General features: G+C 59.5%; 108 protein-coding genes and 1 tRNA gene (2 of these 109 cut by a window edge). 47 read left to right on the top strand and 62 right to left on the bottom strand.

The window, feature by feature from the left end:
* Nucleotides 1–921: the 3' portion of a 3-dehydroquinate synthase gene (gene aroB / locus EOL43_RS10805; protein ID WP_133488408.1), read on the top strand. Its footprint begins 189 nt before the window's first position; the window shows 921 of its 1110 coding nt (coding positions 190–1110); its start codon lies beyond the left edge, outside the window; it ends in the stop codon at nt 919–921.
* A gap of 8 nt (nt 922–929) precedes the next feature.
* Here the strand turns inward: aroB and EOL43_RS10800 are convergent, their stop codons facing one another.
* Nucleotides 930–2000 (bottom strand): site-2 protease family protein, encoded by a 1071-nt coding sequence (locus EOL43_RS10800; RefSeq protein ID WP_133488406.1) that lies wholly within the window; start codon nt 1998–2000, stop codon nt 930–932.
* Between the two features lie 36 nt (nt 2001–2036).
* Nucleotides 2037–2573: a single-stranded DNA-binding protein gene (gene ssb, locus EOL43_RS10795; protein WP_133488404.1), complete on the bottom strand. Its 537-nt coding sequence runs from the start codon at nt 2571–2573 to the stop codon at nt 2037–2039.
* 180 nt (nt 2574–2753) lie between these two features.
* Here ssb and EOL43_RS10790 point away from each other — a divergent pair, with 180 nt between their 5' ends.
* Nucleotides 2754–3362, top strand: coding sequence for a lytic transglycosylase domain-containing protein (locus EOL43_RS10790; RefSeq protein ID WP_420867512.1), 609 nt, complete (start codon nt 2754–2756; stop codon nt 3360–3362).
* On the opposite strand, the gene EOL43_RS10785 is transcribed toward EOL43_RS10790, so the two are convergent.
* From EOL43_RS10785 to miaA, 4 genes are all read right to left on the bottom strand, one after another.
* Nucleotides 3359–3712, bottom strand: coding sequence for an antibiotic biosynthesis monooxygenase family protein (locus tag EOL43_RS10785; RefSeq protein WP_133488402.1), 354 nt, complete (start codon nt 3710–3712; stop codon nt 3359–3361). The two genes, EOL43_RS10790 and EOL43_RS10785, sit on opposite strands and share 4 nt — an antisense overlap.
* Nucleotides 3713–3764: 52 nt before the next feature.
* Complete coding sequence (locus EOL43_RS10780) at nt 3765–4310, bottom strand: VOC family protein (RefSeq protein WP_133488400.1); 546 nt, start codon at nt 4308–4310, stop codon at nt 3765–3767.
* A gap of 93 nt (nt 4311–4403) precedes the next feature.
* Entirely contained in the window at nt 4404–5210 is an 807-nt protein-coding gene (locus EOL43_RS10775; protein WP_133488398.1) for an AraC family transcriptional regulator, read from the bottom strand.
* Between the two features lie 149 nt (nt 5211–5359).
* Entirely contained in the window at nt 5360–6268 is a 909-nt protein-coding gene (miaA, locus tag EOL43_RS10770) for a tRNA (adenosine(37)-N6)-dimethylallyltransferase MiaA (RefSeq protein ID WP_240686534.1), read from the bottom strand.
* Between the two features lie 114 nt (nt 6269–6382).
* Here miaA and pyrH point away from each other — a divergent pair, with 114 nt between their 5' ends.
* The 6 genes from pyrH (at nt 6383) to rseP (ending at nt 12084) form a co-directional block, all read left to right on the top strand.
* The gene (gene pyrH / locus EOL43_RS10765) at nt 6383–7135 is read left to right on the top strand and encodes a UMP kinase (protein WP_133488396.1); all 753 of its coding nucleotides are present in this window, start codon (nt 6383–6385) and stop codon (nt 7133–7135) included.
* Nucleotides 7136–7284: 149 nt separating this feature from the next.
* On the top strand, nt 7285–7848 hold the full coding sequence (gene frr / locus EOL43_RS10760) for a ribosome recycling factor (protein WP_133488394.1): 564 nt from the start codon (nt 7285–7287) through the stop codon (nt 7846–7848).
* Between the two features lie 46 nt (nt 7849–7894).
* The gene (locus EOL43_RS10755) at nt 7895–8635 is read left to right on the top strand and encodes an isoprenyl transferase (protein ID WP_133488854.1); all 741 of its coding nucleotides are present in this window, start codon (nt 7895–7897) and stop codon (nt 8633–8635) included.
* A gap of 59 nt (nt 8636–8694) precedes the next feature.
* Complete coding sequence (locus EOL43_RS10750) at nt 8695–9504, top strand: phosphatidate cytidylyltransferase (protein ID WP_133488392.1); 810 nt, start codon at nt 8695–8697, stop codon at nt 9502–9504.
* A gap of 9 nt (nt 9505–9513) precedes the next feature.
* Entirely contained in the window at nt 9514–10701 is a 1188-nt protein-coding gene (gene dxr, locus EOL43_RS10745; RefSeq protein WP_133488390.1) for a 1-deoxy-D-xylulose-5-phosphate reductoisomerase, read from the top strand.
* Between the two features lie 42 nt (nt 10702–10743).
* On the top strand, nt 10744–12084 hold the full coding sequence (gene rseP / locus EOL43_RS10740; RefSeq protein ID WP_133488388.1) for an RIP metalloprotease RseP: 1341 nt from the start codon (nt 10744–10746) through the stop codon (nt 12082–12084).
* A gap of 5 nt (nt 12085–12089) precedes the next feature.
* On the opposite strand, the gene EOL43_RS10735 is transcribed toward rseP, so the two are convergent.
* Nucleotides 12090–12980 (bottom strand): LysR substrate-binding domain-containing protein, encoded by an 891-nt coding sequence (locus EOL43_RS10735; protein ID WP_133488385.1) that lies wholly within the window; start codon nt 12978–12980, stop codon nt 12090–12092.
* 122 nt (nt 12981–13102) lie between these two features.
* On the opposite strand from EOL43_RS10735, the gene katG reads away from it, so the two are divergent.
* The 4 genes from katG (at nt 13103) to EOL43_RS10715 (ending at nt 17728) form a co-directional block, all read left to right on the top strand.
* Nucleotides 13103–15283, top strand: coding sequence for a catalase/peroxidase HPI (gene katG / locus EOL43_RS10730; protein WP_133488382.1), 2181 nt, complete (start codon nt 13103–13105; stop codon nt 15281–15283).
* A 74-nt stretch (nt 15284–15357) separates the two neighbouring features.
* Nucleotides 15358–16491 carry a hypothetical protein gene (locus EOL43_RS10725; RefSeq protein ID WP_133488380.1) on the top strand — a complete coding sequence of 378 codons (1134 nt, stop codon included), beginning with the start codon at nt 15358–15360 and terminating at the stop codon, nt 16489–16491.
* Nucleotides 16488–17474, top strand: coding sequence for a hypothetical protein (locus EOL43_RS10720; RefSeq protein WP_133488378.1), 987 nt, complete (start codon nt 16488–16490; stop codon nt 17472–17474). Before EOL43_RS10725 ends, EOL43_RS10720 begins: the two co-directional genes overlap by 4 nt.
* A complete protein-coding gene (locus tag EOL43_RS10715) occupies nt 17474–17728 on the top strand; it encodes a phosphopantetheine-binding protein (protein ID WP_133488376.1) in 255 nt (84 codons plus the stop codon). Before EOL43_RS10720 ends, EOL43_RS10715 begins: the two co-directional genes overlap by 1 nt.
* On the opposite strand, the gene pdxR is transcribed toward EOL43_RS10715, so the two are convergent.
* The gene (gene pdxR / locus EOL43_RS10710; protein WP_133488374.1) at nt 17725–19155 is read right to left on the bottom strand and encodes a MocR-like pyridoxine biosynthesis transcription factor PdxR; all 1431 of its coding nucleotides are present in this window, start codon (nt 19153–19155) and stop codon (nt 17725–17727) included. The two genes, EOL43_RS10715 and pdxR, sit on opposite strands and share 4 nt — an antisense overlap.
* A gap of 128 nt (nt 19156–19283) precedes the next feature.
* Here pdxR and EOL43_RS10705 point away from each other — a divergent pair, with 128 nt between their 5' ends.
* From EOL43_RS10705 to EOL43_RS10695, 3 genes are all read left to right on the top strand, one after another.
* The gene (locus tag EOL43_RS10705) at nt 19284–20468 is read left to right on the top strand and encodes an MFS transporter (RefSeq protein WP_133488371.1); all 1185 of its coding nucleotides are present in this window, start codon (nt 19284–19286) and stop codon (nt 20466–20468) included.
* Between the two features lie 403 nt (nt 20469–20871).
* Nucleotides 20872–21312, top strand: a complete 441-nt coding sequence (gene aroQ / locus EOL43_RS10700; protein ID WP_133488369.1) for a type II 3-dehydroquinate dehydratase — start codon at nt 20872–20874, stop codon at nt 21310–21312.
* A 38-nt stretch (nt 21313–21350) separates the two neighbouring features.
* Nucleotides 21351–22058, top strand: a complete 708-nt coding sequence (locus EOL43_RS10695) for a helix-turn-helix transcriptional regulator (protein ID WP_240686532.1) — start codon at nt 21351–21353, stop codon at nt 22056–22058.
* Nucleotides 22059–22500: 442 nt separating this feature from the next.
* On the opposite strand, the gene tsf is transcribed toward EOL43_RS10695, so the two are convergent.
* Nucleotides 22501–23376 carry a translation elongation factor Ts gene (tsf, locus tag EOL43_RS10690; RefSeq protein WP_133488365.1) on the bottom strand — a complete coding sequence of 292 codons (876 nt, stop codon included), beginning with the start codon at nt 23374–23376 and terminating at the stop codon, nt 22501–22503.
* Between the two features lie 101 nt (nt 23377–23477).
* Nucleotides 23478–24251 carry a 30S ribosomal protein S2 gene (rpsB, locus tag EOL43_RS10685; protein ID WP_133488363.1) on the bottom strand — a complete coding sequence of 258 codons (774 nt, stop codon included), beginning with the start codon at nt 24249–24251 and terminating at the stop codon, nt 23478–23480.
* 222 nt (nt 24252–24473) lie between these two features.
* Here rpsB and EOL43_RS10680 point away from each other — a divergent pair, with 222 nt between their 5' ends.
* A complete protein-coding gene (locus EOL43_RS10680; RefSeq protein WP_133488361.1) occupies nt 24474–25361 on the top strand; it encodes a carbohydrate kinase family protein in 888 nt (295 codons plus the stop codon).
* Nucleotides 25358–26269: a pseudouridine-5'-phosphate glycosidase gene (locus tag EOL43_RS10675; protein WP_133488359.1), complete on the top strand. Its 912-nt coding sequence runs from the start codon at nt 25358–25360 to the stop codon at nt 26267–26269. The genes EOL43_RS10680 and EOL43_RS10675 overlap by 4 nt, the downstream gene beginning before the upstream one ends.
* A 66-nt stretch (nt 26270–26335) precedes the next feature.
* On the opposite strand, the gene ctrA is transcribed toward EOL43_RS10675, so the two are convergent.
* Entirely contained in the window at nt 26336–27049 is a 714-nt protein-coding gene (gene ctrA, locus EOL43_RS10670) for a response regulator transcription factor CtrA (protein ID WP_133488357.1), read from the bottom strand.
* A gap of 95 nt (nt 27050–27144) precedes the next feature.
* The gene (sciP, locus tag EOL43_RS10665) at nt 27145–27423 is read right to left on the bottom strand and encodes a CtrA inhibitor SciP (protein ID WP_133488355.1); all 279 of its coding nucleotides are present in this window, start codon (nt 27421–27423) and stop codon (nt 27145–27147) included.
* A 123-nt stretch (nt 27424–27546) separates the two neighbouring features.
* Here sciP and mnmA point away from each other — a divergent pair, with 123 nt between their 5' ends.
* The gene (gene mnmA, locus EOL43_RS10660; RefSeq protein ID WP_133488353.1) at nt 27547–28695 is read left to right on the top strand and encodes a tRNA 2-thiouridine(34) synthase MnmA; all 1149 of its coding nucleotides are present in this window, start codon (nt 27547–27549) and stop codon (nt 28693–28695) included.
* Between the two features lie 5 nt (nt 28696–28700).
* On the opposite strand, the gene lpxB is transcribed toward mnmA, so the two are convergent.
* The 8 genes from lpxB to EOL43_RS10620 all read right to left on the bottom strand — a co-directional run bounded on the left by lpxB (nt 28701) and on the right by EOL43_RS10620 (nt 39185).
* Nucleotides 28701–29861, bottom strand: a complete 1161-nt coding sequence (gene lpxB, locus EOL43_RS10655) for a lipid-A-disaccharide synthase (RefSeq protein WP_133488351.1) — start codon at nt 29859–29861, stop codon at nt 28701–28703.
* Complete coding sequence (locus tag EOL43_RS10650; protein ID WP_133488349.1) at nt 29858–30670, bottom strand: LpxI family protein; 813 nt, start codon at nt 30668–30670, stop codon at nt 29858–29860. Before EOL43_RS10650 ends, lpxB begins: the two co-directional genes overlap by 4 nt.
* 6 nt (nt 30671–30676) lie before the next feature.
* Nucleotides 30677–31474 (bottom strand): acyl-ACP--UDP-N-acetylglucosamine O-acyltransferase, encoded by a 798-nt coding sequence (gene lpxA, locus EOL43_RS10645; RefSeq protein WP_133488347.1) that lies wholly within the window; start codon nt 31472–31474, stop codon nt 30677–30679.
* Between the two features lie 2 nt (nt 31475–31476).
* A complete protein-coding gene (gene fabZ, locus EOL43_RS10640; RefSeq protein WP_133488345.1) occupies nt 31477–31941 on the bottom strand; it encodes a 3-hydroxyacyl-ACP dehydratase FabZ in 465 nt (154 codons plus the stop codon).
* Nucleotides 31942–32028: 87 nt separating this feature from the next.
* Nucleotides 32029–32640: an OmpH/Skp family outer membrane protein gene (locus tag EOL43_RS10635; RefSeq protein WP_166636236.1), complete on the bottom strand. Its 612-nt coding sequence runs from the start codon at nt 32638–32640 to the stop codon at nt 32029–32031.
* A gap of 61 nt (nt 32641–32701) precedes the next feature.
* Complete coding sequence (gene bamA / locus EOL43_RS10630) at nt 32702–35056, bottom strand: outer membrane protein assembly factor BamA (RefSeq protein WP_133488341.1); 2355 nt, start codon at nt 35054–35056, stop codon at nt 32702–32704.
* A gap of 131 nt (nt 35057–35187) precedes the next feature.
* Entirely contained in the window at nt 35188–38643 is a 3456-nt protein-coding gene (mfd, locus tag EOL43_RS10625) for a transcription-repair coupling factor (protein ID WP_133488339.1), read from the bottom strand.
* A gap of 53 nt (nt 38644–38696) precedes the next feature.
* Nucleotides 38697–39185: a component of SufBCD complex gene (locus EOL43_RS10620; RefSeq protein WP_240686531.1), complete on the bottom strand. Its 489-nt coding sequence runs from the start codon at nt 39183–39185 to the stop codon at nt 38697–38699.
* Between the two features lie 218 nt (nt 39186–39403).
* Between EOL43_RS10620 and hemB the strand changes: the two genes are divergently transcribed.
* Both hemB and EOL43_RS10610 read left to right on the top strand, forming a co-directional pair.
* On the top strand, nt 39404–40420 hold the full coding sequence (gene hemB, locus EOL43_RS10615) for a porphobilinogen synthase (RefSeq protein ID WP_240686530.1): 1017 nt from the start codon (nt 39404–39406) through the stop codon (nt 40418–40420).
* 172 nt (nt 40421–40592) lie between these two features.
* The gene (locus EOL43_RS10610) at nt 40593–41159 is read left to right on the top strand and encodes a lipid-binding SYLF domain-containing protein (RefSeq protein ID WP_133488335.1); all 567 of its coding nucleotides are present in this window, start codon (nt 40593–40595) and stop codon (nt 41157–41159) included.
* Nucleotides 41160–41227: 68 nt separating this feature from the next.
* Here the strand turns inward: EOL43_RS10610 and EOL43_RS10605 are convergent, their stop codons facing one another.
* Nucleotides 41228–42100 (bottom strand): NAD(P)-dependent oxidoreductase, encoded by an 873-nt coding sequence (locus EOL43_RS10605; RefSeq protein ID WP_133488334.1) that lies wholly within the window; start codon nt 42098–42100, stop codon nt 41228–41230.
* A 106-nt stretch (nt 42101–42206) separates the two neighbouring features.
* Here EOL43_RS10605 and EOL43_RS10600 point away from each other — a divergent pair, with 106 nt between their 5' ends.
* Nucleotides 42207–44672, top strand: coding sequence for a penicillin acylase family protein (locus EOL43_RS10600; protein ID WP_133488850.1), 2466 nt, complete (start codon nt 42207–42209; stop codon nt 44670–44672).
* A gap of 229 nt (nt 44673–44901) precedes the next feature.
* Here the strand turns inward: EOL43_RS10600 and hflX are convergent, their stop codons facing one another.
* The 9 genes from hflX to dusB form a co-directional block, all read right to left on the bottom strand.
* Nucleotides 44902–46200 (bottom strand): GTPase HflX, encoded by a 1299-nt coding sequence (hflX, locus tag EOL43_RS10595; protein WP_133488332.1) that lies wholly within the window; start codon nt 46198–46200, stop codon nt 44902–44904.
* 8 nt (nt 46201–46208) lie between these two features.
* Nucleotides 46209–46445, bottom strand: coding sequence for an RNA chaperone Hfq (gene hfq, locus EOL43_RS10590; RefSeq protein WP_133488330.1), 237 nt, complete (start codon nt 46443–46445; stop codon nt 46209–46211).
* Between the two features lie 165 nt (nt 46446–46610).
* Nucleotides 46611–48149, bottom strand: coding sequence for a TrkH family potassium uptake protein (locus tag EOL43_RS10585; protein ID WP_133488328.1), 1539 nt, complete (start codon nt 48147–48149; stop codon nt 46611–46613).
* A gap of 9 nt (nt 48150–48158) precedes the next feature.
* Nucleotides 48159–49535 (bottom strand): Trk system potassium transporter TrkA, encoded by a 1377-nt coding sequence (gene trkA / locus EOL43_RS10580; protein WP_133488326.1) that lies wholly within the window; start codon nt 49533–49535, stop codon nt 48159–48161.
* A gap of 157 nt (nt 49536–49692) precedes the next feature.
* Nucleotides 49693–51117 carry a nitrogen assimilation response regulator NtrX gene (ntrX, locus tag EOL43_RS10575; RefSeq protein ID WP_133488324.1) on the bottom strand — a complete coding sequence of 475 codons (1425 nt, stop codon included), beginning with the start codon at nt 51115–51117 and terminating at the stop codon, nt 49693–49695.
* Nucleotides 51114–53408, bottom strand: coding sequence for a sensor histidine kinase NtrY-like (locus EOL43_RS10570; RefSeq protein WP_133488322.1), 2295 nt, complete (start codon nt 53406–53408; stop codon nt 51114–51116). Before EOL43_RS10570 ends, ntrX begins: the two co-directional genes overlap by 4 nt.
* A gap of 85 nt (nt 53409–53493) precedes the next feature.
* On the bottom strand, nt 53494–54894 hold the full coding sequence (locus EOL43_RS10565) for a response regulator (protein WP_133488320.1): 1401 nt from the start codon (nt 54892–54894) through the stop codon (nt 53494–53496).
* Between the two features lie 26 nt (nt 54895–54920).
* Complete coding sequence (locus EOL43_RS10560; RefSeq protein WP_133488318.1) at nt 54921–55994, bottom strand: two-component system sensor histidine kinase NtrB; 1074 nt, start codon at nt 55992–55994, stop codon at nt 54921–54923.
* Nucleotides 55991–56971, bottom strand: coding sequence for a tRNA dihydrouridine synthase DusB (gene dusB / locus EOL43_RS10555; RefSeq protein ID WP_133488316.1), 981 nt, complete (start codon nt 56969–56971; stop codon nt 55991–55993). The genes EOL43_RS10560 and dusB overlap by 4 nt, the downstream gene beginning before the upstream one ends.
* 166 nt (nt 56972–57137) lie before the next feature.
* Between dusB and EOL43_RS10550 the strand changes: the two genes are divergently transcribed.
* From EOL43_RS10550 to EOL43_RS10530, 5 genes are all read left to right on the top strand, one after another.
* On the top strand, nt 57138–58292 hold the full coding sequence (locus EOL43_RS10550) for a bifunctional 2-C-methyl-D-erythritol 4-phosphate cytidylyltransferase/2-C-methyl-D-erythritol 2,4-cyclodiphosphate synthase (protein ID WP_133488314.1): 1155 nt from the start codon (nt 57138–57140) through the stop codon (nt 58290–58292).
* 1 nt (nt 58293) lies between these two features.
* A complete protein-coding gene (locus EOL43_RS10545; protein WP_133488312.1) occupies nt 58294–58794 on the top strand; it encodes a phosphatidylglycerophosphatase A family protein in 501 nt (166 codons plus the stop codon).
* Nucleotides 58791–59276: a CinA family protein gene (locus tag EOL43_RS10540; protein ID WP_133488310.1), complete on the top strand. Its 486-nt coding sequence runs from the start codon at nt 58791–58793 to the stop codon at nt 59274–59276. The genes EOL43_RS10545 and EOL43_RS10540 overlap by 4 nt, the downstream gene beginning before the upstream one ends.
* A gap of 172 nt (nt 59277–59448) precedes the next feature.
* Entirely contained in the window at nt 59449–60630 is a 1182-nt protein-coding gene (locus EOL43_RS10535) for an ammonium transporter (protein ID WP_133488308.1), read from the top strand.
* Between the two features lie 134 nt (nt 60631–60764).
* Complete coding sequence (locus EOL43_RS10530) at nt 60765–62051, top strand: HlyC/CorC family transporter (RefSeq protein WP_133488306.1); 1287 nt, start codon at nt 60765–60767, stop codon at nt 62049–62051.
* Between the two features lie 85 nt (nt 62052–62136).
* Here EOL43_RS10530 and EOL43_RS10525 read toward each other — a convergent pair whose 3' ends face one another.
* Nucleotides 62137–63678 carry a helicase HerA-like domain-containing protein gene (locus EOL43_RS10525; RefSeq protein ID WP_133488304.1) on the bottom strand — a complete coding sequence of 514 codons (1542 nt, stop codon included), beginning with the start codon at nt 63676–63678 and terminating at the stop codon, nt 62137–62139.
* Nucleotides 63679–64207: 529 nt separating this feature from the next.
* Here EOL43_RS10525 and EOL43_RS10520 point away from each other — a divergent pair.
* Entirely contained in the window at nt 64208–64843 is a 636-nt protein-coding gene (locus EOL43_RS10520; RefSeq protein WP_133488301.1) for an invasion associated locus B family protein, read from the top strand.
* Between the two features lie 72 nt (nt 64844–64915).
* Here the strand turns inward: EOL43_RS10520 and EOL43_RS10515 are convergent, their stop codons facing one another.
* The 4 genes from EOL43_RS10515 to EOL43_RS10500 are packed head-to-tail and all read right to left on the bottom strand — an operon-like array spanning nt 64916 to nt 69203.
* Entirely contained in the window at nt 64916–66124 is a 1209-nt protein-coding gene (locus EOL43_RS10515) for a beta-ketoacyl-[acyl-carrier-protein] synthase family protein (protein WP_133488299.1), read from the bottom strand.
* 3 nt (nt 66125–66127) lie between these two features.
* Nucleotides 66128–66394 (bottom strand): acyl carrier protein, encoded by a 267-nt coding sequence (locus tag EOL43_RS10510; protein ID WP_133488297.1) that lies wholly within the window; start codon nt 66392–66394, stop codon nt 66128–66130.
* Nucleotides 66395–66421: 27 nt separating this feature from the next.
* Nucleotides 66422–67528: a UDP-3-O-(3-hydroxymyristoyl)glucosamine N-acyltransferase gene (locus EOL43_RS10505; RefSeq protein ID WP_133488295.1), complete on the bottom strand. Its 1107-nt coding sequence runs from the start codon at nt 67526–67528 to the stop codon at nt 66422–66424.
* Between the two features lie 55 nt (nt 67529–67583).
* Entirely contained in the window at nt 67584–69203 is a 1620-nt protein-coding gene (locus EOL43_RS10500; RefSeq protein ID WP_133488293.1) for a L,D-transpeptidase family protein, read from the bottom strand.
* A gap of 366 nt (nt 69204–69569) precedes the next feature.
* On the opposite strand from EOL43_RS10500, the gene mepK reads away from it, so the two are divergent.
* Both mepK and EOL43_RS10490 read left to right on the top strand, forming a co-directional pair.
* Nucleotides 69570–70151: a peptidoglycan L,D-endopeptidase MepK gene (gene mepK / locus EOL43_RS10495; protein WP_133488291.1), complete on the top strand. Its 582-nt coding sequence runs from the start codon at nt 69570–69572 to the stop codon at nt 70149–70151.
* 103 nt (nt 70152–70254) lie between these two features.
* Nucleotides 70255–70998, top strand: coding sequence for a glutamine amidotransferase (locus EOL43_RS10490; RefSeq protein WP_133488289.1), 744 nt, complete (start codon nt 70255–70257; stop codon nt 70996–70998).
* Nucleotides 70999–71038: 40 nt separating this feature from the next.
* Here the strand turns inward: EOL43_RS10490 and EOL43_RS10485 are convergent.
* The 4 genes from EOL43_RS10485 to EOL43_RS10470 form a co-directional block, all read right to left on the bottom strand.
* A tRNA-Arg gene (locus tag EOL43_RS10485) sits at nt 71039–71115 on the bottom strand.
* Nucleotides 71116–71237: 122 nt separating this feature from the next.
* Nucleotides 71238–71726: a 30S ribosomal protein S9 gene (gene rpsI, locus EOL43_RS10480; protein WP_133488287.1), complete on the bottom strand. Its 489-nt coding sequence runs from the start codon at nt 71724–71726 to the stop codon at nt 71238–71240.
* Between the two features lie 2 nt (nt 71727–71728).
* On the bottom strand, nt 71729–72193 hold the full coding sequence (gene rplM / locus EOL43_RS10475) for a 50S ribosomal protein L13 (RefSeq protein ID WP_133488285.1): 465 nt from the start codon (nt 72191–72193) through the stop codon (nt 71729–71731).
* A 140-nt stretch (nt 72194–72333) separates the two neighbouring features.
* Entirely contained in the window at nt 72334–73752 is a 1419-nt protein-coding gene (locus tag EOL43_RS10470; RefSeq protein ID WP_166636235.1) for an aminotransferase-like domain-containing protein, read from the bottom strand.
* 94 nt (nt 73753–73846) lie between these two features.
* On the opposite strand from EOL43_RS10470, the gene EOL43_RS10465 reads away from it, so the two are divergent.
* Nucleotides 73847–74080, top strand: a complete 234-nt coding sequence (locus tag EOL43_RS10465) for a DUF1127 domain-containing protein (RefSeq protein ID WP_133488280.1) — start codon at nt 73847–73849, stop codon at nt 74078–74080.
* A 49-nt stretch (nt 74081–74129) separates the two neighbouring features.
* On the opposite strand, the gene EOL43_RS10460 is transcribed toward EOL43_RS10465, so the two are convergent.
* Together EOL43_RS10460 and EOL43_RS10455 are read right to left on the bottom strand one after the other, a co-directional pair.
* Nucleotides 74130–75119, bottom strand: a complete 990-nt coding sequence (locus tag EOL43_RS10460; RefSeq protein WP_133488278.1) for an SLAC1 anion channel family protein — start codon at nt 75117–75119, stop codon at nt 74130–74132.
* Nucleotides 75120–75185: 66 nt separating this feature from the next.
* Entirely contained in the window at nt 75186–75611 is a 426-nt protein-coding gene (locus tag EOL43_RS10455) for a PaaI family thioesterase (protein ID WP_133488276.1), read from the bottom strand.
* A 56-nt stretch (nt 75612–75667) separates the two neighbouring features.
* Here EOL43_RS10455 and EOL43_RS10450 point away from each other — a divergent pair, with 56 nt between their 5' ends.
* Nucleotides 75668–76471, top strand: a complete 804-nt coding sequence (locus tag EOL43_RS10450) for an enoyl-CoA hydratase (protein ID WP_133488273.1) — start codon at nt 75668–75670, stop codon at nt 76469–76471.
* Here the strand turns inward: EOL43_RS10450 and EOL43_RS10445 are convergent.
* Both EOL43_RS10445 and EOL43_RS10440 read right to left on the bottom strand, forming a co-directional pair.
* Nucleotides 76468–77244: a class II glutamine amidotransferase gene (locus tag EOL43_RS10445; RefSeq protein ID WP_133488271.1), complete on the bottom strand. Its 777-nt coding sequence runs from the start codon at nt 77242–77244 to the stop codon at nt 76468–76470. The genes EOL43_RS10450 and EOL43_RS10445 overlap by 4 nt on opposite strands.
* Before the next feature lie 33 nt (nt 77245–77277).
* Entirely contained in the window at nt 77278–77484 is a 207-nt protein-coding gene (locus tag EOL43_RS10440; protein ID WP_205669544.1) for a DUF6356 family protein, read from the bottom strand.
* Between the two features lie 110 nt (nt 77485–77594).
* On the opposite strand from EOL43_RS10440, the gene EOL43_RS10435 reads away from it, so the two are divergent.
* The 3 genes from EOL43_RS10435 (at nt 77595) to typA (ending at nt 80365) form a co-directional block, all read left to right on the top strand.
* Nucleotides 77595–78053: an Lrp/AsnC family transcriptional regulator gene (locus tag EOL43_RS10435; RefSeq protein WP_133488269.1), complete on the top strand. Its 459-nt coding sequence runs from the start codon at nt 77595–77597 to the stop codon at nt 78051–78053.
* 56 nt (nt 78054–78109) lie between these two features.
* Nucleotides 78110–78439 (top strand): DMT family transporter, encoded by a 330-nt coding sequence (locus EOL43_RS10430; protein ID WP_133488267.1) that lies wholly within the window; start codon nt 78110–78112, stop codon nt 78437–78439.
* A gap of 102 nt (nt 78440–78541) precedes the next feature.
* Nucleotides 78542–80365 (top strand): translational GTPase TypA, encoded by a 1824-nt coding sequence (typA, locus tag EOL43_RS10425; RefSeq protein ID WP_133488265.1) that lies wholly within the window; start codon nt 78542–78544, stop codon nt 80363–80365.
* A 51-nt stretch (nt 80366–80416) separates the two neighbouring features.
* On the opposite strand, the gene EOL43_RS10420 is transcribed toward typA, so the two are convergent.
* The 6 genes from EOL43_RS10420 to guaB all read right to left on the bottom strand — a co-directional run bounded on the left by EOL43_RS10420 (nt 80417) and on the right by guaB (nt 90017).
* Nucleotides 80417–80704, bottom strand: coding sequence for a DUF1330 domain-containing protein (locus EOL43_RS10420; RefSeq protein ID WP_133488263.1), 288 nt, complete (start codon nt 80702–80704; stop codon nt 80417–80419).
* A gap of 74 nt (nt 80705–80778) precedes the next feature.
* Nucleotides 80779–83424, bottom strand: a complete 2646-nt coding sequence (gene alaS / locus EOL43_RS10415) for an alanine--tRNA ligase (protein WP_133488261.1) — start codon at nt 83422–83424, stop codon at nt 80779–80781.
* A 138-nt stretch (nt 83425–83562) separates the two neighbouring features.
* Complete coding sequence (recA, locus tag EOL43_RS10410) at nt 83563–84639, bottom strand: recombinase RecA (protein WP_133488258.1); 1077 nt, start codon at nt 84637–84639, stop codon at nt 83563–83565.
* A 260-nt stretch (nt 84640–84899) separates the two neighbouring features.
* On the bottom strand, nt 84900–87176 hold the full coding sequence (locus EOL43_RS10405) for an ATP-binding protein (protein WP_240686527.1): 2277 nt from the start codon (nt 87174–87176) through the stop codon (nt 84900–84902).
* Nucleotides 87177–87377: 201 nt separating this feature from the next.
* The gene (locus EOL43_RS10400) at nt 87378–88547 is read right to left on the bottom strand and encodes an RsmB/NOP family class I SAM-dependent RNA methyltransferase (protein ID WP_133488254.1); all 1170 of its coding nucleotides are present in this window, start codon (nt 88545–88547) and stop codon (nt 87378–87380) included.
* A 21-nt stretch (nt 88548–88568) separates the two neighbouring features.
* Nucleotides 88569–90017: an IMP dehydrogenase gene (gene guaB / locus EOL43_RS10395; RefSeq protein WP_133488252.1), complete on the bottom strand. Its 1449-nt coding sequence runs from the start codon at nt 90015–90017 to the stop codon at nt 88569–88571.
* A gap of 201 nt (nt 90018–90218) precedes the next feature.
* Here guaB and EOL43_RS10390 point away from each other — a divergent pair, with 201 nt between their 5' ends.
* Nucleotides 90219–91403, top strand: coding sequence for a pyridoxal phosphate-dependent aminotransferase (locus EOL43_RS10390; protein WP_133488250.1), 1185 nt, complete (start codon nt 90219–90221; stop codon nt 91401–91403).
* Nucleotides 91400–92212, top strand: a complete 813-nt coding sequence (locus EOL43_RS10385) for an isocitrate lyase/PEP mutase family protein (protein ID WP_133488248.1) — start codon at nt 91400–91402, stop codon at nt 92210–92212. Before EOL43_RS10390 ends, EOL43_RS10385 begins: the two co-directional genes overlap by 4 nt.
* Here EOL43_RS10385 and EOL43_RS10380 read toward each other — a convergent pair.
* Both EOL43_RS10380 and dksA read right to left on the bottom strand, forming a co-directional pair.
* Nucleotides 92209–93375 (bottom strand): FAD-dependent monooxygenase, encoded by a 1167-nt coding sequence (locus tag EOL43_RS10380; protein WP_133488246.1) that lies wholly within the window; start codon nt 93373–93375, stop codon nt 92209–92211. The two genes, EOL43_RS10385 and EOL43_RS10380, sit on opposite strands and share 4 nt — an antisense overlap.
* Nucleotides 93376–93538: 163 nt before the next feature.
* A complete protein-coding gene (gene dksA / locus EOL43_RS10375) occupies nt 93539–93961 on the bottom strand; it encodes an RNA polymerase-binding protein DksA (RefSeq protein WP_133488244.1) in 423 nt (140 codons plus the stop codon).
* Between the two features lie 322 nt (nt 93962–94283).
* Here dksA and EOL43_RS10370 point away from each other — a divergent pair, with 322 nt between their 5' ends.
* Entirely contained in the window at nt 94284–95129 is an 846-nt protein-coding gene (locus tag EOL43_RS10370; RefSeq protein WP_133488242.1) for an AAA family ATPase, read from the top strand.
* An 82-nt stretch (nt 95130–95211) separates the two neighbouring features.
* Here EOL43_RS10370 and EOL43_RS10365 read toward each other — a convergent pair whose 3' ends face one another.
* Nucleotides 95212–95412: a DUF1059 domain-containing protein gene (locus EOL43_RS10365; protein WP_133488240.1), complete on the bottom strand. Its 201-nt coding sequence runs from the start codon at nt 95410–95412 to the stop codon at nt 95212–95214.
* Between the two features lie 588 nt (nt 95413–96000).
* Between EOL43_RS10365 and EOL43_RS10360 the strand changes: the two genes are divergently transcribed.
* The 3 genes from EOL43_RS10360 to EOL43_RS10355 are packed head-to-tail and all read left to right on the top strand — an operon-like array spanning nt 96001 to nt 98823.
* The gene (locus tag EOL43_RS10360; protein ID WP_240686526.1) at nt 96001–97425 is read left to right on the top strand and encodes a DUF2927 domain-containing protein; all 1425 of its coding nucleotides are present in this window, start codon (nt 96001–96003) and stop codon (nt 97423–97425) included.
* Between the two features lie 42 nt (nt 97426–97467).
* On the top strand, nt 97468–97629 hold the full coding sequence (locus EOL43_RS15360) for a hypothetical protein (protein WP_166636234.1): 162 nt from the start codon (nt 97468–97470) through the stop codon (nt 97627–97629).
* A 9-nt stretch (nt 97630–97638) separates the two neighbouring features.
* Nucleotides 97639–98823 carry a vWA domain-containing protein gene (locus EOL43_RS10355; protein ID WP_133488238.1) on the top strand — a complete coding sequence of 395 codons (1185 nt, stop codon included), beginning with the start codon at nt 97639–97641 and terminating at the stop codon, nt 98821–98823.
* Here EOL43_RS10355 and EOL43_RS10350 read toward each other — a convergent pair.
* Complete coding sequence (locus tag EOL43_RS10350; RefSeq protein WP_133488237.1) at nt 98820–99137, bottom strand: DUF3817 domain-containing protein; 318 nt, start codon at nt 99135–99137, stop codon at nt 98820–98822. The genes EOL43_RS10355 and EOL43_RS10350 overlap by 4 nt on opposite strands.
* A 137-nt stretch (nt 99138–99274) precedes the next feature.
* Here EOL43_RS10350 and EOL43_RS10345 point away from each other — a divergent pair, with 137 nt between their 5' ends.
* Genes EOL43_RS10345 through EOL43_RS10335 form a run of 3 tightly spaced genes read left to right on the top strand, consistent with a single transcriptional unit; the run spans nt 99275 to nt 101001 of the window.
* The gene (locus tag EOL43_RS10345) at nt 99275–99643 is read left to right on the top strand and encodes a hypothetical protein (protein ID WP_133488235.1); all 369 of its coding nucleotides are present in this window, start codon (nt 99275–99277) and stop codon (nt 99641–99643) included.
* Nucleotides 99640–100281 (top strand): DedA family protein, encoded by a 642-nt coding sequence (locus EOL43_RS10340; protein ID WP_133488233.1) that lies wholly within the window; start codon nt 99640–99642, stop codon nt 100279–100281. The genes EOL43_RS10345 and EOL43_RS10340 overlap by 4 nt, the downstream gene beginning before the upstream one ends.
* A 39-nt stretch (nt 100282–100320) precedes the next feature.
* Complete coding sequence (locus EOL43_RS10335) at nt 100321–101001, top strand: M48 family metallopeptidase (RefSeq protein ID WP_133488232.1); 681 nt, start codon at nt 100321–100323, stop codon at nt 100999–101001.
* On the opposite strand, the gene EOL43_RS10330 is transcribed toward EOL43_RS10335, so the two are convergent.
* Both EOL43_RS10330 and EOL43_RS10325 read right to left on the bottom strand, forming a co-directional pair.
* Nucleotides 100998–101549, bottom strand: coding sequence for an RSP_2648 family PIN domain-containing protein (locus tag EOL43_RS10330; protein ID WP_133488231.1), 552 nt, complete (start codon nt 101547–101549; stop codon nt 100998–101000). The genes EOL43_RS10335 and EOL43_RS10330 overlap by 4 nt on opposite strands.
* A complete protein-coding gene (locus EOL43_RS10325) occupies nt 101546–102751 on the bottom strand; it encodes an RSP_2647 family RNA methyltransferase (RefSeq protein ID WP_133488230.1) in 1206 nt (401 codons plus the stop codon). The genes EOL43_RS10330 and EOL43_RS10325 overlap by 4 nt, the downstream gene beginning before the upstream one ends.
* A 207-nt stretch (nt 102752–102958) precedes the next feature.
* Here EOL43_RS10325 and edd point away from each other — a divergent pair, with 207 nt between their 5' ends.
* From edd to EOL43_RS10310, 3 genes are read left to right on the top strand one after another with little or no spacing between them, the layout of a single operon-like run.
* On the top strand, nt 102959–104761 hold the full coding sequence (edd, locus tag EOL43_RS10320; protein ID WP_133488228.1) for a phosphogluconate dehydratase: 1803 nt from the start codon (nt 102959–102961) through the stop codon (nt 104759–104761).
* Nucleotides 104762–104773: 12 nt separating this feature from the next.
* On the top strand, nt 104774–105415 hold the full coding sequence (gene eda / locus EOL43_RS10315) for a bifunctional 4-hydroxy-2-oxoglutarate aldolase/2-dehydro-3-deoxy-phosphogluconate aldolase (protein WP_133488226.1): 642 nt from the start codon (nt 104774–104776) through the stop codon (nt 105413–105415).
* Nucleotides 105416–105439: 24 nt separating this feature from the next.
* Entirely contained in the window at nt 105440–105748 is a 309-nt protein-coding gene (locus tag EOL43_RS10310; protein WP_133488224.1) for a Dabb family protein, read from the top strand.
* Between the two features lie 57 nt (nt 105749–105805).
* On the opposite strand, the gene EOL43_RS10305 is transcribed toward EOL43_RS10310, so the two are convergent.
* The 4 genes from EOL43_RS10305 to cysS all read right to left on the bottom strand — a co-directional run bounded on the left by EOL43_RS10305 (nt 105806) and on the right by cysS (nt 110869).
* On the bottom strand, nt 105806–106693 hold the full coding sequence (locus EOL43_RS10305; protein ID WP_133488222.1) for a LysR family transcriptional regulator: 888 nt from the start codon (nt 106691–106693) through the stop codon (nt 105806–105808).
* A gap of 275 nt (nt 106694–106968) precedes the next feature.
* The gene (locus EOL43_RS10300; RefSeq protein WP_133488220.1) at nt 106969–107772 is read right to left on the bottom strand and encodes a squalene/phytoene synthase family protein; all 804 of its coding nucleotides are present in this window, start codon (nt 107770–107772) and stop codon (nt 106969–106971) included.
* On the bottom strand, nt 107769–109388 hold the full coding sequence (gene cimA / locus EOL43_RS10295; RefSeq protein WP_133488218.1) for a citramalate synthase: 1620 nt from the start codon (nt 109386–109388) through the stop codon (nt 107769–107771). Before cimA ends, EOL43_RS10300 begins: the two co-directional genes overlap by 4 nt.
* On the bottom strand, nt 109388–110869 hold the full coding sequence (gene cysS, locus EOL43_RS10290; protein WP_133488216.1) for a cysteine--tRNA ligase: 1482 nt from the start codon (nt 110867–110869) through the stop codon (nt 109388–109390). Before cysS ends, cimA begins: the two co-directional genes overlap by 1 nt.
* Nucleotides 110870–111061: 192 nt before the next feature.
* Here cysS and EOL43_RS10285 point away from each other — a divergent pair, with 192 nt between their 5' ends.
* Complete coding sequence (locus tag EOL43_RS10285) at nt 111062–111415, top strand: MmcQ/YjbR family DNA-binding protein (protein WP_133488214.1); 354 nt, start codon at nt 111062–111064, stop codon at nt 111413–111415.
* Here EOL43_RS10285 and EOL43_RS10280 read toward each other — a convergent pair.
* From EOL43_RS10280 to EOL43_RS10270, 3 genes are all read right to left on the bottom strand, one after another.
* Nucleotides 111406–112404, bottom strand: coding sequence for a TDT family transporter (locus tag EOL43_RS10280; protein WP_133488212.1), 999 nt, complete (start codon nt 112402–112404; stop codon nt 111406–111408). The two genes, EOL43_RS10285 and EOL43_RS10280, sit on opposite strands and share 10 nt — an antisense overlap.
* 95 nt (nt 112405–112499) lie before the next feature.
* On the bottom strand, nt 112500–113279 hold the full coding sequence (locus EOL43_RS10275) for an HpcH/HpaI aldolase family protein (RefSeq protein WP_133488210.1): 780 nt from the start codon (nt 113277–113279) through the stop codon (nt 112500–112502).
* Between the two features lie 74 nt (nt 113280–113353).
* Nucleotides 113354–114178: the 3' portion of a sigma-54-dependent transcriptional regulator gene (locus tag EOL43_RS10270; protein WP_133488208.1), read on the bottom strand. 510 nt of this gene lie beyond the right edge of the window; only the last 825 of its 1335 coding nucleotides appear in the window; its start codon lies off the right edge, out of view; it ends in the stop codon at nt 113354–113356.

Here is a 114178-nt window from a genome sequence, read left to right as displayed (position 1 = left end):
GCCTCGGAAGCGCTGATCCTGCCGCCCGGAGAAAGCACCAAAAGCTGGCCTTATCTGATGCAGACCGTCGAATGGCTGCTGGAGCAAAAGGTCGAGCGCAAAGACGTCGTTCTGGCCTTTGGCGGCGGCGTGATCGGCGATCTGGTGGGCTTTGCCGCCGCGATCCTGCGCCGTGGCGTGCGGTTCGTGCAGTTGCCGACCTCGCTGCTGGCGCAGGTGGACAGTTCGGTCGGGGGCAAGACCGGGATCAATGCGCCGCAGGGCAAGAACCTGATTGGTGCGTTCCACCAGCCCTCGTTGGTGCTGGCGGATATCGACGTGTTGGGCACGCTGAAACCGCGTGATTTTCTGGCGGGCTATGGCGAAGTCGTGAAATATGGCGGTCTGGGCGACGCGTCCTTCTTCGATTGGCTCGAAGTGAACGGGCCCGCACTGGCAGCGGGTGACTTGGCGCTGCGCGAAGAAGCCGTGCGTTGGTCGGTACAGATGAAAGCCGACATCGTTGTGCGGGATGAGACCGAGCAAGGCGACCGCGCGCTTTTGAACCTTGGTCACACGTTTGGCCACGCGCTTGAAGCGGCGACCGGCTATTCCGACCGTTTGTTGCATGGCGAAGGCGTCGCCATTGGCTGCGCACTCGCGTTTGAAACCTCGGCCCGGTTGGGGCTGATGAGCCAAGAAAGCCCCTCGCGCTTCCGCGAGCATTTGGCGGCCATGGGGATGAAGAAAGACATCCGCGACATCCCCGGTGATCTGCCCGATGCGGAGGGTTTGATCGCGCTGATGGCACAGGACAAGAAGGTTGTGCAGGGCAAGCTGCGCTTCATTCTGGCACGCGCGATTGGCGATGCTTTCGTGGCCGACGACGTCGATATGGGTGTGGTCAAAGACGTGCTGACCGAGGCTTTGGCAGACGCCTAAGCCTCAAGTCACTTGCGTGCGTTGGCAATCACCATCAGCTCACCCACATTTTCACGGGTGATATAGCCTAGAAGATGCCCCTCGGCGTCCAGAACCGCGACGGTCGGCGCAGTGCCCATCCGTTCAAGGATCATCTCGAGCCCGTCCGTCAGTGCGGCCGCCGGAACAGACGTCATTACATCTCCCACACGGGTGTCCGCGGCGCCTTCGGCCATCGCATGAAACAGCGCTTCGCGGGTCAGGAAGCCGGCCAAATGTCCTTCGATATCCAGCACCGGAAACTCGTGCTGCGTGGTCCGGATCAGGGTGGTCGCCGCAAGGGCGATGGGATCCTCGGGACGCAGACTTTCATATTCCGTGATCATCGCATCGCGCGCCATCAGCTTGCGCGCCACGTCGCGCATGGCGACGTCCGCGCTTTCGCCGCCCGCTGCGATAAAGATAAAGCCCGCGATCAGCACCAGCATCAGGTTGCCGGACATAAGACCGGTCAGCGCCATCAGGAAGGCCACAAATTGCCCCGCGCCCGCGGCGATACGTGTTGCCCTGACACGATCGGTGAACATCGATAAAACCGCACGAAGCACCCGTCCGCCATCCATCGGGAAGGCCGGGACCAAGTTAAAGACCGCAAGGATCAGGTTCAGCGTCGCCAGTTGCGAGGGCAGGGTGGAGGGGGTAATCGCCATGCCGGTCAGCTGCTCGGTCTCGGTCGGGGCGCCGATCAAGAGCGTCAGAACCGCCCAGATCACCACGTTCACGGCCGGTCCGGCCAACGCGACCAGAATTTCCTGCCGCGGGTTCTCGGGCATGCGTTCCAACCGCGCCAATCCGCCGATGGGCAGAAGCGTCACGTCCGGCGTGCGGATGCCAAAGCGGCGCGCCATCAGCGCGTGGCCGAATTCATGCGCCACAACGCAGGCAAACAGCAGAAGTACGAAGACGATGGTCCAAAGCGCGGCTTCGGGGCCTTGTTCAGACCAGGTCGAGGCGCCAATGAAGGCCAGCAGAAGAAAGAACGTCACATGGACGCGCAGCTGCGAGCCAAAAAGGCGCCCGATTGGAAATGACCATGACATCGCGCGCCTCCTTGTTTTGTGTGTTTTATGAGTGCTTTAGAACGGGATTTCGTCGTCGAAACCACCACCAGCCGGAGCGGGACCACCGCCACCTTGGCCGCCACCACCGAAGCCACCGCCCTGGTTGCCACCACCGAAGCCACCGCCCTGGTTGCCACCACCATAGCCGCCACCGCCGCCGCCATAGCCGCCACCTTGACCACCGCCGCCTTGGCCACCGCTGCGGCCATCCAGCATGGTCAGCGTGCCGTTAAAGCCTTGCAGCACGACCTCGGTCGAATAACGGTCATTGCCGGACTGGTCTTGCCACTTACGGGTCTGCAGTTGACCTTCGACATAGACTTTCGAGCCTTTGCGCAAGAACTGCTCACACACGCGGACCAGACCTTCCGAGAAGACGGACACGGTGTGCCATTCGGTTTTCTCGCGACGCTCGCCGGTGTTGCGGTCTTTCCAGGTTTCCGAGGTCGCAATGCGCAGGTTGCACACTTTGCCACCATTCTGGAAGGTCCGTACCTCGGGGTCTGCACCCAGATTACCAATAAGCATGACCTTGTTAAGCGAACCTGCCATCCTGCGTCCTTTCGATTCTAAGTTGGGCCATATGGTTACATCATCTGTGGGCGAGAGAAACGTGATTTCTGTGGGCGACATTCCCAAATGCGCTTAGATTTGCGCGTTTCGCCCGGCGGCACTTCCCAGACGGGTCTGCAACGCCTATATTAGCGCCGTATTCAAGCTGGGGGCGGACATTTGCGCCAAAGAGTATTCACGATCGCCGGGCTGAGCCTTATCGCGGCCCTTTCCATCGAAGCACCGCGAAATATGGCGCAGGCCGAAAGCCTGTTTGGCAGTTCGGGTGGGCGCAGCGCCTTCAAATCGCAGGTCGGTGTGTTGGATTCGCGCGCGGCACAGCAATACGCCGGCTCCTCGCGTTTGACGCCAAACGCCCCGACGACGCCGACCAGTTATGGCATTCCCAGCTATACCGGCAATTACAAAGGCCAATACCTGCCGATCGCGCAGGCCATGGCGCGTCGTCACGGCATTCCCGAGGATCTGTTCTTGCGGCTTGTGCAGCAGGAAAGCGGATGGAATCCCAAGGCGAAAAGCCATGCTGGGGCCATTGGGCTTGCGCAGCTGATGCCGTTCACCGCCAAGAAACTTGGCGTAGACCCTTGGAATCCCTCGCAAAACCTGGAAGGCGGCGCGCGGTATCTACGTCAGCAATATGACCGGTTCCGCTCATGGCGCCTTGCTTTGGCCGCTTATAACGCTGGGCCCGAGGCTGTGGCCAAATACAATGGCGTTCCGCCCTACAAAGAAACCCAAGGCTACGTAAAAGCTATTCTCGGCAGCTAAAGCGCGCGTCCTTCGGGACCGGAATAGGCGCGTTCGACTTTCGCGACGCGCAGATGGTACTGCGCGTACCAGCGGGTTTGGCCCAGCTTTTGCGCCATCAGATGATCCATATCGGCTTTCCACGCGGAAATCGCGGCCTCGTCGCGCCAATAGGAAACGGTGATCCCAACTCCAAACGCATCGCGCGTGCTTTCAACCCCGATATAGCCGTCCTGTGCCTGCGCCAGTTCCACCATCTTGTCCGCCATCTGTTCATAGCCCTGAACGGTCGAAGACAGCTGATTGGTGAAAATCACCGCATAATACGGCGGTTCGGGTAGAGGGGCGAAACGGGTTTCATCAAAAGACATGGGCGCATCCTTTCACAGATACGCCCATGCATAAATCAATCAAAGCGCTGCGTCACTCGACGTCTGACAGCTCTTTCTTGTGCAGCCATTCCGCGTGCTTAGGCGCGCGTTTGGTCTCGGACCATTCGTTCAGCATGTCCCATTTCACTTCGTCCATGCGCTTGAGCATGGCTTCTTCCTCGGGATCGGGGCAGGCCAGTTCGATGCGGTGGCCGTTCGGGTCGAAGAAATAGATAGAGTGGAAGATCGAGTGATCGGTCACGCCCAGAACATCGACGCCGTTGGCCTCAAGATGCTCTTTAAATTCAATCAGTTCGGCGCGGTCTTTCACCTTGAAGGCAATGTGCTGCACCCAGATCGGCGTGTTCGGGTCACGGCCCATTTCTGGCTTGGTGGGCAGCTCAAAGAACGCCAGCACGTTCTCGTTCCCGGCATCCAGGAACACGTGCATGTAGGGATCAGGCTCGTGGGTCGACGGGACGTGGTTTTCCGCGATGGCCAGAATGAAGTCCATCTTCAGCATTTTACCGTACCATTCGACGGTCTCTTTCGCGTCCTTACAGCGATACGCGACGTGGTGAATTTGTTCGATTTTCATGAGCGCTCCTCCTTTTGATCGAGGATATACACAACATTCGTTTCATTTGCAACGATTGTTGTGTGAAGTTTCTCCAACCGGGGAAGGGGCCGCTTAACCCCGCTTACGGAACGCCGAGGGTGTCTGCCCGGTTTGTTTCTGGAACGCGCGGGTAAAATAGGCCGCCGAGGTAAATCCAAGCGACGCTGCAATGTCTTTGATCGGGACGCGGGTTTCGGTCAGCAAACGCCGTGCTTCATAGGTGACCCGGTCCTGCAATATAGCCGAGGCAGGGCGCCCGCAGGCGTTATTGCACACGCGCGACAGGTGCGTGGGGGTGATGCCCAGATCTGCCGCATAGTCCCGAACGGTTTTCGCGCTGTGGAAATCCTGCTCGACCAGCGCGGTGAAGGCATTGACCAACCGTTGCCCAGATTTGGGTTTGTTGTCGCCTTCGTCAAGCGCTTCTAGCTGGCGATCCAACCAGACCGAGATCAGCCCGGCATGACACATCATGGCACGGCTTGCCCGCGCAGTGCCTTTCTCCATCTCGCGCTGCAGATTATCGACAAGATTGCTGAGTTCGATCTGCCGATCCGCGTCGCGCAGGCGCAAATGAACGGAATCCTGAGGAAGGCCCAGTTGCTCTTCACTGTCTTGCGGAAACACGATGATCGTCCCGGCGACCTGTGTGCTCATTTCGAACCCGTGCATGGTGCCCGCTGGAAGATAGATACAGTTATGTGGACCATAGCCGGACGTCACGCCATTGACGGTGATGCGCCCCTGTCCACGGGTAAACCACAAAAGAACAGGTGCCCCGTAAGAACGCATAGCTTCTGTACGCCAACGACCACCTACGCCCAAACGGGCAATTGGGAGCGCACGGAACGAGGAATTCGGATGGGTTGTATCAGTCATAAGAACGCAATCGCAGCAGCCAGTAAAAATACCTTACTGCCCAATCGCTAGCTTACCCTGTTCGACCTGTCTCATTATTTTTGACAGATTACAACTTTTCCACAGGGTCTTCCACAAGAATAGAAACGCGCCTGTGGATAAGTTGCGATTCAGTGATCCGTCCCAAGGGGAATCACCTGCCAGTTTCGCATCCTTTTTCGGAACCACGTGCGCTGGCGTTTGGCGTATTGCTGGCTTGCGATGATGGCCGCTTGGCGGGCTTCGTCCAGCGACATCTGGCCTTGCAAATGGGCGATCAGTTCCGGCGCACCGATGGCTTTCGAGGACGGTGCCTTGGGATCCCAGGTCGCAAGGTTTTGGCGGGCTTCTTCGAGCGCACCTTCGTCCAGCATGATGTCGAAACGCCGTTCGATCCGGTCACGCAGCCAGTCGCGCTCGGCGTCCAGATGGAAAGCGCATGCAGACGAGAGGGGCAGAAGCGGCGGCGGGGTATCGTCCTGCCAACTGGCCAGACCGCGCCCGGTGGTGTGCTGCACCTCCCACGCGCGGGCGACGCGGGCGGGGTTGCGCGTGTCGATGCGGGCCAGCGTGTCGGGGTCCAGATCGCCCAAAAGGGCAGGCAATCCGCCCTCAGCAAAGCGTGCCTCGCCTTCTTTGCGAATGGCGGGTGGGGTCAGAGGGATGTCGGCCAGACCTTCTGTCAGCGCGGTCAGGTTTAGCCCCGTACCCCCGACAATGATGGGGCGCTTTGTGCCTTGCAGGATCGGCCCAACTTCGCGCAGCCAATGGCCCACGGAATAGTCCTGATCCCCCGGAATATGCCCATACAGCAGATGCGGCGCGCGGGCCTCGTCGTAGGCAGATGGGCGGGCCGTCACCACACGCCAGTTTTCAAACACCTGCAGCGCATCGGCGTTCACGATCACGCCGCCCGACGCTTCCGCGATGGCCAAGGCCAGTGCAGACTTGCCCGATGCCGTCGCGCCCGCGATCAGGACTGGGCGATCAGGGCCCACCTGACGGGCCAGTTCCGTGATGCTGTCTTGCGCGGTCGACACGAGGTGTTGTCCTTACTTTTTTCGGTCCGTCAGGCGGATCGCTCATTGATCATCCGGCCCTAATCGGTCAAATTGCCGGGCAACACAATCACGACAATCAGAGAGTGGCAACAGATGAGTGATCAGGCCCAGACCACGACAGAGGGTGAAACCCCGCAGCCGACCTATAAACGTGTCATGCTGAAAATCTCGGGCGAGGCCCTGATGGGCGACCAGGGGTTCGGCCTGAACCCGCCCACAGTTGAACGCATCGCCCGCGAGGTGAAGTCGGTGCACGACATGGGTGTCGAGATCTGCATGGTGATCGGCGGCGGCAACATTTTCCGCGGGCTTCAGGGCTCGGCACAGGGGATGGAGCGGACCACGGCGGACTACATGGGGATGCTCGCCACGGTGATGAACGCGCTGGCCATGCAATCCGCGCTGGAAGGGCTAGGGGTATTTACCCGTGTGATCTCGGCCATTCCGATGGATCAGGTGTGTGAGCCCTACATCCGCCGCCGCGCTGTGCGCCACTTGGAGAAGAAACGCGTCTGCATCTTTGCGGCTGGCACCGGCAACCCGTATTTTACCACGGACACCGCCGCCACGCTGCGCGCCAACGAAATGGCTTGCGAAGCCATTTTCAAGGGCACGAAAGTAGACGGCGTATACGATAAGGACCCGGTCAAAAACGACGACGCCGTGCGTTATGATACTGTGTCCTATGACGATGTGCTGGCCAAACGTCTGGGCGTTATGGATGCATCCGCCATTGCTCTGGCCCGCGACAACAACCTGCCGATCATCGTGTTTTCGCTGGATGAACCGGGCGGGTTCCGTGGTATTCTGGACGGACAGGGCACCTATACCCGCGTGGGCGGCTAACCGCGCATAAGGGCGGATTTCTGCCCAGAAACAAATCTTTGCCACCGCTGGTAGAACCAGATCTATACAATCGGGGGGCGGTGGCGTTATACCGGGCGAAACACGCTCGTTAACAATAAGAGCTTGAAAGACGAAGGGAACGCCGAGCGATGGCTGATGAAGAGTTTGAACTGGATACGGATGATCTGGAACGCCGTATGGATGGCGCAATTGGTGCGCTGAGAACCGAATTTGCATCGCTGCGCACGGGGCGGGCATCGGCCTCGATGCTGGACCCGATCACGGTGGAAGCCTACGGCCAGCGCACGCCGCTGAACCAGGTCGGCACTGTGAACGTGCCTGAGCCGCGCATGGTCACCGTAAACGTCTGGGACAAAAGCATGGTTCAGGCAGTCGAAAAGGCCATTCGCGAAAGCGGTCTGGGCATCAACCCGCAGCTCAATGGCACGATCATCATGCTGCCGATCCCCGAGCTGAACGAGGAACGTCGCCGCGAACTGACACGCGTCGCTGCACAATATGCCGAACACGCCCGCGTTGCCGTACGCAACGTGCGTCAGGACGGCATGCAGCAGATCAAAAAGGGCAAGGACAGCATGTCCGAAGACGACGCCAAAATGTGGTCGGACGAAGTTCAGGAACTGACCGACAAATATGTTGGCATCGTGGACAAGGCCCTGGAAACAAAACAGGAAGAGATCATGCAGGTGTGATCCTGCATTTTCTTGTGTTTTAAAGGTATTGGATTTGGTGATGAACATGACACAGGTGGACATACAAGCCGAGGTGACATCGCCGCGGCACGTTGCCATCATCATGGACGGCAATGGCCGCTGGGCTCAGCGCCGTGGACAGCCGCGTCTGTTCGGACACCGCGCCGGGGCCAAGCGCGTACGCGAAATCGTGCGCGCCTGCCCGGATCTTGGCGTGAAATACCTGACAATCTTTGCCTTCTCGACCGAGAACTGGAAGCGCTCGGAAACCGAAGTCACCGGTTTGATGAGCCTGTTTCGTCGCTATATCACCAAAGAAGCGCGCGCACTGGTCGAAGAGGGCGTGCGCGTTCGGTTCATCGGTGACCGTAGCCGGCTTGATAAAAAACTGATCAAGTTGATGAACGAGCTGGAAGAGATGACGGCGCATAATGACCACGTCAATCTGACTATTGCGCTGAACTATGGCGGTCGGGATGAATTGGCCCGGGCCTCGCAACGTATGGCCCAAGACATTGCCAGCGGCGCCTTGAAGCCCGATGCGGTGGATGAAGAAACCATTACAAGCTATTTGGATACAAGCATTTTGCCAGATCCTGATCTGGTTATCCGTACTTCGGGCGAAATGCGCGTGTCTAACTTCTTGCTCTGGCAATCGGCCTATGCCGAATACGATTTCATCGACACGCTCTGGCCGGATTTCTCGTCCGAGGTGTTTGCCGATGTCATCGCGCGCTTTTCCGGGCGTGATCGCCGCTTCGGGACAGTAAAGCCCGCCGCAGAATAGCTGGGTCAAGGGCCTTACTTTGACTTGAGACCCGGCCCTCGCAATGCGATAACCCCCAAATGAGTTCTGAAGTATCTTCCTCGAAATGGGCCGATCTGGCGCCGCGCGTCTTGTCCGCCATTGCCATGGCCGCAATCGCAATCGCAGCCATCTGGATCGGAGGCACCGCCTATGTGGCCCTGATCGTTGTCGTCATCGGCCTGTGCATGTGGGAGTTCGCGCGCCTTCTACAACCCACCCCCACGGCCTTGCCGATTGTGATGGGCTTGGCCGCAGCGGGCGGGACGTTTCTTAGCAGTTTTGGATCGATCAACGCGCCGGGCGTCATCATGTCGCCGCAGATCGCGGCCCTGTTCATCGCCCCCGTGATGGGGGCCGTTCTGGCCAACCAGCATCGCCTCTTGTTCTTCGCCTATGGCCTTCTGATCATGCTGGCAGGCTTAGGCTTTCTGTCCATGGGACCGGGCCCCGCGCTGGTTTGGTTCATTTTGATCATCATCATCTCGGACGTTGCCGGATATTTTGCCGGTCGGGTCATTGGTGGCAAAAAGTTCTGGCCGCGTGTCAGCCCCAAGAAAACATGGTCCGGCACGATTGCTGGCTGGATCGGCGCTTTGGTCTTGGGCGTGATCGGTATGGTGCTTGGGTACTTCAACGTATTCGAAGCATTGCTGTTTCCGTTCATCGCCTTTGCCGGCCAGATGGGAGACATCGCACAAAGCGCCATCAAGCGGATGGTCGGTGTCAAGGACAGCTCGAACCTGATCCCGGGGCACGGTGGGGTGCTGGACCGCTTTGACGCCATGATTGGCGCGGCCGGGGCACTAGTCCTTCTGACGGGCGTAGGCTCGTTGATTTTTGCTGGCTAAGGGCAGGGCATGACGCAGGAAACGGGCACACGCCGAATCTCGATCTTCGGGGCCACCGGGTCTATTGGGCAATCTACCATTGACCTGATCCGCCGCGATGCCGACGCCTATGACGTGGTTGCGTTGACTGGCGGGCACAACATTGCGCAATTGGCCAAAGATGCCATCGACCTGCGCGCGGACATCGCAATCACCGCACATGAAGACAAGCTGCCCGCGTTAAAAGACGCGCTGGCCGGAAGCGGTATCGAGGCCGCTGCAGGCGCTTCAGCCATCGAAGAGGCCGCCACGCGCCCCTGTGACTGGGTCATGTCCTCGATTGTCGGGGCGGCGGGGCTTTTGCCGGGGCTACGCGCTTTGGAAGCCCGCGCGACACTGGCCCTTGCCAACAAGGAAAGCCTTGTAACCGCTGGGCCGCTGATCATGGCGACCGCGCAGGCGCACCATTCTCGGATCTTGCCCGTCGACAGCGAACACTCCGCCGTGTTCCAAGGGCTCGTGGGCGAGGATATGGACGCGGTCGAGCGGATCATCATCACCGCGTCTGGCGGCGCATTCCGCGATTGGCCTTTGGAAAAGCTGGCCACCGCGACACTGGCACAGGCAAGCTCTCATCCCAACTGGGATATGGGGCAACGGATCACCATCGACAGCGCCTCGATGTTCAACAAGGCTCTGGAAGTCATTGAGACCAAAGAGTTCTTCCAGATCGATCCCGATCAGATCGAGGTTTTGGTCCACCCGCAAAGCCTGGTCCACGCGCTGGTTGGCTTCAATGACGGCGCCCTCATGGCGCATCTGGGCGCGCCGGATATGCGGCATGCCATCGGCTATGCGCTGCACTGGCCCGAGCGCCGTGATCTGCCCGTCGAACGGCTGGATCTGGCCAAGGTCGCCACGCTAGAGTTCCGCGCCCCGGACGAGACACGCTATCCTGCCCTGCGGCTGGCCCGCGAGGTGATGGCGGCGGGCGGTTTGTGTGGTGCCGTCTTCAACGCGGCCAAGGAAATCGCACTGGACGGGTTCATCGCAGGCCAGATCGGCTTTATGGACATGGCCGGGCTGGTGGAAGACACGCTGATCCGACTTGACGGAAATGTCAGCCTGATCCATGCGGGTATGACCCTTGATAATGTGCTGTCCGCTGACCAGATGGGACGTGAGGTCGCCCGCGAGATCCTCGCCAACAAGAACTGAGCAGACGCGCCACGCGCTGAACCCAAAGGACATTTCTAAGACATGGATCTGATCAGCTTCCTGCCCGATTTCGGCAATCTTGCCTTCACGGTCCTTGCCTTTGTTGCCGCTTTGACGGTGATTGTCGCGGTGCATGAATATGGTCACTACATCGTCGGACGGTGGAGCGGCATCAAGGCGGATGTGTTCTCGATCGGGATGGGGCCTGTGTTGTTCGCGCGGACAGACCGGCACGGCACCCAGTGGCAGGTCGCGGCGTTTCCCATTGGCGGATATGTAAAATTCCGGGGCGACGCGAATGCGACGTCTGGTGGGGCAGACGAGGCCGTGATGGCCGAACTCTCCGAAGAAGACCGCCGCCACACGATGCACGGTGCGCCCTTGTGGGCGCGGACAGCCACCGTGGCTGCCGGCCCGATTTTCAACTTCATCCTGTCGACCTTGATCTTTGCAGCCCTCATGATGTCCACCGGCGTCGCCCGCGATCCTCTGGCGGTGAAAACGGTGCTGAATGTGCCGGGGATGGAGCAAGGGCTGCGCGAAGGCGACACGATCCTGTCCATCGCGGGCTTTGAAACCCCGCCCTTGGCCGAGTTCTATGAGGTCATCGAAAAGCTGCCCGAAACCTCGCTGGTGGACTACCGGGTTGAGCGTGACGGGCAGGTGCTGACCTTGTCGGCCACCCATCCGTACCCGCCACTGGTCGGCGCGGTCACGCCCCAATCCGCAGCGATGGCGGCTGGATTGCGCGAAGGGGACTTCATTCAGACAGTTAACGGCGAGGCCGTTCCGACCTTCGGCGCCCTGCGCGAGATCGTGGTAAACGGCGACGGGGAAGAGTTGGCACTTGGGATCTTGCGCGATGGAGAGCCAATGGACGTGACCCTAACCCCGCGCCGCCAGGATATCCCCTCGGCCGATGGCGGGTTTGAAACCCGCTGGCTGATCGGCATCACCTCGGGGCTGGTGTTTGAACCCGCGACGCGCCCAGCAGGCGTGTGGGAAAGCCTGTCGTCAGGCGTGGATCGGGTGATCTACATCATTCAAAGCAGTCTGTCGGGCCTGTGGCACATGATCACCGGCGCGATTTCCAGCTGCAACTTGTCGGGTCCGATTGGGATCGCGCAGGTCTCGGGCCAAGTGGCGTCGCAGGGCGCGGTCAGCTTTGTGGCCTTCATCGCCATGCTGTCCACAGCCATTGGCATGCTGAACCTGTTCCCCATCCCGGTACTGGATGGCGGCCACCTTGTGTTCTACGCGTGGGAGGCCGTGACGGGCAAACCGCCCTCGGACAAGGCGTTGAATTTCCTGCTGGCCATCGGTCTTGCGCTGGTCATCTCGCTCATGGTGTTCGGGGTGACAAACGACCTGTTCTGCCCGTAAAAAAATCAGGCCTTCGCCGCCCGTTTCACACAGTCGGCCATGTGGTGAAACTGCTGTGCCAGGGGCGAGCTTGCGCGCCAAACCATTCCGATCGTGCGGTTGGGTTTGGGCGCGTCAAAACGCGACACAGTGACGGGGGCGGAGCGTGTCTCGACCCCCACTGCCATGTCTGGGATCAGCGTGACCCCCATGCCTGCACCAACCATCTGAACCAGAGTGGACAAGGCGCTGCCATCCAGCGTCTCGCGCGGGTTTGTGTTGTGCATGTCGCAGAAGGACAGCGCCTGATCGCGGAAGCAGTGGCCTTCTTCGAGCAACAGCAGCCGCATCTCGCGCAACCCGTCACGATTTGGGACAGGCTTGTCCTTGTCGGACAAGGGACGCACCAGAACGAATTCCTCGTCAAACAGGGGCACCTCGGTCAGCGCGGGATCTGAGATGGGCAAGGCCAGAATGGCTGTGTCGATCCGCCCGTCAATCAGTTCTCGGATCAGGTTCGAGGTCATGGTCTCGCGCATATGGATTTCAGCGCCCGGAAACTGCTCGGTCAGTTCCTGCACGATCTTGGGCAGCAGATAGGGCGCGATGGTGGGAATCACCCCAATCCGCAGTTCGCCCACCCAATGATCACGGGCAGCGCGCGACACATCTTCAAGCTCGTCCACCGCGCGCAGAATATCCCGCGTCCGACGCAAAAACTCGCGCCCCAAGGTGGTCAGGCGCACTTGCCGTGGCATGCGTTCACACAAAGTACACCCCAACGCGTCCTCAAGCTCTTTGATCTGCACAGACAGGGCCGGTTGGGACACGGCGCAGGCGTCAGCTGCGCGCCCGAAGTGGCCGTGTTCGGCAAGCGCATCAAAGTACCGAAGCTGGCGCAGGGTGATATTGCTCATAATCCTAACCTATCGCTGAGATTAAAAGGTGTAATTTCCTCTTATCATTCAACCGCGCTAAGCTAAAGCCATTCAGACGGAATTTGCCGTCGCGAGCCAAATACCAAACATGGGAGTCGAAGATGGACGGAAACAGCATGGGAAAATGCCCGGTAGCGCATGGCGCAACGAATGTCGGGATGCGGTCCAACAAGGACTGGTGGCCCAATCAGCTGAACCTCAGAATGCTGCATCAGAACACGGCGAAGTCGGACCCGATGGGGGGCGACTTTGACTATGCCGAGGCATTCAAGTCGCTAGATCTTGAGGCCTTGAAGGCCGATCTGACCGCGCTGATGACCGACAGCCAAGACTGGTGGCCCGCTGATTACGGCCATTATGGCGGCCTGTTCATTCGCATGGCATGGCACAGCGCTGGCACCTATCGCACCGCGGATGGACGCGGCGGGGCAGGGACCGGGCAGCAACGCTTTGCACCGCTGAATTCATGGCCAGATAACGGCAATCTGGACAAGGCGCGTCGTCTTCTGTGGCCGATCAAGCAGAAATACGGCAACAAGATTTCCTGGGCGGACCTGATGATCTTGGCAGGCAATGTGGCCATCACCTCGATGGGTGGGCCGACCTTTGGCTTTGCGGGCGGTCGTGCGGATGTGTGGGAGCCGGAAGAGGACACCTATTGGGGCGCCGAAACCGAGTGGCTGGCGTCGGATGACAATCCCAACAGCCGCTATTCCGGCGAACGTGATCTGGAAAACCCTCTGGCGGCCGTGCAGATGGGTCTGATCTATGTGAACCCCGAAGGCCCGAACGGCGAGCCGGATATTCTCGCCTCGGGCCGCGATATCCGCGAAACCTTCGCGCGTATGGCAATGAATGACGAAGAAACCGTGGCGTTGGTCGCCGGCGGGCACACCTTCGGCAAGGCGCATGGGGCAGGGGATCCGGGTCTGGTTGGCCCCGAACCCGAAGCCGCTGGGATCGAGGAAATGGGTCTTGGCTGGATCAACGCGCATGGCACGGGCCACGGCGATGACACCACCACCAGCGGGATCGAGGGCGCGTGGACCGCGAACCCGATCCAGTGGGACAACGGTTATTTCGATCTGTTGTTCGGATATGACTGGAACCTGACCAAATCGCCCGCTGGCGCCTTTATCTGGGAACCCGTCGGCGTGTCCGAGGACGACATGGCCCCGCAGGCCCATGATGCGTCGAAGAAGGTGCCGACCATGATGACCACGGCGGATATGGCGATGCGGATGGACCCGATCTATGGTCCGATTTCCAAACGCTTCCATGAAAACCCGGACGAGTTCGCGGACGCCTTTGCCCGTGCGTGGTTCAAGCTGACCCACCGCGATATGGGCCCGCGTGCGCGTTATCTGGGCGGGGATGTTCCAAGCGAAGAGCTGATCTGGCAAGACCCCATTCCGGCGTCGGAAACGGATCTGAGCGACGAGGATGTAAACGCGTTGAAGGCGGCTGTGCTTGAGACTGGGCTGAGCATCTCAGACCTGGTGAAAACCGCGTGGGCTTCGGCCTCGACCTTCCGGGGATCGGACATGCGGGGCGGGGCCAACGGGGCGCGTATCCGTCTTGAGCCGATGAAGAACTGGGAAGTCAACGAACCTGAAGCACTGGACCGTGTACTGTCCCGTCTGGAAGAGCTGCGTGGAAGTTTCGGCAAGCCGGTTTCGATGGCTGACCTGATCGTCATTGCCGGTGCCGCTGCGGTGGAACAAGCCGCAGCTGATGCGGGGCACTGCGTTCTGGTCCCATGCACCTTGGGCCGAGGAGATGCCACGCAAGAGATGACCGATGTGGAAAGCGTCGGCTATCTGGAGCCCGCAGCTGACGGCTTCCGCAACTGGCAACGGACCGAGTTCACCATCTCGCCTGAAGAACTTCTGATCGACAAGGCACAGCTTCTGGGCCTCAGCGCGCCTAAAATGACCGTGCTGGTTGGCGGCCTGCGTGTGCTCGGCGCCAATCACGGCGGCAGCGCGCATGGCGTGCTGACGCAGAACACCGGCAAGCTGAGCACCGACTTCTTCGTCAATGTTCTGGATATCGGCACCAAATGGACCGATCAGGGCGACGGCAGCTATGCGGGCACGGATCGCGCCACGGGGGACCCGAAATGGACCGCCACACGGGTCGATCTGGTCTTTGGCTCGAACTCGCAACTGCGCGCGCTGTCCGAGGTTTATGCGCAAGACGATGCGGGTCAGAAGTTCGTCGAAGATTTCGTGGCCGCTTGGACAAAGGTCATGAACGCAGATCGGTTTGATTTGAACTGAACCTGCACCTCACCACTCACGAAAAACCTAAAGGGGCAGGCGACTGCCCCTTTTCTATTTTCAGATAGCCGTCCTTGGCAACCTTCCAAGGATTAGCCTGTTTTCAAAGGCTTGCGCGATTGCTTACTGCAGGCCATTCCGGTACAACCGCGACACAGAATTTCGTCATTCAGGTGCTTGCCCGATATATGCCCCACCATGCCGGCTCTTCGCTTATTTCAACGCTTCGACGGGCGGCCAGAAGACTTACCGGCCGAGGGCGCGCCGCAGGGCTGATTGATCCGGCGCTTGCTGAGGCATCAGACAACAAGATCAAGCTTTCTTTGAACGCGCTCGAGAACTGGGTTGCCCCGCGCGAGTATCTTGCGGCCCTGACCGCGCTGCGTAAACAGTCCCCGACGCTGTATGAACGCGTTTTGAAACAGCCAGCAGCGCATGAGATCGCGACCGGATCGCGGGTGCTACGGTTTGTACGCCGCAAGCTCGCGCAAGGTGGAACGCTGTATCAAGGCCCTGGACGCTTCAATGAAAAAAGCCTTCTGGTCGTCTGTGCCGGATATGCGCGGCGGCCGGGCATGCCGGTGCCTGCGTTTCTTCAACGCATTGACGACAGGCAATTTGACATTCTTGTTCTGAACGATCCTCATCGGAACCACTACCGTAAAGGTGTTTCTGAACAACTCGACAGCCTAAACTCTGTCGCAGAATATATTCAGGAATTCCGCACGAAGAAACGCTATCGGAAGCTCATCACACTCGGCACAAGCGGGGGTGGCTTTCCTGCGGTCCGCCTTGCCTTGATGGCGGGTGCGGACAAGGCAATCTCTTTCGGGGGATCGTTTCCAGATGATACCTTGCGGATCCTCCGAAATCAGGTGCGTGCGGTCCCGGCTTTTGACCCCATCTGTGCCTGTTTGGGGGCTGACCATCCAGAGTTCACGTTTGTCTATTCCAACGAAAGTCCGCGCTATAGGAACGCCTGCTTGACCGCGGCTGAACTGACAGGTGGCGCGGTTGTTGAAGTGCTGCCCGTCATGGAACATGCCGTTCTGGGGCCACTTTGGGCGCGCGGGTATCTGGATGCGTTCCTTCCGGGCCTGCTGGCCGAGGATTTCCCAGCGTCAATGGCAGATCAGCCCAATTGGTCTGCTCGACCGCAGGGCGGATACGTGTACAAATGCGACGGTCCAAAGGGGGACGGCAAATGAGCATCGAAGACTATTTCGCCCCGGCGCGGGAAAAAGCCTTTCGAAAAGACATTCATGTCGATGGATCACGCGAGGTGTTGCGCTGCCCGGCGTTGGTTGCCTCGGACAATGGCGCCGAGAACTATCGCCGGCTTGCCGAGCACCTCAAACTCGACTTCTCGCAGATCGCCGAGTTGCTGGACCACCTTCCGGTCTTTCAAGAGGGCGAGGCGCATGCGCAGACACGCGCCGAGATCGCCAAGATGATCGCCCAAACCAGCAAAGAGCGCGGGACGGTCCTGCGGAAAGCGGTATCCAAGTTTGACCGTCTCGGCCAGACCGGACCGGTCGAGCTGATGCAAGATGTCATCAAGCCAAGTGTCGACATTCTGTTCACCAACCTCATCGGGGTAGACATCTCTAAACTGGACATCAGCGAATTGTCGTTGGTCCTGACGGATGGAATTGGCATCCGGCAACGGCGCAGGCTGGAAAAGCAGTTGAAAGATTTGGACGACGCGTTGCGGGCGCAGTTTCCAGACGCTTCGCCACGCGAAATTCAGTTTAAGAAAACCCTTGTGGCAATGGGGCATGACTCCACCATGGGGTCCGCTGCGCTTAGCATGTTGCAGATGATCATGGATCATCCCGGCAAGACGTTCGCGCAGATGCCCTTTCCCGACCTGTTTTCACACACCGGTGTCCCCTTTATTCGTCGGACCGCGCGTGACGATGTCAGCTTTGCCGAACAGAGTATTCCCAAGGGGCATGACGTCAGTGTCATGCTGAACATCTTTGACGCGCCAAGCCCAGATGCGGACCGGAAGCTTATTTTTGGGCTCGGGCGTCATGTCTGTTTGGGCGGGCCAGTGTCCATGCAATACTGGCAGGCCGTTACACATGTCGTGTCAGGGATTGACCGAAAGGCCGTAATCACGCAAATCGATGAAAAGCAGGACACGCTTTTCCGCATTCCGGACACCGTTTTATTGGAGATTTCCTGATGACCACACGTCAGAGAATTATTGAAGCCCTGCATCAAGCGACAGGCGCACTGGACGATCCATTGCTGGCCCCGAAGCTGCTTGGAGAGGGCGATGTAAACCTTCTGGAAGTAAACGCAGACAGTCTGGTGCAGTTCGAGTTCATGATGCATCTGGAAGAGGCGTTTGATATCGAACTGAACGAAGACGACTTCCAAAATCACGCAATGCTGAACGCCCTTCAGGCGCATATCGACAGTAAAATCGCAGCCTAGTGGCCGCCTTGTGAACGCCCCGCCGCGAGTTCTTCGAAGCAGACCTTCAGGACATCAATCGCCGGGGGCAGCTCGTCTTCGGTGTAAGCGCAGAAGCCAAGCATCAGCCCATTTGCTCCGCTATCTCTGGCGAACATAGACGTGAGCGGACGTATGATAAGACCTCTCTGCCGTGCTAAGCTGGCGATGTCTTCATCCCGAAATCCCGGGTTCAGGTGAAACACGATTTGCATGCCCGCTTGATGGTCCTTGAAGAACCCAAACTGTGAAAACTCGCGCTCCAACCGATCCAATAACAACTTGCGGCGATCGCCATAGGATCTGCGAACACGGCGCAGATGGCGATAGAACTCGCCCAAGGACATGAACTCGGCCAGCGCTTGCTGGGGCATATAGCTCGCCTTTTGGCCAAAACGCTTCACTGTATCTTGGAAACGGTCGATCAGCGCCTCGGGGACGACGACATAGCCCAAACGCAGAGCGTTCGAGAAGATCTTGGAAAAGCTTCCCACATAGATCGTGCGGCTAAGTTGATCGAAACCCGCAAGGGCAGGGATCGGCCGTCCCGCATAGCGAAACTCGCTGTCATAATCATCTTCGATGATCCAGGCACCATGCGCGTTGGCCCAGTTAATGAATTCAAGCCGTCGATTGGGCGTCATCGCACCGCCCAGCGGGTATTGATGGGAGGGGGTCAGGACGACCAGATCGGGAAGGGTGGTGCTGGACGGCAATGTCGCGCCGTCATCGTCGATTTTCAGATAATGCGGCACCAACCCCTGTGCCTGCGCAAAATGATGCAATGGGGGATAGCCGGGATCCTCGACACCGATCACATCGCCCGTGCTGGCGACACTGCGCATGCAGATCTCTAGAGCGTCCATCGACCCAGCCGTCACCATGATCTGATGCGCCGAGGCATCGATCCCGCGCCACTCTGAAAGATGCGCGGCAATTGATTTGCGCAGCTCGAAATTCCCGAATGCGTCCCCGCCGACCAACATCGCCTGTGGATTTGTTCGACATATACGCGCCACGGCCTTTGCCCACTGGCGATATGGAAACAAACGCATATCTGGCATGCCAGTTTCAAACGGAACCGGAGCGCGTATATCGACGGGTTCGGATGTTACGCCATCGTAGGGCGCGGTCCGTGACAATTCGACTTCCCCCAAGGCACAAACCGTGTATCCAGAACCTCTGAGACTGCGCAGATAGCCTTCGGCGACAAGCTGTTCATAGGCTGTGACGACGGTCGAGCGGGAAACGCCAAGCTCGGTGGCGAATGCGCGGGTAGGGGGCATCTTTGTCCCAGCCGTCAAATCGCCCGAGACCACTTGCGTACGGATCGCTGTGCTAATCTGTTCGAAAATAGGTGTCTTCGAGCCGCGCTCGATCGACAGGGCAAGCCAAGGTAGCTGTGTCATTTTGGTATGCTCATAATTTCATCTATTGGACATTAATAATGAACCAATACTGTGGCAATCCGGCAATCACACACATGAAACCACGCGGCTTTGATCCGCAGATCGCCTGACCCTGAAATGGACGCCGAATGAACCGCCTGACACTATTCACTTTGTTCTTCCTTGCGAATTTCCTTCAGGCGGGTGTCTATGGCCTGACATTCATGCTTCCGCGCCTATTTGAAACCTTCGGGGCAAATGAGAAAGTGGTTGGGGCCATGCTGTTCATCACGGCAATCGCCACGATCATCGCGGTGTATTTCGCTGGGCATCTGTCAGATCGCTTGGGCCGAATGCAAACGCTGTCTTTGGCCGGAGTTCTGATCGCGACAGCCCTGGCGTCTTACGGGTTTTCCACACGCGTCGGCGGTCTGCTTGTCTATGCCAGCCTGGCCCTTGGGGCAGGCTGGGGGCTGACCTATGCGCTGCCACCCATTGTGTTGACGCGGCTGGTAGAATCAGACGCGCGTGTTAGATATTTCGCCATGCTTTCTGTCGCTGTGATGGCGGGGTTTGGTCTGTCTCCGGTGATGGCGTCCATGATGGAACGGGCGGGCCTGGGGGTGCAGGACGCCTTCTTTGTAACGGCCACCCTATGCCTGATTTCGGGCGGATTGTTTGGGGTTTTGTCCAAGGCCGTACGCCGTCATACGCGCGACATGGGACAAGAAACACGCTCATCACTTTCGCCCAATGTGGTTCTCGCAATCCTACGCTCACGCGCGCGTTTGCCTGTGATCATGGTTTGTATAGGGGCGTCCGTTTTCGCCGGCATGAATAACTTCCAAACCGTTTTCGCAGACGAACGCGGGTTGGATTACGCCAACTATTTCTTAGCTTACACAGTCACCGTTATCCTGTTCCGCATTGTGCTTGCACGGTACAAGGGCGGGCGTCATCCATATCTGACCATCGCCATGCTACAATACGTGATGTTCGGATCCGTCTTGCTGTTCCTCGGGCTTAGCGACAGCCAGACAGTTTATCTGATGGTCGCGTTCCTGTTTGGGATCGGGTACGGGGTCAGCTATCCGATCTTGGCAGCGATGGCGGCCAATGATGCAAATCCAGACATTCTTCCGCAAACGCTCCAATTTTTCGCGCTGACCTATTTTATCGGGATATTCGGGTTCCCATTGATCGCCGGCTGGGTAATTGTTGAACTTGGATCAACCGTGCTGCTGGCGCTGGTAGCAGTACTGGCCGCGATCGAAGCCACTATGGCGCTACTGCGCGGGATCTCTGGGCGTCACACCGATAAAAGCATTGCTTAGCGAAACACGATTTTGGGCCGAGTTTTCTGGGGTAGGGGTCGCGTTCTGCCGATGCATCCACGATCGCTCGTAGTTCTTAGCGCATTTCGGAGTACCGGATTGTGCAACGCTTGGATACTTCCGGCGTCGACAGCTCGACTTGGACCATATGCCTGTGTTGAACACAGTTTTCGGCGGTAACTAAACAAATCAGGGGCTTGGTATCCATTGTGAGGGTAGCGTTTGAACACAATAGCACGCCCATGGTATTACTCAGATCGGATACGCATTAATGCGCATAATCCATATTATGTTAATATTGCAATCCAGCGACTATCCTAAAACCGATTGTTTCGTTTCCTCAATTCTCTCGACAATGTCCGAAATAATGCTGATAAAACAGTGTTCGCACAAGGAAGACGACATGAGTTCACTGCTTATTCTAAACGGCCCAAATTTGAATATGCTGGGCGTCCGCCAGCCCGAGATTTATGGGTCCCTGCGTCTTGAGGATATCGAAGCGTCGAGCATCGCCTACGCAGAAAAGCTTGGTTTCTCATGTGTTTGCGAGCAGTCGAACGACGAAGGTACGCTGGTGACGAAAATTCAGGAAGCTCGTGGTGTCCACGATGCCATCATTCTGAATGCCGGCGCCTATACGCACACATCCATTGCCCTGATGGATGCGATTATCGCCGCCGAGGTCCCAACCATCGAGCTTCACTTGTCCAACATTCATGCCCGCGAAGAATTCCGTCATCGCTCGTACATCGCGCGCGTTGCTGTTGGTCAAATCTGTGGATTTGGCGCTAAGGGGTATGAATTGGCGATTGATGCAGCTGCTGATATTGTCGGAAAACCCTGATGCTTCAATACATTAAAAGCATCTGTCAATGTGAATCCATGGCCGAGGTTTGGGAAATCCATTGTCGGAAAATGGACAGTTTCGGCTTTGACAGACTGATCTATGGCGTCACCCACTTCATGACCGCCAATTCATTCGGGCCGCGTGAAGACGTTATGACACTCTCGTCGCATGATCCAGAATACATGGAACACTATTATGCGCCGGAGCTCTACAGATCGAGCCCAATGCTGCTTTGGGCGGCTGAGAATACAGGTGCCTGTAGCTGGTCTTGGATTCACCAAAACATGGACCGGTTGGATGACAACAACCGCAAGGTCATGGAGCTGAACCAAAGAATGGGCGTGACCGCTGGATATACCCTGTCCTTTCAGGAAACCTCGCGTCGATCGAAAGGTGTCATTGCGTTGACCGCCCGGCGTGGGCTGAGCCAAGAAGATGTTGATGGCATTTGGGATGAACATGGGGAAGAGATTGAAGCGCTGAACAATGTGGCGCATCTGAAGATTATTTCGCTTCCCCTCAGCACGGAACGCTCGGACCTGTCCAAACGCCAACGCGAAGTTCTTGAGTGGGTTGGAGACGGAAAAACCAATCAGGATATCGCTACCATTCTTGGCGTTACACCCGCCACGGTCGAAAAGCATTTGCGCATTGCGCGGGACAAGTTGGGCGTTGACACATCCGCACAAGCGGTACTGAAAATGTCATTTTTGAACCAAATCTTCACCCCTGATAAATCTTAACCTATTAAGTTTTATTAGTTAGATTAGGCAGTTATCACGAAACAGTTTTCCAAACGAATGGCGCTTTGTTGACGTAACGGAAGAAATGGTAGGGATTCCCGTACTTCCAATAGCTGCACGAATCATGCATGATTTTAGTGTTCCGTGAGTGGTGGCTTTGGCCTTGGGACATTTTGGGGTGAACGGACTGTGATTTCAGATCGCGTTTCATTCTTCCGTGAAAACGGAGCTGGTGTCGATGGAATATTGATCCCAAAGGCACCAGCACTTCAGATACAGTTTATCTGCTTGCACAAAAAGCGCTGACAATTCGTCGGCGCTTTTTCTTTTTAGCACCCTGACTGGTGCGCTTTGCGTGCAGTTACCAACAAAAAAGGCCGGTCAAAACGACCGGCCTTCATGTTCTTCTCACGTTGCGGGCAAGCGCCCTGCCCTGTGGGTCTTAGCCCTGGACAGCAGCAGCAACTTCAGCAGCGAAGTCGACTTCTTCTTTTTCGATGCCTTCGCCAACTTCCATGCGCACGTAGCCGACGATCTCGGCACCGGCTTCTTTGGCAGCGGCTTCAACGGTCAGATCCGGGTTGATGACGAAGTCTTGGCCCAGCAGAGTTACTTCTGCCAGAAACTTCTTCATGCGGCCCTTGATCATGTTCTCGATGATGTTCTCGGGCTTGCCGCTTTCACGAGCCTGATCGGTCAGAACCTGACGCTCTTTCTCGACAATCGCCGGATCCAGAGCAGCTTCGTTCAGAGCCTGCGGGTTGGCAGCAGCGATGTGCATGGCAACCTGACGGCCAAAGGCTTCGTCGCCACCGTTCATGGCAACCAGAACGCCGATTTTGCCCATGCCGTCGGTGACAGCGTTGTGCACATAGGTCACAACGTTTTCGCCTTCGACCGATGCCATGCGACGCAGCGACATGTTTTCGCCGATGGTGGCGATCTTGTCGGTGATCACGTCAGCAACGGTTTTGCCGCCCATGTCAGCGCCGTTCAGGCCGTCAACGTCAGAAACGGTCAGAGCAGCCGCAGCGATGCCCGATACCATATCCTGGAATTCAGCGTTTTTCGCAACAAAGTCGGTTTCCGAGTTCACCTCGACAGCGACGCCTTTGCCACCAGCAACGGTCACAGCGACCAGACCTTCAGCGGCGGTACGGCCAGCTTTCTTAGCGGCTTTCGCCAGACCTTTGGTGCGCAGCCAGTCCTGAGCGGCTTCCATGTCGCCGTCGTTTTCGACCAGAGCTTTTTTCGCGTCCATCATGCCAACGCCGGTGGATTCGCGCAGTTCTTTTACGAGTGCAGCAGTGATTGCCATGTCTCTACTCCTTGGGGTTCCGGCTGGGTGATAATCCCGCCGGGTATCAATTCAGTGACAGTTGCGCGGGCCAGTCCCCTGCCCCGCGCACGCGGTCTGACTTATTCTGCCGGAGCAGCTTCTTCAGCAACGGCTTCTTCTGCCGGAGCTTCTTCCATCGCACCCAGGTCGATGCCAGCAGCGCCCATCTGGGCCGACATGCCGTCCAGAGCTGCGCGGGCAGCCAGGTCACAGTACAGAGCAATGGCGCGTGCGGCGTCATCGTTGCCCGGGATGATGTAGTCCACGCCTTCCGGCGGGCAGTTGGTGTCGACAACAGCAACAACCGGGATGCCCAGTTTGTTGGCTTCTGCGATGGCCAGGCTTTCTTTTTTCACGTCGATGACGAACAGCAGATCAGGAACGCCGCCCATTTCGCGGATCCCGCCCAGCGAGGCTTGCAGTTTCTGCTGGTCACGTTCCATGCCCAGACGCTCTTTCTTGGTCAGGCCTTCAGCACCCGATGCCAGCTTCTCGTCCACCTCTTTCAGGCGGTTGATCGACTGCGAAACGGTCTGCCAGTTGGTCAGCGTGCCGCCCAGCCAGCGGTGGTTCATGTAGTACTGAGCCGACTTTTCAGCCGCATCAGCGATCGGGCCAGCAGCCTGACGCTTGGTGCCAACGAACAGAACGCGGCCGCCTTTAGCAACGGTTTCGCGAACGGCGTTCAGAGCGGCGTCCAGCATCGGCAGGGTCTGGGTCAGGTCGAAAATGTGGATCCCATTGCGTTCACCATAGATGAACGGAGCCATACGGGGGTTCCAACGTTGGGTCTGGTGACCAAAGTGAACACCAGCTTCGAGCAGCTGGCGCAGCGAGAAATCAGGCAATGCCATTTCTATATCCTTTCCGGTTTCATCCTCGGCACTGCGTTTCGAAGGTCGCCCTTCAACCGGTGGACACGATGGGGATGTCTCCCCCATAGGCCCGCACAGCACCTGTGGTTTACGAGCGCGCGTATACAGGGCGCGGGCCAACCGCGCAAGCCCAAAACGACGAAGCATGGTCTCGCGTGGTCATGGCTTGTCCTTACTCGGAAATCACGGCACAAAACTGGCATGACACAGGATATTCTTTGCATTGGCTCCGTCCTTTGGGATGTGATCGGACGCACACCGCACCCGATGCGCGTTGGCTCGGACGAACCGGGTCGCATTACGCGCCTGCCCGGAGGCGTCGCGATGAACATTGCGATGACCCTACAACGGTTTGGGCTGCGCTCGGCGCTGCTGACTGCTGTTGGACGGGATCGCGAGGGCGACGAGTTACTGGATGACTGCGCGGCGCGCGGGATGAACACAGAGTTCATCAATCGCCCCGACGGGTTGCCCACGGATCGCTACATGGCAATTGAAGGCCCCGAAGGGCTGATCGCGGCAGTGGCCGATGCCCATACGCTGGAAGCGGCCGGGGATGCGATCCTCGCCCCGTTGGAAGATGGCCGATTGGGAAGCGCACGCGCGCCCTATTCGGGCACAATTGCGCTCGATGGCAATCTGACACGCGCGCTTCTGGAGGAAATCGCGACCCATGCCAGTTTCGCCCGTGCGGATCTGCGGGTGGCGCCCGCCAGTCCCGGCAAAGCGCGCCGCTTGGCGCCTTTGATGCGGCATCCAGGGGCAACGCTTTATGTGAATCGCGAAGAAGCTGGCTATCTGACCGAAGCTCAATATGACAGCGCCGGCAGGGCTGCGCAGGGGCTGCTGGATGCTGGCGCCACACGGGTTCTGGTCACTGATGGTGGAAGTTTCGCTGCCGATGGTCATCACGAACGTGGCGTGATCCAGACCCCCTGCCCCTCGGTCCGCGTACGTCGGATTACCGGAGCCGGAGACACGTTCATGGCCGCCCATATCGCAGCTGAACTTGCCGGGAATGCACCTGCAGTCGCGCTTGAAATGGCCCAAAAAACCGCCGCCCAATATGTTTCAGGAGAAGACCTATGACCCTGCCCTTGCATTTCTCGGACGAGGTCGCTGCAGCGCGTGATGCTGGCGCGCCGATTGTAGCGCTGGAAAGCACCATCATCACACACGGGATGCCATTTCCGCAGAACGTTGAAACTGCCCGCGCGGTCGAAGCCGTCATTCGCGAAAACGGCGCCGTCCCCGCGACCATCGCGGTGTTGGACGGTAATCTACATATCGGCCTGAATGACGCGCAATTGGATGCGTTGGGTCAGGCCAAGGGCGTCGCGAAACTATCGCGCGCGGACATAGCGGCCTGCATTGCCACCGGGGGCACCGGGGCCACCACCGTCGCCGCCACCATGATTGCTGCACATCTGGCGGGAATCTCGGTCTTTGCGACCGGAGGGATCGGCGGCGTGCATCGCGGTGCCGAAGCCAGCTTTGATATCTCAGCCGATCTGCGCGAGCTGTCGAAGACACCTGTCACCGTGGTCGCCGCTGGGGCCAAGGCCATTCTGGATTTGCCCAAAACACTGGAAGTTCTGGAAACGCTGGGCGTTCCGGTGATCGCCTATGGGCAGGATAGTTTCCCCGCCTTCTGGTCCCGCACCTCAGACCTGGCCGCCCCTCTGCGTATGGACAGCGCGGATCAGATTGCCGCAGCGGCCAAAACCCGCGCGCTTATGGGGCTTGAAGGTGGACAGTTGGTGGCCAATCCAATCCCAGAAGATGCCGAAATCCCCCGCGAAGTCATCACGCCAGTGATCGAAGAGGCGCTTGCAGCCGCCGAGGCCGAGGGCATTTCGGCCAAGAAGGTCACGCCTTATCTGTTGGATCGTATTTTTCATGCGACCGAAGGTGCGTCGCTGGTCGCCAATATCGCCTTGGTCAAGAACAACGCGCGACTGGCCGCGGAAATCGCCCGCGCACTCGTAGGAGCATAACAAAGAAAGGGCGGCCAAGCCGCCCTTTCTCATGCCGGAGTTCAGCACTCTTTACAGACCCGGTACTTAGGCACCAATCGCAATCTGTGAATCCAGCTCGACCGGATCCGGATCACGCAGGACATAGCCGCGCCCCCAGACCGTTTCGATATGGTTTTCGCCACCGGTGGCCGTCGACAGTTTTTTGCGCAGTTTGCAGATAAACACATCGATGATCTTCAGTTCTGGTTCATCCAGGCCGCCGTAAAGATGGTTCAGGAACATCTCTTTCGTAAGAGTCGTGCCCTTGCGCAGCGACAACAGCTCGAGCATCTGGTATTCCTTGCCGGTCAAATGTACCGGGCGACCATCCACATCCACAGTTTTCGCATCGAGGTTGATCGAGACCTGGCCCGTTTTGATCACCGACTGTGAATGCCCCTTCGAGCGCCGAATAATTGCATGGATACGCGCAATCAGCTCTTCCCGATGGAAGGGTTTCGTCATGTAATCGTCTGCCCCGAAACCAAACCCTTTGATCTTGTTTTCGGTGTCGTCAGCCCCCGACAGGATCAGGATTGGCGTATCGATCCGGGCCATGCGCAATTGGCGCAGAACTTCGTGTCCGTTTATGTCAGGCAGGTTCAAATCAAGCAAAATAAGATCGTAATCATAAAGCTTTGCCAGATCGATCCCCTCTTCGCCCAGGTCTGTTGCATAGACGTTCAAGTTCGCATGTGTCAGCATCAACTCGATGCTGCGTGATGTCGTCGGATCATCTTCAACAAGAAGGATTCTCATAATGGGTTTCTCCGCATCTGGTTCTGTCTTGGGTTGAACATTGCGTGAAATGGTTAATCGCAGGTTACCCTATGAGAACTTTTAGCGAATACTACCTATGGTTGTCTATATTTTTGTAGTTCTGTGGCTTTCAAGGCAACTTCACCGTGATTTTCGACGGCCCTGAGCCATTCTTCAAGCTCTTCCTCCGACAGATCATACAACGAACAGGCCTCGTCATGCGTCAGTAGGCCATGACGTATCCCCTTGACTACGCGCGCTTTCCGGCTGGCAACCCAGCGGCGTGTGTCCTTTGGCGGTAGATCCGCGCGCGTCATGATCGACCCGTCTGGCAGGGTGACGGCGCGCGGCCCTTCTATTTTTTTTAGATACATGATGAACCCTCGCAAATGATCTGGACCGACCATGACGAGACAGGCTTAAAGATCTGTGAAGCGCCCCCTTGTTGTTCGTTCGAATTTTCCTATATTCCGATACGCTTTAAAAAGGATCCCAACATGTCGGTTAATGTAACGACTGCGCCTGCGCTGAATTCCCTTGGCATTGCCAAGTCCCCTGCTGACACGCGGGTTGTCGTTGCCATGTCCGGTGGCGTGGACAGCTCGGTTGTGGCTGCTAAGCTGGCCGAGGAAGGCTATGACGTGATTGGTGTCACGCTGCAGCTTTATGACCACGGCGCTGCGCTGGCCAAGAAAGGTGCCTGCTGCGCCGGGATTGACATCCATGACGCGCGCCGTGTGGCCGAAGATATGGGCTTCCCCCACTATGTGCTTGATTACGAAAACATCTTTCAGGATGCCGTGATCGAGGAATTTGCCGATAGCTATCTGAGCGGTGCGACCCCGGTGCCCTGCATTCGCTGCAACGAACGGGTGAAGTTCAAGGATCTGCTTGAGACCGCGCGCGATCTGGGCGCCGATTGTATGGCAACGGGCCACTATATCCAACGTGAGATGGGAGAACACGGCGCGGAATTGCACCGCGCCGCTGATCCCGTGCGCGATCAAAGCTACTTCCTGTTTTCGACGACACCCGAGCAGCTCGACTATCTGCGTTTCCCGCTTGGTCACTTGAAGACCAAGGCAGAAACTCGTGAACTTGCACGGAAATATGGGCTGGAGGTCGCAGACAAACCCGACAGCCAGGACATCTGTTTTGTCCCCGATGGCAACTATGCCGGTGTGATTGAAAAGCTGCGCCCCGGTGCAGCCGAACCCGGCGAGATCGTCCATGCGGATGGCCGCGTGTTGGGTACGCATGAAGGCGTCATTCACTACACGATCGGTCAGCGCCGTGGCCTGGGTATCGGAGGCCTGTCTGAACCGCTCTATGTGGTGAAGCTGGATGTGGACAACAAACAGGTCGTTGTCGGCCCGAAAGAGATGCTGGCGACCCGCATCGTGCCGGTGCGCGAGATCAACTGGCTGGGCGACGAGCCTTTCACCTCGCGCAAGGAATGGCATTTGGGCGTCAAAATCCGCTCGACCCGCCCCCCGCGCGAGGCGATCATCCACCCGATCTCGGACACGGAAGCCGAAGTGGAACTGCTGACACCCGAGGAAGGTGTCAGCCCCGGACAGGCCTGTGTGTTTTATGACATGGACGGGCCGCGCATCTTTGGCGGCGGGTGGATCTGGCGCGGGTGAAGCGCTTAAGCGATCGCTGCCAAAACCGACCGCGCGGCGCGTAGTCCGGGCGCTTCACCGCCTTTTCCAAGGCGCTCCATCGTCACCCGCATCGCCTCGTTCTGAGCTTCTGGCGCATCCAGAACCGCCAAAAGCGCTGGCGTGATGCGGTCTGGCGTGCAGTCCTTCCCAAGAAACTCTGGAATTGCGCGGGTCTCGGATACCAGATTGACCAGTGTCACCGTATCGATCTGTAACATCCGCCCAATCAGGAAGCGGCTAAGCCAATTCATATCATAGGCGATGACCATCGGTGTGTGCGCCGCCGCAAGCTCAAGGGACACGGTGCCCGAGGCCGCTAGCGCCACATCGGCCGCCTTGAACGCCGCCCGTTTGTCATCCTGCTGCGCGGCGGGGATCAGTATGGGCGACACAGACCATTTCGCGGTCTCTTCACGCACCAGACCCTCGACGCCTTGCGCCATAGGCAGCACCACCTGTAGCTCTGGTTTTTCGCGCTTGGCGTGGGCAATCACCTCGCCAAAGCGTTCGGCCAGACGCGAGACCTCGCCCTTGCGCGAGCCCGGCAGGACCAGCAAAAGCGGTGCGTCCCCAATGCCGTGGGCGTCACGGAAGGCCTGCGCCGCAGCGTCATCCGCCTGAGGTTCGGCCACGACCGGATGCCCAACGAAATCACAGCCCATACCCGCGGCCTGCATATAGGGTGGCTCGAACGGCAAGAGCGCCAGCACATGATCCACCCAACGGGCCATCTTGGCCGCGCGTTTCGGGCGCCAGGCCCAGACCGACGGCGCCACGTAATGCACAATGGGGATGTCATGGCCAAAGGTCTGACCCTCGACCTCTTCTTCCTTCACGATCCGCGCCACGCGCAGGCAGAAATCCGGGCTGTCGATGGTGATCAACACATCCGGATCCGCAGCAACGATGGCCTCAGCCGTTTCACGAATGCGGCGTTTTAAGTGGAAGTATTTCGGCGCGACTTCGGCAATCCCCATGACCGAAAGCTCCGACATCGGAAAGCGCGAGGTCAGCCCCTGCTCTTCCATCGCAACACCGCCGATGCCCATGAACTCAACATCCGGGCGCAGGGTTTTCAAGCCTTCCATCAAGGCCGCACCCAAACGGTCGCCGGATGGTTCGCCTGCAATCATAAAGACCTTCATGGCTGCCCCTTTCGCACGTCCAGAAAGAGATCATATTCAGCCAGCAGCGCTTCTACCTCGGCCCGGTCCAGCACGATCACGCCTTCTTCCAACACGATCCCCCCCAGACCAGCCGCGGCCACTGCACGTACTGTATCAGGGCCAATCGTGGGAATATCCATCCGCCCGTCCTGGCCCGGCTTCGGGCGTTTCACAAAAACGCCACGCCCCCCTTGTTTCAGGTGCTCAGGCGTCTGTCCGGCGAAGGCCAATAGCGCATTGGTCCCCTGAATGCTCTCAATGCCAAGACATTGCCCGCCTGCGATCACCACGCCCTGCGCGATGTCTTCGCCTGCCAATACGTCCAGCAATTGCCAGCCCCGGTCCGCATCAACGCGGTCCTGCGCGCTGGTCGCGCGACCGGCGTGACTGGCCTCGATGGCCAGCGCGGCGGTCACCTCTGTGGCGCCTACGACGGTGAAACCTTGCTCCTCGAACACCTCGGCCACAAGGCGCAAAAGCGCGTCATCGCCCTTGCCAAGCACCGCCTTCACACGCGGAAACAGCCCTAAGGTCATGCGATCCATGCGCAGGGGGTTCAGTTTGGGCCGATCCACCTTGCCCGCAAACACAACGCGTGCAACCCCTGCCCCGCGCATCGCCTTAAACAGCGCGCCGAGCTTCTCATAGCTCGCATCCACATGCTCAAACCCGTCCGGGACGGACACCTCGACGCCCTTGATCGTCACGAAAAGCGCGTCCGCGTTGGCCGCCGCGATTTTCTGCGGCAGCTCTCCGGTTCCGGCGATGATGGCAAGGCGGTCCGACATGGGCGCTTACTTCGGCGTCAGGAAGCCACGGTCGCTGTCGCCCGTGATGAACTCGACCATTTCACGCACATAGGCGCTGTCGCTTTCTTCGCCCAAACGCGCCGCGCGTTCCTGGAACGAGCCTTCGCCCTGTTTCAGCATCAGGAAAGCCGCGCGCAAAGCGGTGATGTCCGCCCGATCTACGCCACGGCGTTTCAGCCCGACAAGGTTCAAGCCGTCCAGCTCTCCACGTGGACCTTGGACCAACGCATGCGGCAACACATCTGCTGTGACCATCGACAGCGCGCCAATAATGGCCCCGCGCCCGATGCGCACCCATTGGTGCAGACCGGACAGGCCACCAACGATCACGTCATCTTCGATCACCACATGGCCTGCAACGGCCACATTGTTCACCAAGATCACCTTGTTGCCGATCTGCGCATCATGCGCCACATGGCAACCAGCCATAAACAGCCCGTCATCGCCCACGCGGGTGATATAACCGCCACCGGCCGTCCCGGTGTTCATCGTCACATGCTCGCGAATGCGGTTGCGTTTACCGATGATCAGCTTGGTGTTTTCACCGGCAAATTTCAGATCCTGTGGGATTTCACCGATGACGGAAAACGGAAACACCACGGTTTCGTCTCCAATCTCGGTGTCGCCGGTCACGACGACATGAGACTTCAGCTCGACGCCCTTGCCCAGCTTGACCTGAGGACCGACCGTACAAAGAGGTCCGATGTGACAGTCAGCGCCAACAACGGCGCCATCTTCGATAATGGCGCTGGCGTGGATCTTGGCCGAGGGATCAATCCCCATAATCAGCCCTTTCCGCCGGTGACGTCGATCATCGCCATGAACGTGGCGGTACAGGCGATCTCGCCGTCCACTTTGGCCACGCCGTCAAACTTCCAGACTTTTGCGCCACCGCGCACGGTGGTCACTTCCAGCTCCAGACGGTCGCCCGGAACCACTTTGCGACGGAACTTCGCGGTGTCGATGCCCATGAAATAGACCACGGCACCCGAGCCAACCAGATCCAACGAAAGCGAGACCATCACCGCCGAAGTCTGAGCCATCGCTTCGATAATGGTCACGCCCGGCATGATCGGAAGACCCGGGAAGTGGCCTTGGAAATGCGGCTCGTTCATCGTGACCATCTTGATGCCACGGGCAAATTCACCTGCGCGGATGTCTTCAACCTTGTCCACCAGAAGGAAAGGATAGCGGTGGGGGATACATTCCTGAATAAGCTGAATATCAGCTGTGCTGGGCACGTCGACCATGTCTGTTTTTCCTTCTGTCCCGGCGCTTTTCACGCCAATTGTCTGACATCATTGATTATCAGCCCTGCGAAGGCGAAACAATCCGATTCAGTTGTTGCTGGCACCTTCCGGCGCGGGGCTTTCTGGCGCGTCAGCGGGGGCCTCATCACCTGAATCGTCCGTCGGCGCGTTGGGGGTCGATAGACCGTCCCCAAGTTCCTGATCGATCCGGCGAATGGCCATGTCCGTGATGTCGATGTTCTGCGTCGCAAGCAAAATAGCGCGTCGGTCAAGGATGACGACGGCCCCCAGCTCGCGCACCATGCGGCCCAAGATCGGACCGATACGTTCGAAGAAGGCAGTCTGCTCGCGTTCCAAAACACGCACGAACTCTTGCTCGCGCACTTGACCTTCGGCGCGCAACTCATTGACCTTTTTATCAAAAGCGTCCGCCAAAACACGGAAAGAGGTCGGATCCAGAGAGCTGCGCTGCTCGGTCAGCAGCTTTTCTTCCTGCGCCAGCGCAGCTTCCGCTTCGCGGGTTTCTTGCGCCAGACGCGTACGTTCAACCTCGACCGTTGCCACAACACGCTGACCATAGGCCGTTTCTGAAAACAACCTTTGGCGATCGATCGTCACGATCTGCGAGACGGACTGCACGCCTACTTGCTGCGCCTGTACGGCTGACGGCAGGATCACGCCACACATTGCTGAAGCCAAAGCAACACCGCCGATCAGGTTCCGAAAAAAAGTGCCCCGGATTATCCGAGGCACTCTGTGATCAGAACTGAGCCGAAATCGTGAGCTCGAAGTTGTTTTCTTCGTCATAGCTTTCCTTGGCCAGAACCTTGGAGTAGTTGAAGCGCAGCGGACCGATCGGGGTATCCCAGAAGATCGACGCGCCGATGGACGACCGCAGTTGCGCGCTATCATCGATGGCCCCACCAAGGGTGTCATCCAGACCCCACAGCGTACCAGCGTCAACAAACAGACCGCCGGTGATACCGTATTCTTCCGGCAGACCCAGCGGGAACTGCGCCTCAAGACGGGCCACGGCAAACATGTTGCCGCCCAGCGTGTCTTGGTTCGTTGCGGTCAGGTCACGGGGACCAAGACCGTTGGTCGCGAAGCCACGCAGCTTGGACGGGCCCATGCGGAAACGGTCCGTCACGCGCGAGCTTGCGCCGTTCAGGCTGGTCAGGAAACCACCTTCAACCGTCGCCGAGAGCGTGACCTCGTCATTCCAGACCTTGGTCAGCGCCTGTGCCAGCGCTGTGGCTCGGGCATATTGATAGTCCGCACCGATACCGCCGATATCACCGTCCAGTTGGAACAAGTACCCACGGTTCGGGTCCAAACCGGTGCGGCGCGTGTCATAGCTGTACGAGAAGCCGACACCGCCACCAATCTGGCGACCACGAGCTTCGTCCGCCTTCAGCAAGTCCGAGCTGTCCGCGTTAACGTCAGTCACTTCCGTCCCGTCTGCATAGACGCGCAGACCAAGGCGCGAATATTCGTTGATCGGGAACGCGATGGATGGACGGAACGCCAGCGAGTTCGTGTTGTAGAACGACGACGCTTGGTCGGTGGACTGGTAATAGGTCTCGAAACCGAACTCCAGATCACGGCCCAAGAAGGCCGGTTCTGCAAACTTGAACGAGAAGCTCAGGCTGTCATCGGTGTTCTGGAAACTTGCCGAGATATACTGACCTCGCCCCAGGAAGTTGCGTTCCGTGAAGGCCAGGTTCAGACCAAAGCCGTTTTCAAGGCTGTAGACACCACCAAGGCTCAGCGAGCCGGTTGGTGCTTCTTCGACATCGACGTCGATAACAACCTGATCGGGGGCAGAGCCGGGGCGCGCGTCCACTTGCGCGTCGGCAAAGAACCCAAGGGCGCGCACGCGTTCGGTTGCCTCGCGAATTTCACGCGGGTTGAACGGGTCGCCTTCGACCACGCGGAACTGATCGCGCACAACGCGGTCCAGTGTGGTGGCGTTGCCCTCAATATCGATGCGTTCAACAATGATGCGCGGGCCACGGACCAGAACCAGTTCGATGTTCAGAAGCTGGTTGCGTTCGTCACGGGTGACACGCGGGTCGACGCGAATGAAATCCAGACCTTTTTGGATGGCAAGACGCTCCATCCGGGCGATCGCATTGTCCAGCTGAGCTGGGCTAAAGACGTTCCCGGATTTGATGTTCTGCGCCGCATGGAAATCTGCGGTGTCCACGCCCTCGACTTCAGAGACGGTCGTGATCTCGCCAAAGCGGAATTGCTGGCCTTCCTGAACCTTGAAGGTGATGAAGAAGGCGTCGCGCTCGCGCGAGAACTCGCTGGTTACGCCAGTGGTTTTGAAATCCACATAGCCGCGCGACTGATAGAAGTCCTTCAGAACCTGCTTATCAAACTCGATCCGTTCCGGAACGTAGGAGTCGCGCTGGATCAGCGCACGTAGGATGCCGGCTTGCTTGGTTTCCAGAACCCGACGCAGACGCGCATCCGAGAACTTGCGGTTGCCCACGAAGGACAGACGTTCAACTTCGGTGTTCTTGCCCTCGATCACTTCGAAAACCAGATCCACGCGGTTGTTGGCACGACGAATAATTCTTGGGGTTACACGGGCGGCCAAGCGGCCTTGTGCTTGATAGACCTCGATAATGGTCTGCACGTCTTGCTCGGCGGTTGCAGGGCTGAATACCTGACGCGAGCGTGATTTCAGCAGGTCATCGAAGACCTCATCCTTGACCCGGCGGTTCCCTTCGACCGAGACGACGTTGATGGTCGGATATTCACGGACCTGTACGACCAGAACATTGCCACGCGGGATGACTTTGACGTCTTCGAACAGACCGGACGCGACAAGGCGCTGGTAGCCGTCATTCAGCTGTGCGGCGCTGACCGTCTCGCCCTGAGCGATTCCCAGATAGGACAGGATGGTTGCAGCCTCAATCCGCTGCGTGCCTTCGATCTCGACCTTAGTGAAAGAATATGTCTGCGCCTGAGCGGGCATCGGAAGGGTGGCAGCCCCCCCTGAAATTGCTAGCAAAATTGCCAATCCACTGCTGCTGGCCAGTCCTCTCAGCGCTTTAAATGCGGTTGTCCCGGCTGCGCTGCCAGACCCCTCGAAAAATGCCATGTTTCTATCTTTCTTTAGACATCCCAGTGCCCACGTGGATAAGGGGTCAGTACCGCCTTGTCAAAGCGCGAAACACGGTGTTTGCAAGGTGTTGCACATCTGGCCGCCTTGGGGCGCAAATCCTGATCGGATTAGGCTTTCTTTTCTTGTGCCTTGGCCTCTTTCACCTTCATCGCCAGATCCTGCGCAATCGCAAAGGCCCCGCGGATCTTGTCCGAGGTTTTGCGCCAGTCGCGTCGCACAACAATTTTGTTGTCGCGCACCTTCGCCAGACCGTTCTGCGCCTGAATAAACTCGACCAATCCAACGGGCGAGGCAAACTTGTCGTTGTGGAACTGAATCGTCGCCCCTTTCGGCCCGCCATCCAGTTTGGCAATGCCCGCACGCTTACACATGCCTTTGATGCGCACAATCAGCATCAGGGTGTTCACCTCTTTCGGAAGTGGGCCGAAGCGGTCGATCAGCTCGGCGGCAAAGCCTTCCAGCTCGACCTTCTTGGACAGTGATGACAGGCGACGATAGAGGCCTAGACGCACATCAAGATCAGGGACGTAAGTATCTGGGATCAATACAGGAACGCCAAGGTTGATCTGCGGTGCCCAACTGCTGTCCGCGTCCGACAGACCCTCCAGCTGACCCGACTTAATCTTGGCAATCGCCTCTTCTAGCATCTGTTGGTAAAGCTCATAGCCCACTTCACGCATTTGGCCGGATTGCTCTTCACCCACCAGATTGCCGGCACCGCGAATGTCCAGATCCTGCGAGGCCAGTGTGAACCCAGCCCCCAGCGTATCCAGAGACCCCAGCACGCGCAGGCGCTTTTGCGCGGTCTGCGTCAGGGGCACGCGCGGTTTCGTGGTCAGATAGGCATAAGCGCGGGTTTTCGAGCGCCCCACCCTGCCCCGGATCTGATAAAGCTGCGCCAGCCCGAACATATCCGCGCGGTGCACGACCATCGTGTTCGCGGTCGGTATGTCGATGCCGCTTTCGACAATCGTCGTGGCCAGCAGCACATCATATTTTCCGTCATAGAAGGCGTTCATGCGGTCATCCAACTCGCCCGCCGCCATTTGACCGTGGGCTGTGACGAAACTGACTTCTGGAACGTGGTCCTTCAGGAAGGCCTCGATGTCTGGAATATCCTTGACGCGCGGCACCACGTAGAAGCTCTGCCCCCCACGATAATGTTCACGCAGCAGCGCCTCGCGGATGGTGACGCCGTCGAATTCCGAGACATAGGTGCGGATCGACAGGCGGTCGACGGGCGGCGTGCCAATGATCGACAGATCGCGCACCCCGGACAAGGACATCTGCAGCGTACGCGGGATTGGCGTGGCCGAGAGCGTCAGGACATGCACGTCGGAACGCAGCTCCTTCAGCCGTTCTTTGTGGTTCACCCCAAAGCGCTGTTCTTCGTCGACAATCAAGAGGCCGAGGTTCTCGAACCGCACATCTTTTGCCAACAGCGCGTGCGTGCCGACAACGATATCCATCGTACCGCGCGACATGCCTTCGCGGGTCCGTTTCGCCTCGGCCTGCCCCACAAAGCGCGACAGTTGCCCGACATTGATGGGAAAGCCCCGGAAGCGTTCCGAGAAGCTTTTAAAGTGCTGGCGCGCCAACAACGTGGTCGGCGCGATCACCGCGACTTGCTGGCCCGACATAGCGGCGACGAATGCGGCACGCATAGCCACCTCGGTCTTGCCAAAGCCCACATCGCCGCAAACCAGACGATCCATCGGACGGCCCGAGGCCAGATCCTCGATCACATCTTCAATGGCGGACAGCTGATCGTCGGTTTCCTGATACGGGAACCGGGCCGAGAACTCTTCCCACGCGTGATGCGGGGCTTCCAGCGTCGGCGCCTTGCGCAGCTCGCGTTCGGCAGCAAGCCGGATCAGCTTGTCCGCGATCTCGCGGATGCGCTCTTTCAGCTTGGCTTTCTTAGCCTGCCACGCGCCGCCGCCCAGCTTGTCCAGAAGGCCGGTGTCTTGGCCAAACTTGGACAGAAGCTCGATGTTTTCGACGGGCACAAACAGGCGATCCCCGCCCGCATATTCCAAGGCGAGGCATTCATGCGGCGCACCCATCGCAGTCACGGTTTCCAACCCGTTATATTTGCCGACCCCGTGGTCAACGTGAACGATCAGATCCCCCGGAGACAGGCTTTGCGCCTCGGTCAGGAAGTTCTCGGCGCGGCGTTTGCGCTTGGGTGCGCGGATCAAGCGGTCGCCCAATACGTCTTGCTCCGAGATCACCGTTAGCCCCGGCCCCTCAAACCCGTGCTCCAGCGCCCAGACCGCCAGATAGATACCACCCGCAGCATCCGGAACATCGCGGAAATTTGTGATCACTTGACTTGTGATCACACCTTCATCGGCCAACAATCCCTGCAAACGCTCCCGTGCGCCTTCCGAATAGGACGCAACGATGACAGACGTTTCATTTTTCGCTTCAATATGATCCGCCAGAGACTTGAAAAGGTTAATGTTCTCTTGCTGGCGTTCCGGAGAGAAGTTGCGCCCGATCCGTCCGCCGCCATCGACCACACCCGCACCTGTGGGCTGCGGCAATGCCGTCAACTGGACCACACGACGCCCATCAAGCGCGGTCGCCCACGCGGGATCATCCAGATACAGCAGATCCGGCGGACAAGGCTTATAGACGCTGTCCATCCGGTTCTTCGCGTTCATCGCAATCTTGCGGGTCTCATACTGGTCGGTAATCGCCTCCCACCGGGCAAGGCGGGCGGGATCCAACCCGTCATCCAACATCACCGAGGCATCGGGCAGATAGTCAAATAGCGTTTCCAGTTGTTCATGGAAGAACGGCAGCCAATGTTCGATACCCTGATGCTTGCGCCCAGCAGACACGGCCTCGTAAAGCGGATCGTCCGACCCAGCGGCGCCGAATTCAATGCGATAGTTCTGCCGAAACCGCGTGATCGCGGCCTCGTCCAGAATGACCTCGGACACCGGGGCAAGCTCGATCCCCTTTAGGCTTTCCGTCGTGCGTTGGGTGGCCGGATCAAAGCGGCGAACCCCATCCAACACGTCTCCGAATAGGTCCAGACGTACGGGGCCGCTTTCGCCCGGTGGGAAAATGTCGATGATCCCACCACGAACGGCAAAATCCCCCGGCTCCATCACGGTTGGGGATTGCGAAAAGCCCATGCGCACTAGAAACGCGCGCAGGGCATCGACGTCCAACAGGTTGTCCACACTGGCGACAAAGCTGGCCTCGGCCAGAGTAGCCCGCGCAGGCAAGCGTTGGGTGACGGCGTTCAGCGTGGTCAGAAGGACAAACCGCCCCTTGATCTGCCCCGTCGCCAACCCGGCCAAGGTCGCCATCCGCGCCGCAGACACGTCCGCATTGGGGGACACGCGATCAAAGGGAAGACAATCCCAGCCGGGGAACGTGACACAGGTCACGTCCGGCGCAAAAAAGCCAAGTGCCGCCTGCATCGCCGCCAGCCGCTTTTCATCCCGCGCCACATGAACAACCGGCCCGCCAGACCGGTCGAGTTCCTTCACCAGAAGGGTCGCGTCAAAGCCCTCGGGGGCACCAGAAAGAATAAGCTTGTCCATGCGGCGGATGTATCCGTGCAGTTAGGGCCACGCAAGGGGCGGGTCGGTCAGGATTACCTCAGTACGCCATTGGAAAGGTTGTGGTTGATACCCCAAAGCGCGGTGATCAGGATGGCAAGCATTCCAATCAATTGCACCATCAGACGATGCCGCAGCAGGTAACGGCGCAAGGCCTCTCCTTCAAGTGCTTGGCTTTGGATCGTAATAGCTGTTCGTGCAGAGAGCAGTCCGACAATCACCATCGGAAACATCAACAGAAACACGGCTTGGGCGAACTCTATGCCATACCAAAACCCAAGTATGATCAGGGACGTCAGCACGGCCGACGCAACGGCAATCAGGGACATTCCAGATTGGTCGGACAGCGAAGTGATGCGGTTGCAGTTCACGCGCACAATGGTCTCGAGGTCCTCTTGTGCCTCGCCTTCCACACGCCCAGCACGCTGTATCATGTCATAGGGCACGCCCACCACCCAATAGCTGGCCATCGACCACGCCACGGCAAGCCCAATCCAATACCACAGGTTGGAAAAAGACCGCATATCAATGATTTCGAAAAGGGTGGCGTAAATATCCAACTTTGGTTCCCTGCTGGTGGTCCTAATGCGTTTCACCCTAGCGTTGGGGCGGGGCCTGTGCCAGCGGGAACAGCCGGGAGAACGGAAAATTGCGGACTTGTGAACTGAGCGGACCCGTGGCAGGAAGTTTCAGATCACTTTTATGGCCCTGACACGGTCAAGTCACAGCCAAGGAGAGCCTCGTGAGCCGCATTCCTCAGCCCAATACAGTCGCCCCCTTCCCCGCCACACGCCTGCGCCGTTCGCGGTCATCCGGCGCGTTGCGCGATCTGGTGCGGGAGAACACGCTGACGGTGGCAGATCTTATCTGGCCGGTTTTCGTGGTCGAGGGCGAGAATGTGGAACAAGAGATCCCCTCGATGCCCGGTGTGACCCGGAAGTCGGTGGATCTTGTGGTAGAGGCCGCGCGCGAGGCGCATGCATTAGGCATTCCGGCAATTTGCATCTTCCCCTATACGGATTCCGCGCTGAAGACCGAAGCCTGTGAAGAGGCTTGGAACCCTGACAACCTGTCGAACCGCGCCATTCGGGCGATCAAGGCCGCTGTGCCCGAGATCGCTGTGATGACCGACATCGCGCTTGATCCCTATAACGCCAATGGCCATGACGGGATTGTGCGCGACGGTGAGATCGTGAATGACGAAACGGTCGAGGCGCTGGTGAAGATGGCGTTGGCGCAGGCTGAAGCTGGCGCTGACATTCTTGGTCCGTCCGACATGATGGACGGGCGCATCGGCGCCATGCGCACCGCGATCGAAGCCGCTGGCTATCACAACCTGACCATCATGAGCTACACCGCGAAATATGCGAGCGCCTTCTACGGCCCGTTCCGCGACGCGGTCGGGGCCTCGGGCGCGCTGAAGGGTGACAAGAAGACCTATCAGATGGACCCCGCCAACAGTGACGAAGCCATGCGTCTGGTGGAACGCGACCTGCAAGAGGGCGCAGATATGATCATGGTCAAGCCCGGCATGCCCTATCTGGATATCTGCCGGCGCGTGAAAGACAGCTTCGGCGTGCCGACCTTCGCCTATCAGGTGTCAGGCGAGTACGCGATGCTGATGGCTGCGTCGCAAAATGGGTGGCTTGATGGCGACAAGGTGATGGCCGAAAGTCTGATGGCGTTCAAACGCGCCGGTTGCGACGGCATCCTAACCTATTTCGCCCCGCGCATGGCGCGCCTTCTGGCCGAGGGCTGAGCCCACATATACCGCAAGCGAAATTTCGCAGGACTGCTTAGTTCTGGGTGACAGCTTACCGCTGATCCGCTATATTTTGTGCCAAAGCGGACACAGATCCGCGTTCGAGCAACCCGGTCGATCACATGCCTTGGCGGTATGGCGGCCCAGCATGAGGCATAAGGGCAAGAACATGCAAATTTCGAAATTTACGCGACGTGGACTTCTGGCCGGTATGGTCGGCGCAGGCATGGCGCTGGCCGCCTGTGACAACAGCGTTGGCTCCAACGGTGGTGCGCGGATCGACGCACGCGCCGATAGCACCCTGACCTATCTCTATAACCGCTATCCCGATGCACGTCAGTTGGCCGAGAAATCCTCCGGACAACTGGTGATGCCACTGGTGACCGAGGCCGGCTTTGGCCTTGGTGGTGCCTATGGCCGTGGTGCTCTCCGCATCAATGGCGTGACGGTGGATTACTATTCATTGACCCAAGCCAGTGCGGGTCTTCAGATTGGCGCGCAGCAATTCGCCCATGTCCTGTTCTTCATGACCGATGAAGCGCTTCAGGACTTCCGTGCGGATGCAGGCTGGGTGGCCTCGGCTGACATCAAATACGCCTTCCAGAACGAAGGTGACCGCCTGACGGCAGACACGATCACCTCGTCCTCTCCGGTTGTGGCCGTGGTGTTCGGGCAGGCTGGTCTGATCGCAGGTGCGTCGATCGAAGGCGCGAAATACACCCGGATCATCCCCTGATACGATCCATATCCAGAAATGCTTAGGGCGGCCTTAGAGCCGCCCTTTTTCGTTTTGTGAGGTTACGTTTAATCGAGGGCGCGCAGCCGTTTGATCAGGCTCGACGTGTCCCAGCGACCGCCACCCAGCTTTTGAACATCCTTATAGAACTGATCAACCAGCGCCGTGACCGGCAGGCTGGCGCCGTTCTCGTTTGCTGTGTTCAGACAGATCCCCAGATCCTTGCGCATCCAGTCCACCGCAAACCCGTGGTCAAAATGGTCGTCCGCCATGGTTTCGTGCCGGTTCACCATCTGCCAGCTGCCCGCAGCACCACCTTGGATCACGTCGACGACTTCGCGGATGTCCAAACCGGCTTTCTCAGCAAAGTGCAGCCCTTCCGACAGGCCCTGCACCAGCCCGGCAATACAGATCTGGTTCACCATCTTGGTCAATTGCCCCGCGCCACTTTCGCCCAGACGTTTCACCGTGCGGCCATAGGCCTGCATGATCGGCTCGGCCGCGTCATAGGCAGCCTGATCTCCGCCACACATGATCGACAGGACACCGTTTTCGGCCCCAGCCTGACCACCCGACACGGGCGCATCCACGAAGAACACGCCAGCGGCTTTGGCTTCCGCATAAAGTTCGCGCGTCACAGCCGCGGACACTGTGGTGTGATCTACGAAGATTGCCCCGTCTGTCATGCCAGCCAGCGCACCTTGATCCCCCAACACGACCGAGCGCAAGTCGTCATCATTGCCCACGCAGGCCATGACAAAATCGGCTCCCATCGCCGCCTCGCGCGGGGTCGAGGCCCATTTGCCACCATGTTCCTTCGCCCAGGCCTCGGCCTTGGCGGTTGTCCGGTTGTACACCGTGACCTCGTGACCCTGCGCAACAAGGTGACCCGCCATCGGATAGCCCATTACGCCCAAGCCTAAAAACGCACATTTTGCCATACCAAGACCCTTTCGTTGAATTCCCATTCAGTTCACAGTAGTTACCGCTCACGAGGGCAAGTTCAACCTGCGTTTCTGACGCATGGTCCAGAAATTAGGTTTGCATATGGGCAAAATCATACTGTGGATGATCCGCGGCACCGCCGCATTGGTAGGATTGGCCGTCGCGATTATGGGGCTGGTTTACTATTTGGCATCGCAGTCCCTGCCCGACTATGACGTGACCCGCGAAACGCCCGGCATCACCGCCCCGGTCGAGATCATCCGCAACAACGCCAACATCCCGCATATTCTGGGTGAGAATGACAGCGATGTCTTCTTCGGCCTTGGGTATGTGCACGCACAGGACCGCCTGTGGCAGATGATGATGATGCGTCGCACCGTGCAAGGCCGCCTGTCCGAGATGTTCGGCCCGCGCACCCTAAAAACCGACGAGCTGATGCGGCGGCTGGATCTGTATACGCTGGCGCGTGGATCGCTTCAGTATCAGGACGAAGATACCAAGGCGGCGCTGTCGGCCTATGCGTCGGGTGTGAATGCCTATCTGGCGCGGGTGAACTCCGAGGCTTTGGGCCGTGGTGCGCCAGAGTTCTTCCTATTCTCAAACGAAATCTCGCCGTGGCAGCCCGTCGACAGTCTGGCGATCCTGAAGCTGATGGGCGTGCAACTGGCTGGCCAGTTGGAAGAGGAAGTCCTGCGCGCCCGCGTCTCGCTTGCCCTGCCCGAGGACCGCGTGCGGGACATTCTGCCGGACATGCCGGGGACCGGCGTCGCGGCACTGCCCGATTACGCAGCCCTGTTTGGCGAGGGCGTCCCGCGCTTTGCGGTCCTCGACACGCAAGACCGCCCGGACCTCTGGCCCAGCCCCAAACGCGGCTTTGCGGGGGCATCCAACGGATGGGCCGCTGCCCCAACCCGTTCGGCAGCGGGTGGCACGCTTTTGGCCAATGATCCGCATCTTGGCTTCTCGGCCCCGTCGATCTGGTATCTGGCACGGTTGGAACTCAGCACGGGCGGCGTGATTGGCGGGTCGATCCCCGGCCTGCCCCTGATCATGGCCGGCCGGACGGACGGGTTTGGCTATGGCATCACGTCTTCCTATCTGGACGATCAGGATTTACATCTTGAGAAGCTGAACCCAGACAACCCGGACGAGGTTCTGACCCCCGACGGTTACGCCCCGATCAAAACGCGCGGAACCATCGTACGGGTCAAGGATGAAGCGCCGGTCACGGTAACCCTCCAGTGGACCGACAATGGCCCGATCCTGCCGTCCGAGATGTATGATCTTGGGCTAATCACACCCGTGGGACACGCGATGTCCCTGTCCTGGACCCTTCTGACCGAAAAAGATCGCTCGATGAGCGCCGGGATCGGCTTGATGCGCGCCAAGACCGTGATGGATGGGATTGCCGCCGCCGCGGATTACGTCGCGCCCAGCCTAACCCTGACCATGGCGGATACAGGTACGGTCGCCATGAAGGTGATCGGCGAAATGCCGGGTCGCAGCCCACGCCACCAGACGCAGGGCCGCATTCCCAGCCCGGGATGGATCAAGGATAACCAGTGGGGCGTCCCGTTCAGCTACAGCGCCAATCCGGAATTTGTACAGCCGTCGGGCGGGATCCTTGGCAACACCAACAACAAGATCATCGACCGGCCTTTCCCGGCGCATATGAGCTTCAACTGGGGCGACAGCCAGCGCATTCAACGCTGGCAACGCCTGATGCAAGCGCGCGAGGTACACACGCGCGACAGTTTCATCGAGGCCCAGCTGGACAGTGTGTCGGTCACAGCGCGGACGCTGTTGCCCTTGGTTGCCGCTGATCTGTGGTTCACGGGCGAAGCCGCCCCCGCTGGAACACCGGAACGCGCACGCCAAGATGCGCTTGGGCTGCTCGCCGACTGGAATGGTGAGATGAGCGAGCACATGCCCGAGCCGCTGATCTATTCCACATGGATGCGCGCGCTTCAGAACCGGCTGATCCGGGACGAGCTTGGCCCCTTGGCTGCGGCCTTCACCCATGTCGACCCTGTCTTTATGGAGCGCGTCTATCGCGACATCGATGACGCGTCGGTCTGGTGCGATGTAATCCAATCCGCCGCAACCGAGACCTGCACTGACATTGCCCGCGTGGCGCTGGACGACGCGCTGTTGTGGTTGTCCGAAAACGCAGGCGGCAAGCAGGAAAGCCTACGCTGGGGCGACTATCACCAAGCGGTCCACAAACACGCCGTTCTGGGCGATGTGCCCTTCCTGAAGTGGTTCGTAAACATCCGCCAGTCGACCTCGGGTGGGGACAACACGCTTTTGCGCGGGCTGACTGCGGGCACGGGCCAGAACCCGTTTCAGAACGTTCACGGGGCGGCCTATCGCGGCGTTTATGACTTCTCGGACCCCGATAGTTCACTCTTCGTGACCTCGACCGGGCAATCCGGCCACCCCTTGTCGCGTCACTATGACGATCTGGGCGAGCTATGGCGGAGGGGCGAGTTCACCCCCATGTCGCTGGATCCCGATCTGGCGCGTGCCGCGGCGGTTGGGGTCACGCGTCTGGTTCCACGTCCCTAACTCCTCTCGACCGTTATCTCCGGGGGGAAACACAGGCGTTCTTTTCCCCTTATTCTATGGCCCTCACAGTCGTAGTTAGGGACACGGAACATCGAGTGCAGCATCACATTGCGCCCCTGCAGATTGTCGTCCGAAACGCCATCTAGCGCGTCCCCACAACTGGACGATGATTGGCCACTCACGGCCAGAAGGTCACCCATTCGGGTGGCCTTCGAACATTTCAGGGGGACTAAAGTGCTGCGTATTCCGCAGCCTGCCGATCTGTCCAGGTCACGGTGATCTTCCAGCCGGTCTCGCCGGGTTCGTCGCCTTCGACGATGCCTTTTTCAAACAGCCACGCGCGCTTGCGTCCGTCCGAGAAGGCAAGGTCCAACGTGACAGTCTTGCGCGGCTCGTCCAAAGCACGGTCGATGGCGGCGATCAGATCGTCGAACCCTTCGCCGGTAATTGCTGATAGGGTCAAGATGTCGTCGTGACGTGCTGCCTCGCGACGGCGCGCGTCGGCCTCTTCCTCGTCCAGCAGATCCAGCTTGTTCCAGACCTCAAGCTGCGGTGTGTCTTCATTCACGCCCAGCTCGGCCATGATGGTGGCAACATCCTGTGCCTGCTCATCCGTTCCTTCGTGGCTGATGTCACGTACATGTAGGATCAGATCGGCGGCCAGCACTTCTTCCAGCGTGGCGCGGAAGGCGGCAACCAGTTGCGTCGGCAGGTCCGAGATGAAGCCCACCGTGTCAGACAGGATCACCTTGCGCCCGCCACCCTGCCCCGGCGTCTTGCCCAAGGCGGGCAGCTCGATCTGGCGCATGGTCGGGTCCAGCGTCGCAAACAGCATGTCTTTCGCCAACACCTTTGCCCCGGTCATCCGGTTGAACAGCGTCGATTTGCCCGCGTTGGTATAGCCCACCAGCGCGACAATCGGGAACGGCACCTTGGCGCGGGCGGCGCGGTGCAGCTCGCGAGTTTTCACGACCTTTTCCAGCTGCTTGCGCAGACGGGTCAGTTGGTCGTCAATGGCGCGACGGTCAGCCTCGATCTGGGTTTCACCGGGACCGCCCACAAAGCCAAGCCCGCCCCGCTGGCGTTCAAGGTGGGTCCACGCACGAACAAGGCGGGTGCGTTGATAGGACAAAGCGGCCATTTCGACCTGCAACACACCTTCACGGGTGCGCGCGCGGTCCGAGAAGATTTCAAGGATCAGGCCCGTCCGGTCGAGGATCTTGACCTTCCATTCCTTTTCCAAGTTGCGCTGTTGCACCGGGCTGACCGGCCCGTCGATTAATACCAGATCAACCTCGGCCGCTTTCAAGCGCTGGCTAAGGTCATCAAGCTTGCCTTTGGAAAACAGTTTGCCGGGATGCGGATCGCGCAGACGCACGATCTCGGCGCCCTCAACTTCAAGATGAGGGAGCGCCGCCGCCAAAGACACGGCTTCTTCCAACGCGGGACCAGCGGTCCGGCGGTTGGGGTCTGAAGTCAGTTCCGGGTGAAGGACCCAAGCGCGGGTGGCCTTCTCCTCGCGTTCAATGAGGTCTGTCAGCTTTCTTCGCCGTCATAAAGATTGATCGGTTGGCCCGGCATAATGGTCGAGATCGCGTGCTTATACACCAGCTGCGACTGGCCATCGCGACGCAGAAGGACGCAGAAGTTGTCGAACCAGGAAATCACACCCTGAAGTTTTACGCCGTTGATCAGAAAGATCGTCACGGGAACTTTGGATTTACGCACATGATTCAGGAATGCGTCCTGCAAGTTTTGCTTATCGGCAGCCATTTTTATTGCCTTTTTTGTTTCGTGCTGCCGGAAAACGGCAGGAATTTCACCTGATTGTCACTATGGCTTGCTCTTTTGGCGGTTTCCACCCCCAATTTACGTCGGTTCAATTCGGGTATGGCATGTAAACAACAGACACTGGTGATCTGGTTGGGAGCGCCCCCGCTATCGGCGCCAGATCTCGGGGCTAAGCAGCGCGATGATGGCAAGCGTTTCTAACCGCCCCAAGATCATCGCCGAAGCCAAAACATACTTCGCAGCATCGCTGAGATCAACAATGGACAAGGGTTCGGCGCCAGCAATGTCGACCACTGGCCCCGTGGTGGTTAGCGTCGCGATGGTCAGGATTGTCGCGCTTTCAAAGTCCTGACCGGTCAAGGCAAACAGGGCCATGATCAGAGCAACGGACAGCGCCATCAGCATGAAGAACACCCAGGCCATATAGGCACCGCGTCCACGCAGGTGGCGTGCCTCGGTTCCGGATCCGCCGACCGAGCTGGGATGGACCAGCTTTTGCATCTCGCGCAGCCCGTGCAGGTACAGCGCATAAACGCGCATCAGCTTGGCCCCGCCCGCGGTGGTGGCCACCCCGCCCCCAATCAGCGCCAGCCCCATTAGCAAAAGCCCCGGCGTTTCTAGCCCTGACCAGTTCGTGCTGGCCTCCCACGCCTGGCTTTCAAACCCAGACGTAGTAAGGAATGACAGCACGGTGAACAGCGATCCCCAAATCGCGGTCAGGCCGGCGCTTAGCGTCAGTTCTTCGTCTACTTCATACGCCCCGATCCAATGCCGCAGGAACAAAAACAAGGTCAGTGATACGATGATCACGAAGGCCAATCGAATTTCCGGATCACGCCACAGCGACGGGATTTCGCTGTGTTGCATATCGCTCGCAAAGGTCTGCCGCGAAATGGCAAAGATCAGGAACACGGCGATCATGACCTCGCCACCAAAGCCAGACACGCCCCCGGACAGCCCGCCGACCGGAGAAATCCCGCTGGTCGCGAGTGTAGACATCGCATGGCACAGCCCTACAAAGGGTGTTTCCCCGGCAATCACCAAACCGATCCACAACGCTGCCGTCAAACCTGAATAAATCGGCAGCAAGCGCACCCCATAGGTTCTGATCCGGTCCGAGAAATCCGCCACGCGGGTAATCTGGCTGTGTCCTGCCCCCAAACGCGTATCCAGCGCCGAGCCACGCGCGCCAAACCGCGTGCGGACCTCGAACCCGCCAAGGGCCATCGGGGCCAGAATAGCAATGGCGCTGACCCAGATAAAAAAGCCGCCCATCCAGCCCACCATGGCCCGCCACAGATGCAACGATTGCGGCAAGCGGTCGGGATCCGGAAACAAAGTCAATCCGGTGGTCGTCAGGGCCGACACCATTTCCACATAGGCATTCAAAAACGTGGTCGTCCGCAGCGCTTGGTGAAACGGCACGGCCAGCATGATCGGCAGCAGCACAAACAGCCCTAAAAGCGCCATCAAATGTCGACGGTGCCTTGTGGATCTTGGCCGATCCGCCATCGCAATCCCAAGAAAGAAGGTCAGGAACCCAAAAAGCAACGCGCCATACAGAAACACCCGCCCCTGATAGTACTCCTCGACCGTCCACGCGAAACCGGCGGGCAGCAACATCGCCAGAACACTGATCCCCATCAGGATCACAAGCAGCGGCAATTTGGTGATCTGGGTCAGCATGAGCGCGCCTTAGAAGAAGTCGATCGAGACCTGCAGCAGACGCTCTACTTCGGGCACGTCATCTGCCATGCAGAACAACGTCACCACATCGCCCTCGTCGATCCGGACCGAGCCCGCGGGCTTGACCACAGTCTCGCCCTTCATCAAGGCGCCCACAAGGACGCCCTCGGGAAAGTCCACATCACGGATCGCCTTGCCTGCGATGGGTGAGGTCGACAGCACCTGCGCCTCGATCACCTCGGCTTCCGCATCGCCCAGCGAATAGACCTCGCGCACTTTCCCGTGTCGGATGTGCCGCAGGATCGAGCTAACCGTCTGTGTTCGCGGGTTGATATAAGCGTCGATGTTCAGAGGCTCCATCAGCCCCACAAGCGTCGGGTCATTGACCAGAGCGATGGACATCGCACAGCCTTCGGCCTTGGCGCGGACCGAGGACAGAAGGTTGACCTTGTCGTCATCCGTCACCGCCAGAATGGCATCCGCACGCGGAACGCCCGCCTCTTTCATCAACTCGCGATTCATCCCGTCGCCATGCAAAACCACCGTGCGTTCCAGCGTATCTGCCGCACGTTCGGCCACATCGCGGTTCAGTTCTATCACTTTGGCGCGGATGCGGTCGGTGCGGGTCTCAAGCTCGCGCGCAACGGCAAGCCCCACATTGCCGCCACCAAGGATCACCACACGCTCCTGTCGTTTGGTCGACTTGCCGAAGACCTCTAGCGTGCGATTCACATCCTCTGTTTTTGTGAACACATAGATCTGGTCGCCTGCAAACAGCTGGTCGCCGGGTTCAGGTGCAAACAGCCCTTTGTCGCGACGCACACCGACCACGATGGCGCTGAGGGTGGAAAACAAGTCCGTCAACTGGCGCAAAGGCGTGTTCAGAACCGGGCAGTCGACGCCCAACTGAATCCCCAACAGCTGCACCTTGCCGCCCATGAAGCTTTCAATATCAAAGGCCGAGGGCGCCTGAATACGCTTCAGAACCGCCTCGGCCACTTCACGTTCGGGGCTGATGACCACGTCGATCGGCAGGTGATCGCGACGATAGAGGTCGGCATAAATGGCGTCCAAATAGCTTTGCGACCGGATGCGCGCAATTTTGCGCGGGATGGAAAAGACCGAATGCGCCACCTGACAGGTGACCATGTTCACCTCGTCCGAATAGGTCGCCGCGATGATCATATCCGCGTCGCGCGCATTGGCGCGGTCCAGCACGTCTGGGTGCGAGGCGTGACCCGCAATCCCCTGCACGTCCAGCGTATCGGTCGCGCGCGCCACCAGCTCGGGGTTGTTGTCCACAACGGTCACGTCGTTCTTTTCGCCCGAAAGGTGGCGGGCGATCTGCCACCCCACCTGCCCTGCACCGCAAATGATAACCTTCATCCGGCTCTCCTTAGAACGCGTTCCTGCATCGTGTCAGGTGCCGCTTCGACCGCATGTGACATGCATCGTCCTGACGAAGGGATGGCAGATGGGCGCGGCAGGGTCAATGGTCCCGGCCGCGAGGGAATGTGCATGCGCCCAAGCGGTTACAGCTTGATCACGCCTCTGCGGCTTCTTCCTCTTCTCCAGCGACATAGGCCATCCGCGCGCCGGCTTTCGATCCGGTCACAACGCCCAGAGACTTCAGTTTGCGGTGCAGCGCAGACCGTTCCATACCAACGAAATTCGCAGTGCGCGAGATGTTGCCCCCGAAGCGGTTGATCTGCGTTAGCAGGTATTCCCGTTCGAACGCCTCGCGCGCTTCCCGCAAGGGCATCATCGCCAACGCGCCCGAGACCACAACAGCCTGATCCGCGGCCTCTTCGGCAGCCGCTTCCTGCCCCGGAAGCTCGGATGCCGTGATCGGGTCAGTTCCATCGCCCAAGATCAACGCCCGTTCGACCACATTCTTCAGCTGGCGCACGTTTCCGGGCCACTGCATCGTCTGCAGCATGGCCTGCGCATCCTCGGCCAACTCGCGCAGCGGCAGGCCTTGCTCGGCATTGAACATCGAGATGAAATGCGCCGCCAGTTCGGGAATATCCTCACGCCGCTCGTCCAAAGGCGGCACGGCAATCGGCACAACGTTCAGCCGGTGATACAGCTCTTCCCGGAAGTTTCCAGCAGCGATCTCAGCCTGAAGATCACGGCTGGTGGACGACACCACCCGCAGATCGACCGAGATCTTGTCCGCCCCGCCGACACGCTGGAACCGCTGATCTACCAGTACCCGCAAGATCTTGGACTGGGTGCCGACGGGCATGTCTGCAACCTCGTCGAAATAGATCACACCACCATGGGCCTCTTCGAGCAAACCCGGCTCGATCCCGCGTTCGTCGCTTTCACGACCAAACAGAACCTCCTCCATGCGGTCCGCCTCGATCGAGGCGGAATTCACCACAACCAAAGGCGCGGTCGCCCGGTCAGAGTTCGCATGAATAAAGCGCGCGGCCAGTTCCTTGCCAACCCCGGCGGGACCGGTCAGCATCACGCGGCCATTGGACTTCGTGACCTTTTCTAGATTTGATTTCAAAGCCTTGAACGCCGAACTTTGTCCAACCATCTCGGACGGGAGGCTATCGCGGCGCTTGAGTTCGGTGTTCTCACGACGCAGGCGGCTTGTCTCCATCGCCCTTGTGATCACAACCATCAACTGGTCGATGTTGAAGGGCTTTTCGATAAAGTCATAAGCGCCCTGCTTGATCGCCGCGACCGCGATTTCAATGTTCCCGTGGCCCGAAATGATCACTACCGGGACCTCGGGATGTTCGCGTTTGACCATCTTCAGGATGTCGATCCCGTCCATCGCGCTGTCCTTCAGCCAGATATCAAGGATCATCAGCGCCGGAAGTTCGGCCTTGACCTGTGCGACCGCCTCGTCCGAGGTGCCCGCCAATCGGGTCGTAAAGCCTTCATCTTCAAGGATATCTGAAATCAGTTCGCGGATGTCCCGTTCGTCATCAACAATCAGAATATCGCTCATGTCGGTTCTCCTGTAGTTGCGGCTTTGGCACCGCGATCCGAACTGCCCAATGGCAGGAAGATGCGGGCCATGGCGCCAAAATGAGCGCCGCCTCTTTCTTGTTCACTCTCAAAGACGGGCGCGTCTTCCAACGTCAGACGCCCGCCATGCTCTTCGATGATCTTCTTGACGATCGGCAGGCCCAAACCGGTGCCTTTCTCGCGCGTCGTCACATAGGGTTCGAAAAGGCGCGCCCGATCTTCGGGCAGCCCGATCCCGTTGTCGGCGACGGTGATGCATACCCCGCCATCCGCATCGTCCATGGTCACCTGCACTTCGGGCACATGTCCTTCTGGACGATCAACTTCATACAAGCTTTCAATGGCTTCCCCGGCGTTCTTGATCAAGTTTGTCAACGCCTGACCAATCATAGTCTGGTCAATCTCGATCAGGACGGGGTGGTCCACGATCCGCGATGTAAAGCGCACACCCTCTTGACCGGTTTCCTGCAACAAAAGGATGTCCTTTAGCAGTTTGGTCAGATCCGTTTCGCGCCGCTCAGGCTCGGGCATCCGCGCGAATTTCGAAAACTCGTCCACGATCCGACGCAGGTCGTTGGTCTGGCGCACGATCACGTCCGTGTATTGCTCCAACGCATCCACATCCACGCCATCGACCTTCGAGAATTTGCGCTTGATCCGCTCGGCCGACAGCTGGATCGGGGTGAGCGGGTTCTTAATCTCATGCGCAATCCGCCGCGCCACATCGCCCCAGGCCGCCATCCGTTGAGCGGATACCAGATCGGTCACGTCATCAAATGCAATCACGTAGCCCTCAAGCCCGCCTTCGTCATTCCATCGCGTGGCGATCCGCACCAGAAGGTTTTCTTGTTTGCCATTACGAGTCAGGCGCATCTCTTGCTGAGCACTGGGCTGGCCCTGCGCAACCGCGTCCAAGAGCGGCTGAAACTCTGGAACGACCAAAGACAACTCGTGCTCTTGGTCATTCTCGTCCCGCACATCCAGCAAAAGTTCGGCTGCACGGTTCAGAAAAGTCACCTGCCCGTCCGCATTCAGACCAATCACACCCCCGGTGACCGAGCTGAGCACACTGTCAAACAGACGCCGCCGACGCTCGATCTGGTCGGTGTTTTCCAGCAAACGGTCACGCTGCCCTTTCAGACGGCTGGTCATCTGGTTGAAATACCGCCCCAGCATCGAGATCTCGTCGTCGCCCTCTTCCTCGATGACGCGCACATCCAGATCGCCAGCCCCGACGCGCTGCGCTGCACTGGCCAGACGCCCCACGGGACGCGACAGACGTTCGGCAAACCACATGCCCATCCAGATCGCAGCCAAAATCAGAATGGCGGCGAAGCCCAGATAAATAAGGCCAAACTGGAACAATCTTTGTCCGCGTTGCGATTCAAGTTGGGTGTAGACCCGCGCGGCCTCTTGCGTTTCGTCCACCAGATCCAGAATCTCGCCATTTACATCGCGGGTCAGCAGTATGTAGTGATCCGTGAAGCCTTGCAGACGGATCAACACGCGAAACTCGTTGATATCCCAGTCTTCGATCACGACCACCTCGCCCGCTTCCGCTTGGGCAAACTGCTCGGACGAGGGCTGTTCATAGTCAAACAAATAGGATCGCGTCCCGCGCACCCGGATCGAGCCATCGCCCGAGATCACATAGGCCTCGCGCAGGCCACGCTGGATGCGCTCTTGTGCTTGCTTCAAGAATTGGCCCAGTTCGGCGTCTGTCAGAAGAAGCTGTGTTTGCCGCTGAAGCTCCAGAAACGCCGCCATCGCACGCGCGTCCTGCACCAGCCCATCGCGGCTTTCCTGCTGATAGGCCTCGGCCGCAGCGCGAGAGTTGCCCACAACCGTGCGCACACGTTCCGAGAACCAGCCCTCTAGCCCCATGTTCAGGGTCAGCATCGCAAAGATAGCCACAAGAATGGTCGGGCTAAGAGCGATCACCGCGAATACCCCTGTCAGGCGCAAGTGCAGGCGCGATCCCGCGCTTTCCTTGCGGCGCGCAACGATCATGCGGCTGACACCGGCCAGAACAAACCCGGCGACCAGAATAACATAGATTATGTCTGCAAGGATGATCAGGCGGAGTGCATTGCTGTCTGCGCCCTGCGCAAACGGACCCAGCACAAGGAATGTGGTCACGGCCAAAATCGGCCCGAACACGATCATTCCAAATGCGCCGTAAGAGCTGTACTTGCGCCAACGGCGCATCGACAGGTAACGCTCGTAATTCGACTTCCGCACCGCGCGCTGCGCCACTGTGCTCGCCCTCATAAAATCTCTGTCCGCAGCCTCTTGCAGACAGTTGCCGCCAATGTGACTCGGATCTTGTGCCCGAATGCCACGCTATGTTGCTCTTTTACATCAACTTGCGACGGCGTGTCACCTCGATTCCGAGCTCGGTGATCTTTTTGCGCAAGGTATTGCGGTTGATGCCTAGAAGATCGGCACATCTGGCCTGATTTCCACCCGTGGCGTCCAACGCGATTTCGATCAAAGGAAGCTCCATTTCCCGCAAAATGCGTTGATACAAGCCAGTTGGGGGCAACGCGCCGCCATGCAGATCGAAATATCGCTGCAGGTGTTGCGCGATCGTATCGGCCAGTCGCCCATCGGCCATTTCCTGCCGAACCACGCCAGATCCCGAGGGGGCGCTGACCGCATGTCCGCCCGCGGCACCCAAAGCGACCTCGACTTCCGAGGCCGAGATATTGTCATCAACCCCGGTCACGGCCAGACGGCTGATTAGGTTCTCAAGCTCGCGCACATTCCCGGGCCATGGATAGGCACGCAGAATGGCGGCCGCTTCTTCCGGCAGATGGCGTTTGGGCAGTCCGTCCTGTGCCGCACGGCTCAGGAAGTGCTCGGCCAATCCAACGATGTCCTCGATCCGGTCGCGCAGCGGCGGCACGGGGATCACGATCCCTGCCAGACGATAATACAGGTCCGAGCGGAAGCGCCCGTCGGCCGCGGCATGCCCCAGATCCCCTTGCGAGATCGACAGAACGCGTGTGTTGTTGTCCGTCACCGCATCCAAAACGCGCGCCAAACGCCCTTGTGCCACGTCGTCCAAATCCTGAATGCCGTCAAACAGGATGACCCCATCACGCGCACGCGACAGCAACGTGTTTACAGCATCCGAATGGCTGAGATCATCAGGCGAGGCGACGATAAACGGCGCGCTCCCGCGATCCGAAAAGTCGTGTAAAGCCCGCGCAATCAGTGACTTGCCGACCCCGCTTTCCCCAGTGATCAGCACGGGCAGGTCCACATTCAGAACCCGCGCGACAAGGCGATACAGCTCTTGCATGGCTGGGCTGTGCCCCACCAAGGGCAAATCATCCACGTCACGCCCGGTCTGTGGGGGCGGGCTGACGGGTTCCGCAGGACGGACACGTTTGCGTTCCAACGCCCGCGCGGTGCGTTTCATCAGCTCGGGCAGGTCAAACGGCTTGGGTAGATAGTCAAACGCATCGGCCTCGGCCGCCTGAATGGCGGTCATGATGGTGTTCTGCGCCGAGATCACAATCACCGGTAGGTCCGGTCGCAGTTTCAGGATCCGCGGCAAGGCTTCAAGCCCATTGCCGTCTGGCATCACCACATCCGAGATCACGACGTCTCCGCGCCCCTCTTCCACCCATTTCATCAGGGTCTGGATCGAGCCCGTCGCATGGACGCGGCACCCCGCGCGCGTCAGTGCCTGTGTCAGAACCGTGCGGATCGTGCGATCATCATCGGCCACCAGAACTGTTCCATCCATCTCAGGACTCCTTAGGGTTTGCTACTTTAGGGTTGCGGGGATTTTGCGACGGGAAGGCTGATCCGAAACGCCGTGCGCCCCGGCACAGAATTGACCGAGATCAGAGCGCCGTGATCCGTAATGATTTTTGAGACCAAGGCCAGACCCAGACCGGTCCCGTTTTCACGGCCCGACACGAAGGGATCAAACACGCTATCCGCGATGTCCGGCGGAAGACCCGGACCATCGTCAATGACCTCGACCTGAATGGGCAGATGCGCCTGTTCTCCATTCGCCAGCGGTACGCGCAGGCCACTGTCATAGAAAGTCTTCAGCGTGATTTTACCATTATTGTCAGAAGCCTCTGACGCGTTCTTGATCAGGTTCAGGAACACTTGTTGGATTTGATCCGCATCCACGAATACATCTGGCAGGGACGGATCATAGACCTTGGACACCTCCATCCCCGAGGCATAGCCCAACTGAGCTGTTGCCCAGGCGCGATCAAGCAAATCATGGATATTGGTCGTGTCCCGCTCAGGTGGCCGCAGGTCTCCGAACCGTTCCACCTGATCCAAAAGCGCAACGACGCGCCGGGTCTCGGCCACGATCAGATCGGTCATTTCCTGATCTTCCGGCGGCAAGGACATCGACAAGAGCTGCGCGGCGCCCGAAATCCCCGCCAACGGGTTCTTGATCTCATGTGCCAGCATCTCGGCCATGCCAATGGCCTGACGGGCAGCGGATTTCGTGTCTTGGACCTGCCCCAGCGTGTCTGACCCACCGCGCGGCTGCAGAATCACGATGTAGCCTGCGGAAGGTCCAGCCTCTTCGGGCAACGGGGCGATGCGTAGGTTCACGTCGCGGGTGGACCCATCCGACAGGCGCACATCTACACCGTCTACATAGAGCGCATTCCGGCTTGCGCGGACGCGCTTCAGAAGTTCGTCAAAGTCCAGCGAAAACCCAAGCGTCACATTCGGGTGCCTGCCGACCAGCCGCCGCTCGGACAGGTTCAGAAAGTTCTCGGCCGCCCCGTTGACGCGCAGCACAAGCCCCTGACTGTCCAGTTCCAGCCCCGGCACGGGTAAGACAGACCAGATGTGATCATCATTGGTCATGCGGCCTTCCTTTCGGGACTAAGGGCTTGTGGGATAAGATCAATGACCTGCATTGGGTCGCGCGACGACAGGACTTGTCGCCGCAAATCGGGTGCGGTGCCCGCGTCATCCATGTACCAGCCCAGGTGCTTGCGGATGACACGCGCGCCCAGATCAGGACCATAGAAATCCAGACTGGCGCGATAGTGGTCCGCGACCAGCTGCGCCAAGGCCTCTCCGCTGGGAATAGCGGGCGCTGGCGCGCCGTAAAGGTCATGGGCGACTTGCGCCAAAAGCCAAGGCCGTCCGCCCGAACCGCGCCCGATCATCACGCCGTCCGCGCCACTTTGATCAAGCGCTTGGCGTGCGGTGGCGCTGTCGACGATGTCGCCATTGGCGATGACGGGGATCGAGACTGCCTCTTTCACCGGGCGGATTGCAGCCCAGTTGGCCGTGCCCTTGTAAAACTGGCAGCGTGTGCGTCCGTGGATGGTGATCAGCTGAATGCCCGCGCCCTCGGCCAGCCGCGCCAGTTCGGGCGCGTTCAGGCTGCTGTCATCCCAGCCCAGCCGGGTTTTTAGCGTGACGGGGATACTGACCGCGCCCACGATGGCTTCGATCAGGCGGAGCGCATGGTCCAGATCACGCATCAAGGCCGAGCCAGACATGCCGCCGACCACTTTGCGTGCCGGGCATCCCATATTAATGTCAATCAGCCGCGCGCCGTTCTGTTCGACCATCCGCGCCGCTTCGCCCGCCCAATAAACATCCCGCGCCGCAAGCTGGACCGAGGTCTTGTCCAGCCCGAACCCCAGCTCGGCCCGTTCACGGACGCCGGGCTTGGCTTGCACCATCTCTTGGCTGGCCACCATTTCAGACACCACAAGCCCCGCCCCGAAGGACGAGACGAGGTTACGAAACGGCAAATCCGTGATCCCAGCCATAGGGGCCAGAATCACGGGCGTTTCAAGCTGAAGAGGTCCGACGCAAAGAGACATGCTTATTCCTTGTGCACTGCTGATAGTTAGGGCTGACGACCCGAAATATATCAATATTTCGCGGAGTATTCGAGCATCGGATTTATATTTTGCACATTTTTTAGGCAGTTTTGCAGGCGCAGACTGCAGAGTTGTCCTTCCTCTAAGCACAGCCTAAACAACTTGTATGACGACAGCAGCCATCATCGTGGCCGCCGGACGCGGGACGCGTGCAGGTGGCGAAGTGCCGAAGCAATGGCGCCAGATTGCCGGGGGCAGCGTTGCAGCCCATACGGTACAAGCGTTTCGGGCGCATCCCGAAGTCTCGCAGATCATTCTTGTGATTCACCCCGATGATCACGGCTTTGCTGATCCGATCGAGGGCGTCACTTTGGTCCACGGCGGGGCAACGCGGGATGCGAGCGTTTTTGCCGGACTTCAGGCGCTTCAATCAAACGCTCCGGATCGCGTTTTAATCCACGATGTCGCACGGCCTTTGGTCTCGGAACAGGTGATACATGATGTGATCGCCGCGCTCGACCTCGCGCCGGGTGCGGCCCCTGCCCTTCAGGTCACGGATGCGCTGTGGCGCGGGACAGATGGGAACGTGACGGGGACGCAGGATCGCACGGGGCTGTTTAGGGCACAGACGCCTCAGGGCTTCCGCTTCGCTGACATTCTGGCCGCGCATTCGGCGCATTCAGGCGGTGCTGCTGATGATGTCGAGGTCGCCCGCGCTACCGGGCTGGACGTCACCATTGTTGATGGCGACGAACAGAACCTGAAAATCACAACACCCGGCGATTTCGCCCGGGCCGAGCGGCTGCTGATGCAGCGCCAAAAGAAGAACAAGGAGAGCCGGATGGATATTCGGGTGGGCAGTGGCTACGACGTACATGCGTTCACAGATGGGGACCACGTGATCCTCTGCGGCGTTAAAATCCCGCATGTGCGCAAGCTGAAGGGCCATTCGGATGCCGATGTGGGCATGCACGCCCTGACGGACGCAATTTATGGCGCGCTGGCGGATGGCGATATCGGCCAGCATTTCCCGCCCTCGGATCCTCAATGGAAGGGGGCTGCCAGCGACATCTTCCTGCGCCATGCGGTCGCGCTGGCGGGGGAACGCGGCTATCGGATCTCGAATGTCGATGTGACGCTGATCTGCGAGCAGCCTAAGATTGGGCCGCACGCCCAAGCGATGCGCGCAGCCCTGTCTGACATTATGGGCTTGGCGGTCGACCGCATTAGCGTAAAGGCCACCACCAGCGAACGGCTGGGCTTTACCGGACGGTCGGAAGGCATCGCCTCGATGGCCACGGCAACCCTGATCGGAGCGTGATATGAGCCCTGCAACCGCCAAGCTGATCGCCACCTTCTTCTATTCGGGACTTCTGCGCCCTGCCCCCGGCACTTGGGGCAGTCTGGCTGCCCTGCCCGCCGCGTGGCTTTTGCATCAGATCGGCGGCCCCGTCGCCCTGACCGGTGCGACCATTTTGGCCTATCTGATCGGCGTGAAAGCGACCGAGGCATACACCGCGGGAAAATCCGACCACGACCCGTCAGAAGTGGTCATTGACGAGGTTGTGGGCATGTGGATCGCGCTCTTCCCGGTGTCTTTCGGGGCGCGATTGATGGGCGTGGACATTCTTGCGCTTTATCCGGGCTGGATCGTGGCCTTCTTGGCATTCCGTCTGTTTGACATCACCAAATGGGGCCCGATTGGCAAAGCGGATCGGCGCGGAGATGCTACGGGCGTCATGATGGATGACGTCTGGGCCGGTGTCGCCGCCGCAATCGTCGTGATCATCGCTGCCTACGCCGCACACGGACTTATGGCATGAGCGATGCCGCCGCCCTTCTGGACCTCTGCCGCGCGCGTGGCTTGAAGCTGGCGACAGCAGAAAGCTGCACCGGCGGCATGGTCGGCGCATGGCTGACCGAAGTGCCCGGCAGCTCGGACGTGTATGATCGCGGCTTCATCACCTATTCCAACGCCGCCAAGCGGGACATGCTCGGTGTTACCTCTGACAGCTTAACAGCATTCGGGGCTGTATCCGAGCAAGTCGCCGCAGAAATGGCGTCCGGCGCGCTTGCCCGGTCACAGGCCGATATTGCCGTCTCAATCACCGGAATCGCGGGCCCCGGCGGGTCAGACCACAAGCCTGAGGGCCGCGTCTGTTTCGGGCTGGCCTATGGCGATACGGTCCAAGTCGAAACGCAAGACTTCGGAGCAATCGGGCGAGACAAGGTGCGCGAGGCTGCTGCAAAACACGCTATCTCGCTGCTTACACAAGGGGCAAAAGTGAAATCAGGCGCTGCCTGAAGCATTCACATTGCGCGCAATCTGCGAGCACAGCCTCAGATTTCTCGCCCATTTATTAAGCAGTTTTTGTTTTCACCCCCAGCACCACCTTATAAATGCGCGTTCTGGGTGCTTTGCGCTGGAAATTCCATCACACCCCCTTTCAACGGTTTTTAAACCCAAGGAGGGGAATATGAACGGCGCAGATACCGCCTGGATCATCGTAGCCACCGCATTGGTGCTTTTCATGTCATTGCCAGGGCTGGCGCTGTTCTATGGCGGCCTAGTACGGGCGCGCAACGTGCTGAGTGTGTTCATGCACGTTTACGCCATCGCCTGTTTGATGAGCATCCTGTGGCTGGCCTTTGGCTATACCATCGCTTTTGGCGACGCCACGCATGGCTGGTTCGGATCGCTGGACAAGGCGTTCTTGTCGGGCGTTACCACCGACAGCCTGTCGGGCACCCTGCCCGAGGTTCTGTTCTTTGCCTTCCAGATGACCTTCGCGATCATCACCCCGGCACTGATCGTCGGCGCCTATGTGGAACGCGTGGGCTTTGGCTTTGTCCTGACCTTCTCGTCTCTGTGGATGCTCTTGTGCTACGCCCCCGTCGTGCACTGGATCTGGGGCGGCGGCGCTCTGGCGGATGGCGGCATCTTTGGCGAAATCGGCACCCGCGACTTTGCAGGTGGCATCGTGGTGCACGAAACCGCAGGCATCGCAGCCCTGATGATCGCCGTGGCTCTTGGCCCGCGCAAGCACCGCACCACCCCGCCCCACGCGCCGTGGATGGTCTTCGTGGGCGCAGCCATGCTGTGGGTCGGCTGGTTCGGCTTTAACGGCGGCTCGCAACTGGCCGCAGATGGTGGCGCAGCAATGGCCATTACCGTGACCCATATCTCGGCCGCCACAGCCTCGCTGACCTGGGCGCTGTGGGAGCGGATCAAATACGGTAAAGCCAGCCTTGTGGGCATCGTGACCGGCACAATCGCGGGTCTGGCCTCGATCACCCCGGCTTCTGGCTTTGTTGGCCCGATTGCAGCCCTGATCATCGGCGCAGTCGCCGGTATCCTGTGCCAAGAGGCGGTCAACGTCGTGCGCAACAAGCTGAACATCGACGATACGCTGGACGTGTTCGCAGTCCACGGCGTCGGCGGCATCTTTGGCACGATCATGATCGCGGTCTTCGGCCAAGGCAGCTTTGTCGCTCAGTTCGGTGCGTTGATCATTGTCGGTGTCTTCACCTTCGTCGTAACCTACGTCCTGATCAAGCTGACCGCCGTCATCACGCCGCTGCGCGTGGATGCGGAAACCGAAGTCAACGGTCTGGACCTGTCCGCCCACGGCGAACGCGCCTACGACATCACCTCGTAACACCGTACACTCACGGCTTTGGGAAAGGCGAAGGCGTAAGCTTTCGCCTTTTCCTTTTGCGTCCTTCGCTTGGCGCTCTCTTGAAAGCTTTGCGTCAAGTGCCCATAAGATTGTGAAGAACAATGGAGTTTTCGATGGACGTGGGTTTAGACACCGGATTTTGGATCAGTTGCGCAGCGATTGCGGGGCTTTTGGTGTTGTCTGCCTTCTTCTCGGGCTCGGAAACGGCGCTGACGGCGGCCTCGCGCGGGAAACTGCGCTCGCGTGCCGACAAGGGCGACCGGGGCGCAAATCGCGCGCTGAACATCACCGAGGACAATGAGCGCCTGATCGGTTCGGTCCTTTTGGGCAACAACCTTGTGAACATTTTGGCGACATCGCTGGCGACCGCGCTGTTCACCCGCCTGTTTGGCGATAGTGGTGTGGCGCTGGCCACGCTCGTCATGACCTTGCTGGTGCTGATCTTTGCCGAGGTGCTGCCAAAAACCTATGCCATCACTCGGCCTGAAATGGCGGCCTCGCGCGCGTCGGGGCCGATTGCGCTGATCATCCTCGTGTTCGCGCCCATTGTGTCCGCGGTGCGCGTGATCACCCGCGGTGTGTTGCGCCTGTTTGGCGTGGAAACCGACCCAGACAGCCACATCCTTGCCGTGCGCGAGGAGATCATGGGCGCCATTGCACTGGGCCATTCGGAGGGCACGGTGGAAAAGGAAGACCGTGACCGTCTGTTGGGCGCGTTGGACCTTGGCGACCGCGCGGTCGAAGAAATCATGCTCCACCGTAGCCAGATCGAGATGATCGACGCCGATGCCCCTGCTGTCGAGGTGTTGGAGCAAATTCTAGACTCGCGCCACACCCGTCTGCCGATCTATCGCGACGAACCAGAAAACATCATCGGTGTAATTCACGCCAAGGATCTGTCGCGGTCCATGTATGCGTTCCAACGCGAAGGCAAACAGATCGAAGAATTTGACGTTCTTCAGGTGGCGATGGAACCCTATTTCATCCCTGAAACCACAACGCTTGATGACCAGATGCGCGAGTTTCTAAAGCGCCATACGCATTTTGCGCTGGTGGTGGACGAATATGGCTCGCTCGAGGGGTTGATCACGCTGGAAGACATTCTGGAAGAAATCGTGGGCGAGATCACCGACGAGTTCGATGTGCAGACCGAGCATGAAATCAAGTCACAGAGCGACGGGAGCTTCATGGTCGAGGGCAGCGTGACCATCCGCGATCTAAACCGCGCCAAGGACTGGCAGTTGCCGGATGAAGAGGCCAACACCATCGCGGGGCTGGTCATTCACGAAGCGCAGATGATCCCCAATGAAGGTCAGGTGTTCAGCTTCCACGGTTTCCGGTTTGAAGTTGTGAAACGCGACGGCAACCGGATCGAGCAGCTACGCATTCGGCCGCTGTAAGCGTGCAGCGCATAGGGGGCGTTGCCCCCTCGCGCCTTTGGCGCTCACCCCCAAGGTATTTGCGGCAAGAGGAAGGGAGGCCCGTTTAGCGCCCTTTGAACAGGGATCCCAGAATACCGCGCACGATGCGTTTGCCCGTGGTGCCTTTCAGCTCTTTGATCACCACATCCGTTACGGCTTTGCCGAACCCGCCGGAAGACTTTCTGCGCGACGTAGACCGCCCCACTTTGCTGCCGGAGTAGCGGCGGCCTGCACGATATTCGCGTTCGGCCGCACTTTCGGCTTCTTCCTCGCGGCGCTCGGCCTCTTCTGCTTCTTTCGCCGCGTCTGCAGCGCGTTTGGTCAGCACCTCATACGCGCTTTCGCGATCCTGAAGCGTCTCGTATTTTCCGGCAATCGGCGAGGCGTCGATCAGTGCCTTGCGCTCGGACGGTTCAATCGGACCCAACTGAGACGACGGCGGACGGATCAGCGTACGTTCAACCACACCAGGTGCACCTTTGGCTTCGAGAAACGAGGTCACGGCCTCGCCTACCCCAACCTCGCGGATCGCATCTTCGGTCGAGAAACGCGGGTTGTCGCGATAGGTTTCGGCCGCCTGCTTCAGCGCACGGCGGTCTTTTGCGGTAAAGGCCCGCAAGGCGTGCTGGATGCGGTTGCCGAGCTGGCCGAGGATGTCCTCGGGCACGTCTGCCGGGTTCTGCGTCACGAAGTAAACGCCGACACCTTTCGAGCGGATCAGGCGCGCGACCTGTTCGACCTTGTCGACCAGCGCTTTAGGCGCGTCATCGAACAAGAGATGCGCTTCGTCGAAGAAGAAGACCAGTTTGGGCTTGTCGGGGTCGCCGACCTCGGGCAGTTCCTCGAAAAGCTCCGAGAGCAGCCACAGCAGAAAAGTGGCATAAAGACGGGGGGCGCCCATCAGCTTATCGGAGGCCAAGATCGAGATCCGCCCGCGCCCATCCGTATCGGTGCGCATGATGTCCGACAGCTCCAACGCGGGTTCGCCGAAGAGCTTATGCCCGCCTTGGTTTTCCAGCACCAAAAGCGCGCGCTGGATGGCGCCGATTGAGGCGGTCGAGACGTTGCCGTAGCGCAGCGACAGATCCTTGGCGTTCTCGCCGACCCAGACCAGTAGTGCCTGAAGGTCTTTCAAGTCCAGAAGCCCTAGCCCCTGTTCATCGGCCACGCGGAAGGCGATGTTCAAGACACCTTCCTGTGCATCGGTCAGCTCCAACAGGCGGGACAGCAGAAGCGGTCCCATCTCGGACACGGTGGTGCGGATCGGGTGGCCCTGATCGCCGTAGAGATCCCAGAACGTGACCGGGAACGCGTCGTAGGAATAATCGTCAAATCCGATCTTCTCAGCCCGCGAGGTAAAGGCCTCGTGCAGTTTGAACCCTGCGCTACCCGCCTTGGCCAAGCCAGACAAATCGCCCTTCACATCCGACAGGAACACCGGCACGCCTTGGGCGGCAAAGCTTTCGGCCATAATCTGCAGGGTTACGGTTTTCCCGGTACCCGTAGCCCCCGCCACCAGCCCATGACGGTTGGCGTATTTCAGCAATAGCCCCTGTTTATCGCCATAGTTTTCGCCGCCACCACCAATGAAAATCGTACCGTCCACGTGCCTGCCTCCTGGGCTTCAAAACAATCTTGTCTGAGACAATACTAAATTAACCAACACAGGCCATACTGGATTTATTCCCATCGACCATCTGGGTCTGGGAAGACTTCCTCCCTGTCAGACTGCCGCGCCTTCGGGCGCGGTTTTTTTATCATGTTCAATACCTTGCACGAAATTTTGCGAAGATTTGGCAGGTGACGCAAAAAGTTCCGATTATGTCGATTACACGTCACTTTCTAGCTTGACCACCAAATGCAAGTGACATAGCGTCGCCCCCATAAGCCGGTCAGTCCGGCAGGGAGAGAAATTCGAAGGGGATCCGCGACAGTGGGTCCCTTTCTTTTTGGGCACAGCAAAGGCGCTTTCTTGCCGGCCAGATTGCGTCAGAATCGCGATGATCGGCGGTCTGCCGCCGCCTTAGGTTCTCGCCCCTGATTTCGCGACATTCGACCGTATTTCCACCTGACACCCCAGAGGCGTCATGCTATTCCATCTCCAACAAAATTTGATTTCGAGACAAGGAACGATCATGAATATCGAGCTGATCAAATCCCTTTCGCTGGTGGCCGCCCTGTCGATTGGCACCGCTGCGATGGCACAGGAAAATTCGGAAACCACCACGGAAGAGGCCCCGGCGACCCAACCCGCCGTTGATCTGGGCGAACCCGTTGATTCCACCCGCCAGCCTGGCCAGACCTATGTCGAGAAGGTGACCGGTGACTGGGAGCGCAAATGCATCAAGCTGCCGGAAGGCCAAGGCGACGATCCCTGCCAGATGTATCAGCTTCTGAAAGACAGCACCGGAAACGCTGTGGCCGAGATCTCGTTGGGCAAGCTGCCCGAAGGTGGTCAGGCCGTGGCTGGCGCCACCGTGGTCGTGCCGCTGGAGACGCTGCTGACGCAACAATTGACCATCTCGGTCGATGGATCACAGGGCCGTCGTTATCCCTTCCGGTTCTGCACCCAACTGGGCTGCGTTGCCAATATCGGCTTCACGGCAGACGAGGTTGCAGGCTTCAAAGCTGGCGCAAATGCGATGGTGTCGATCGTTCCTGCAGCAGCACCTGATCAGCGCGTGAACCTGACCATGTCGCTGTCCGGCTTTACCGCATCCTATGACGAACTGGTTGTACCGGTTCCGCCAAGCGCACCCGCTGCACAGTAAATTCCTAGGCATCACAACAAAACGCCGCCCAATTTGGGCGGCGTTTCTTTTATCTAGGGTGCTGTTGTCTGGTCAGTGTGCGCGCAGGGCCAAAACAGCGTTCAGGCCGCCAAAGGCGAAGGCGTTGGACAGAACCGCGCCGACCTTCACATCGCGTGCCACGTTTGGCACCACATCCAGCGCGCATTCCGGATCAGGCTCTTCATAGCCAATCGTAGGCGCAATCACGCCATCGCGTAGAGCCATGATACAGGCCAGAAGCTCGACCGCGCCCGTACCCCCGATCAAATGCCCATGCATGGATTTCGTGGACGAAATCATCAGCTCGTCCGCGTGATGCCCGAACGCATCCGCCACCGCAGCGCATTCCGTCTTGTCATTGGCCGCCGTACCAGTGCCGTGCGCGTTGATATAGCACACATCTTCCGGGTTTAGGCGCGCATCTTGCATCGCACCGGCAATCGCCCGTGACGCGCCCTGTTTCGATGGCATCACGATATCCGCCGCGTCCGAGGTCATGGCAAAGCCGACCACCTCGGCCAAGATCTCGGCCCCGCGTGCCTTTGCGTGCTCGTATTCCTCGAACACAAACACTGCCGAGCCTTCGCCCTGCACCATCCCGTTACGATTGGCCGAGAACGGACGACAGGCGTCTTTCGACATGACCCGCAAGCCTTCCCACGCCTTGATCCCGCCAAAGCACAGCATCGCCTCGGACCCGCCGGTGATCATGACATCTGCCATGCCCGTCCGGATCATCTGCATCGCCTGCCCCATCGCGTGGTTCGAGCTGGCACAGGCCGTCGCCACGGTAAAACTTGGCCCCTTCAGGTTCCACTCCATCGACACATGGCTGGCGGCCGCGTTGTTCATCAGCTTGGGCACAACAAACGGGTGCACCCGGTTCTTGCCGTCCTCGTAGACCGAGCGATAGTTCTCATCCAGCGTGTTCATCCCACCGCCGGACGTGCCCAGTACAACACCGGAGCGCGCCGCCAATTCGCCCGAAAAAGTCAGCCCCGACTGGCCAATCGCCTCGCGCGCGGCAATCAGGGTGAATTGGGTAAAACGGTCATATAGCGCGATTTGCTGGCGGTTGAACGTCTCTTCCGGCTCATAGCCTTTGACCTGCGCCCCGATGCGGATCGACAGGCGCTCGACATCCTGAAACTCGAGGTTTGAGATCCCGCAGCGCCCCTCGCGCATGGCTTCCAGCGTCTCAGGCACGTTACGGCCAAGCGCGTTAATTGTGCCTTGGCCGGTGATGACAATACGTTTCATGGCTTAGGCGGCTTGATCCGCAACCAATCCTTCGACCGCACGAATGATGGCGGCGACCGACGAGATGTCAAAGTCGCTTTCCGTTGGATCGTTGGCGTTGAACGGCACCGAGATGTCGAAGGCTTCTTCGATGGCAAAGATGCTTTCAACAAGACCCAAGCTGTCGATGCCAAGATCTTCCAAGGTTTGATCTAGGCTGACATCGCCCGGCTCTAAAACAGCTTGCTCGGCGATGATGGCAATGACGCGGTCCTGAATGGTTTCAGACATGTGGTTCCCTTTCGCGTTGGCGAATTTCTAGCCCTTGTCCACCAGTTTTGTAACTGTTTTTTGAAGCTCACGTAGCGTCTCGGCGAGACGCGGCAAACGACGCAGTTCGCGCCGGATCGCCATTTCCGTTTCGATCTTCACGGCCGGGCTGCCCAGCACCGCGCGCCCTGCAGGTACGTTGGTATAGATGTTGGTGCCGCCCCCGGCGATGACGTCATCGCCAATGAAAATGTTGTCGCTGACGCCGACCTTGCCGCCCAGCACAACGCGGTTGCCGATCTTGGCCGAGCCCGACACGCCCACATTGCCGCACATCATCACGTCTTCGCCCACTTCGGCGTTGTGGCCGACCTGAACCTGACAATCGATTTTGGTGCCGCGTCCAATGCGCGTTGCGCGGATGGTGCCGCGGTCAATGGTCGAGCTTGCGCCCAGCTCCACATCGTCCCCGATTTCAACCCCGCCCAGTGAATGGACCCGTGCCCAGTGCGCGCTGCCCTCAACAGAGCCGGCTGCGTCTCCTTCGGCCATTCCGCCGCGCAGGCTTTCCACAGCGCTTTCCTTGTCCAGCGTGACGAACGAGAACCCATCGCCACCTACGACCGAGTTGGACTGCCCGGTATAGCGGTTCCCAATGGTACAGAGATGCGCAATGCGCGCGCCCGGATGCAGGGTCAGATCGTCCCCGATCACCGTGCCATAGCCAATCGAGGCATGGGCGCCAACCTGCGCATTTGCCCCAATTTTCACGTCGGCGCCGATTACGGCAAGCGGACCGATGCGAGCACCTTCGCCGATTTCAGCACTGTCATCGACGACAGCGCTGGGGTGGATGCCCGGCGCAATGCCCAATCCCGGATCCAGAGCGCGTGTCAAAATCGGCATCGCAGTTTTGCCGCGTGCCATGCAAATTGCGCCATCCAGACCAAGCGCCTGCCAATCTGCCCCGTCCCACAACAACGCGGCGCGGGCCTGACCCTTTGCAATGCCATCGGCGTATTTCGGGTCCATCGCCAGCGCCAGTTGATCCGCGCGGGCATCCTGAGGTTCGGCTGCGCCTGACAGGGCAATGTTGCCATCGCCGTGGAAGTCGGCCCCCAATGCGGCGGCAATCTCGGACAGGGTGAAAGTCATTCAACGCTCCTTTAATGGTGTCGGATCTTTGCGCCCGAACACCGCACTAAAGGATTTAACCATCCACGGCCGGAAGTGCTACCCCGGCATTCTGCAAAGCGGCCCAAACTTTCGCATCCCGCCCATAAATGTCGCGACGATAGTTCACACGGCCCTTCGCCGGCGCCACAGCGGTACGATAGACGATATGCACCGGCACATGCTGTTCCAGATCAATCTGGGTCTCGCGACGCGTATCGAGCGCCTTGTGGAAGGTCGCTTTGGGATTGCTGCTTTGCTTGGCCAAAAGCGCATAGGCGAAATCAAACGGATCGCTCAGGCGGATGCAGCCGTGACTGAAGGCGCGTACCTCGCGAGCAAACAAGCTCTTCGAGGGCGTATCATGCAGATAGATGTTGTGTTTGTTCGGGAACATGAACTTCACCAGCCCCAGCGCATTGCGCGAGGACGGCGCCTGCTTGATCGCAAAGGGGAAGCTGCGTGCCGTGAATTGGGTGAAATCCACCGCATCACGTTTCACCACACGCCCCCGGCTGTCGATCAGCTTCAGATGGCTGACCGCGTTGGGGTTCTTCTTCAGCATCGGCAGATATTCTTTGGTCGCAATAGACCGCGGCACATTCCAGGTGGGGTTAATCACCATGTGCTCCATCACGTCCGAGAACTCGGGGCTACGCTGGTCCGAGACGTTCTTGCCAATGACCGAACGCGTCTGGAACGTCACCGCGCCCCCATCCACGATCTTGGCAGTAAAATCGGTGAGGTTTACCCAAACATGGCGCGCGCCACGTTCGAAATTGGTCCAGCGCTCGCGCTCCATCGCCACCAGCACCGAGGCTAGACGTTTTTCCGGCGAGACGTTGATCTCGGCGATAGTACCGGCGCCGGCCACGCCATCATCAGTCAGGCCATGGTCGGCCTGAAATTGCTGCACGGCCTTTTGGATCGACGCATCATAGGTGCGGCTGGCCGAGCGGTTCAGATATCCCATACGGACCAAACGGTTACGCAGCGCAATGACAGCGTCTCCCGACTGGCCGGGCTTTAGCTTCTTCGCCGAAACGGTCTTGCCCCAGCCGCCGTGCTGAATGGTCTCTTCCAGACGCAGTTTTTCGCGCATCAGACGGCCATATTCGGCATGGCGGGGCGGCAAGGATTTCAGATACTCGGCAGGCGAGGACGCGGCAAAGGTTGCCAGAATATCTGTACCGTCTTTGCGATCAACCTTGCGCACGATGCCACTGTCGATTTTGGACGGCGTCAAAACGCCCGTGTTCACACCCTGCGCATAGTCCACCAGCAGCGTGGAAAGCTCGACCTCAAGCGCCCCCAGCTGACGCACCGAGGTGACATTCGCCATGCGCGCTTTCAGATCCTCCAGATCGACCGCGGGAAGCCCGTGATCCGACGCTTTAGACAGGGCCATAAACAACGCTTTGCGACGGGCCATATCTTCTGCGGATGTCCCGGTCCAGATCGGCTGATAGGCGTTTGCCCGATAGAACGCAGCAACTTCGCCCTCGCGGGCGGCAGCCTCGGCCACCGACTGCGCAAAGGCAGAGACCGAGCTTTGCGCCGCGACAGGCGCCGGTGAAGAGAAACTCAGAACAGCGGCCCCAATGGCTGCAAAAGCAAAGCTCACAAAGGGTGCACGCGCAGGCAATGTTTTCGTCATGTCATGTCCGAAATGAATGAGATCGTACTGATGTTCAGTATTCCAACATCTGGTTAAGGCTGTCTATTCACAATCCCGAAAAGCAAGGCAGGTTTTGCGAAAAGCACCTAAACTGTTTCCGGAATACCTTACCTCAACCAGTCCGAGTGCAGCACGCGCGCCACGGTTAACCTCAGTTTCACGATTTTCAGCAAATTCCCGCCGATTTTTCTTGAACCCGTTAAGGGACTGAAAACTCTACTTGGCGCACGATTCGAGTTGTGTCATAAGAAGGCACGTCTGGGGAATAGGCAAACACACCACCCCGATTTGACCGCAGAGTCAGGCGGGTATGGTGACAGGCAAGCGACGGGACACGCTACGACAATGACCTACGGGACTTCGAACGGCTTGAAATCGGGCATCACTCGGCGCGGGCTACTTGGGGCTTTTGCAGCAACGGCTGTAACGGCAGCACCCATGTATGCAAACGCGGCGGGCTTTTTGCGCGGAGGCGGCGATGTACGCCGTCTGGCCATGTATTCGGGCCGCACCGGCGAAACCATCAACATGATCTACTGGGTTGAAGGCAAATACATCAAAGATGCCTTGAAAGAGATCAACCATTTCATGCGCGACTGGCGGACGGACACCTCGATCAAGATCGACACCCGCACCATCGACATCATGGCAGCTGCCCACGGCTTGATGGATGTGCGCGAACCTTACACCATGCTGTCGGGCTACCGCTCGCCCAAAACCAACGCGATGCTGCGGTCGCGCTCGCGCGGGGTGGCCAAGAACTCGCTGCACATGAAGGGTCAGGCAGCCGACCTGCGTCTGAAGACCCGTTCGGTAAACCAGATGTTCAAAGCGGCTGTGGCCTGTAACGGCGGCGGCGTCGGGAAATACTCCGGCTCGAACTTCGTACACATGGATTGCGGCGTGATCCGAACCTGGGGCCGTTGATCCCACTGCTTATAAGATAGATCCAAAAGCGCCCTCGGGCGCTTTTTTGTTGTGGCGCGGTAGGTTGTTTGGCATCAAGCCATGAACGACTGACGAGGCCTCGATGAAACCTTTCCTGATCCTGCAACTGCGCCCCGAAACCGATGCCTCGGATGACGAATTTCAAGCGTTTCTGTCAAAAGGCGGCCTGACCGAAGATCAGGTACACCGCATCCGACTGGACCAAGAGAACATCCCCGCCGATCTGGAACTGTCAGACTATGCCGGTGTGATCGTTGGCGGTGGCCCGGGCTGCGTGTCCGACGCGCCCGAAAAGAAATCCGATATCGAGGCCAAGATCGAAGCCGAATGCCTGTCTTTGATGCCGCAAATTACCGCCCGCGACATCCCGTTTCTGGGCTGCTGCTATGGCATCGGCATTCTGGGCCACCATCTGGAACCCGGCGCGATCTCGAAAGAGCAGTTCGGTGAACCCGTCAGCGCCAGCCCCTGCCGCCTAACCGATGACGGGCGCGCGGACCCACTGCTGGCCGGCATTCCCGACGCGTTCGAAGCCTTCGTGGGCCACAAAGAAGCCATGCAACGCCTGCCCGACGGCTGCGTGCAATTGGTCACCTCCGCCCCCTGCCCGTTCCAAATGATCCGCTTCGGCCAGAACGTCTATGCCACGCAGTTCCACCCGGAAGCCGACGCAAACGGCTTTGAAACCCGGATCGGCATCTACAAACACCACGGCTATTTTCCACCAGAGGAAGCCGAGGCACTGGTCAAGATGGTCCACGCCGCCGACGTCCACGCGCCTGCGCAAATTCTGCGGAACTTCGTGGAACGGTATCAGGGCAGCTAAGCCTGCCCACAGGGCGAAGTTTCAGATTTAATTGGAGAAATGGCGCACCCGAGAGGATTCGAACCTCTGGCCTCTGCCTTCGGAGGGCAGCGCTCTATCCAGCTGAGCTACGGGTGCCTAAGGCCGGGATATAGGCCATCGCCCTGCCCCCCGCAACATCAAACAGATGCAAATCGCACCCACGCAAAAGAAAAGGGCCGCCGAACCGGCAGCCCTTCCCAAATTCTGTATCTCGGCGATTAACGCTTCGAGAACTGGAACGAACGACGTGCTTTGCGGCGGCCGAACTTCTTACGTTCAACAACACGCGAGTCACGGGTCAGGAAGCCAGCAGCCTTCAGAGCGCCACGCAGCGAGGGTTCGTACAGCTGCAGAGCTTTCGAAATCCCGTGCTTAACCGCACCAGCTTGGCCCGACAGACCGCCGCCTTTAACGGTGGCAACCACGTCGAATTCGCCTTCAACACCAGCAACCTGAGCCGGCTGACGAACGATCAGCTGCAGCACGGGGCGTGCGAAGTACTTGTCCATGTCCTTGCCGTTTACGGTGACCTTGCCGGAGCCCGGCTTGATCCACACGCGGGCAACAGCGTCTTTACGCTTGCCGGTGGCATAGGAACGACCCAGCTCGTCACGGACGGGCTCACGGGGGGCAGCAACCTCAACAACAGCTTCGGTGCCTTCTGCGACGGCGTTCAGCTCGTCCAGCGATTTGATCTCTTCAGCCATGATCAGCCCTCACGTGTGTTTTTGGGGTTCATCGACTTGACGTCCAGCACTTCGGGGCTCTGGGCCTCGTGGGGGTGCTCGGCGCCGGCGTATACGCGCAGGTTGGTCATCTGCTGACGGCTCAGTTTGCCGCCGGGCAGCATGCGCTGTACGGCTTTGGTCACCAGACGCTCGGGGTGTGCACCCTCGAGGATCTGACCCGCGGTGCGCGACTTGATGCCGCCCGGGTAACCGGTGTGCCAGTAGTGCACTTTGTCGGTGCGCTTCTTGCCGGTCATCTGGATTTTGTCCGCGTTGATGACAATGACGTTGTCGCCCATGTCCATGTGCGGGGTGAAGGTGGCTTTGTGCTTGCCACGAAGACGCATTGCGATGATCGACGCAAGACGGCCCAGAACAACGCCTTCGGCGTCGATCAGGATCCATTTCTTGTCGATATCTGCAGGCGTTGCAGAGAACGTTTTCATGTGTTCAGCCCTGATTGGGTTTCGGATGGGGTGGTTTTAGTGATTTTGCGGGGCGGGTCAAGCGCAGTTTTTATGCATTTTGCCAGGTATAACAATGCCTTATAAATATGGTATTATTTTACCCCACTTATTTTCACCCCTCAGACGCTTAAAGTATCGGTTGGATTGTCCAAAAGCGTGACCAATTCTGTCAGTACGCGCCTAAACCGTTCAAGCGGCATTTGCCCATTGACCGAAATGCGCACGGCCTGAGGCGACGGCCCGCCCCGCAACGCGAAATCATCACCGGGACGCACGCGAATGCCTTTGGTTTCTGCGACCTGACAGAAACTCGACACCCGCCAGCCCAAAGGCAACTTGAGCCAGAAGAACGGCACGTCGTGGCTCCAGCCAAGATCAAAACGCCCCAGCATGTTGACCGCGATCTCGATGTACTGCCTGTTCCGACGGCGCATATCTTCGATCGCCTTTGGCAACTGTGGATGTGCGAGTACTTGATAGAGGATCTCGGCGGTGGGCGATGAAATGCCGAAATAGTTGACGTCCACGACACGGCGCAGCTTCCCCGACCAATTCGCAGGCGTCACCACATAGCCCGCCCGCAGTGCAGGAGAAATCGTTTTCGAGAAAGACGAGATGAACCAGGATTGCTCGGGGAGCAGCGCGCGATAGCTGGGCGCCTGTGCCGGGCCAAGGCGATAGCAATCATCCTGCACGACATGGAACCCGTGTTTAAGCGCGATCTGCACGACCTCATGGCGACGTTCTTCGCTGGTTACGCGGCAGGTTGGGTTGTGGGCTTCCGGCATGGTGAAGAACAGACTGGCCCCGCTGCTACGCGCCACATGCTCCAACGCCTGCGGATCAACGCCTTCGTCATCCATCGGCACTGCAACGACCTTGGCCCCCAGCAGTTCGACTGCACGGCGCAGACCGGGATAGGAATGCTCCTCGACCATGACGACCCGAGGCCCTTCCGCCAGCAAGGTCTGCATCGACAGCATAATCGCGTTCTGCCCCCCGTTGGTGACCACAATGTCATCCGCGCTGATCCCGCTTCTTTCCTGTTCAGGGATGTGCGCCAACAACGCCTCGCGCAAATAGCTTTGCGACCCATGGAACGGATACCGCAGCAATAATGTGTCTGGCAAATCCGCTGCCGCGCGAATGGCATCGCGAATGATGTCAACCTGCCCGACATCCGGCAGACGTGGGGCGAACAGGAAATCCGTCTCAGGCTCATTGTGCAGCGCATGCGCCTGATGCTTTATATAGCCATCGCTTGGGGCTGGTTTCGCCTTGGGGCGCGCGCCCTCGGGGCGCACAAATGTACCGCGCCCGACCTCGGCCGAGACCCAGCCCTCTTCCCCCAGAATTGAATAGGCCCGTGCCACGGTCCCCGGGGTGATTTTCAAATCACATGCCAGCTCGCGCACAGGCGGTAACTTTTCGCCCTCGGGCAGATCGCCGGATTTGATGGCGGCGACCAGCCCATCCACAAGACGGCGGTACTTGGGCCCCTGCCCAGCCATAAGCTGCTCTGAGAAAATTGTACCCATAACAATATTCCAATTGTGTGGCATAGATTCACTTTGTATCAGTACATCATGGCATACACGCCATATTGTATCAATACAATTCTTGGAGTTTAAGATGGAACACGGAAACACGTACCGGCATGACCGGCTCGCCTTTCTTGACACGAACCGCCCCCTGCCCGCCCTGGCAGAAGTCGCACTTGTTGTCGCCGTGACCGTCACCAAATGGCGCATGTTTCGCAGCACGCGATGTGCACTGAGGGATCTTCCAGATCACCTCTACAAAGATATCGGCATCACCAAGACCCAAGCGCAAATCGAGGCGGAAAAGCCCTTCTGGCGCGGGTGACGCTGAACCGAAACCTTTTCCTGGGCCGGGGCTTTCCCCGGCCATTTTTTTATTCCGGAACGCAAATTTCGCCGCGCAAAATTGCTTTCCCGGTCCGCCAGATCAGACCAGCGACCACCAGAACCAACACAATTAACAGGATAAAACCGATGTTGTGATGCGTGCGCGAACCATCCAACTGCGCAAAGCGGAACGACGCGATTGACAGGGCCGCAATCGGAAAGCTCAGCGCCCACCAGCTGAGCGCGAAGGGCAGTTTGGCCAAACGCGGCACCTGCGCAATCACAAGGGCTGCAAAGATATACCCCGCATAAATCAGAAACCGCGCGATCCCATCCACGTCTCCGGTCATGCTGACATAGGCCAGAAATGCGACCGAGGGCGGGGCGATCAGGATCACCATGGTGGGAAACAGCCGCGCGACGATGGGATCGTGGAAGATCAGGCGGTTCATCACCAGCGTGAGCAATACAATCCAGAAGATCATGCCGCCCGAGAAGAACAGCCACGACGTCTCAATGTACCCCATACGGGCACCCAGAACGGGTACAATCACATTGCCCACCGCGGGAATGAACCATGCGGGCGTCAGATGACCCACCTGAAAGGACCGATGGCTGATCCAGCCCGAGATCACCGCGATGGTCAGCACACCCTGCCCGGCAACCCCGGCCAGCCACACATACTCGGCGAGCGCGGTGTTATACGGAAACACGGCCGTCGCCAGCAGCAGCAAAGAGATCGAGATCGTCGGAAAGAAGGCCAACTTCACCGGATGATGCCATTCCTCGGCCACGGCAGCGGGATGGCGCAGCGCCTTGGCGACATAGATCATCGCGATCACGATCATCACCGCAGCCCCTATCAGCAGCATCAGCGAAGATGCAGGCTCTAAGATCGGCATCGCAGGGGCACCAGCATGCAGCGCCAAGGTCAGGCCCATCAGCCCCATCACGATGGCAAAGAAGGTGACCGGAAAATGCGCTAAGCGGCTGAACTCGGCGGTGTTCGGCTCGGGGGCTTGGGTCGTGTCAGACATGGGCGATATAATCCTCGCGCGACATATTGTAATTCTCTAATGTCGTGCGCCTTTCCCCTGCCCGGGTCAACCCCGTTCCGGCGGGATCGAGTATGTCAAACTGGCGCGGGCCACGGGGCGGTCGTCGCCTTCGGAATAGATCAGCACGTCGCCCACAGCGAGCACCTTGCCCAGCTTGTGAATGGTCGCATGCGCCAGAAGGTCTGCGCCCGAGGCCGGTTTGCGCATGAAATCGATCGAGCAGTTCGTCGTGACGGCCAGCGCCTTGGGGCCAATTATCGCCAGCACCGCCAAATAAATCGCCACATCCGCCAGGGCGAACATGCTGGGGCCGGACACCGTGCCTCCGGGACGCAGATGCTTGGTGTCGATCTTCTTACGGATGATGGCGCGCATCGGCGCGACCTCGGCCACTTCGAAGTCATCTGCGACCTGTGGGAACTCTGCATGCAGGAAGGCCTGCAAGTCACGCTGCGTCATTTTCAATTGCATGGTTTCCCCTTCCGTTTCTCGCGCCTATCGTGTGACGCGAACCATGGGAGGACAAGATGGCAGATCCACTTCTGATCCGCGAGGACGCAGCGTCAGTTGCGCGTTTGACGTTGAACAACCCCGGCGCGCTGAATGCGTTGTCGGATGCGATGCTGGCCGCGCTAAAAGCCGAGCTTGAGGCGCTGGCCGAAGATAGCTCGATCCGGGCAGTTGTGATCGCAGGCGCGGGCAAGGTGTTCTGCGCGGGCCATGACCTGAAGGAAATGACCGCGGGCCGCGCAGCCGAGGATGGCGGTCACGCCTATTTCAACGATCTGTTCTCGCGCTGCGCCGAGGTCATGACCTTGATCCCACGCCTGCCCCAACCTGTCATCGCCGAGGTACATGGCATCGCCACCGCCGCGGGCTGCCAACTGGCCGCCACCTGCGACATGGCCGTCGCCGCTGAAGGCACGCGGTTTGGCGTAAACGGCGTGAATATCGGCCTCTTTTGCTCAACGCCCATGGTAGCGCTGTCCCGCAATGTGCCGCGCAAAGTTGCCTTTGAGATGCTGACCACTGGCGAGTTCATCGACGCCGCCCGCGCCCGCGAAGTGGGATTGGTCAACCGCGTGGTGCCGCATGAAGACCTGCGTGCCGCGACGGACGAACTGGCTGCGACGGTGGCCTCGAAACTGGGCGCAGCCGTGAAAATCGGCAAATCCGCCTTCTATGATCAAGCGCTGATGGATCTGGAAGAGGCCTATGCCTTCACCGGCGGCGTGATGGCCGAAAACATGATGCTGCGCGACACGGCCGAGGGCATTCAGGCCTTTATCGAAAAGCGCAAGCCTGATTGGTCGCAGAACGAAGACGCTTAAGGCTGAAATGGCTCCACCGTCACATCGCGCCCCTCAAAGCGTGCGATGTGTCCGGGGGGCAGACAGATCCAGTCATCCTCGTCCCGATCCAGCGGCTCGGACACGACGGCCCAGCCCTGACGGCTGTCGGACCAGCGGTAATAGACGGACGGCGCATATTGGTCGGACGCACAGCGTGCAGCCCACAGAGAGGTGCCGTCCGACAATGCCGCCGAGAGGCGCAGATGCGGTGCGGTCCCATGCTTGTGCGATAAATCCAACAGCGCCTGCGTCGCCTGCTCCAACGCATTTGGCACACTCTTGCCTTGATCAATCGCGTCCATAAGCAGGAGAAACAGCACTTCACTGTCCGTCGCGCCCTGCCGCTTATGATAAAGACCATCTGGGATCAGCATATCCGCACGTTTGCGGAACGTCTCGAACCCGCCGATCTGTCCGTTGTGCATGAAGCTCCACTGCTTATGCGCGAAGGGATGACAGTTATTCCGACTGGTGGCCGACCCGGTTGAGGCCCGCACATGCGCCAGAAACAGGCGCGACTTCACCTGATGCGCGATGGCACGTAGGTTCGGATCAGACCACGCAGGCAACACATCGCGATAAAGCCCCGGCTCTGCGCGGTGATCATACCACGCAACCCCGAACCCATCGGCGTTGATGGCGGTCTTGGCTTCTTCTGCTTCCTGACTTTGCTGGATCAGCGAGTGGCCGGGCTGGACCACGACCTCTTCCATGAAAATCGGTGCGCCTAAATAGGCTGCCCAACGGCACATGCTGCCCCCTTGCTTTACTCTGACCCGACAGGCTTATTGGCCGCGATTATGGGTCTTTGCATAAAGCCGCGCGGTAATGCGGCTGGCCGTTTTCTCGAACGCGGCCGGAATAAGGGCATGTATAAGCGCAGCGCCTGCTGCCAGAAAGAGCCAAAAGCTGAACGTGGCGGCAAATCGAGCGTGCTGAAAATAGGTCTCGTCCACGGATTGCGGGTGCTCGATGAAAATGCGGTTGATCATGGTCTGTCTCCTGTTGCGTGACACCATCATACGGGGTCGGACTGCACAGAGTTCCCAAACTCACGCCACATACGATTGATTGTGGGAAATTTTCCCACTAATCTACACTCATGAATGACATTGACACAATTGACCGCAAAATCCTGAGCGCCCTGCAACAGGACGCCGATCAAAGCCTTGAAGAGCTGGGCGCCAAGGTGGGCCTGTCGCGCAATGCCTGCTGGCGGCGCGTGCGCATTCTTCAGGACAGCGGCATCATTCGCAAACGCGTCGCCCTTCTGGATCCGCAGAAACTGGGCCTCGGCCTGTCCGTGTTCATTCAGGTCCGCACCTCGAACCACGACCCGGATTGGCTGAAAAAATTCGCCCGCGCCGTGAAATTGATGCCCGAGATCCTGGGCGCCTATCGCATGACCGGCGATCTGGACTATCTGATCCACGCGCGGGTTAATGACGTGCAGGATTATGACGCGCTCTATCAGCGGCTGATCGAGAAAGTGGACCTGAGCGATGTGTCCGCCAGCTTCGTCATGGAAGAGCTGAAAGAAACGACAGAACTGTCGCTTTAAGGCCTGACAGCCCGACATCGGCGATCTAGAACGGCGCTGCAACAGAAAGCAAAGCCATGCCCTATCTGATCCTGATCCTCGCCGTCATCGCCGAAACCATCGGCACCACCGCCCTGCAGGCCAGCCAGCAATTCTCGCGGCTTGGGCCGTCGCTGACGGTAGTTGTTGCCTATGGGATCAGCTTTTTTCTGTTGGGTTGGGCACTGAAATACATGGCCGTGGGCGTCGCTTATGCCATTTGGTCGGGACTTGGGATCGTGTTGATTGCCGCCATCGGCTATGCACTCTTTGGCCAGAAATTGGACCTGCCCGCCCTTCTGGGCCTGTCGATGATCCTGGGCGGCATTCTGATCATCCACCTGTTTTCCCAGTCGGCCCAGCACTGAACAGGCGAAATACCCGCGCCTACGCGCATTTCCACTGGCAATCGCGCCCCAACCGGGCTATGCGCGCCCTAACTTATCCCTTTTCTTTCGAAGGTGGCCCTTATGGACCTGCGCAATATTGCGATCATCGCACACGTTGACCACGGCAAAACGACCCTTGTTGACGAGCTTCTGAAACAATCCGGCGCGTTCCGGGAAAACCAGGCCGTGGCCGAGCGCGCCATGGACAACGACGCCATCGAACGCGAGCGTGGCATCACGATTTTCGCCAAGCCCACTTCGGTCGAATGGAAAAACACCCGGATCAACATCGTTGACACCCCCGGCCACGCCGACTTCGGTGGCGAGGTTGAGCGCATCCTGTCGATGGTCGACGGTGTTGTCCTGCTGGTGGACGCCGCGGAAGGTCCGATGCCGCAGACCAAATTCGTGACTTCGAAAGCGCTGGCGCTGGGCCTGCGTCCGATTGTGGTTCTGAACAAAGTGGACAAGCCCGACGCCGAGCCTGACCGCGCGCTGGACGAATGCTTTGACCTCTTCGCCAGCCTTGAAGCCAATGAAGACCAGCTGGACTTCCCGCACATGTACGCCTCGGGCCGTTCGGGCTGGGCCGATCACGAGCTGGACGGGCCGCGCAAAGACCTGCACGCGCTGTTTGACCTGATCGTCAACCACGTCCCTGCCCCCAAGCAGATCGCGCGTCAGGACGATGATTTCCGCATGCTGGCCACCACGCTGGGCTCGGACCCGTTCGTGGGCCGCATTCTGACCGGCCGTGTTGAAAGCGGCACGCTGAAAGTGGGTGCCACGGTGCAGGCCCTCAGCCGCATCGGCCAAAAGATCGAGCAGTTCCGCGTCACCAAGATCCGCGCCTTCCGCGGTCTGGAAGAGGCGGATATCGAAGAAGCACAGGCTGGCGACATCGTCTCGATCGCGGGTATGTCGAAAGCCACCGTTGCTGACACGATCTGTGCGCTGGCCGTGGACGAACCGCTGGACGCCCAACCCATCGATCCGCCCACCATCACCGTAACCTTCGGCATCAACGACAGCCCGCTGGCTGGTCGTGACGGCAAGAAAGTCCAGTCGCGCGTCATCCGTGATCGTCTTATGAAGGAAGCGGAATCGAACGTCGCCATCAAGATCGAAGACACCCCCGGCGGAGAGGCCTTCGAGGTCTCGGGCCGTGGCGAACTTCAGATGGGCGTTCTGATCGAGAACATGCGCCGCGAAGGGTTCGAGCTGTCGATTTCGCGTCCGCAGGTCATCATGCGTGAAGAAAACGGCGTGAAAGTCGAACCGATCGAGGAAGTCACCATCGACGTGGATGACGAATACTCGGGCGCGGTGATTGAAAAACTGACCGGCGCCCGCAAAGGCGAACTGGTCGAGATGCGCCCCGCAGGCGCAGGCAAAACCCGCATCATCGGCCACGTGCCGTCGCGCGGTCTGATCGGCTATCACGGCGAGTTCCTGACCGATACGCGCGGCACCGGCGTGCTGAACCGCGTATTCCACGGCTGGGCACCTCACAAAGGACCGATCCCGGGCCGTCGTGCAGGCGTTCTGATCTCGATGGAAAACGGCCAGTCGGTCGCCTTCGCCCTGTGGAACCTGGAAGATCGCGGCAAGATGTTCATCGGCGCGCAGGCAGATGTCTATCAGGGCATGATCATCGGCGAGCATTCGCGCGACAACGATCTGGAAGTAAACCCGCTGAAAGGCAAGAAGCTGACCAACGTGCGTGCCTCGGGCTCGGACGAAGCTGTGCGCCTGACGACCCCCGTCACCCTGTCGCTGGAAGAGGCCATCGCCTATATCAACGATGACGAGCTGGTCGAGGTGACGCCGGAAAACGTGCGCCTGCGCAAACGCTATCTGGACCCGCATGAACGAAAGCGGATGGCGAAAGCTGCACAGCAATAAAGGAAGGGGCCGCAAGGCCCCTTTTCTTTTACATCAATACGTTAAGCGAGTTTACTCATCCGTCTCGACGATCAGCAACTCGCGTTCTGAGGCGTTGCGGGCGTGGCTGAGCGCTTCTTGGTATTCGGGCGAGTGATAGCAGGCCTCGGCCGCTTCAACGCTGTCGAACTTGGCCACCACGTTGCGCGGACGGTCTTTGCCTTCGAGCTGCACGTAGCGGCCACCTCGGGCGATGAACCTGCCGCCGTGTTTCGCAGCGGCGGGACCGGCCAGCTTGGCATATTTACCATATGCCTCTTCATCCGTGACAGTGACGTGAGCAATCCAAAGGGCGGGCATGTGGGGTCTCCTTAACGAAAAAGCCGCGTATCGGGGGAACGATACGCGGCCTTTTTGTGTTTGAAAAGGGTGGTTTAGCCTGCGATAGCCGCCTCGGCTGCGGCAATCGCTTCCGCTGCTTTCGATGCGTCCGCACCACCGCCCTGCGCCAGCTCGGGACGGCCACCGCCGCCCTTGCCGCCCAGTTCGGGAACAGCGGCCTTCACCAGATCCACCGCCGACAGATTGTCAGTCAGATCCGAGGTCACGCCAGCGGCCACAGCCACCTTACCGTCATTGTCCGAGATGATCAGAACAGCGCCGGATCCCAGCGCATCTTTCTGTTCATTCACAAGGGCTTGCAGGTCTTTGCCGCCCACGCCGGAAATCGACATGGCCAGGAATTTCACGCCGTTGATCTCTTTCGCTTCCGCACCTGCGCCAGCCGCCTTGGCCAGCTCGCGCTTCAGGTTTGAAATCTCGGCCTGCAATGCTTTGCGTTCGTCCATCAGGCCTTTCACGCGGTCGACGACTTGCTCGGGCTTGGCTTTCAACATGCCCTGCAGTTCAGCCCCACGCGCCGCTTCCGCTTCGATATGCGCCACAGCGGCTTTGCCGGTCAGCGCCTCGATCCGGCGAATGCCCGCCGCAGACGCACCTTCCGACAGGATCACGCAGATGCCGATGTCACCGGTCTGTTTGACGTGAGTACCGCCGCAAAGCTCGATCGAATAGGTCTCGCCTGTCGTGCCCTTGCCGGTTGCCGCATGGCCCATCGAGACCACGCGCACCTCGTCGCCATACTTCTCGCCAAAGAGCGCCTGCGCGCCCATGTCACGCGCGTCGTCCGGCGTCATGATCCGGGTCTCAACCGGCGTGTTTTGGCGAATATAGGTGTTCACCTCGCGGGCAATGTTGCCCAGTTCCTGCGGGGTGACGGCCTTGTTGTGGCTGAAGTCAAAGCGCAGACGGTCGTCGGCATTCAGCGACCCGCGCTGTGCGACATGCTCGCCCAGCTCGTTGCGCAGCGCCTCGTGCAGCAGGTGCGTGGCCGAGTGGTTGGCGCGAATGGCGGTGCGGCGCAGGTGATCCACGGCCAGTTCTGCGCCCTGCCCTTTGCTGATCTCACCCTCGTCGATCTTGGCCACGTGGATGAACACATCCGCGACTTTCTTGGTGTCGGTCACATGGGCCGAGCCGCTTTCGGTGCGGATCAGGCCGGTGTCGCCCACCTGACCACCGCTTTCGGCGTAGAAGGGCGTCTGGTTCACCACGATTTGCACCTCGTCACCAGCCTTTACGCTGTCAACAATCGCGCCATCCTGGACCAGCGCCAGAACCTGACCCTCGGCATGTTCGGTGTCGTAGCCAAGGAACTCGGTGACGCCGTTCTGTTCGGCCAGATCGAACCAGATGGTTGCATCCGCGGCTTCGCCCGAACCAGACCAAGCGGCGCGCGCGCGCGCCTTCTGCTCTTCCATCGCGGCGTCAAAGCCCGGCTGATCCACGCCCAGACCTTTTTCGCGCAGCGCATCCTGCGTCAGGTCCAACGGGAATCCGTAGGTGTCATAGAGTTTGAACGCGGTTTCACCCGGCAGGTCTGCACCCTCGGCCAGACCCGACACTTCGTCGTCCAGCAGCTTCAGACCACGATCCAGCGTCTTCTTGAAGCGGGTTTCTTCGTTCAAAAGCGTCTCTTCGATCATCATCTGACCGCGGCTGAGTTCCGGATAGGCCTGCCCCATCTGGGCCACCAGTTCCGGCACCAGACGGTGCATGACCGGGTCTTTTGCGCCTAGCAGATGCGCGTGGCGCATAGCGCGGCGCATGATGCGACGCAGCACATAGCCACGGCCTTCGTTTGACGGCATCACGCCATCCGCAATCAGGAACGAGGTCGACCGCAGGTGGTCCGCGATCACGCGGTGATGCACGTTCTTGTCACCAAAGGGATCAACGCCGGTCGCATGGGCGGACGCCTCGATCAGTGCCTTGAACAGATCGGTGTCATAGTTGTCATGGCTGCCTTGAAGCAGTGCGCCAATACGTTCCAGCCCCATGCCCGTGTCGATCGACTGCATGTCCAGATCAATCATTGAGCCGTCTTCGAACTGCTCGTTCTGCATGAACACGATGTTCCAGATCTCGATGAAACGGTCGCCGTCTTCCTCGGGCGAACCGGGAGGGCCACCCCAGATGTGTTCGCCGTGATCATAGAAGATCTCGGTGCAGGGACCACAGGGCCCGGTCGGCCCCATCTGCCAGAAATTGTCCGAGGTTGCGATGCGGATGATCCGATCCTCGGGCACGCCGAGGCTTTTCCAGATATCAAACGCTTCGTCATCCGTGTGATACACGGTGACGTAAAGACGTTCCTTCGGAATGCCAAATTCCTTGGTGATCAGGTTCCAAGCAAAGGGAATGGCCTCTTTCTTGAAGTAATCCCCAAAGCTGAAGTTCCCCAGCATCTCGAAGAACGTGTGGTGACGCGCCGTGTAGCCCACATTGTCCAGATCGTTGTGCTTGCCGCCCGCGCGCACACATTTCTGCGCCGTCGTCGCACGAACATAGTCGCGTTTTTCCACTCCGGTGAAGAGGTTCTTGAACTGCACCATGCCCGAGTTCACGAACATCAGCGTCGGGTCATTACGCGGCACCAGCGGAGAGCTGTCCACGATCGTGTGCCCTTCGCGTTCAAAATAGTTCAGAAAAGTCGAACGGATATCGTTGAGGCTGGCCATTTTGTCTCGTCTCTTATGCGCTGTCGGTTTCGTTTACCCTTGCGCGCGCGTGCTGTCCACTGCGTGTCGCATCTTCAGTAAGCACAAAGAAAAAAGGACCGGCCGGGGCCAGTCCTTTGATCAAATTATCGGGGGGAATTAGGCCTCAAGCAGCCCGTCATCATCCTCGCCCTTTTCATGTTCGGGCATGTCGAAATCCAGACCATGGGCTGCGCGGATCTTGTCTTCGATCTCAAGCGCGGTGCGTTTGTGTTCACGCAGGTAATTCTTGGCGTTCTCACGCCCCTGCCCGATCCGTTCATCCCCATAGCTGAACCAGGCGCCGGATTTCTCGACCACGCCGGCCTTTACGCCAAGGTCCAGAAGTTCACCCATTTTCGAGATGCCTTCGCCATACATGATGTCGAATTCAACCTGTTTGAACGGGGGCGCCACCTTGTTCTTCACGACCTTCACGCGGGTGGCGTTGCCGACCACTTCGTCACGGTCCTTGATCGCACCAATGCGGCGGATGTCCAGACGAACCGAGCTGTAGAATTTCAGCGCGTTGCCGCCGGTGGTGGTTTCGGGGCTGCCGAACATCACGCCAATTTTCATACGGATCTGGTTGATGAAGATCACCATGCAGTTCGAGCGCGCAATCGACGAGGTCAGTTTACGCATGGCTTGGCTCATCAAACGGGCCTGAACACCAACATTGCTGTCGCCCATATCGCCTTCCAGCTCGGATTTCGGCGTCAAGGCGGCAACCGAGTCGACCACAACCATGTTCACCGCGCCCGAACGCACCAGCGTGTCCACGATTTCCAGCGCCTGTTCACCGGTGTCCGGCTGCGAAATCAGCAGCTCGTCCAGATCAACGCCCAGTTTCTTGGCGTAAAGCGGATCCAGCGCGTGTTCCGCATCCACAAACGCACACACGCCACCCTTTTTCTGCTCTTCGGCAACACAATGCAGCGTCAGCGTCGTCTTGCCCGAGCTTTCCGGGCCATAGATTTCCACGATCCGGCCCTTTGGCAGACCGCCAATCCCCAGTGCAATGTCCAGCCCCAGCGACCCGGTCGAGGTGCTTTCAATCTCGGCCACCGGATTGTCCGCGCCAAGTTTCATGATCGAGCCCTTGCCGAACTGACGTTCGATCTGAGCCAGCGCGCTATCGAGCGCTTTTTGCTTGTCGCTGTCTTTCTTCATCTGAAAAATATCCGCTGTTGCCATCTCTTGCCCTCACTTATTCCACACCCGCCTGCATGCGGCAATCACAGGATTGTTCCTGTCTTGTTCTCTTTTTCTGTATGAGTACAAAAAAGGAACAATTCAAGTAAAGTTTTCCTATTCGTGAGCCTACGATCGAAGAGTAACCAAGTTCTTAACGCCAGATAGATTTCTTCACAGGGGCATCATTTGTTAATATTTATTTTTCTATTCAACAGGATAAGACGCATACCACACGCAGATGATGTGTTCCTCAGGGGCTCTCAATGGATCTGATCATTTACGGTGGCAGTCAAATCCGTCAAAGAGAACGGCTTTGGCAGAAAGACCGAGTTTGGAATGCGGGCCTGATGGTCGGCCACCGAATCCTCGGCATATCCAGACATGAAGACCACCCGCACCCCGGGGCGATCTTCAAGCGCCTGCGCCACCCAAGTCGGGCCGTCCATTCCGGGCATAATTACATCCGTGACAAACACATCTACATTGAGCGCAGTGTCCTCAAGCACCTGCAAGGCTTGCTCGGCGCAGTCAGCCTCAAGTACGGTAAACCCACGCATACGAAGCGCACGCGACGCAAAGGCCCGGACCGGGGCTTCATCCTCGACCAGCAGGACAACACCTCCGGCTTCGTCGTCCGATTGCGCTGGCTGATGGGTCACTGCAGAGCTGTCGAGGACGATATCAAGCTCAGGCAGCGGCGCATCCAACATAGGAGGCTGATCCGCCGCCTCCGCGTCTGGCTCGTCTTCCGGCAGGTCGATTTCCCGGCTCACCGGGAAGTACAGCGTGAACGTCGTGCCCTGCCCCGGCAGCGAGTCGACGAAGATGTATCCGCCCATCTGCTTGACGATGCCATAGGCCATCGACAGACCAAGCCCGGTACCCTTGCCCGCTTTCTTGGTGGTAAAAAACGGCTCGAAAATTTTGCCCATTTTGTCTGCCGGAATCCCCGTGCCCTCGTCAATTACACGGATGGCAACGTAGTCGCCGGGCGGTACACTGGCGCGATCGCGTTGCAGGGCTGCTTCCAAGAACACATTGCGCGTTTCGACGCGGATCGTGCCGCCGTCCTGCATTGCATCGCGTGCGTTCACCACGAGGTTCATGATCACCTGATCCAGCTGCCGCCGGTCTGCACGAATGGGCATAAGCTCGGCATCATGATCCAGTTGGAGCGAGATCTTTTCGCCCACCAGACGGTTCAGAAGATGGGTCAGATCCGCAAGCGAGTCTGTCAGCAGAAGCTTTTCGGGCCGCAAGGTCTGCTTGCGCGAGAATGCCAGAAGTTGCCTCACCAGCGCGGCGGCGCGGTTGGCGTTCTGAATGATCTGAGACAGATCGGAATAGGCCGGGTCCTGTTCATCCCGTCCCATCATCAAAAGATCGCAATGTCCAGAGATCGCGGTCAGCAAGTTATTGAAATCATGGGCAACACCGCCAGCCAGCTGGCCGATCGCCTCCATCTTCTGGCTTTGCACGAACTGGGCTTCCAGCGACTTCAGCTCGGTCGCATCCTGCAGCACCGCCACAAGGGCTGTGCTGTTTTCTTCGCTGATCTGCGCCAGAGAAATCTGGATAAAGACGTCTTCATCCGTGCGAGTCGCGCGGACAATCTCGGATCGGCCAAGATGCCGACCAGCATGGGCCTCGCGCAGCCATTCGGACACGGGGCGGCCCAGCCCCTCAACCTGATCCGCCATCAGGGATCCAATCGCATCACTGTCCCCCAGAAGATCGCGAGCACGGCGGTTGGCCATGGTGATGCGCCCACCGATGTCGAGCTTCAACAGTGGAACCGGAAGCCCGTCGATAAAGGCCCACTCATCTGCCGACAGCTCGGGCGCCGAGCTTGGCGGCAACAGATAGATTTCACGCCGTCCAGCCGAGGTCGGCAGTTCGCAGACCAAGGCAGGTACCGGTCCGCCGCGACCAGACACTTGCATAATCGTACCCGGCTGTATGGGGAACTCAGTGAAGATCCGGTCCAACGTGGTTTCGCGCCCACCCAGCAGATTGCGTGCGGCATCGTTCATGAACAGGATGGTTCCGGTTTTCGATGCGGTCATCATCGGCAGTCCAATATGCTCGCCGCCACGCACACCTGTATCCCGCAATGAATACTGCTCTAACTGCCAGAGGAACCCATTCTCTTCGACAAGGTGGATCTGAACGCGTATGCGCCCGCGCGCGGTGTTGACCTCTTCCGTTGCGTGCCCCAAAGCCTGCGCGCGGCCCTGCAATCCATAAAGAACCGAGGCCGGAGCCGCATAGTAATCCGCCAGTTGCATCGACAGCGCGTTGTCGGATGCGCCCTCGAACAGATCGCGTGCTGCGGCGTTGCGATAGATGACCGCGCCATCACCATCCGTCAGAAAGGCCGCGGTGGTGTCATTTTCAAACAGGCCCGACAAAGTGGATGCCAGCCGCCCGCGCCGCCATTTTTGAAACAGATAAAGACCACCGATGAGCATGGCCAAACTTACGAAAGCCAAACCGGTCAGAGTCAGCCCTAGTTCGACCTGAGGCGACGCTGCCATCCAAGCTGCCCCCAAAAACGCGGCGCCGATCACCATCAACAGCAATGTTCTAGGCGCAAGGCGCAACGCAACAAGAGCAAGGGGGTGCGACGTGAAGGCAAGTGAGTGCACGATGGTTCCTTCTCAGAAATCCCCTCTTTTCTGAAAGAAGAGGGTTAATGTCCGATTAATGAAGGAAGGTAGACTACCTATGATTGTTTTTTATTTGCCGGAATTGTGCATAAGTTGTGACACGTAAAATCCATCGCCGCCATCCAGCGGTGTGAATTGGCGCTCGGCTGTGATCTGGTAGCCATCACAATCACTTAGAAACGCCTGCACCTGATCCTGATTTTCGCTTTTCAGGACCGAGCAGGTCGCATAAGCCATGCTCCCGCCTTGTGTCAGATAGGATGACATCGCGCGCAGGATGTCGCGCTGGGCGGACTGGATCGTGGCCAGTTTCTCAGGCGTCAAAAGCCACTTCCCATGCGGGGCACGGCGCCACGATCCGCTGCCGGAACATGGGGCGTCTGCCAGCACCAGATCGAAGCCCCCAAGCCCCTTTAGGTCACTGTGCCGGACACGTTTGATCGTGACACCGGCGCGTTCGGCCCGAGCTGGGATGTCTTTCATCCGCTCCCACGACAAATCATGGGCGGTGACATCTGCGCCTAGAGCGGCCATGGCCAGTGCCTTGCCGCCACCACCTGCGCAATAGTCCAGAACCCGCATGCCGGGCTGGATGTTCAGCGCCTCGATCACGGCTTGGGACGCCGCATCCTGAAGCTCGACATAGCCGTCCAGAAAGGCGCGTGAGGTTTTGATTTTGCGCGGGTTTGTGACAACTTCCAGCGCCGTGGACGCCAGCGAAGACGGCTGCGTGTCGATCCCATCCTCGGCCAAGATCGCCGCGGCTCTCTCCCGATCGCATTTCGCCCGATTGGCGCGTACGAACACAGGCGCGCGGTTGCGAAGACTACTCAATAGCGCGTCGGCATCCGCGCCAAGGCTGCGATCGAACTCCGGCAACAGCCAGTCCGGACAGTCAAGCGCCTGCGCGCGGGTCATCTGAGCTTCGACAGCCATTTCGGTGTCACTCAACACTGCAGGCGCGTGGCCTTCCCCAGTGAACAGTTCGGCCGGATCACCCCCCTGCCCGCGCAAAAGCCCAATCATCACCGCACGCCCGTCCACACCGCCGCCAAGCGCCTGCGAGGACGCCAAGCGGCGCACAGCATCAAACACGTGATCGCGAATGGCGGCTCGGTCTTTCGAGCCTGCAAAACGACGGCTGCGCGCCCAGCCGGTCAGGGCTTGCTCGACCGGTGTGCCGGACAAATAGCTATCGAGCACCTCGATCGCGGCGGCCACGCGGGCTCCGGGCGTCATTGCAGGGTCTCCGTCACTGGCTTAGCCGATCCGATAGTTCGGGCTTTCACGGGTGATCTGAACGTCATGCACATGGCTTTCCTTCAGACCCGCACCGGTGATTTTCACGAACTGGCAGTTCTTGCGCATCTCGTCCACGGTGGCGTTGCCGGTATAGCCCATGGCAGCCCGCAGACCGCCCACCAACTGGTGAATGACGGTGCCAGCGGGACCTTTATAGGGCACCTGACCTTCGATGCCTTCCGGGACCAGCTTGTCGGACGCTGCATCCTTCTGGAAATAGCGATCCGCTGAGCCACGGGCCATCGCACCAAGCGACCCCATGCCGCGATAGGCTTTGAACGAACGGCCCTGATACAGGATCACCTCGCCCGGGCTTTCATCGGTGCCCGCGATCATCGAGCCAACCATGGCACAGCTTGCGCCCGCTGCAATTGCCTTGGCGAAGTCGCCCGAGAATTTAATGCCGCCGTCAGCAATCACCGGGATGTCGCCCGCCGCTTTCGCACAGTCTGAAATCGCAGTCAGCTGCGGGACGCCCACACCGGCGACCATCCGCGTGGTGCAGATCGAGCCGGGGCCGATCCCCACTTTCACCGCGTCCGCACCTGCGTCGATCAACGCGCGGGTGGCGTCTCCGGTGGCCACGTTGCCTGCCACCACTTGAACCGAGCTGGACAGCGCTTTCACGCGCTTCACGGCCTCAATCACGCCTTCCGAGTGGCCGTGTGCGGTATCGACCACCACAATATCCACACCCGCATCAATCAGCATTTCCGAGCGCGCAAATCCGCTGTCACCAACCGAGCTGGCCGCAGCAACACGCAGACGGCCCAGATCGTCCTTACAGGCAGTCGGGTTCAGAACGGCTTGTTCGGTGTCTTTCAGGGTCAGAAGACCGGTCAGCTTGCCCTCGCCATCCGTCACCAGCAGCTTCTCGATCCGGCGGGCCTTCATCAGGCTTTTTGCCTCTTCCAGCTCGGCGGGTTCCTGCAGCATCGCCAGATTGTCCGAGGTCATCATGACCGAGACCGGCGTGTCATCCGAGGTGGCAAAACGCATGTCGCGGTTGGTCACGATACCCACCACGCGACCGTCCGGGCCAACAACCGGGAAACCGGTGACACGGTAACGTTCTTGCAGCGCCTTGGCGTCTGCCAGCGTCTGGTCTGCCGTCAGGGTGATCGGGTTGTAAACAATCCCGCTTTCGAAACGCTTCACGCGGCGCACCTGCCGGGCTTGTTCTTCCGCGTCCAGGTTCTTGTGGATCACGCCCATGCCGCCAGCCTGCGCCATTGCAATGGCCATGCGGGCTTCGGTCACCGTGTCCATTGCCGAGCTCAAAAGCGGGATATTCAGCGCGATCGAGCGGGTCACATGGGTGGACGTATCCGCAGTCGAGGGCAGCACGTTGCTGGCCGCCGGCACCAGCAGGACATCATCAAAGGTAAGGGCCTCGCGAATCTCCATGAGCGTTCTCCTTGGGAGTTTTCGTTTGGCACGTCCCTATCTCATGGGTTGGGGCATTTGGAAAGGGGGGAGGTGATATTTCTGCCCCGAAAGGCCCTGTTTTCTTTGAGGCTGGCGTTTCGAAGGGAAATCCGGGGTTTGACAATCGGAATTGGCCGTGAACTTCTGGGGTGGAAAAAATGTGAACATGGCGAGACTGTGATGAAACTCTCGACGCGCATTCAGGGCATTCTGGACGGCGGGGATGACGGGTGGGGCGTCTTCTACAAGGCCCGCGCGATGAAGGCTGCCGGTGTCGACGTGACCGAGCTGACCATCGGCGAACATGACATCCGCACCGATCCCTCGATCCTGACCGCGATGTATGAGGCCGCTGTTGGTGGTCACACCGGATATGCCGACATTCCCGGTACGCCTGCGTTGCGCGATGCGGTAGCGAAGCGCGTGGAAGAACAGAGCCATGTGGACACCAAGCGCCAGAACGTGCTGATCACACCCGGCGGACAGGCCGCGCTGTTCGCTGCTCATATGGCTGCCTGCGACGATGGCGACACGGCGCTGTTCATTGATCCGCACTACGCCACCTATCCCGGCACGATCCGGTCTGTGGGCGCCAAGGCGGTGGCGGTTCTTGCGCGGTCTCGTGACGGGTTTCAACCGGATCTGAATGCGGTACGTCGCGCCGCGAAAGGCGCGAAAAGCCTGCTGATCAACACGCCGAACAACCCGACTGGCGTGATCTATTCCGACGAGACGCTGCACGGGTTGGCGCAGATCTGCCGGGACGAGGATCTGTGGCTGATCTCGGACGAGGTCTATGACAGTCAGGTCTGGCACGGTGCCCACCTGTCCCCCCGCACCCTGCCCGGCATGGCCGAGCGCACTTTGGTTGTCGGATCCATGTCGAAAAGCCATGCGATGACGGGCAGTCGGTTGGGTTGGATCATCGGTCCGGACGAGGCGATTGCGCATCTGGCAACGCTCGCCATCAACACCAATTACGGCGTGGCGGGGTTCATTCAAGACGCAGCCCTGTTCGCCCTGCGCCAAGGACCGGGGTTCGAGGCTGACATCGCCGCCCCCTTCCGCCGACGCCGTGACGCGGCTACGCCGCTGTTCTCGGGGCAAGAGGCCGCACGTCTGATCCCCTCGGACGGAGCCATGTATTTGATGGCGGACATCCGTGCGACCGGCCTGTCGGGCGAAGAATTTGCCCTACGCCTGCTGGATGAAGAGCATATCGCGGTCATGCCGGGCGAAAGCTTCGGCCACGCTGCCGCAGGCCATATCCGCATCGCCATGACCATCGACGACGACCGCTTTTTAGACGCCGTTGAGCGCCTGATTTCATTTGCGAACACATTGAGCACCGGAGGACCCCTATGACCGACAGCAACCGCGGCACCGCCTTTCGCGCCCTGCATCAAAAGGGAAACCCGTTCATTCTGGCCAACGCATGGGACATCGGCAGCGCCAAGATGCTGGCCGCCCTTGGTGCGGAAGCCATTGCCACATCCTCGGCCGCACACGCTTTCACACTGGGTCGCCCGGATATGGGCCATGTGACCCGCGACGAGGCGCTAGCCCATGCGCAGGATTTGGTGGCGGCTGTGAACGTGCCTGTGTCCGGCGATTTTGAAAACGGCTTTGGCGATGATCCGGACACCTGCGCCGAGACCGTGAAACTGGCCTTCGAGGCCGGACTGGCGGGTATCTCGATTGAAGACACGGCGCTTCCCGACGCCAAACCCTATGCCCGCGACAAGGCGATTGAGCGCATCCGTGCCGCCGCCGCCGCCGCCCGCGCGCTTCCCGGTGACTTCGTTCTGGTCGCCCGCGCGGACGGCGTGATGAACGGACAGTATAATCTGTCTGAAGCGATGGCGCGGCTGAAGGGATATGAAGACGCAGGGGCGGATTGTCTGTACATCCCCCTGCCCGGCACGATCGAGGATCAGGCGGCGATTTGCGCGGCGACCGAGTTGCCGGTGAATGCATTGGCCGCAGGCCCATTCACCCAACACAGCCGCGCTGAATTTGCTAAGGCGGGTGTGGCGCGGATCTCTCTGGGATCAGCACTTGCGCGCGCGACGCATCGGGTGATCTTCGACACGGCCCAAGGCATGTTCAAAGACGGAGATTTCAGCCTGTTGGGCAAAAGCATCTCAGGTGGCAAGATCGACGCGTTGCTTTAAGCGGTGACGTCGAAGTCATAGATCCAATCATAGCGCCGCATCAACGCGTGCGGCGCAAACCGCCCGATCATCCGCATCGCCGTGTGCCCTGCGCTGCGCACCAGCGGATTGGCATAGTGATAGTTGCGTGCGTTCTTATGCGCCTCGGCGACGATCTTGGCCGTGCGCGGACGGCGCTTGTCCTGATAAACCGCAGGGCCACGCGCGACCCCGAACCGATCCAGACAATCGGCCAGCACCCATGCGTCCTCAAGCGCCATCACGGCGCCTTGCGCCATGAAGGGCAAGGTGGGATGGGCCGCGTCACCCAAAAGCACCGCCTGCCCCTGATGCCAATGCTCGGCCACGGGGTGTAGAAACAGCCCCCAGATATGCGCCTCGTCCACGCGTTCCAAAAGCGCCATGGCGTCATCACAAAAGCCCGAAAATGCCGCCAACAGATTGGCCGGATCATCCTTGTGAAACCAGCCTTCTTCGGCCCACGTGTCGCGCTCTTCGACGGCGACGATGTTGACGACGCTGCCCTCCCGCAGCGGATAGGTCACCATGTGGCGCCCCGGCCCCATGAACACGGTGGCTTCAGACTGTTCGCGGCCTGTGGCAGGCACCAGCGCGCGCCACGCCACTTGCCCGGTGAACTCTGGCGTGGCCGGTCCATTCAACGCCGCGCGCATCACGGAATGTAGCCCGTCTGCGCCGACCACGAACCCCATATTGACGGGATCTTGGCCGTCCAGCGTGACTTCGGTGCCATCCGCCCCCGGTTGCACCGCCTGAACCCGCTGTCCACATGTGATCGTAACGCCCGCATCCAGCGCGGCCTCGTACAGCAGCTTTTGAAGATCTGCGCGATGGTACAGCAGGAACGTGTCGTCTGGCTTTAGCGTGCGGAAATCCAGATCCAGAACGCCATGCCCCGAGACACCATCCCGCAGCCAGACACCCTGCCCCCGCACGGCCTGCGCGCGCGCCTTGTCGCCCAGCCCCAAGGCGTCCAGAACCCGGACACCGTTCGGGCTGATCTGAAACCCGGCGCCAACTTCGGTGATGGCCGGGGCTTGTTCCAGAACCGTTACCGTCGCGCCGCGCTGGGCCAAGGCAACAGCCGCCGCCAACCCGCCAATCCCGGCGCCTAAGATGGTGATTTGCTGATCCTTGATCATGCTCACGTGGTCCCTGCTGCGCATCTGCGTCATTGTCGAAGCTCTGCCCCCTTCAACGACAAAGGCGACGGTAAGCCCGCCGCCTTTGTGACATGGTTCTTTTTCCTAGGGTACGTGACAAATCGCGCCGTCCTCCAACCTGCGCGGTGCACGTGGCCCCGGATCAGTCGTCGCGGTGCACCTTTTCGCGGCGCTCGTGACGTTCCTGTGCCTCAAGGCTCAGCGTCGCGATCGGGCGTGCATCCAGACGCTTCAGCGAGATCGGCTCGCCGGTGTCTTCGCAATAGCCGTATTCACCTTCGTCGATCCGGCGCAGCGCCTGATCAATCTTGGACACAAGCTTGCGTGCGCGGTCGCGGGTGCGCAGTTCCAACGCACGGTCCGTCTCTTCCGAGGCGCGATCCGCGATGTCAGGAATGTTACGCGTGCTGTCTTGCAGGCCTTCAATCGTGTGGCGGCTTTCGTCCAGAAGCTCTGCCTTCCACGCTTCAAGTTTACGCCGGAAGTACTCCAGCTGCCTGTCATTCATAAACGGTTCGTCTTCTGCTGGCCGATAATCGTCGGACAGGAAAGTCTCGGCTTTCATACCAACTCCCTCTACTACCGGATCGCGGTTCCTGGAGACCTTTTCGCCAGTAAGCGCCCGGTTTCTTCTGGCGCTGATGTACACCCGCTAACATGGAATGTCACGCCTGAAAAACTTAACCCCGTAAAGCATTTCGGCGCTTTCAACTAACCCACTGATAGCGCATGACATCTCGCGTTCAATTTGTTGGCATCTTGCCCAAGGAATGCGCAACCACGGATTTCAATTCGGCGTCGTAGCGTCAAAGCGCCTTGGCCTTGCCAAAATGGGCTGCTCCGTTTACCTCGTCACACATCGTACGCACCGGATGTAAGGAATGGGCATGACCAATCGCTTTGACGGAACCGACAGCTATGTGGCCACAGATGACCTGAAGGTCGCCGTGAACGCGGCAGTGACCTTGGAACGTCCGCTTCTGGTGAAAGGCGAACCCGGCACCGGTAAGACCGAGCTTGCCCTGCAGGTCGCAAGTGCCCTTGGTGCGCGCATGATCGAGTGGAACATCAAGTCCACCACCAAAGCGCAACAGGGTCTCTATGAGTATGACGCGGTCAGCCGTCTGCGCGACAGCCAGTTGGGCGACGAACGTGTTCATGACGTCAAGAACTACATCAAACGCGGCAAGCTGTGGGAGGCATTTGAGGCCGACGAGCGTGTCGTTCTGCTGATCGACGAGATCGACAAGGCCGATATCGAGTTTCCGAACGACCTGCTGCAAGAGCTGGATAAGATGGAGTTTCACGTCTACGAGACTGGCGAAACCATCCGCGCCAAGCATCGCCCGATCATCATCATCACCTCGAACAACGAAAAGGAACTGCCCGACGCGTTCCTGCGCCGCTGCTTCTTCCACTATATCCGCTTCCCGGATGCCGACACCATGTCGCGCATCGTCGAGGTGCACCACCCGGGCATCAAGCCGCGTCTGCTGACCGAAGCGCTGACCCAATTCTATGAAATCCGCGAACAGCCCGGCCTGAAGAAAAAGCCGTCGACCTCGGAGGTTCTGGACTGGCTGAAGCTGCTTCTGGCCGAGGACATCGACCCGGCCGAACTGAAGCGCGACGGCGCAAGCGCGCTGCCCACGCTGCATGGGGCGCTGCTCAAAAACGAACAGGACGTGCATCTGTTCGAACGGCTGGCCTTTATGGCGCGCGGTCAGCGCTAAGCCAGCATACAATTCTCTATGTTTTCAGGCGGTTTCCCGATCCGAGATCGCCTGAAATCTGTCAGGCTTCGGACAGCATTCCCTAGACCGTCACCGGTTTGATCAGCGTGCCCAAATAGTCACGCGTGGCTTGGTCCCAATCCGCCGGATCTTCATCATGCGCGACCCGGGCGTGCAGCTCCATCAGCTTCCAAACTTCCTCTTTGCTCTCAGCAACGACACTGGCCGGGCATGCCTCCATCCCCTCACAGTCGCGACATGCATATGCGTAAGCGTTGGTCATATTCCCATCCTCTCAACGCCGATTATAGCACAGGCACCGGCTTTCGCTGATTCGGCGATCATGGTCCGCTTGGACAGATTGCCTTTGTGCCGATGAAGCTCCACCCCACAACATATTGACAGAATTAGCTTTTCATTCGACTGAATCGCCAGTGCGCATGGGTTTCTCTTGGGACTCGCCCCTCTGGACCCTATGCTTGGCTGATGCCTGGGGGGGCATGAAAACGGTGTGTTTGTATTGTTATGGGAGACAATGCCTGCATTTCCGTTCGGAGCGAGACGAGCCGCGCCACTGCGGTGCCGTGTGATCGGTGGGACGATTACAGGCAGCATGGCGTGTTTGGCGTTGGATCCGGGGGACATGAAACCGCCCCGCCCGGCGCTACCCTGACCGCTTTGAACGAGACCCTGAGCAACCGGGCCCTGCCCGACAGGGATCGCGCGCCCCTTGCGCGACTTAACCGGCGATCTGTCCGCAGATCGGCCGGGTGCTTGCATATTGCCGGGCATCTTCGCCCGCTCCTAACACATCACATACGCGGTGGTCCGCCTTGCTGCGCGCGCCACTCAGCTGTGTAAGGAGCTACCCATGCGGTCTTGTCGCCACTTATTCCTGATCCCTACTGTCTTTCTGTTGGCGGGCTGTATGGCCGCGGTGCCCAGCCCGAATAAGAATGCGCCGGACAGCCATGTTCAACGCGGCACGCATGTCGATGATGTTGCGACGCGACGCGTCAGCTTGCCCGCGACTCTGCCTGCCATGAAGGCCTTCCCCGCGACGCGGGGTACGCGTCCTATCCGCTCCAACAGCTTGATAATGGGCGATTTTCTGGATCTAAGCTTTCAGCTGGAAAGCGGACGCCCCCTGCCCGTCCTGTCGCGGTTCGAGGGCCCGATCTCGGTCACCGTAGCGGGACGCGCCCCCGCTCGCATGCAGGCCGATCTGGACCAGCTGCTGACCCGTCTTCGGCACGAGGCCGGTATCAACATCCGTCGCGGAGCGGGTTCATCGGGTGGCCGGATCACCATCGAGATGATTCCCAAACGCAATCTGCAACGGCACGTGCCCCACGCCGCCTGTTTCGTGGCACCCAACGTGGCGGGGTGGGATGACTACCTGCGCCATCGCGGCTCTGCGCGCACCGACTGGACACGGATGCAGCAGCGTACACAGATGACTGTAGTCATCCCTTCTGACGTCAGCCCGCAAGAGATGCGGGACTGCCTGCATGAGGAAATTGCGCAAGCGCTGGGCCCGGTGAACGACCTCTACCGGCTGGAAAACAGCGTCTTTAACGATGACAACTTTCACACGGTGCTAACCGGGTTCGACATGCTGATCCTGCGGACCTACTACGCGCCGGACTTGCGCACGGGCATGTCACGGGCTGAGGTGGCTCAGCACCTGCCGTCGATACTGAAACGGCTGAACCCAGCCGGCGGAGCAGGCACCCCGCGTTTGACGCCCCCCACGCCCGCAGCGTGGAAGCGTGCCATCTCTGATGCGTTGGGTCATGGCAAACCCATCAAAGCGCGTCAGGCAGCCGCCCTGCGCGCCGTGTCGATCGCGCGGCAGAAAGGGTGGCAGGGCAACCGGCTGGCCTTCAGCCTGTTTGCGATGGGTCAGTTGCACATCCAGTCTGACAGCAAGCTCGCCTTTGCGGCCTTCAAAGACGCCGAGACGATCTATCGTGACCGCGCCGGCACCGATCTGCACGCCGCACATATCGGCGTGCAAATGGCCGCTTATGCGCTGTCCGCTGGCCATCTGGACCAAGCCATCGCAACCATCAACACGCACCTTCCCGCCGTCCGGCAGGCCCAAAATGCCGCGCTTTTGGCCACGCTGATGATGATCAAGGCCGAAGCGCTTGATCGCAAAGGAAACGCAAGTGACGCTGCGCGCCTACGGCTCGACAGTTTGGGCTGGGCACGGTATGGCTTTGGCTCGAACGCCCAGGTGGGGGCACGGCTTCGCGAGATCGCAGCCATCGCACCCAGTTCGGCAAGATGACAGGCCCCCGCAACGCGGGGACGATAGGCCAGGGATGCGAAGATGATTGTAATTGTGGCTTTTGTGGTGGGCGCAACCTTCGGTGCGCTGCGGGCAAAGAAAAGCGGCGGGAACCGGCTGGATATGGCGCAATATGGTGCGGTCTACGGCATCGTTCTGGCGCTGATCGCGACCTTCATCGCCATCATGATCACCCGAGCCTAAGGCACGCCCATGTTCCTGCCCTTCTTCGAAAACCTTCGTGCCGCCAATGTGCCGGTATCCTTGCGTGAATACCTGTCTTTTCTAGAGGCAATGAAGGCGGGGCTGGTCACTTATGACGTCGAAGGCTTCTACTACCTCGCCCGCACCGCGATGGTGAAGGACGAGCGGAACCTGGACAAGTTCGACCGCGCCTTTGCTGCCAGCTTTGAAGGGCTGGAAGCCATCAGCACCGAGCAGATGCTGGAAGCCGTCGATATCCCGCAGGAATGGCTGGAAAAGATGGCCGAGAAGTTCCTGACCGAGGAAGAAAAGGCCGAGATCGAGGCACTGGGCGGCTTCGACAAGCTGATGGAGACGCTGAAAGAGCGTCTGAAGGAACAGGAAGGCCGCCACCAAGGGGGCAACAAGTGGATCGGCACCGCGGGCACCTCGCCCTTTGGCGCCTATGGATATAACCCCGAGGGCGTGCGGATCGGTCAGGATCGGTCCCGCCACCAGCGCGCGGTGAAGGTCTGGGACAAGCGCGAATTCAAGAACCTCGACGACTCGGTCGAACTTGGCACCCGCAACATCAAGGTCGCTCTGAAACGCCTGCGCAACTGGGCACGTGATGGGGCGCATGACGAGCTGGATCTGGACGGCACCATCCGCGCCACAGCCGAGCACGGCTATCTTGATGTGAAGACCCGCCCTGAACGAAGAAATGCCGTCAAGGTGTTGTTATTCCTCGATGTTGGCGGATCCATGGACCCGCATATCAAAGTGGTGGAGGAGCTGTTTTCCGCCGCACGGGCCGAGTTCAAGCATCTGGAATACTACTACTTTCACAACTGCCTGTATGAGGGCGTCTGGCGCGACAACAACCGTCGCTGGACCGAGCAGATCCCCACATGGGACGTGCTGCGCACCTATGGCTCGGACTATAAATGCATTTTCGTGGGGGACGCGTCCATGTCGCCCTACGAGATCGCCTATCGCGGTGGCGCGAACGAGCATTGGAACGACGAGACCGGCCAAGTCTGGCTGGAACGCGCGCGCGAGCAATGGCCGGACAACATGTGGATCAATCCCCTGCCCGAGCATCACTGGCGCTATACCCAGTCGGTTCAGATGATCAACCAGATCTTCGAAGGCCGCATGGTCCCCATGACCATCGACGGGATCGAGCGCGGCATGAAAGATTTGGGGCGTTAAACTGCGTCTCCGCGCACGGCCTCTTCTTCGCGCTTCAGATACGGATCATGAACGAAGGTGCCAAAGGGCAGCAAGCTGGCCAGAATGGCCCAGTTCACTCGCGTCATCGACAGCCCGCCATAGGACGACGCAAAGACCAGCGCGCCCATATAGGCGACGAACAACCAGCCATGCGCCATCCCGACCAAGGGAACGACTTCCGTCATACCAGCCCAGTATTTCAAGGGCATGGCGATGAACAGAAGCACGATATAGCTCCACCCTTCGACGGACGCGATTTTGCGAAACATCCAGATGGAGCGGGCCTTGGTCATGTCGGTGATCCTTGCAAGCTGGGTTGCGGTGGGCATAGACGCGACAAGGGCTCTGGAGAAACCCGGCGAAATGTCGCACAGATGGTGACGGAAAGTCTGACCTCGCCCGTGTAACCCTGACAGGAAGGAGAATTCCAGTGATCACATCCCTGCGCCGCATGTGGGCCGCTGCCCCTGTCGCCACGGTCGTCCTTGTTGTTGCCCTGATGGCATCAACCTTCTTTGGCGTGCGCACGGTCAGCAATTGGGTCTACTGGAATGATCCTGCCCACATCGACCAGCCAATCGCGGGCTGGATGACGCCACACTATGTGGCACATTCATGGGACATCCCGCGCCCTGTGATGGTCGAGGCTTTGGCGCTTGGAGAGGATGACCCCAAAGGCCGCAACCTGAAACGTCTTGCCGAAGCACAGGGCATTCCACTGGACGAGTTGATTGCGCGGATCGAGGCCGCCATTATGGCCCATCGCGCTGCGACCCCGCAGGAAGGCGGGCCGCAATGATCTCGACCGAGCTCGTCTTCACGCTTCTGTCCGACTATGGGCCGTGGGTGGTCTTTGCCTCGGCCTTCCTGTCCTGCCTTGCGCTGCCTATCCCGACCTCTCTGATGATGCTCGCGGGCGGCGCCTTTGCCGCGACCGGAGATCTGGTGCTGACCAATGTGGTCTCCGCCGCCTTCATCGGCGCGGTGATCGGGGACCAGACGGGCTTTGCCATCGGGCGCTTCGGCGGCACACCTGCGTTAGAGCGTTTGGCGCGCAACCCGGCCCGCAAGGCGGTGCTGGCCAAGGCGCATGCGTTCGTCGATCGGCGCGGCGGCATTGGCGTGTTCCTGTCCACATGGGCGGTAGCCCCGCTGGGACCATGGGTGAATTTCGCGGCGGGTGCGACCGGTCTGGGCTGGCTGCGCTTCGCCGTCTGGGACATTTTGGGCGAGACGATCTGGGTCACGCTCTATGTCGGGCTGGGCTTCATGTTCGCATCCCGGATCGAAATCCTTGCTGACCTGATGGGCAATATCGCGGGCCTGTTGGCCGCCCTTGTGGTGGCAGTGGGCGCGTTTGTGTGGATCAAAGCGATGATGCGCGCGCATGAGCGTCACAAGAACCTCGCGGACAGGGTCGCAGACACCACCCCCTAACCCCTTCCCTGCGCACGGTTTTGCCCCCATATAGGGAGCATGACCAAGCTGCTGCCCATTCTTCTGCCCATCCTTTATGGCCTGATCCTCTATCGGTTCTCGGTCTGGCGCACCCATCGCGAGCTAGACGCGAAATCCACCCGGCTGGCGGACCCGAAGCTGAAGGCACTGACGGACCGGATGGCAGCCAGTTTGGATCTGGCAGACATCCCGGTGCACATTTACGAAATCCAGCCGGTGAACGGGCTTGCGGCCCCAGACGGCCGGATTTTCATCACGCGGGGCTTTTATGACGAGTACCTAAAGGGCCGCGTGACCGGCGAGGAACTGGCCAGCGTCATCGCGCATGAGCTGGGCCATGTCGCGCTGGGCCACGCCCGCAAGCGAATGATCGATTTCTCTGGCCAAAACGCCTTGCGCACCGTGCTGACCATGATGCTGTCCCGCATCCTGCCCGGTGCCGGCGTCTATATCGCGCGCATCCTGACACGACTGGTCGCGGCAGGCCTTAGCCGCGGCGACGAATACGAAGCCGATGCCTATGCAACCGCGCTGCTGATCAAATCCGGCATCGGGGCCGAGGGGCAGAAAAGCCTGTTTGGCAAGCTGGACGAGCTAACCCAGGGGCGTGGCGGCGTCATGCCGGCCTGGCTGATGAGCCACCCGAAAACCGCCGACCGCATCGCCGCGATCGAGAAAAACCAAGAGAAGTGGGTTTAGCCCAGACTTTCCAACGCCTTGCCTAGGCGAGGCAGGCGCGCCTTTTTCATCAGCTTGCGCAGGGTCCAGGTATTGTCACCGGAGAGACGGATCGCCTCGGACAGTACGCGTTGAGCCAGAGCGGACATATCCTGTGGGTGACTATCCACAAAACTCCGCAAGAACAGGTCTGGGCTTTCGCGCTGCAATCCTTCCTCGGCCAGCGTATGGCGCGGGAAATCGGCGTTATTCAGCGTCAGAAGCACATCTGCGCCACCCGTCACGGCGGCGGCCAGAACGTGAATGTCGTTCTGATCCGGCAGCCACAGGCGCGCCTCGACGCCCGCGCCCGGCTGAACCGTCGCCTTGGGCCAATAAGCATTCAACAGAGCAATCTCTCCGCGTGCAAAGGCTTCCTGATCCGGGCCAAGTTTCGCGGCTGCGCGCGCCCATTCTTCCAGAATGCGGGGCGACCAGAGGGGCGTGAATAGCCCCAGCTTCGCCGCGCCCAAAACCATCTCGCGCATGACGGTTGGGTAAAGGACGCAGGCGTCGATCAGAACCTTCACGGCAGGATCCGGAAAAAGAGCGACTTCAGATAGCCGCTTTCAGCCAATTGCGGATGCATCGGGTGATCAGCCCCGGCAAAGCCCGTGTGGATCAACTGGCTGTTGCGCCCTGCCCGTCCGATTCCGCGGATCGAGGCATTGCGGAACTTGTCGATCGTCGCCGCGTGTGAACAGGAACAGAGGCCCAGATAGCCACCCGGCGCCACCAAAGGCGCGGCCAAACGCGCCACGCGTTCATAGGCGCGCAGACCGGGCTCTAGCGCCTTCTTGGACGGTGCAAAAGCGGGCGGATCGCAGATAACCACGTCGAACTGCGCGCCTTCGTCATTCAGAGCCGTCAGCACATCAAACGCGTCGCCCTGACGGGTCGAGAAGCGGTCAGCTGCACCCATCGCTTCGGCCCCGCCCTCAGCCAGAGCCAAAGCTGCAGCCGATCCATCAACAGCCACCGCCGAGGACGCGCCACCCGCCAATGCCGCCAGTGAAAACCCACCCACATGCGAGAACACATCCAGCACGCGCGCATCTTTCGACAGCCCTGCCGCAAAGGCATGGTTCGGGCGCTGGTCATAAAAGAGGCCCGTTTTCTGCCCCCCGGTCAGGTCCGCCAGATAGGTCGCGCCATTCATCGGCACGTGAACCGGCGCCTCGGGGGCAGCGCCGCGTAGAACCGCGTTATCCGCATCCAACCCCTCCAACTGGCGCGACCGGCCAGACGCATTCTTCAGCACATTGGTCACACCCGTGACCTGAACCAGAGCCTCGGTCAGCTGATCCAGATGCGTCTCGGCCCATGCGGCGTTGGGCTGCACCACAGCAGTGTCCCCAAACCGGTCGATGATCACACCCGGCAGCCCGTCCGCCTCGGCATGGATCAGGCGATAGAAGGGCGCGTCGAACAGGCGCGCGCGGTGCTCCAGCGCCGCTTGAAACTTGGCCTTGAACCACTCGACATCAATTTGCGCCGCCGGATCACGATCCAGAATGCGGGCAAAAATCCGCGAGCCAGGGGTGACGGCGACGGTGCCAATCACCTCGCGCCCCGCGTCTTCCAGCGTTGCAATGCTACCTGCTTCGATCTTTTTGGTGCGGCGATCCGTGACCAGCTCGTTATCATAGACCCACGGCGCCCCGTGCCGGATGGCGCGTGCGTTGGCCTTGGGCTTCAGGCGGATTACCGGGCGGTCAGTGTCTTGGGTCATATGCGGCCTGCGAGGTTCAGTGCGTTTCGCGCCCTCCCTACCGCGTGGCCGAGGCTACGGAAAGGCAAATTCCAATCCCACGCGCCCGAACATTCTGCCGTCATATTAAAACCAGCTATTGTTAGCGCTATCATTTTCTGTTAACTGGGGCACGAACACGGTATCCTTATCGTAACGCGCAACCGTAAGCACTTGGAAAAGCACAACATGGCCATCCATCCGACACTTACAGCTATCACTGACCGTATCGCAGAACGCTCGCGCGACAGCCGCGATGCTTATCTGAAGAAGATCGCGGGCGCGGTCGAAGACGGGCCACGCCGCGCGCATCTGAGCTGTTCGGGGCAAGCGCATGCTTACGCGAGCGCAGGTGTGGATCAGGCGAAACTGGCCACGGAACGCGCGCCGAATATCGGGATCGTTACGGCCTATAACGATATGCTGTCCGCCCACGCGCCCTTCGCGACCTACCCTGACCTGATCAAGCAGGTTGCCCGCGAACAAGGCGCCACTGCACAGGTTGCAGGTGGTGTGCCTGCCATGTGCGACGGGGTCACGCAGGGCGAAACAGGGATGGAGATGAGCCTCTTTTCCCGCGACGTGATCGCCATGGCCGCCGCCGTCGCGATGAGCCACAACACCTTTGATGCCGCGCTTTATCTGGGCGTCTGCGACAAGATCGTGCCGGGTCTGATCATTGCTGCCGCCAGCTTTGGCCACATCCCGACAGTGTTCCTGCCGGCAGGGCCAATGACTTCGGGCATCACGAATGACGAAAAGGCCGAGACCCGCAAACGGTTTGCGACCGGCGACGCCACGCGGGAAGAGTTGATGGCGTCCGAGATGGCCGCTTATCACGGGCCGGGCACCTGTACCTTTTACGGCACCGCGAACACCAACCAGATGCTGATGGAATTCATGGGGCTGCACCTGCCCGGCGCCTCCTTTGTAACGCCCGGCACGCCCCTGCGCGATGCGCTGACCGCCGAGGGTACCCGTCGTGTGCTGGAAATTGCCCATGGGACGGAGCAGTTCACGCCCGTCGGACATGTGCTCGACGAAAAGGCCTTTGTGAACGGGCTTGTGGGTTTGATGGCAACAGGCGGCTCGACGAACCTCGTGTTGCACCTGCCCGCGATGGCGCGGGCTGCAGGTATCATTCTGACGCTGGAAGATTTCGCCGACATCTCAGCCTTGGTGCCGCTGATGGCGCGGGTCTATCCCAACGGTTTGGCGGATGTGAACCATTTCCACGCTGCCGGCGGTCTGGGCTACATGATCGGCAACCTTCTGGAAGAAGGCCTGCTGCACCCAGACGCGACCACCAATGCAGGCGATCTGACCGCCTATGCGCAAGAGGCGAAACTGGACGGCGACCGTGTATACTGGGAGCCCGCGCCGCGCGACAGCCTGAACGACAAGATCCTGCGCCCCGCCAGCGATCCATTCCAGAAGACCGGAGGCCTGTCACAGCTCTCGGGCAACCTGGGTCAAGGCGTGATCAAGATTTCCGCCGTGGACCCCGAGCGCCATGTGATCGAGGCCCCTGCCCGCATCTTCCATGATCAAGAAAGCGTCAAAACCGCGTTTAAGGCCGGAGAGCTGACCGGCGACATCATCTTCGTGGTGCGCTTCCAAGGCCCGCGCGCCAACGGCATGCCGGAATTGCACGGTCTGACCCCCATCCTGTCCGTCCTGCAAGGACGCGGCCAACAAGTGGCGTTGGTCACCGACGGGCGCATGTCCGGCGCGTCGGGCAAGGTGCCCGCGGCCATTCATGTGGCCCCCGAGGCCGCCGATGGCGGCCCCATCGCGCGCATTCGGGACGGCGATATCGTCCGACTGGATGCCACCAACGGAACGCTTGAGGTGCTGACAGACGGCGCCACCGATCGCCCCGCCGTGCAGGTGGACCTGAGCGGTAACGCCGATGGCTGTGGCCGTGAACTGTTTGAAACCTTCCGCCGCGCCGCCCGTCCGGCGACCGAAGGCGCAACCTCGATTTTCTAAGGAGACCGCGACATGACACCTGAAATGGCAAGCCACCTCGCTGAAGAGATCTGCCGCCTGGCCCCCGTCGTGCCGGTGCTTGTGGTGAAAGAGGTGGCCCACGCGGCCCCGCTGGCAGAGGCCTTGGTCAACGGCGGGCTTCCCGCGCTGGAAGTAACCCTGCGCACCCCGGCGGCATTGGATGTGATCCGCGAAATGTCCGAAATTGAAGGCGGCGTGGTTGGTGCGGGGACGCTTTTGACCACGAAGGACGTCGAAAATGCCAAGAAAGCTGGCGCGACCTTTGGTGTCTCTCCCGGCGCAACGGATCGGCTGCTCGACGCCTGCGAAGCCAACGACCTACCGCTTTTGCCCGGCGCGACTTCAGCCACAGAAAGCATGCGGCTGCTGGAACGCGGCTATTCCGTGCAGAAGTTCTTCCCGGCCGAAGCTGCAGGCGGCACGCCCTTCCTGAAATCTCTGGCCTCGCCCCTCCCGCAGATCCGCTTCTGCCCGACCGGTGGTGTGAGCTTGCAGAACGCCATGGACTACCTGTCCCTGCCCAATACGCTCTGCGTGGGCGGATCGTGGGTCGCACCGGGTGATTTGGTAGAAGCAGGAAACTGGGGCGAAATCAGTAAACTCGCGGCGGAGGCTGCAGCACTGACCTCGTGACGGATTACCTCAAGGCAAGAACATATGATCATACACTGCGTTTTTTGCCAATTTCGCTCGGATGCCGATCCAGCCGAAACAGCAGAGGTCCTGCGGGACCTCGCTGAATTATGTACAGATCTCCCGGGTGTTCTGAGCTTTGAGCACGGGCCCAACCGCGATTTCGAACAGAAATCTCAAGCCTTCAACGCGGGCTTCGTCATTCGCTTTGCCGATCAGTCTGCGCTTCAACACTATGCGGATCATCCGAAACATCAGGCATTGGGTCAGCGCCTGTGTCAGCTGTGCGTCGGAGGCGCCGATGGCATTATCGTGTTTGACCTCGAGTGTTGATCCAACCCACAAACATACCACCAATTTAACAAACCCAGACCTTGCCGGAACGGCGCGCTAGTGCGTTGCCCCCTCCGCCCCTTTACGCCGCAACCAATCGCGGAACGTCGCGGTGTTCTGGGTCACCGCGCCCGGGCGGGTTAGGATGTAGTAACCAAGCTCGGACTGGGAAATGCGATAGAGCGAGACCACTGCCCCGGCGTCGATCTGAGCGTCGACCAACGATCTAGGCTGCACTGACACGCCCAGCCCAGCGGCAACAGCGGACGACACCAGATCACTGGTCTGCATGGTGGTCAGCTTCACATCGTTCAGGTCGATGCCTTCCTCTTCGACGATCCGGCGACGCTCCATCATGTGATCTTCCATCACCCAGGGCAGATCCACGAGATCTGACAAGCACGTCACCTGCCGCCCTTGCACCAGATCTGGATGGGCGACCACAACGAACTCGCCATCGGTCAAAAGCTCGGTGTCGACATTAGGCCAGTTGCCGTCGCCATAGCGTACCGCCAGATCCACCCCGTCGCGACGTAGATCCACCAGATCCGCGCTGGGATTGATGTTGATCTTGATCTCAGGATGCTCGGCCCAGTACGATCCGATCCGCGGCATCAACCAATGGGACGCAAAGGCGGGCGTGACCGAGATCTGGACCGCGCGCTCCTGCCCCCGCTGTCGGATCTGCGCGACGCCGTCAGCAATGGTTGCAAATCCGGACCCAAGTGCGTCCGCGAGCAGACGTCCCGCATCGGTCACCGCCATGCCACGCCCCTGCCGCAGCAGCAAAGGCTCGCCCAGCTCCTCTTCCAGCTTGCGCACATGCTGGCTGATCGCCGCATGGGTCACGTTCAGTTCGCGTGCGGCTTGGGATAGTTTCTGATGTCGCGCGGCGGCCTCGAAGGCGCGCAAGGTGGCGAGGGATGGCAGAGACCTCCAATCCATATTGTTACCTCTACTTACATTATGAAAATCATACTGCTTTGCCTGAATCGACTAATCAACCTTATTTTCTTAGCGAGACATAAGACAAGAGGAGAAAAAACATGATCTCGATACTATCAAATTCGTTTCGCACCGCCACACGGATGGATCACCGAACCGACGGTCAGAAACCTGTCTTTCGGGATGAACGGAAAATCCAGAACGACGACAAGACCCGTGCAAAGGAGGAGTTGCGCCATTGGCAGCGGAGATGGTTCGCTGGGTAATCGCGCGGCCTACCAGCCGCCTGTCAGCCCCAACCACAACATACGGCCGCGCCGGGTCACCTCGGCGCTGCCAAGCGCCCCTTCTGCCACCAGCGCAGGCTGTTTGGCCGCCTGTTTCAGGATACCGCGCACCCGCCACGCGCTGCGCAAGGCGGGGTTGCCGTGGCGCCCCAACGCCGCACGGGCGTTGCTTAGCTGCTCAAGACCACTCGCACAGAGCGACTGGATGGTATCCGCATCCGGCACCACATGCCCGCGCCCAGCCTTGGCCAGCGCGGGTTGTGCTAGCAACCAATTGGCCAGACCCGTGGCTTCGCCCAGATCCTCCAGCGCCGTGTCGATCTCGTAATCGCCTGCATATTCCGTCATGCCGCAGAGCTGCCCCCCGGCCAACATCAACGCGCCAGAGGTCGCCCGCAGATAGGCGCGGATTTGGTCAACGCCTTGGGGTTGGCTTCCCTGAACGTCCCCCTCGCGTGCTTCGATGATCCGCAAGAGCGGCTCAGCCCGCATATCACCCCAAATCACCAGCTGAGACAGCGGCGTGGCCACATCATGGCGCGGCGCCTCAACCCCGTCGACGGCGCCCGTGATCACGTCGCGCCAAAACTGGAGCCGGATCAGGGCGACCATCGGTTCTTGCGACATATAGGGCGCACGGGCGACTTCCAAATTGAACGCGTAAAGCGGGAACAGACGTTTCCGCTCTTCCACCGTGCCGCTCATTGCGGCCAGAAAACGATCCGGATCGCCTTTCAACACCTGCTCGGCGCAGGCGGCAATCGGATCATAATCTTCAGGTGCGTCCGTCATGCGGCAGTCGCCCCGTCTCGCAGAAGCTTCCAAATGATCGCGTCCAGCAGCGCCTCGAACGAGGCGTCGACGATGTTCGGGCTGACACCCACGGTCGACCAGCGATGCCCGGACGCGTCTTCACTGTCGATGATGACGCGGGTCTGTGCCTCGGTCCCGCCTTGGGTGATACGCACCTTGAAGTCGACCAGTTGCATGTCTTCGATGATGTCCTGATACGGCCCCAGATCTTTGGCCAGCGCCTTGGCCAGCGCATTCACCGGGCCACGATCGGTGCCCGAGGCATCCATACTTTCAGACACAGACAGCTTCTTTTCCTCGCCGATTTTCACCACCACGATCGCCTCGGACAGGCTGATCATCTGGTTCCGCTTGTTTTTGCGCCGCTCGACCGTGACCTTATAGCGCTTCACCTCAAAGAACTGCGGCAGTTGGCCCAACACGTCCCGCGCGACCAGCTCAAAACTGGCCTGGGCGCCATCATAGGCGTACCCCTGATCCTCGCGTTCTTTCACGCGGTTCAGGATCTCGCTCAGGCGCGGGTCGCCCTTGTCGACCGCAATCCCGGCATCGCCCAGACGGGCGCGCAGATTTGATTGCCCGGCCTGATTGGACATCGGCACGATGCGGGTGTTGCCCACGGTCTCGGGCGGGATATGTTCATAGGTCGTCGGGTCTTTCAGAATGGCACTGGCATGCAGCCCCGCCTTATGCGCAAAGGCCGAGGCCCCAACGAAGGGCGCGGATTTGTTTGGCACGCGGTTCAGGATGTCATCGAGCTGCCGCGACAGGCGGGTCAGGCCGGCCAGCGCCTCTTGGCTGACGCCCGTGTCGAACTGGCTGGCATAAGGTTCCTTGGTCAAGAGCGTCGGGATTAGCGTGGTCAGGTTCGCGTTGCCACAGCGTTCACCCAGCCCGTTCAGCGTGCCTTGCACCTGCCGCACGCCCGCGTCGATGGCGGCCAGAGAACAGGCCGCCGCGTTGCCCGTATCGTCATGGGTGTGGATCCCCAAATGATCGCCTGGGATGCCCGCGGCAATGACGGCTTTGGTGATCTCATAGACCTCGTGCGGCAGCGTGCCGCCATTGGTGTCACACAGCACCACCCAGCGCGCACCCGCGTCATAGGCGGCCTTCACGCAGGTCAGCGCATAGTCGGGATTGGCCTTGTAGCCGTCAAAGAAATGCTCGGCATCATAGAGCGCCTCGCGCCCTTCCTTGACCATGTAAGTCATTGTCGCGCGGATGTTTTCCACGTTCTCGTCCAGCGTGATACCAAGCGCGGTGGTGACGTGGAAATCATGGCTTTTGCCCACAAGACAAACGGCAGACGTGCCGGCGTTCATCACGCCCGACAGCACGTCATCGTTTTCTGCCGAGTACCCTGCCCGCTTGGTCATCCCAAAGGCGGTGAAGGTCGCGCGGGTCTTGGGGGCCGCATCGAAAAAGTCGCTGTCGGTGGGGTTCGCCCCGGGCCAACCGCCTTCGATATAGTCCACGCCGAGCTTGTCCAGAGCGGTCGCGATTTGCTGCTTTTCAGCCAGAGAGAACTGCACGCCTTGGGTCTGCTGCCCATCGCGCAGGGTGGTGTCGTAGATGTAAAGGCGATCGGTCATCACAGGCCCTCCAACTTCGTGGCATCAAACCCCGGACCGGGCTCAAGTTCGACCCCTTCTTTGGACATGCGGATTTGAACACCTGCTTCGGTCAGTGAAGCTTTCAGCGCGTCAACGGCCGAGAAGTCTTTGGTTTGCATCGCGGCCACGCGGGTGTCGTGGAGTTTGTTGGCAAGCTCCGAGAGATCAACTTTGTTTTCAAGCAGGCGCTTTCCATATGCCACCAAGTCAATTCCCAAAAGGTAGCTACCTGCCAGCAACCGGCGGATTTCAGTTTCGACTTCATCACTGCTAAGCTGAGCACGCGCAAGTCCGCTAAGTCGCTTCGCTACCCGCGCTAGAGTATCTCGTGCAGCGTGCGTGTTCAGGTCATCCGCTAATGCATCCACAAGCTCTTGCTCGGCATAAGCTCGGGCAAATCCAACCGGATCATTCTCAAACTCTTCAATCACCCAATGGCTTGGCGCTATCTCAAGAGACCAAACCTCAAGCTGCCTCATAGCTTGGCGAGACTTTTCTTCCGTCCAGTCCATCGGCTTACGATAATGCGTTCCCAAGAACACAAACCGGATCACCTCGCCAGGTACGCCTTGTTCCAGCAGGTCATGCACGGTGAAGAAGTTCCCCAGCGACTTGGACATCTTCTTGCCCTCGACCTGCAGCATCTCGTTATGCAGCCAATAGCGCGCGAACTGCCCTTCCGGGTGGGCGCAGCAGCTTTGAGCGATCTCGTTTTCATGGTGCGGGAATTGCAGGTCGTTGCCGCCACCGTGGATGTCGAAGGACGCGCCCAGCAGGTCGTGGCTCATGGCTGAACACTCGATATGCCAACCGGGGCGGCCTCGGCCCCATGGGCTATCCCAACCAGGCAGATCATCCGTCGAGGGCTTCCACAGCACAAAATCCATCGGGTCGCGCTTGTTATCCGCCACTTCAACGCGCGCACCAGCAATCATGTCATCGACCGAGCGGCCCGACAGTTGGCCGTAATCGTCGTAGCTTTTGACCGAGAATAGCACATGCCCCGCTCCGTCAGGATAGGCATGCCCCTTGGCAATCAGATCCTCGATCATGTCGATCATCGGCTGAATGAACTCGGTCGCGCGGGGCATTTCATTGGGGTCCATCGCCCCCAGCGCGCGCATGTCGTTCAGATACCAGTCGATCGTCTCGTTCGAGCGTTCGTGGACAAGTTCCTCCAACGTACCTTCGGCGCCCGCTTCCTTACGCGCCAGTGCGGTCGCGTTGATCTTGTCGTCCACGTCGGTGAAGTTGCGCACATAAGTCACGTGGTCCGGCCCATAGACATGGCGCAGCAGGCGATAGAGCACGTCAAATACCACCACGGGGCGCGCATTGCCCAGATGGGCGCGGTCATAGACCGTCGGCCCACAGACATACATGCGAACATTTTCAGGGTCGATCGGGGTGAAGTCCTGCTTCGCCCGCGCCATCGTGTTGTAAAGCTTGATATCCGTCATGTTGTCCTCGCAAGTCTGCGCACACGTGTCCTCGCGGCGGACTTAGCAACTTCTTGACATGTATGGAATAGAAGAACGGCCCGCCTGAGTATCTCAGTGGGTAATGCAGCAGATAATGATGATGCTTTTCCGTTTCATGGGCGCGACGCTAGCACTCTTCCCCGGGCCTGCCAAGCAGGTTATCGTGCCCCCATGACACGTGAGAATGTAAATAAGATCTGCGGCGCGCTGCCCGGCGCGGTCTGGTCCGAGCCGTTTGGGCCGGGGCATGATGTGTGGAAAGTGGGCCACAAAATCTTCGCGGCCATGGGGGCGAAGACGCCAGGTGTGTCTGTGAAAACACCGGATATCGAGACCGCATCCATGCTGATCGAGGCGGGCATCGGCGTCAAAGCGCCTTACTTTCACCGCTCATGGGTGAACCTGCCCTTCGTCACGGACCCAGAGGAATTGACCCACCGGATCCGCCGATCTTACGCGCTGGTGCGGGGCAGCCTGAGCAAGAAGGCTCAAGCCGCCCTACCTGCATTCGACGATCAGGCCTGAGCGGCGTTGGTTTTCACCGCCAGCACCCCTTTGGACCACATCATCAGGACCTTATAGGCAATGGGCGGGATGATCAGGCTGGCCGCCACAAGGCTGAGGCCCGCGATGATCCGCAAAACGTCCGATCCCGTGTGCACAGCGGCGATTTGCATCACGGTCGAGAACGCGGCCAGCGGGAAGGTGAACGCGCCCCAAAGCGGGCTGAACCCGGATACGGTTAGCCAGCGCGCGCGCAGGACCAGAAGGCTTAGCAGCGCCACGGCCAGAACGCTTAGACCATAGGCGACTTGGACCTCGCCGATCAGGAAGGCGATGGTTCCCAACACGCTTGCCGGGGCCAGATGGATGGCCAGAAGCGGGCGCAAGGGCGGCGGGACATCAGCCCGGATGAACTGCGCAAGGCTCGCGCCCCAGATGGCCAGCGCGATGGCGAGGCTGACCCAGAAAACCGCCGTGGAATAGGTGTGGAAACCAAGGGGCAACGCCGCCAGCGGGCTTAGGATGAAGCCAACGAAGATCAGGTGCCAGACCGGCGTGACCGAGCGCGCCTCGACCGGGCCGGTGATCAGGCTGTGCGCCACGCGCAGCACCACGATGACATGGGCCGCCAACGCGAGGCCAAAGATGACAGTCGCCAATGTGGTCGAGAACGGCACGACGGTCGCCGCCATCAGATAGCCTGACAGCGCCATCGCAATGATGCCCGCGCGGCCCGGAAGGATCTTCAAATCCTCTTTGAACGTGGCGGACCTTTGCATCAACTTCCCGACGTAAGCCACCAGACAGAAGAGATAAAGCAGCGTCACGGCCCCAAGGATCATGTCTCCGAATGCGCTCGGCACACCAAACCCATCCACCGCACGGCGCCACGCCAGACCCAGCCCGAACAGGCCCATGATCGGCGGAAAGATCGCGGGCGGCGTGCGCTGGAACAGGCGCGTCTTTTCAGGAATGGGGGGCGGAGGCGGGAAATAGGGCTTTTTGCTCATGCGGGATCCTTTCGGCTTGCCCTGATGTAACGCGCGCTTGGCCATTGCGAAAGCCCAGCCGAGGCGCGCTATTGTCGCATCCGTTCACGCCTATATCAGCCCGTAACGGCCTTTCGCGCGTCCGAGAGCGTCTGATGCACCGCTGCCCGCAAAAGCGAGGCCTCGGACCCGACGCCAAGGAAGGTCACGCCAAGATCGCGGTAATAGGCGAAGTTGGTGCTGTCGTAATGCAGAATGCCCGCCGCCTTTCCGGCGGCGCGGATCTTGGCAACGCCCTCGGCAATGGCGGCTTTCACATCCGGGTGGCCCGGGTTGCCACGATGCCCCATATCGGCGGACAGATCCGCTGGGCCGATGAACACGCAATCAACGCCCTCGACGGCGGCGATCTCGTCAAGGTTCTCCATCGCCACGCGGGTTTCAGCCTGCACGATCAGGCAGATCTCGTCATTGATATTGCTGCCATAATCCGCAACGCGCCCCCAGCCCGAGGCACGTGCCACCATCGCGCCCATCCCGCGCCGCCCTTCGGGGGCATAGCGGGTCGCTGCCACCATCTGGCGGGCGTGATCGGCCGTGTCGACCATCGGCACCAGAACGCTTTGCGCCCCAAGATCAAGGACTTGCTTGATCACCCAGTCCTCGCCAATCGGCACACGCACGATGGGGTGGCTGTCATAGCCCGTCATGGCGCGCAGCTGATTCTGGATTGTCACCGGGTCATAAGGCGCGTGTTCGCCGTCGATCAGGCACCAGTCAAAACCCGCTGCCGCCGCGATCTCGGTCGCCGAGACATCGCCAAGGTTCAACCACAGGCCGACCTGCATGTCGCCTGCGGCCAAATTTTTCCTTAGCGTATTGGGTGATGCCGGCATTGCGCCCTCCATTGCTTAACATCGCAACAATAAGGCTAGAGCATCCCTGCCCGCGCATCAACCCTTTCAGGCGATCAGTTCAGGTAATCCGACCGCTGCAACCCGTATTTCGCCATCTTTTCGTTCAAGGTTCGGCGCGGCAGGCACAGCTCTTCCATCACCCCCACGATAGACCCCTTGTGGCGGCGCATCGTGTTGTCGATCAGCATCCGCTCAAACGCTTCTACGTATTCTTTCAAGGGCTTACCCTCGGTCGTCATGACGGGCTGAACCTCTTCATGGTCCGACATCAGAAGCGACGAAATCGTGCCCGAGCCGCGACGTGACTGAAGCACAGCGCGCTCGGCGATGTTTTCCAGCTGGCGAATGTTCCCCGGCCACGGCGCTTGTAGAAGCTGGGCAGCCTCTTGCGCGCTGACGCCGGGGGCGGCGCAGCCATATTCATCGGCGAACTGGTCCGCGAAGACCGTGAACAACATCAAAATGTCTTCGCCCCGCTGACGCAGCGGCGGAAGGGTGATCTTCATGGCCGCAAGGCGATAAAACAGGTCGGGACGCAGGCAATCCTCGCAGGTTTTGCCCTGTTCTTGCAGATTGCAGATCGCCACCACGCGCGTCTCTGCAGGGCTGCCTTGATCGTTCATCCACGCCAGAAGCCGTGCCTGAAGACCCATCGGCATGCCTTCAATGTCTTCCAGCACCAGCGTCCCGCCACGCGCCTCTTCGACCAAAGGCAGCACCCCGCCCTCGTCAATCGGGCCGAAGAATCGACGGGTCAGTTCATCCTCGTCCACACCGGCGCAGGAGGTGACAACGAAGCGCTTCCCTGCCTTCGCCCCCACAGCGTGCAGCGCATGGGCCACAAGGGTTTTACCGGTGCCGGTCTCACCTTCGATCAG

Origin of the sequence: Aliiroseovarius marinus, from assembly GCF_004360145.1 — a bacterium.
Classification (GTDB): Bacteria; Pseudomonadota; Alphaproteobacteria; order Rhodobacterales; family Rhodobacteraceae; genus Aliiroseovarius; species Aliiroseovarius marinus.
This window is presented reverse-complemented; position numbering and strand designations above follow the sequence as displayed.

Bases quoted from the DNA above. Each gene is read 5' to 3' on its own strand.
- EOL43_RS10800 (WP_133488406.1), bottom strand. From the start codon at position 2,000: ATGTCATGGTCATTTCCAATCGGGCGCCTTTTTGGCTCGCAGCTGCGC.
- ssb (WP_133488404.1), bottom strand. From the start codon at position 2,573: ATGGCAGGTTCGCTTAACAAGGTCATGCTTATTGGTAATCTGGGTGCA.
- EOL43_RS10785 (WP_133488402.1), bottom strand. From the start codon at position 3,712: ATGTCTTTTGATGAAACCCGTTTCGCCCCTCTACCCGAACCGCCGTAT.
- EOL43_RS10780 (WP_133488400.1), bottom strand. From the start codon at position 4,310: ATGAAAATCGAACAAATTCACCACGTCGCGTATCGCTGTAAGGACGCG.
- EOL43_RS10775 (WP_133488398.1), bottom strand. From the start codon at position 5,210: ATGACTGATACAACCCATCCGAATTCCTCGTTCCGTGCGCTCCCAATT.
- pyrH (WP_133488396.1), top strand. From the start codon at position 6,383: ATGAGTGATCAGGCCCAGACCACGACAGAGGGTGAAACCCCGCAGCCG.
- frr (WP_133488394.1), top strand. From the start codon at position 7,285: ATGGCTGATGAAGAGTTTGAACTGGATACGGATGATCTGGAACGCCGT.
- EOL43_RS10755 (WP_133488854.1), top strand. From the start codon at position 7,895: ATGACACAGGTGGACATACAAGCCGAGGTGACATCGCCGCGGCACGTT.
- EOL43_RS10750 (WP_133488392.1), top strand. From the start codon at position 8,695: ATGAGTTCTGAAGTATCTTCCTCGAAATGGGCCGATCTGGCGCCGCGC.
- dxr (WP_133488390.1), top strand. From the start codon at position 9,514: ATGACGCAGGAAACGGGCACACGCCGAATCTCGATCTTCGGGGCCACC.
- rseP (WP_133488388.1), top strand. From the start codon at position 10,744: ATGGATCTGATCAGCTTCCTGCCCGATTTCGGCAATCTTGCCTTCACG.
- EOL43_RS10735 (WP_133488385.1), bottom strand. From the start codon at position 12,980: ATGAGCAATATCACCCTGCGCCAGCTTCGGTACTTTGATGCGCTTGCC.
- katG (WP_133488382.1), top strand. From the start codon at position 13,103: ATGGACGGAAACAGCATGGGAAAATGCCCGGTAGCGCATGGCGCAACG.
- EOL43_RS10720 (WP_133488378.1), top strand. From the start codon at position 16,488: ATGAGCATCGAAGACTATTTCGCCCCGGCGCGGGAAAAAGCCTTTCGA.
- EOL43_RS10715 (WP_133488376.1), top strand. From the start codon at position 17,474: ATGACCACACGTCAGAGAATTATTGAAGCCCTGCATCAAGCGACAGGC.
- pdxR (WP_133488374.1), bottom strand. From the start codon at position 19,155: ATGACACAGCTACCTTGGCTTGCCCTGTCGATCGAGCGCGGCTCGAAG.
- EOL43_RS10705 (WP_133488371.1), top strand. From the start codon at position 19,284: ATGAACCGCCTGACACTATTCACTTTGTTCTTCCTTGCGAATTTCCTT.
- aroQ (WP_133488369.1), top strand. From the start codon at position 20,872: ATGAGTTCACTGCTTATTCTAAACGGCCCAAATTTGAATATGCTGGGC.
- EOL43_RS10695 (WP_240686532.1), top strand. From the start codon at position 21,351: ATGGCCGAGGTTTGGGAAATCCATTGTCGGAAAATGGACAGTTTCGGC.
- tsf (WP_133488365.1), bottom strand. From the start codon at position 23,376: ATGGCAATCACTGCTGCACTCGTAAAAGAACTGCGCGAATCCACCGGC.
- rpsB (WP_133488363.1), bottom strand. From the start codon at position 24,251: ATGGCATTGCCTGATTTCTCGCTGCGCCAGCTGCTCGAAGCTGGTGTT.
- EOL43_RS10680 (WP_133488361.1), top strand. From the start codon at position 24,474: ATGACACAGGATATTCTTTGCATTGGCTCCGTCCTTTGGGATGTGATC.
- EOL43_RS10675 (WP_133488359.1), top strand. From the start codon at position 25,358: ATGACCCTGCCCTTGCATTTCTCGGACGAGGTCGCTGCAGCGCGTGAT.
- ctrA (WP_133488357.1), bottom strand. From the start codon at position 27,049: ATGAGAATCCTTCTTGTTGAAGATGATCCGACGACATCACGCAGCATC.
- sciP (WP_133488355.1), bottom strand. From the start codon at position 27,423: ATGTATCTAAAAAAAATAGAAGGGCCGCGCGCCGTCACCCTGCCAGAC.
- mnmA (WP_133488353.1), top strand. From the start codon at position 27,547: ATGTCGGTTAATGTAACGACTGCGCCTGCGCTGAATTCCCTTGGCATT.
- lpxB (WP_133488351.1), bottom strand. From the start codon at position 29,861: ATGAAGGTCTTTATGATTGCAGGCGAACCATCCGGCGACCGTTTGGGT.
- EOL43_RS10650 (WP_133488349.1), bottom strand. From the start codon at position 30,670: ATGTCGGACCGCCTTGCCATCATCGCCGGAACCGGAGAGCTGCCGCAG.
- lpxA (WP_133488347.1), bottom strand. From the start codon at position 31,474: ATGGGGATTGATCCCTCGGCCAAGATCCACGCCAGCGCCATTATCGAA.
- fabZ (WP_133488345.1), bottom strand. From the start codon at position 31,941: ATGGTCGACGTGCCCAGCACAGCTGATATTCAGCTTATTCAGGAATGT.
- bamA (WP_133488341.1), bottom strand. From the start codon at position 35,056: ATGGCATTTTTCGAGGGGTCTGGCAGCGCAGCCGGGACAACCGCATTT.
- mfd (WP_133488339.1), bottom strand. From the start codon at position 38,643: ATGGACAAGCTTATTCTTTCTGGTGCCCCCGAGGGCTTTGACGCGACC.
- EOL43_RS10620 (WP_240686531.1), bottom strand. From the start codon at position 39,185: ATGCGGTCTTTTTCCAACCTGTGGTATTGGATTGGGCTTGCCGTGGCG.
- EOL43_RS10610 (WP_133488335.1), top strand. From the start codon at position 40,593: ATGCAAATTTCGAAATTTACGCGACGTGGACTTCTGGCCGGTATGGTC.
- EOL43_RS10605 (WP_133488334.1), bottom strand. From the start codon at position 42,100: ATGGCAAAATGTGCGTTTTTAGGCTTGGGCGTAATGGGCTATCCGATG.
- EOL43_RS10600 (WP_133488850.1), top strand. From the start codon at position 42,207: ATGGGCAAAATCATACTGTGGATGATCCGCGGCACCGCCGCATTGGTA.
- hfq (WP_133488330.1), bottom strand. From the start codon at position 46,445: ATGGCTGCCGATAAGCAAAACTTGCAGGACGCATTCCTGAATCATGTG.
- EOL43_RS10585 (WP_133488328.1), bottom strand. From the start codon at position 48,149: ATGCTGACCCAGATCACCAAATTGCCGCTGCTTGTGATCCTGATGGGG.
- trkA (WP_133488326.1), bottom strand. From the start codon at position 49,535: ATGAAGGTTATCATTTGCGGTGCAGGGCAGGTGGGGTGGCAGATCGCC.
- ntrX (WP_133488324.1), bottom strand. From the start codon at position 51,117: ATGAGCGATATTCTGATTGTTGATGACGAACGGGACATCCGCGAACTG.
- EOL43_RS10570 (WP_133488322.1), bottom strand. From the start codon at position 53,408: ATGAGGGCGAGCACAGTGGCGCAGCGCGCGGTGCGGAAGTCGAATTAC.
- EOL43_RS10565 (WP_133488320.1), bottom strand. From the start codon at position 54,894: ATGGATGGAACAGTTCTGGTGGCCGATGATGATCGCACGATCCGCACG.
- EOL43_RS10560 (WP_133488318.1), bottom strand. From the start codon at position 55,994: ATGACCAATGATGATCACATCTGGTCTGTCTTACCCGTGCCGGGGCTG.
- dusB (WP_133488316.1), bottom strand. From the start codon at position 56,971: ATGTCTCTTTGCGTCGGACCTCTTCAGCTTGAAACGCCCGTGATTCTG.
- EOL43_RS10550 (WP_133488314.1), top strand. From the start codon at position 57,138: ATGACGACAGCAGCCATCATCGTGGCCGCCGGACGCGGGACGCGTGCA.
- EOL43_RS10545 (WP_133488312.1), top strand. From the start codon at position 58,294: ATGAGCCCTGCAACCGCCAAGCTGATCGCCACCTTCTTCTATTCGGGA.
- EOL43_RS10540 (WP_133488310.1), top strand. From the start codon at position 58,791: ATGAGCGATGCCGCCGCCCTTCTGGACCTCTGCCGCGCGCGTGGCTTG.
- EOL43_RS10535 (WP_133488308.1), top strand. From the start codon at position 59,449: ATGAACGGCGCAGATACCGCCTGGATCATCGTAGCCACCGCATTGGTG.
- EOL43_RS10530 (WP_133488306.1), top strand. From the start codon at position 60,765: ATGGACGTGGGTTTAGACACCGGATTTTGGATCAGTTGCGCAGCGATT.
- EOL43_RS10520 (WP_133488301.1), top strand. From the start codon at position 64,208: ATGAATATCGAGCTGATCAAATCCCTTTCGCTGGTGGCCGCCCTGTCG.
- EOL43_RS10515 (WP_133488299.1), bottom strand. From the start codon at position 66,124: ATGAAACGTATTGTCATCACCGGCCAAGGCACAATTAACGCGCTTGGC.
- EOL43_RS10510 (WP_133488297.1), bottom strand. From the start codon at position 66,394: ATGTCTGAAACCATTCAGGACCGCGTCATTGCCATCATCGCCGAGCAA.
- EOL43_RS10505 (WP_133488295.1), bottom strand. From the start codon at position 67,528: ATGACTTTCACCCTGTCCGAGATTGCCGCCGCATTGGGGGCCGACTTC.
- EOL43_RS10500 (WP_133488293.1), bottom strand. From the start codon at position 69,203: ATGACGAAAACATTGCCTGCGCGTGCACCCTTTGTGAGCTTTGCTTTT.
- mepK (WP_133488291.1), top strand. From the start codon at position 69,570: ATGACCTACGGGACTTCGAACGGCTTGAAATCGGGCATCACTCGGCGC.
- EOL43_RS10490 (WP_133488289.1), top strand. From the start codon at position 70,255: ATGAAACCTTTCCTGATCCTGCAACTGCGCCCCGAAACCGATGCCTCG.
- rpsI (WP_133488287.1), bottom strand. From the start codon at position 71,726: ATGGCTGAAGAGATCAAATCGCTGGACGAGCTGAACGCCGTCGCAGAA.
- rplM (WP_133488285.1), bottom strand. From the start codon at position 72,193: ATGAAAACGTTCTCTGCAACGCCTGCAGATATCGACAAGAAATGGATC.
- EOL43_RS10470 (WP_166636235.1), bottom strand. From the start codon at position 73,752: ATGGGTACAATTTTCTCAGAGCAGCTTATGGCTGGGCAGGGGCCCAAG.
- EOL43_RS10465 (WP_133488280.1), top strand. From the start codon at position 73,847: ATGGAACACGGAAACACGTACCGGCATGACCGGCTCGCCTTTCTTGAC.
- EOL43_RS10460 (WP_133488278.1), bottom strand. From the start codon at position 75,119: ATGTCTGACACGACCCAAGCCCCCGAGCCGAACACCGCCGAGTTCAGC.
- EOL43_RS10455 (WP_133488276.1), bottom strand. From the start codon at position 75,611: ATGCAATTGAAAATGACGCAGCGTGACTTGCAGGCCTTCCTGCATGCA.
- EOL43_RS10450 (WP_133488273.1), top strand. From the start codon at position 75,668: ATGGCAGATCCACTTCTGATCCGCGAGGACGCAGCGTCAGTTGCGCGT.
- EOL43_RS10445 (WP_133488271.1), bottom strand. From the start codon at position 77,244: ATGTGCCGTTGGGCAGCCTATTTAGGCGCACCGATTTTCATGGAAGAG.
- EOL43_RS10440 (WP_205669544.1), bottom strand. From the start codon at position 77,484: ATGATCAACCGCATTTTCATCGAGCACCCGCAATCCGTGGACGAGACC.
- EOL43_RS10435 (WP_133488269.1), top strand. From the start codon at position 77,595: ATGAATGACATTGACACAATTGACCGCAAAATCCTGAGCGCCCTGCAA.
- EOL43_RS10430 (WP_133488267.1), top strand. From the start codon at position 78,110: ATGCCCTATCTGATCCTGATCCTCGCCGTCATCGCCGAAACCATCGGC.
- typA (WP_133488265.1), top strand. From the start codon at position 78,542: ATGGACCTGCGCAATATTGCGATCATCGCACACGTTGACCACGGCAAA.
- EOL43_RS10420 (WP_133488263.1), bottom strand. From the start codon at position 80,704: ATGCCCGCCCTTTGGATTGCTCACGTCACTGTCACGGATGAAGAGGCA.
- alaS (WP_133488261.1), bottom strand. From the start codon at position 83,424: ATGGCCAGCCTCAACGATATCCGTTCGACTTTTCTGAACTATTTTGAA.
- recA (WP_133488258.1), bottom strand. From the start codon at position 84,639: ATGGCAACAGCGGATATTTTTCAGATGAAGAAAGACAGCGACAAGCAA.
- EOL43_RS10405 (WP_240686527.1), bottom strand. From the start codon at position 87,176: ATGGCAGCGTCGCCTCAGGTCGAACTAGGGCTGACTCTGACCGGTTTG.
- EOL43_RS10400 (WP_133488254.1), bottom strand. From the start codon at position 88,547: ATGACGCCCGGAGCCCGCGTGGCCGCCGCGATCGAGGTGCTCGATAGC.
- guaB (WP_133488252.1), bottom strand. From the start codon at position 90,017: ATGGAGATTCGCGAGGCCCTTACCTTTGATGATGTCCTGCTGGTGCCG.
- EOL43_RS10390 (WP_133488250.1), top strand. From the start codon at position 90,219: ATGAAACTCTCGACGCGCATTCAGGGCATTCTGGACGGCGGGGATGAC.
- EOL43_RS10385 (WP_133488248.1), top strand. From the start codon at position 91,400: ATGACCGACAGCAACCGCGGCACCGCCTTTCGCGCCCTGCATCAAAAG.
- EOL43_RS10380 (WP_133488246.1), bottom strand. From the start codon at position 93,375: ATGATCAAGGATCAGCAAATCACCATCTTAGGCGCCGGGATTGGCGGG.
- dksA (WP_133488244.1), bottom strand. From the start codon at position 93,961: ATGAAAGCCGAGACTTTCCTGTCCGACGATTATCGGCCAGCAGAAGAC.
- EOL43_RS10370 (WP_133488242.1), top strand. From the start codon at position 94,284: ATGACCAATCGCTTTGACGGAACCGACAGCTATGTGGCCACAGATGAC.
- EOL43_RS10365 (WP_133488240.1), bottom strand. From the start codon at position 95,412: ATGACCAACGCTTACGCATATGCATGTCGCGACTGTGAGGGGATGGAG.
- EOL43_RS10360 (WP_240686526.1), top strand. From the start codon at position 96,001: ATGCGGTCTTGTCGCCACTTATTCCTGATCCCTACTGTCTTTCTGTTG.
- EOL43_RS15360 (WP_166636234.1), top strand. From the start codon at position 97,468: ATGATTGTAATTGTGGCTTTTGTGGTGGGCGCAACCTTCGGTGCGCTG.
- EOL43_RS10355 (WP_133488238.1), top strand. From the start codon at position 97,639: ATGTTCCTGCCCTTCTTCGAAAACCTTCGTGCCGCCAATGTGCCGGTA.
- EOL43_RS10350 (WP_133488237.1), bottom strand. From the start codon at position 99,137: ATGACCAAGGCCCGCTCCATCTGGATGTTTCGCAAAATCGCGTCCGTC.
- EOL43_RS10340 (WP_133488233.1), top strand. From the start codon at position 99,640: ATGATCTCGACCGAGCTCGTCTTCACGCTTCTGTCCGACTATGGGCCG.
- EOL43_RS10335 (WP_133488232.1), top strand. From the start codon at position 100,321: ATGACCAAGCTGCTGCCCATTCTTCTGCCCATCCTTTATGGCCTGATC.
- EOL43_RS10325 (WP_133488230.1), bottom strand. From the start codon at position 102,751: ATGACCCAAGACACTGACCGCCCGGTAATCCGCCTGAAGCCCAAGGCC.
- edd (WP_133488228.1), top strand. From the start codon at position 102,959: ATGGCCATCCATCCGACACTTACAGCTATCACTGACCGTATCGCAGAA.
- eda (WP_133488226.1), top strand. From the start codon at position 104,774: ATGACACCTGAAATGGCAAGCCACCTCGCTGAAGAGATCTGCCGCCTG.
- EOL43_RS10310 (WP_133488224.1), top strand. From the start codon at position 105,440: ATGATCATACACTGCGTTTTTTGCCAATTTCGCTCGGATGCCGATCCA.
- EOL43_RS10305 (WP_133488222.1), bottom strand. From the start codon at position 106,693: ATGGATTGGAGGTCTCTGCCATCCCTCGCCACCTTGCGCGCCTTCGAG.
- EOL43_RS10300 (WP_133488220.1), bottom strand. From the start codon at position 107,772: ATGACGGACGCACCTGAAGATTATGATCCGATTGCCGCCTGCGCCGAG.
- cimA (WP_133488218.1), bottom strand. From the start codon at position 109,388: ATGACCGATCGCCTTTACATCTACGACACCACCCTGCGCGATGGGCAG.
- cysS (WP_133488216.1), bottom strand. From the start codon at position 110,869: ATGACGGATATCAAGCTTTACAACACGATGGCGCGGGCGAAGCAGGAC.
- EOL43_RS10285 (WP_133488214.1), top strand. From the start codon at position 111,062: ATGACACGTGAGAATGTAAATAAGATCTGCGGCGCGCTGCCCGGCGCG.
- EOL43_RS10280 (WP_133488212.1), bottom strand. From the start codon at position 112,404: ATGAGCAAAAAGCCCTATTTCCCGCCTCCGCCCCCCATTCCTGAAAAG.
- EOL43_RS10275 (WP_133488210.1), bottom strand. From the start codon at position 113,279: ATGCCGGCATCACCCAATACGCTAAGGAAAAATTTGGCCGCAGGCGAC.